At 47.2% G+C, this 106,953-nt stretch carries 118 protein-coding genes and 1 riboswitch (1 of these 119 only partly in view); of the genes, 41 read left to right on the forward strand and 77 right to left on the reverse strand.

Annotation, left to right across the window (positions count from 1 at the left end):
- Together ICN12_RS00585 and ICN12_RS00590 are read right to left on the reverse strand one after the other, a co-directional pair.
- Positions 1-964 carry the 5' portion of a M16 family metallopeptidase gene (locus ICN12_RS00585; protein WP_216270066.1) on the reverse strand. Its footprint begins 383 nt before the window's first position, so the window shows 964 of its 1,347 coding nt (coding positions 1-964); its start codon is at positions 962-964; the stop codon falls past the left edge of the window.
- On the reverse strand, positions 964-2,337 hold the full coding sequence (locus ICN12_RS00590) for a M16 family metallopeptidase (protein WP_216270067.1): 1,374 nt from the start codon (positions 2,335-2,337) through the stop codon (positions 964-966). The genes ICN12_RS00585 and ICN12_RS00590 overlap by 1 nt, the downstream gene beginning before the upstream one ends.
- A 62-nt stretch (positions 2,338-2,399) precedes the next feature.
- Here ICN12_RS00590 and ftsY point away from each other — a divergent pair, with 62 nt between their 5' ends.
- Positions 2,400-3,290 carry a signal recognition particle-docking protein FtsY gene (ftsY, locus tag ICN12_RS00595; RefSeq protein ID WP_216270068.1) on the forward strand — a complete coding sequence of 297 codons (891 nt, stop codon included), beginning with the start codon at positions 2,400-2,402 and terminating at the stop codon, positions 3,288-3,290.
- A gap of 91 nt (positions 3,291-3,381) precedes the next feature.
- Positions 3,382-4,323, forward strand: a complete 942-nt coding sequence (rpoH, locus tag ICN12_RS00600) for an RNA polymerase sigma factor RpoH (RefSeq protein WP_216270069.1) — start codon at positions 3,382-3,384, stop codon at positions 4,321-4,323.
- A 25-nt stretch (positions 4,324-4,348) separates the two neighbouring features.
- On the opposite strand, the gene ICN12_RS00605 is transcribed toward rpoH, so the two are convergent.
- The 5 genes from ICN12_RS00605 to ICN12_RS00625 are packed head-to-tail and all read right to left on the reverse strand — an operon-like array spanning position 4,349 to position 8,417.
- Positions 4,349-4,954, reverse strand: coding sequence for an SCO family protein (locus ICN12_RS00605; protein WP_216270070.1), 606 nt, complete (start codon positions 4,952-4,954; stop codon positions 4,349-4,351).
- A 7-nt stretch (positions 4,955-4,961) separates the two neighbouring features.
- Entirely contained in the window at positions 4,962-5,855 is an 894-nt protein-coding gene (cyoE, locus tag ICN12_RS00610; protein ID WP_216270071.1) for a heme o synthase, read from the reverse strand.
- The gene (locus tag ICN12_RS00615) at positions 5,852-6,982 is read right to left on the reverse strand and encodes a COX15/CtaA family protein (RefSeq protein ID WP_216270072.1); all 1,131 of its coding nucleotides are present in this window, start codon (positions 6,980-6,982) and stop codon (positions 5,852-5,854) included. Before ICN12_RS00615 ends, cyoE begins: the two co-directional genes overlap by 4 nt.
- Complete coding sequence (locus ICN12_RS00620) at positions 6,979-7,638, reverse strand: redox-active disulfide-containing membrane protein (RefSeq protein ID WP_216270073.1); 660 nt, start codon at positions 7,636-7,638, stop codon at positions 6,979-6,981. Before ICN12_RS00620 ends, ICN12_RS00615 begins: the two co-directional genes overlap by 4 nt.
- Positions 7,635-8,417, reverse strand: a complete 783-nt coding sequence (locus tag ICN12_RS00625) for an SURF1 family protein (protein WP_370624907.1) — start codon at positions 8,415-8,417, stop codon at positions 7,635-7,637. Before ICN12_RS00625 ends, ICN12_RS00620 begins: the two co-directional genes overlap by 4 nt.
- Before the next feature lie 14 nt (positions 8,418-8,431).
- Between ICN12_RS00625 and ICN12_RS00630 the strand changes: the two genes are divergently transcribed.
- Positions 8,432-8,644, forward strand: a complete 213-nt coding sequence (locus ICN12_RS00630; RefSeq protein WP_216270074.1) for a twin transmembrane helix small protein — start codon at positions 8,432-8,434, stop codon at positions 8,642-8,644.
- A gap of 59 nt (positions 8,645-8,703) precedes the next feature.
- Here ICN12_RS00630 and ICN12_RS00635 read toward each other — a convergent pair whose 3' ends face one another.
- The 7 genes from ICN12_RS00635 to ICN12_RS00665 form a co-directional block, all read right to left on the reverse strand.
- Entirely contained in the window at positions 8,704-9,558 is an 855-nt protein-coding gene (locus ICN12_RS00635) for a cytochrome c oxidase subunit 3 (RefSeq protein ID WP_216270075.1), read from the reverse strand.
- A 29-nt stretch (positions 9,559-9,587) separates the two neighbouring features.
- Complete coding sequence (locus tag ICN12_RS00640) at positions 9,588-9,761, reverse strand: DUF2970 domain-containing protein (RefSeq protein WP_370624908.1); 174 nt, start codon at positions 9,759-9,761, stop codon at positions 9,588-9,590.
- Positions 9,762-9,781: 20 nt separating this feature from the next.
- On the reverse strand, positions 9,782-10,375 hold the full coding sequence (locus tag ICN12_RS00645; protein WP_216270077.1) for a cytochrome c oxidase assembly protein: 594 nt from the start codon (positions 10,373-10,375) through the stop codon (positions 9,782-9,784).
- Between the two features lie 16 nt (positions 10,376-10,391).
- Complete coding sequence (locus ICN12_RS00650) at positions 10,392-10,523, reverse strand: cytochrome oxidase small assembly protein (RefSeq protein WP_216270078.1); 132 nt, start codon at positions 10,521-10,523, stop codon at positions 10,392-10,394.
- Positions 10,507-12,126, reverse strand: a complete 1,620-nt coding sequence (gene ctaD, locus ICN12_RS00655) for a cytochrome c oxidase subunit I (protein WP_216270079.1) — start codon at positions 12,124-12,126, stop codon at positions 10,507-10,509. The genes ICN12_RS00650 and ctaD overlap by 17 nt, the downstream gene beginning before the upstream one ends.
- 40 nt (positions 12,127-12,166) lie before the next feature.
- Positions 12,167-13,324, reverse strand: coding sequence for a cytochrome c oxidase subunit II (gene coxB, locus ICN12_RS00660; RefSeq protein ID WP_216270080.1), 1,158 nt, complete (start codon positions 13,322-13,324; stop codon positions 12,167-12,169).
- A gap of 180 nt (positions 13,325-13,504) precedes the next feature.
- Positions 13,505-14,308: a class I SAM-dependent methyltransferase gene (locus ICN12_RS00665; RefSeq protein WP_255537624.1), complete on the reverse strand. Its 804-nt coding sequence runs from the start codon at positions 14,306-14,308 to the stop codon at positions 13,505-13,507.
- Here ICN12_RS00665 and ICN12_RS00670 point away from each other — a divergent pair.
- Together ICN12_RS00670 and trmL are read left to right on the forward strand one after the other, a co-directional pair.
- A complete protein-coding gene (locus ICN12_RS00670) occupies positions 14,308-15,093 on the forward strand; it encodes a ComF family protein (RefSeq protein ID WP_255537625.1) in 786 nt (261 codons plus the stop codon). The genes ICN12_RS00665 and ICN12_RS00670 overlap by 1 nt on opposite strands.
- Positions 15,086-15,556 carry a tRNA (uridine(34)/cytosine(34)/5-carboxymethylaminomethyluridine(34)-2'-O)-methyltransferase TrmL gene (gene trmL / locus ICN12_RS00675; RefSeq protein WP_216270081.1) on the forward strand — a complete coding sequence of 157 codons (471 nt, stop codon included), beginning with the start codon at positions 15,086-15,088 and terminating at the stop codon, positions 15,554-15,556. The genes ICN12_RS00670 and trmL overlap by 8 nt, the downstream gene beginning before the upstream one ends.
- A gap of 7 nt (positions 15,557-15,563) precedes the next feature.
- Here trmL and ICN12_RS00680 read toward each other — a convergent pair whose 3' ends face one another.
- The 4 genes from ICN12_RS00680 to ICN12_RS00695 are packed head-to-tail and all read right to left on the reverse strand — an operon-like array spanning position 15,564 to position 17,840.
- Positions 15,564-16,586 (reverse strand): NAD(P)H-dependent glycerol-3-phosphate dehydrogenase, encoded by a 1,023-nt coding sequence (locus tag ICN12_RS00680; RefSeq protein WP_216270082.1) that lies wholly within the window; start codon positions 16,584-16,586, stop codon positions 15,564-15,566.
- Positions 16,587-16,612: 26 nt separating this feature from the next.
- Positions 16,613-17,134 (reverse strand): protein-export chaperone SecB, encoded by a 522-nt coding sequence (gene secB, locus ICN12_RS00685; protein ID WP_216270083.1) that lies wholly within the window; start codon positions 17,132-17,134, stop codon positions 16,613-16,615.
- Between the two features lie 22 nt (positions 17,135-17,156).
- Complete coding sequence (grxC, locus tag ICN12_RS00690; RefSeq protein ID WP_216270084.1) at positions 17,157-17,411, reverse strand: glutaredoxin 3; 255 nt, start codon at positions 17,409-17,411, stop codon at positions 17,157-17,159.
- A gap of 15 nt (positions 17,412-17,426) precedes the next feature.
- Positions 17,427-17,840: a rhodanese-like domain-containing protein gene (locus tag ICN12_RS00695; protein WP_216270085.1), complete on the reverse strand. Its 414-nt coding sequence runs from the start codon at positions 17,838-17,840 to the stop codon at positions 17,427-17,429.
- Positions 17,841-17,862: 22 nt separating this feature from the next.
- Here ICN12_RS00695 and gpmA point away from each other — a divergent pair, with 22 nt between their 5' ends.
- Genes gpmA through ICN12_RS00710 form a run of 3 tightly spaced genes read left to right on the forward strand, consistent with a single transcriptional unit; the run spans position 17,863 to position 20,776 of the window.
- On the forward strand, positions 17,863-18,552 hold the full coding sequence (gene gpmA / locus ICN12_RS00700) for a 2,3-diphosphoglycerate-dependent phosphoglycerate mutase (protein WP_216270086.1): 690 nt from the start codon (positions 17,863-17,865) through the stop codon (positions 18,550-18,552).
- A gap of 14 nt (positions 18,553-18,566) precedes the next feature.
- On the forward strand, positions 18,567-20,000 hold the full coding sequence (locus ICN12_RS00705; RefSeq protein ID WP_216270087.1) for a S41 family peptidase: 1,434 nt from the start codon (positions 18,567-18,569) through the stop codon (positions 19,998-20,000).
- Between the two features lie 23 nt (positions 20,001-20,023).
- Positions 20,024-20,776, forward strand: coding sequence for a HesA/MoeB/ThiF family protein (locus ICN12_RS00710; protein ID WP_216270088.1), 753 nt, complete (start codon positions 20,024-20,026; stop codon positions 20,774-20,776).
- Positions 20,777-20,780: 4 nt separating this feature from the next.
- Here ICN12_RS00710 and ptsP read toward each other — a convergent pair whose 3' ends face one another.
- The 8 genes from ptsP to ICN12_RS00750 form a co-directional block, all read right to left on the reverse strand.
- On the reverse strand, positions 20,781-22,532 hold the full coding sequence (gene ptsP / locus ICN12_RS00715; protein ID WP_216270089.1) for a phosphoenolpyruvate--protein phosphotransferase: 1,752 nt from the start codon (positions 22,530-22,532) through the stop codon (positions 20,781-20,783).
- A gap of 2 nt (positions 22,533-22,534) precedes the next feature.
- Positions 22,535-22,804 (reverse strand): HPr family phosphocarrier protein, encoded by a 270-nt coding sequence (locus ICN12_RS00720; protein WP_216270090.1) that lies wholly within the window; start codon positions 22,802-22,804, stop codon positions 22,535-22,537.
- 8 nt (positions 22,805-22,812) lie between these two features.
- Positions 22,813-23,247, reverse strand: a complete 435-nt coding sequence (locus ICN12_RS00725; RefSeq protein WP_216270091.1) for a PTS sugar transporter subunit IIA — start codon at positions 23,245-23,247, stop codon at positions 22,813-22,815.
- Between the two features lie 2 nt (positions 23,248-23,249).
- On the reverse strand, positions 23,250-24,191 hold the full coding sequence (gene gshB / locus ICN12_RS00730; RefSeq protein ID WP_216270231.1) for a glutathione synthase: 942 nt from the start codon (positions 24,189-24,191) through the stop codon (positions 23,250-23,252).
- Positions 24,192-24,218: 27 nt separating this feature from the next.
- A complete protein-coding gene (gene gshA, locus ICN12_RS00735) occupies positions 24,219-25,517 on the reverse strand; it encodes a glutamate--cysteine ligase (protein WP_215334022.1) in 1,299 nt (432 codons plus the stop codon).
- Positions 25,518-25,622: 105 nt separating this feature from the next.
- Positions 25,623-27,086 carry an ammonium transporter gene (locus ICN12_RS00740; RefSeq protein ID WP_216270092.1) on the reverse strand — a complete coding sequence of 488 codons (1,464 nt, stop codon included), beginning with the start codon at positions 27,084-27,086 and terminating at the stop codon, positions 25,623-25,625.
- 13 nt (positions 27,087-27,099) lie between these two features.
- A complete protein-coding gene (locus ICN12_RS00745; RefSeq protein WP_216270093.1) occupies positions 27,100-27,438 on the reverse strand; it encodes a P-II family nitrogen regulator in 339 nt (112 codons plus the stop codon).
- A 25-nt stretch (positions 27,439-27,463) separates the two neighbouring features.
- The gene (locus ICN12_RS00750) at positions 27,464-28,303 is read right to left on the reverse strand and encodes a TorF family putative porin (RefSeq protein ID WP_216270094.1); all 840 of its coding nucleotides are present in this window, start codon (positions 28,301-28,303) and stop codon (positions 27,464-27,466) included.
- 259 nt (positions 28,304-28,562) lie between these two features.
- On the opposite strand from ICN12_RS00750, the gene ICN12_RS00755 reads away from it, so the two are divergent.
- A complete protein-coding gene (locus ICN12_RS00755) occupies positions 28,563-28,817 on the forward strand; it encodes an accessory factor UbiK family protein (protein WP_015422110.1) in 255 nt (84 codons plus the stop codon).
- Positions 28,818-28,842: 25 nt separating this feature from the next.
- Here the strand turns inward: ICN12_RS00755 and ICN12_RS00760 are convergent, their stop codons facing one another.
- Genes ICN12_RS00760 through ICN12_RS00790 form a run of 7 tightly spaced genes read right to left on the reverse strand, consistent with a single transcriptional unit; the run spans position 28,843 to position 33,551 of the window.
- The gene (locus ICN12_RS00760; RefSeq protein ID WP_255537626.1) at positions 28,843-29,430 is read right to left on the reverse strand and encodes a hypothetical protein; all 588 of its coding nucleotides are present in this window, start codon (positions 29,428-29,430) and stop codon (positions 28,843-28,845) included.
- Positions 29,423-30,442 (reverse strand): lipoyl synthase, encoded by a 1,020-nt coding sequence (gene lipA, locus ICN12_RS00765; RefSeq protein ID WP_216270096.1) that lies wholly within the window; start codon positions 30,440-30,442, stop codon positions 29,423-29,425. The genes ICN12_RS00760 and lipA overlap by 8 nt, the downstream gene beginning before the upstream one ends.
- Positions 30,439-31,083, reverse strand: coding sequence for a lipoyl(octanoyl) transferase LipB (gene lipB / locus ICN12_RS00770; protein WP_216270098.1), 645 nt, complete (start codon positions 31,081-31,083; stop codon positions 30,439-30,441). Before lipB ends, lipA begins: the two co-directional genes overlap by 4 nt.
- Before the next feature lie 8 nt (positions 31,084-31,091).
- Positions 31,092-31,361, reverse strand: coding sequence for a YbeD family protein (locus ICN12_RS00775; protein ID WP_216270099.1), 270 nt, complete (start codon positions 31,359-31,361; stop codon positions 31,092-31,094).
- Between the two features lie 33 nt (positions 31,362-31,394).
- A complete protein-coding gene (locus tag ICN12_RS00780) occupies positions 31,395-32,111 on the reverse strand; it encodes an alpha/beta hydrolase (protein WP_216270100.1) in 717 nt (238 codons plus the stop codon).
- A gap of 24 nt (positions 32,112-32,135) precedes the next feature.
- Positions 32,136-32,444, reverse strand: coding sequence for a (2Fe-2S) ferredoxin domain-containing protein (locus ICN12_RS00785; protein WP_216270102.1), 309 nt, complete (start codon positions 32,442-32,444; stop codon positions 32,136-32,138).
- A 12-nt stretch (positions 32,445-32,456) separates the two neighbouring features.
- A complete protein-coding gene (locus ICN12_RS00790) occupies positions 32,457-33,551 on the reverse strand; it encodes a VanZ family protein (RefSeq protein WP_216270105.1) in 1,095 nt (364 codons plus the stop codon).
- 46 nt (positions 33,552-33,597) lie between these two features.
- Here ICN12_RS00790 and ICN12_RS00795 point away from each other — a divergent pair, with 46 nt between their 5' ends.
- Positions 33,598-34,398, forward strand: coding sequence for a biotin--[acetyl-CoA-carboxylase] ligase (locus tag ICN12_RS00795; protein WP_216270107.1), 801 nt, complete (start codon positions 33,598-33,600; stop codon positions 34,396-34,398).
- On the forward strand, positions 34,395-35,216 hold the full coding sequence (locus ICN12_RS00800) for a type III pantothenate kinase (protein ID WP_216270108.1): 822 nt from the start codon (positions 34,395-34,397) through the stop codon (positions 35,214-35,216). The genes ICN12_RS00795 and ICN12_RS00800 overlap by 4 nt, the downstream gene beginning before the upstream one ends.
- Before the next feature lie 32 nt (positions 35,217-35,248).
- On the opposite strand, the gene rfaE2 is transcribed toward ICN12_RS00800, so the two are convergent.
- Entirely contained in the window at positions 35,249-35,740 is a 492-nt protein-coding gene (gene rfaE2 / locus ICN12_RS00805) for a D-glycero-beta-D-manno-heptose 1-phosphate adenylyltransferase (protein ID WP_216270109.1), read from the reverse strand.
- A 102-nt stretch (positions 35,741-35,842) separates the two neighbouring features.
- Here rfaE2 and ICN12_RS00810 point away from each other — a divergent pair, with 102 nt between their 5' ends.
- Genes ICN12_RS00810 through ICN12_RS00830 form a run of 5 tightly spaced genes read left to right on the forward strand, consistent with a single transcriptional unit; the run spans position 35,843 to position 40,648 of the window.
- Entirely contained in the window at positions 35,843-36,409 is a 567-nt protein-coding gene (locus tag ICN12_RS00810) for a glutathione peroxidase (RefSeq protein WP_370624909.1), read from the forward strand.
- Positions 36,409-37,797: an NAD(P)/FAD-dependent oxidoreductase gene (locus tag ICN12_RS00815; protein WP_216270110.1), complete on the forward strand. Its 1,389-nt coding sequence runs from the start codon at positions 36,409-36,411 to the stop codon at positions 37,795-37,797. The genes ICN12_RS00810 and ICN12_RS00815 overlap by 1 nt, the downstream gene beginning before the upstream one ends.
- A complete protein-coding gene (locus ICN12_RS00820; RefSeq protein WP_216270112.1) occupies positions 37,798-38,583 on the forward strand; it encodes a DUF1365 domain-containing protein in 786 nt (261 codons plus the stop codon).
- Positions 38,580-39,875, forward strand: coding sequence for an SAM-dependent methyltransferase (locus ICN12_RS00825; RefSeq protein ID WP_216270113.1), 1,296 nt, complete (start codon positions 38,580-38,582; stop codon positions 39,873-39,875). Before ICN12_RS00820 ends, ICN12_RS00825 begins: the two co-directional genes overlap by 4 nt.
- On the forward strand, positions 39,872-40,648 hold the full coding sequence (locus ICN12_RS00830) for an SDR family NAD(P)-dependent oxidoreductase (RefSeq protein ID WP_216270114.1): 777 nt from the start codon (positions 39,872-39,874) through the stop codon (positions 40,646-40,648). Before ICN12_RS00825 ends, ICN12_RS00830 begins: the two co-directional genes overlap by 4 nt.
- A gap of 10 nt (positions 40,649-40,658) precedes the next feature.
- Here ICN12_RS00830 and ICN12_RS00835 read toward each other — a convergent pair whose 3' ends face one another.
- The 3 genes from ICN12_RS00835 to argS are packed head-to-tail and all read right to left on the reverse strand — an operon-like array spanning position 40,659 to position 43,721.
- Entirely contained in the window at positions 40,659-41,315 is a 657-nt protein-coding gene (locus tag ICN12_RS00835) for a thiol:disulfide interchange protein DsbA/DsbL (RefSeq protein WP_216270116.1), read from the reverse strand.
- Positions 41,312-41,926, reverse strand: a complete 615-nt coding sequence (locus ICN12_RS00840) for an SPOR domain-containing protein (protein WP_216270118.1) — start codon at positions 41,924-41,926, stop codon at positions 41,312-41,314. Before ICN12_RS00840 ends, ICN12_RS00835 begins: the two co-directional genes overlap by 4 nt.
- A 49-nt stretch (positions 41,927-41,975) precedes the next feature.
- A complete protein-coding gene (gene argS, locus ICN12_RS00845; RefSeq protein ID WP_216270120.1) occupies positions 41,976-43,721 on the reverse strand; it encodes an arginine--tRNA ligase in 1,746 nt (581 codons plus the stop codon).
- Between the two features lie 35 nt (positions 43,722-43,756).
- On the opposite strand from argS, the gene ICN12_RS00850 reads away from it, so the two are divergent.
- Complete coding sequence (locus ICN12_RS00850) at positions 43,757-44,074, forward strand: DUF1840 domain-containing protein (protein WP_216270122.1); 318 nt, start codon at positions 43,757-43,759, stop codon at positions 44,072-44,074.
- A 29-nt stretch (positions 44,075-44,103) separates the two neighbouring features.
- Here ICN12_RS00850 and metH read toward each other — a convergent pair whose 3' ends face one another.
- Both metH and ICN12_RS00860 read right to left on the reverse strand, forming a co-directional pair.
- On the reverse strand, positions 44,104-46,851 hold the full coding sequence (gene metH, locus ICN12_RS00855) for a methionine synthase (protein WP_216270124.1): 2,748 nt from the start codon (positions 46,849-46,851) through the stop codon (positions 44,104-44,106).
- Positions 46,848-47,912 carry a homocysteine S-methyltransferase family protein gene (locus ICN12_RS00860; protein WP_216270126.1) on the reverse strand — a complete coding sequence of 355 codons (1,065 nt, stop codon included), beginning with the start codon at positions 47,910-47,912 and terminating at the stop codon, positions 46,848-46,850. Before ICN12_RS00860 ends, metH begins: the two co-directional genes overlap by 4 nt.
- 76 nt (positions 47,913-47,988) lie before the next feature.
- On the opposite strand from ICN12_RS00860, the gene ICN12_RS00865 reads away from it, so the two are divergent.
- The gene (locus ICN12_RS00865) at positions 47,989-48,438 is read left to right on the forward strand and encodes a PhaM family polyhydroxyalkanoate granule multifunctional regulatory protein (protein WP_216270127.1); all 450 of its coding nucleotides are present in this window, start codon (positions 47,989-47,991) and stop codon (positions 48,436-48,438) included.
- Here ICN12_RS00865 and ICN12_RS00870 read toward each other — a convergent pair.
- Positions 48,350-49,435: an MBL fold metallo-hydrolase gene (locus ICN12_RS00870; RefSeq protein WP_216270129.1), complete on the reverse strand. Its 1,086-nt coding sequence runs from the start codon at positions 49,433-49,435 to the stop codon at positions 48,350-48,352. The genes ICN12_RS00865 and ICN12_RS00870 overlap by 89 nt on opposite strands.
- A gap of 22 nt (positions 49,436-49,457) precedes the next feature.
- Between ICN12_RS00870 and ICN12_RS00875 the strand changes: the two genes are divergently transcribed.
- Complete coding sequence (locus tag ICN12_RS00875) at positions 49,458-49,634, forward strand: DUF1289 domain-containing protein (RefSeq protein ID WP_370624910.1); 177 nt, start codon at positions 49,458-49,460, stop codon at positions 49,632-49,634.
- A 21-nt stretch (positions 49,635-49,655) separates the two neighbouring features.
- On the opposite strand, the gene acuI is transcribed toward ICN12_RS00875, so the two are convergent.
- Positions 49,656-50,639, reverse strand: coding sequence for an acrylyl-CoA reductase (NADPH) (gene acuI, locus ICN12_RS00880; RefSeq protein ID WP_216270133.1), 984 nt, complete (start codon positions 50,637-50,639; stop codon positions 49,656-49,658).
- Between the two features lie 87 nt (positions 50,640-50,726).
- Here acuI and ICN12_RS00885 point away from each other — a divergent pair, with 87 nt between their 5' ends.
- From ICN12_RS00885 to ICN12_RS00895, 3 genes are read left to right on the forward strand one after another with little or no spacing between them, the layout of a single operon-like run.
- Positions 50,727-51,029, forward strand: a complete 303-nt coding sequence (locus ICN12_RS00885) for a hypothetical protein (protein WP_216270135.1) — start codon at positions 50,727-50,729, stop codon at positions 51,027-51,029.
- Between the two features lie 18 nt (positions 51,030-51,047).
- Positions 51,048-51,536, forward strand: a complete 489-nt coding sequence (locus ICN12_RS00890; RefSeq protein ID WP_216270137.1) for a flavin reductase family protein — start codon at positions 51,048-51,050, stop codon at positions 51,534-51,536.
- 24 nt (positions 51,537-51,560) lie between these two features.
- Positions 51,561-52,223 carry a glutathione S-transferase family protein gene (locus tag ICN12_RS00895; RefSeq protein WP_216270139.1) on the forward strand — a complete coding sequence of 221 codons (663 nt, stop codon included), beginning with the start codon at positions 51,561-51,563 and terminating at the stop codon, positions 52,221-52,223.
- A gap of 83 nt (positions 52,224-52,306) precedes the next feature.
- Here ICN12_RS00895 and ICN12_RS00900 read toward each other — a convergent pair whose 3' ends face one another.
- The 12 genes from ICN12_RS00900 to ICN12_RS00955 form a co-directional block, all read right to left on the reverse strand.
- A complete protein-coding gene (locus ICN12_RS00900) occupies positions 52,307-55,342 on the reverse strand; it encodes an efflux RND transporter permease subunit (RefSeq protein ID WP_216270141.1) in 3,036 nt (1,011 codons plus the stop codon).
- Positions 55,343-55,349: 7 nt separating this feature from the next.
- The gene (locus ICN12_RS00905; protein WP_216270234.1) at positions 55,350-56,489 is read right to left on the reverse strand and encodes an efflux RND transporter periplasmic adaptor subunit; all 1,140 of its coding nucleotides are present in this window, start codon (positions 56,487-56,489) and stop codon (positions 55,350-55,352) included.
- Positions 56,490-56,658: 169 nt separating this feature from the next.
- Complete coding sequence (locus ICN12_RS00910) at positions 56,659-58,197, reverse strand: efflux transporter outer membrane subunit (protein WP_216270143.1); 1,539 nt, start codon at positions 58,195-58,197, stop codon at positions 56,659-56,661.
- Between the two features lie 126 nt (positions 58,198-58,323).
- A complete protein-coding gene (locus ICN12_RS00915) occupies positions 58,324-59,205 on the reverse strand; it encodes a pirin family protein (protein WP_216270145.1) in 882 nt (293 codons plus the stop codon).
- A 30-nt stretch (positions 59,206-59,235) separates the two neighbouring features.
- Positions 59,236-59,793 carry a flavodoxin family protein gene (locus tag ICN12_RS00920; RefSeq protein WP_216270148.1) on the reverse strand — a complete coding sequence of 186 codons (558 nt, stop codon included), beginning with the start codon at positions 59,791-59,793 and terminating at the stop codon, positions 59,236-59,238.
- A gap of 24 nt (positions 59,794-59,817) precedes the next feature.
- Positions 59,818-60,228: a DoxX family protein gene (locus tag ICN12_RS00925; RefSeq protein ID WP_216270150.1), complete on the reverse strand. Its 411-nt coding sequence runs from the start codon at positions 60,226-60,228 to the stop codon at positions 59,818-59,820.
- Positions 60,229-60,261: 33 nt separating this feature from the next.
- Positions 60,262-60,678, reverse strand: coding sequence for a MarR family winged helix-turn-helix transcriptional regulator (locus ICN12_RS00930; RefSeq protein WP_216270151.1), 417 nt, complete (start codon positions 60,676-60,678; stop codon positions 60,262-60,264).
- A gap of 159 nt (positions 60,679-60,837) precedes the next feature.
- Positions 60,838-62,670 carry a glutamine--fructose-6-phosphate transaminase (isomerizing) gene (gene glmS, locus ICN12_RS00935; RefSeq protein ID WP_216270152.1) on the reverse strand — a complete coding sequence of 611 codons (1,833 nt, stop codon included), beginning with the start codon at positions 62,668-62,670 and terminating at the stop codon, positions 60,838-60,840.
- Complete coding sequence (gene glmU / locus ICN12_RS00940) at positions 62,670-64,145, reverse strand: bifunctional UDP-N-acetylglucosamine diphosphorylase/glucosamine-1-phosphate N-acetyltransferase GlmU (protein WP_216270153.1); 1,476 nt, start codon at positions 64,143-64,145, stop codon at positions 62,670-62,672. The genes glmS and glmU overlap by 1 nt, the downstream gene beginning before the upstream one ends.
- 39 nt (positions 64,146-64,184) lie before the next feature.
- Positions 64,185-65,099: a tRNA 2-thiocytidine(32) synthetase TtcA gene (gene ttcA, locus ICN12_RS00945; protein ID WP_216270155.1), complete on the reverse strand. Its 915-nt coding sequence runs from the start codon at positions 65,097-65,099 to the stop codon at positions 64,185-64,187.
- A 28-nt stretch (positions 65,100-65,127) separates the two neighbouring features.
- Complete coding sequence (locus ICN12_RS00950; RefSeq protein WP_216178660.1) at positions 65,128-65,523, reverse strand: dihydroneopterin aldolase; 396 nt, start codon at positions 65,521-65,523, stop codon at positions 65,128-65,130.
- A gap of 25 nt (positions 65,524-65,548) precedes the next feature.
- Positions 65,549-66,370, reverse strand: a complete 822-nt coding sequence (locus ICN12_RS00955; protein ID WP_216270157.1) for an SDR family oxidoreductase — start codon at positions 66,368-66,370, stop codon at positions 65,549-65,551.
- Between the two features lie 85 nt (positions 66,371-66,455).
- On the opposite strand from ICN12_RS00955, the gene ICN12_RS00960 reads away from it, so the two are divergent.
- Positions 66,456-67,583, forward strand: coding sequence for a class I SAM-dependent methyltransferase (locus ICN12_RS00960; RefSeq protein WP_255537627.1), 1,128 nt, complete (start codon positions 66,456-66,458; stop codon positions 67,581-67,583).
- 4 nt (positions 67,584-67,587) lie between these two features.
- On the opposite strand, the gene ICN12_RS00965 is transcribed toward ICN12_RS00960, so the two are convergent.
- Genes ICN12_RS00965 through ICN12_RS00975 form a run of 3 tightly spaced genes read right to left on the reverse strand, consistent with a single transcriptional unit; the run spans position 67,588 to position 71,580 of the window.
- A complete protein-coding gene (locus ICN12_RS00965) occupies positions 67,588-68,727 on the reverse strand; it encodes a tRNA nucleotidyltransferase/poly(A) polymerase-related protein (protein ID WP_216270160.1) in 1,140 nt (379 codons plus the stop codon).
- Positions 68,728-68,731: 4 nt separating this feature from the next.
- Positions 68,732-69,640 carry a complex I NDUFA9 subunit family protein gene (locus ICN12_RS00970; RefSeq protein WP_216270162.1) on the reverse strand — a complete coding sequence of 303 codons (909 nt, stop codon included), beginning with the start codon at positions 69,638-69,640 and terminating at the stop codon, positions 68,732-68,734.
- A gap of 23 nt (positions 69,641-69,663) precedes the next feature.
- Positions 69,664-71,580 (reverse strand): lytic transglycosylase domain-containing protein, encoded by a 1,917-nt coding sequence (locus tag ICN12_RS00975; RefSeq protein WP_370624912.1) that lies wholly within the window; start codon positions 71,578-71,580, stop codon positions 69,664-69,666.
- Between the two features lie 97 nt (positions 71,581-71,677).
- On the opposite strand from ICN12_RS00975, the gene ICN12_RS00980 reads away from it, so the two are divergent.
- Positions 71,678-72,301, forward strand: a complete 624-nt coding sequence (locus ICN12_RS00980) for a 5-formyltetrahydrofolate cyclo-ligase (protein ID WP_255537628.1) — start codon at positions 71,678-71,680, stop codon at positions 72,299-72,301.
- Here ICN12_RS00980 and metF read toward each other — a convergent pair.
- From metF to metK, 3 genes are all read right to left on the reverse strand, one after another.
- Complete coding sequence (metF, locus tag ICN12_RS00985) at positions 72,284-73,114, reverse strand: methylenetetrahydrofolate reductase [NAD(P)H] (protein WP_216270166.1); 831 nt, start codon at positions 73,112-73,114, stop codon at positions 72,284-72,286. The genes ICN12_RS00980 and metF overlap by 18 nt on opposite strands.
- A gap of 56 nt (positions 73,115-73,170) precedes the next feature.
- Positions 73,171-74,616 carry an adenosylhomocysteinase gene (ahcY, locus tag ICN12_RS00990; protein WP_216270168.1) on the reverse strand — a complete coding sequence of 482 codons (1,446 nt, stop codon included), beginning with the start codon at positions 74,614-74,616 and terminating at the stop codon, positions 73,171-73,173.
- A gap of 61 nt (positions 74,617-74,677) precedes the next feature.
- A riboswitch (S-adenosyl-L-homocysteine riboswitch) is annotated at positions 74,678-74,789 on the reverse strand.
- A 79-nt stretch (positions 74,790-74,868) separates the two neighbouring features.
- Positions 74,869-76,035 (reverse strand): methionine adenosyltransferase, encoded by a 1,167-nt coding sequence (gene metK / locus ICN12_RS00995; protein WP_216250005.1) that lies wholly within the window; start codon positions 76,033-76,035, stop codon positions 74,869-74,871.
- Between the two features lie 204 nt (positions 76,036-76,239).
- Here metK and ICN12_RS01000 point away from each other — a divergent pair, with 204 nt between their 5' ends.
- Genes ICN12_RS01000 through dapF form a run of 3 tightly spaced genes read left to right on the forward strand, consistent with a single transcriptional unit; the run spans position 76,240 to position 78,939 of the window.
- Positions 76,240-77,100, forward strand: a complete 861-nt coding sequence (locus ICN12_RS01000) for a lysophospholipid acyltransferase family protein (protein WP_216270169.1) — start codon at positions 76,240-76,242, stop codon at positions 77,098-77,100.
- A gap of 25 nt (positions 77,101-77,125) precedes the next feature.
- On the forward strand, positions 77,126-78,025 hold the full coding sequence (locus ICN12_RS01005) for an LpxL/LpxP family acyltransferase (protein ID WP_216270172.1): 900 nt from the start codon (positions 77,126-77,128) through the stop codon (positions 78,023-78,025).
- 59 nt (positions 78,026-78,084) lie between these two features.
- Positions 78,085-78,939, forward strand: coding sequence for a diaminopimelate epimerase (gene dapF, locus ICN12_RS01010; protein WP_216270238.1), 855 nt, complete (start codon positions 78,085-78,087; stop codon positions 78,937-78,939).
- Between the two features lie 39 nt (positions 78,940-78,978).
- Here dapF and pyrE read toward each other — a convergent pair whose 3' ends face one another.
- On the reverse strand, positions 78,979-79,647 hold the full coding sequence (gene pyrE, locus ICN12_RS01015; RefSeq protein WP_216270173.1) for an orotate phosphoribosyltransferase: 669 nt from the start codon (positions 79,645-79,647) through the stop codon (positions 78,979-78,981).
- Positions 79,648-79,655: 8 nt separating this feature from the next.
- On the opposite strand from pyrE, the gene ICN12_RS01020 reads away from it, so the two are divergent.
- Entirely contained in the window at positions 79,656-80,438 is a 783-nt protein-coding gene (locus ICN12_RS01020) for an exodeoxyribonuclease III (protein ID WP_216270175.1), read from the forward strand.
- On the opposite strand, the gene ICN12_RS01025 is transcribed toward ICN12_RS01020, so the two are convergent.
- From ICN12_RS01025 to gatC, 12 genes are all read right to left on the reverse strand, one after another.
- Positions 80,431-81,765 (reverse strand): AmpG family muropeptide MFS transporter, encoded by a 1,335-nt coding sequence (locus ICN12_RS01025; RefSeq protein ID WP_370624911.1) that lies wholly within the window; start codon positions 81,763-81,765, stop codon positions 80,431-80,433. The genes ICN12_RS01020 and ICN12_RS01025 overlap by 8 nt on opposite strands.
- Positions 81,758-82,339 (reverse strand): methionine biosynthesis protein MetW, encoded by a 582-nt coding sequence (metW, locus tag ICN12_RS01030; protein WP_216270178.1) that lies wholly within the window; start codon positions 82,337-82,339, stop codon positions 81,758-81,760. The genes ICN12_RS01025 and metW overlap by 8 nt, the downstream gene beginning before the upstream one ends.
- Positions 82,336-83,475 carry a homoserine O-succinyltransferase MetX gene (gene metX, locus ICN12_RS01035; RefSeq protein WP_216270179.1) on the reverse strand — a complete coding sequence of 380 codons (1,140 nt, stop codon included), beginning with the start codon at positions 83,473-83,475 and terminating at the stop codon, positions 82,336-82,338. Before metX ends, metW begins: the two co-directional genes overlap by 4 nt.
- Positions 83,472-84,128, reverse strand: a complete 657-nt coding sequence (slmA, locus tag ICN12_RS01040) for a nucleoid occlusion factor SlmA (protein ID WP_216270181.1) — start codon at positions 84,126-84,128, stop codon at positions 83,472-83,474. Before slmA ends, metX begins: the two co-directional genes overlap by 4 nt.
- Positions 84,129-84,150: 22 nt before the next feature.
- Positions 84,151-85,053, reverse strand: a complete 903-nt coding sequence (argB, locus tag ICN12_RS01045; RefSeq protein WP_216270182.1) for an acetylglutamate kinase — start codon at positions 85,051-85,053, stop codon at positions 84,151-84,153.
- A 27-nt stretch (positions 85,054-85,080) separates the two neighbouring features.
- Positions 85,081-85,458 carry an RNA polymerase-binding protein DksA gene (dksA, locus tag ICN12_RS01050; protein ID WP_216270240.1) on the reverse strand — a complete coding sequence of 126 codons (378 nt, stop codon included), beginning with the start codon at positions 85,456-85,458 and terminating at the stop codon, positions 85,081-85,083.
- Positions 85,459-85,682: 224 nt separating this feature from the next.
- Positions 85,683-86,726, reverse strand: a complete 1,044-nt coding sequence (locus ICN12_RS01055) for a CobW family GTP-binding protein (protein WP_216270184.1) — start codon at positions 86,724-86,726, stop codon at positions 85,683-85,685.
- A gap of 63 nt (positions 86,727-86,789) precedes the next feature.
- The gene (locus ICN12_RS01060) at positions 86,790-87,791 is read right to left on the reverse strand and encodes a tyrosine recombinase XerC (RefSeq protein WP_216270185.1); all 1,002 of its coding nucleotides are present in this window, start codon (positions 87,789-87,791) and stop codon (positions 86,790-86,792) included.
- Positions 87,772-88,446 carry a DUF484 family protein gene (locus tag ICN12_RS01065; protein WP_216270187.1) on the reverse strand — a complete coding sequence of 225 codons (675 nt, stop codon included), beginning with the start codon at positions 88,444-88,446 and terminating at the stop codon, positions 87,772-87,774. Before ICN12_RS01065 ends, ICN12_RS01060 begins: the two co-directional genes overlap by 20 nt.
- A gap of 35 nt (positions 88,447-88,481) precedes the next feature.
- Positions 88,482-89,951 carry an Asp-tRNA(Asn)/Glu-tRNA(Gln) amidotransferase subunit GatB gene (gatB, locus tag ICN12_RS01070; protein ID WP_216270241.1) on the reverse strand — a complete coding sequence of 490 codons (1,470 nt, stop codon included), beginning with the start codon at positions 89,949-89,951 and terminating at the stop codon, positions 88,482-88,484.
- Positions 89,951-91,468: an Asp-tRNA(Asn)/Glu-tRNA(Gln) amidotransferase subunit GatA gene (gene gatA / locus ICN12_RS01075; RefSeq protein ID WP_216270189.1), complete on the reverse strand. Its 1,518-nt coding sequence runs from the start codon at positions 91,466-91,468 to the stop codon at positions 89,951-89,953. Before gatA ends, gatB begins: the two co-directional genes overlap by 1 nt.
- Positions 91,465-91,758 carry an Asp-tRNA(Asn)/Glu-tRNA(Gln) amidotransferase subunit GatC gene (gatC, locus tag ICN12_RS01080; protein WP_216270191.1) on the reverse strand — a complete coding sequence of 98 codons (294 nt, stop codon included), beginning with the start codon at positions 91,756-91,758 and terminating at the stop codon, positions 91,465-91,467. The genes gatA and gatC overlap by 4 nt, the downstream gene beginning before the upstream one ends.
- Before the next feature lie 62 nt (positions 91,759-91,820).
- On the opposite strand from gatC, the gene ICN12_RS01085 reads away from it, so the two are divergent.
- The 5 genes from ICN12_RS01085 to rodA are packed head-to-tail and all read left to right on the forward strand — an operon-like array spanning position 91,821 to position 97,388.
- Positions 91,821-92,864 (forward strand): rod shape-determining protein, encoded by a 1,044-nt coding sequence (locus tag ICN12_RS01085; protein WP_216270193.1) that lies wholly within the window; start codon positions 91,821-91,823, stop codon positions 92,862-92,864.
- A 24-nt stretch (positions 92,865-92,888) separates the two neighbouring features.
- Positions 92,889-93,818: a rod shape-determining protein MreC gene (gene mreC, locus ICN12_RS01090; RefSeq protein ID WP_216270195.1), complete on the forward strand. Its 930-nt coding sequence runs from the start codon at positions 92,889-92,891 to the stop codon at positions 93,816-93,818.
- Positions 93,815-94,339, forward strand: coding sequence for a rod shape-determining protein MreD (gene mreD, locus ICN12_RS01095; protein ID WP_216270196.1), 525 nt, complete (start codon positions 93,815-93,817; stop codon positions 94,337-94,339). The genes mreC and mreD overlap by 4 nt, the downstream gene beginning before the upstream one ends.
- Before the next feature lie 8 nt (positions 94,340-94,347).
- A complete protein-coding gene (mrdA, locus tag ICN12_RS01100) occupies positions 94,348-96,255 on the forward strand; it encodes a penicillin-binding protein 2 (RefSeq protein ID WP_216270197.1) in 1,908 nt (635 codons plus the stop codon).
- Positions 96,237-97,388 (forward strand): rod shape-determining protein RodA, encoded by a 1,152-nt coding sequence (gene rodA / locus ICN12_RS01105; protein ID WP_216270198.1) that lies wholly within the window; start codon positions 96,237-96,239, stop codon positions 97,386-97,388. Before mrdA ends, rodA begins: the two co-directional genes overlap by 19 nt.
- A gap of 94 nt (positions 97,389-97,482) precedes the next feature.
- Here rodA and ICN12_RS01110 read toward each other — a convergent pair whose 3' ends face one another.
- Both ICN12_RS01110 and ICN12_RS01115 read right to left on the reverse strand, forming a co-directional pair.
- Positions 97,483-97,767 (reverse strand): HU family DNA-binding protein, encoded by a 285-nt coding sequence (locus ICN12_RS01110; RefSeq protein ID WP_015422181.1) that lies wholly within the window; start codon positions 97,765-97,767, stop codon positions 97,483-97,485.
- Between the two features lie 113 nt (positions 97,768-97,880).
- Complete coding sequence (locus ICN12_RS01115) at positions 97,881-98,246, reverse strand: DUF8785 domain-containing protein (protein WP_216270200.1); 366 nt, start codon at positions 98,244-98,246, stop codon at positions 97,881-97,883.
- Between the two features lie 163 nt (positions 98,247-98,409).
- Here ICN12_RS01115 and ICN12_RS01120 point away from each other — a divergent pair, with 163 nt between their 5' ends.
- A complete protein-coding gene (locus ICN12_RS01120) occupies positions 98,410-99,312 on the forward strand; it encodes an aspartyl/asparaginyl beta-hydroxylase domain-containing protein (RefSeq protein ID WP_216270201.1) in 903 nt (300 codons plus the stop codon).
- A gap of 3 nt (positions 99,313-99,315) precedes the next feature.
- Here ICN12_RS01120 and ICN12_RS01125 read toward each other — a convergent pair whose 3' ends face one another.
- Positions 99,316-99,612: a DUF167 domain-containing protein gene (locus tag ICN12_RS01125; RefSeq protein WP_216270203.1), complete on the reverse strand. Its 297-nt coding sequence runs from the start codon at positions 99,610-99,612 to the stop codon at positions 99,316-99,318.
- 22 nt (positions 99,613-99,634) lie between these two features.
- Here ICN12_RS01125 and can point away from each other — a divergent pair, with 22 nt between their 5' ends.
- From can to ICN12_RS01155, 6 genes are read left to right on the forward strand one after another with little or no spacing between them, the layout of a single operon-like run.
- Positions 99,635-100,300, forward strand: coding sequence for a carbonate dehydratase (gene can, locus ICN12_RS01130; RefSeq protein ID WP_216270204.1), 666 nt, complete (start codon positions 99,635-99,637; stop codon positions 100,298-100,300).
- A gap of 8 nt (positions 100,301-100,308) precedes the next feature.
- On the forward strand, positions 100,309-101,196 hold the full coding sequence (locus tag ICN12_RS01135; RefSeq protein WP_216270205.1) for an LpxL/LpxP family acyltransferase: 888 nt from the start codon (positions 100,309-100,311) through the stop codon (positions 101,194-101,196).
- A gap of 38 nt (positions 101,197-101,234) precedes the next feature.
- On the forward strand, positions 101,235-101,987 hold the full coding sequence (locus ICN12_RS01140; protein WP_216270207.1) for a metallophosphoesterase family protein: 753 nt from the start codon (positions 101,235-101,237) through the stop codon (positions 101,985-101,987).
- A gap of 7 nt (positions 101,988-101,994) precedes the next feature.
- Positions 101,995-103,413 (forward strand): bifunctional serine/threonine-protein kinase/universal stress protein, encoded by a 1,419-nt coding sequence (locus tag ICN12_RS01145; RefSeq protein ID WP_216270209.1) that lies wholly within the window; start codon positions 101,995-101,997, stop codon positions 103,411-103,413.
- A gap of 33 nt (positions 103,414-103,446) precedes the next feature.
- The gene (locus ICN12_RS01150; RefSeq protein WP_216270211.1) at positions 103,447-104,184 is read left to right on the forward strand and encodes a pseudouridine synthase; all 738 of its coding nucleotides are present in this window, start codon (positions 103,447-103,449) and stop codon (positions 104,182-104,184) included.
- Between the two features lie 60 nt (positions 104,185-104,244).
- A complete protein-coding gene (locus ICN12_RS01155; protein WP_216270243.1) occupies positions 104,245-105,864 on the forward strand; it encodes a peptide chain release factor 3 in 1,620 nt (539 codons plus the stop codon).
- 2 nt (positions 105,865-105,866) lie between these two features.
- On the opposite strand, the gene ICN12_RS01160 is transcribed toward ICN12_RS01155, so the two are convergent.
- The gene (locus tag ICN12_RS01160) at positions 105,867-106,115 is read right to left on the reverse strand and encodes a hypothetical protein (RefSeq protein ID WP_216270213.1); all 249 of its coding nucleotides are present in this window, start codon (positions 106,113-106,115) and stop codon (positions 105,867-105,869) included.
- 34 nt (positions 106,116-106,149) lie between these two features.
- Positions 106,150-106,377 (reverse strand): DUF2798 domain-containing protein, encoded by a 228-nt coding sequence (locus ICN12_RS01165; RefSeq protein WP_216270214.1) that lies wholly within the window; start codon positions 106,375-106,377, stop codon positions 106,150-106,152.
- Between the two features lie 220 nt (positions 106,378-106,597).
- Here ICN12_RS01165 and ICN12_RS01170 point away from each other — a divergent pair, with 220 nt between their 5' ends.
- Positions 106,598-106,807: a hypothetical protein gene (locus ICN12_RS01170; RefSeq protein ID WP_216270216.1), complete on the forward strand. Its 210-nt coding sequence runs from the start codon at positions 106,598-106,600 to the stop codon at positions 106,805-106,807.
- Positions 106,808-106,953 lie beyond the last annotated feature (146 nt).

The following is a 106,953-nucleotide window of genomic DNA, read 5'->3' on the forward strand; positions in this document are numbered from 1 at the left end:
AGGCAAGACCGCGCTTTTCGCGAACCTCTGACATGAGGCGCGATACAAAGCCACCGCCGCCTAAAACATAGTTCCCCACCAGCAGCGGAAAATAATCTGGATTACTACGAGTGACCGCAGTCATTCCCATGGCGATATGTGCTTGCTGAGAATCAAATGGGATAGTGATTTCACGTTGAGTCAAGGGCTCTACTGGAGAGCGCTCAAACTCTGGCAGCTTAGCGATGGGAGGGCCAGACTGAGGAACTCTTTGCAATAAGCTTTGCACAATTTCTGCAGCCTCAGTGCTACTGACATTCCCCACAATGCTGACAATCATTCTGTCGGCACGGTAAAACTGTTTATGGAACTGTTGCAAGTCCGTTGCATTGATATTAGCAACCGTTTGAACAGATGGTGAATTAGCCAATGGATAGTTGCCATAAACCGATTTTCTGAAGCGACGATCTAGGACTGACTCAGGCTTAGTTTCAGACTCTAGTAAAGCAGTAGTCATTCTTTGCTTCTCACGCGCCAAGATCTTTGAGTCATAAGTGGGGGCACTGAGCATTGCTGAGGCCAATTGAACAGCGCGATCACGCAAGTCTTTCCTACTTAAAGTGCGAATGCGCATGATGGCACGCTCACCACTAACAGAGACGCCAAGATTCGCACCTAAATCTGCGATCTCATCCGCAATCTGCGCCTCAGTAAGCAAGCCCTTATCAGACTTAACACCGTAGTTCATGAGTTGACCAGCTACCGTTGCTAAACCACTCTTTGCCGCCGGATCATAGCGATCGCCTGCATCAATACTGATCTCAATATCCACCATGGGCAAAGATTGGGTTTGCACTAAATAGGCTTGCGCACCCTTAATGGACGCCAACTTCTCGATTGGCAAAATAGCTTGGGCAGATGGAAGTAAGCCAAAGACCAATAAACACGCAGGGATAAGATGCTTAAACACTTTGCATGCTTGCATTATTTGCCCCCTTGCTTGCTCTCGCCAGACTTGCGCGCCTGCGGATCTAAGACTGCAATAGTCAACCCTTCATCAACCAAATATTTTTTAGCAACAGCTTGGACTTGTGCAGGAGTAATTGCTTGCATCTTCTCCAGCATCACATCAATTTCTCGCCAAGAAAACCCTGCCATCTCCATACTGCCAATTTCCATTGCCTGACCGAAAATAGAATCGCGCTTATAAATCTGCTCAGACAAGATGCGAACCTTGATGCGTTTTAACTCTGAATCTAGAATCCCTTTATCGGCAATTTCTTTTAAAGCCTTCCGAATACTGCTCTCAGCCTGCTCAACAGTTTTACCTTTAGCCATGCTGGTGCTAATTAAAAATAGTTCTGGTCCTCTAGAGATCATGTCGTAACCAACACCAACGTCATCAACTACTCGCTCTTGTTTAACAAGTGTGCGGTTTAAACGGGCATTGTCATAGCCATCGAGTACTGCTGACAATATCTCCAAGGCATATGGCTCATCGTCATCCAATTGACCTGGATGCAGTTTAGGAACCTTCCATGCCATCGTCAATTGCGCACTATCTGCAGGTGCCTTAACTTGCACTTTCTTGATACCTTTTTGTATTGGTTCTACTTGAGGGTTGCGATCTGGTAACTCTCTTGCAGAAGCGACTCCATAATATTTTTCAACTGCCTGCAAAATAACTTTGGGGTCAACATCACCAGCAATGACTACGGTTGCGTTATTTGGCTTGTACCAAGCGCGATACCAGTCACGCGCATCTGCGGCTTTCATATTGACTAGGTCATTCATCCAACCCACTATTGGATGCCGATATGGGGAACTCATGTAAGCAGTTGCCATGAGTGATTCATTCAGTAGGCTACTTGGGTTGTCTTCAGTGCGTAGACGACGCTCTTCCATCACCACCTGGATTTCCTTGAGAAATTCTGCATCATCAAAATTGAGGTTAGACATACGGTCAGCCTCCAGCTTCATGACCTCATTTAACTTGGATTTTTCAACCTGCTGAAAATACGCCGTGTAGTCACGAGAGGTAAAGGCATTTTCTCGACCACCCACTGCCGCAACCAAGCGAGAGAACTCTCCTGACTTGACCTTGTCGGTACCCTTAAACATCATGTGCTCAAGTACGTGAGCGACCCCGGTCTTGCCATTGACTTCATCCATTGAGCCAGCGCGATACCAAACCATGTGGGCAACTGTAGGGGCACGATGGTCCTCACGCACAATCAGCTTGAGTCCATTGGAGAGTTGAAACTCGTGTGTATTTGACATGCCCGCTTCCGAGGCCGCCCAAGCGGTCGGGCAAAAGAGCATGAAACAGAAAGAAAGCCGCAGTAAAGTGGAGCGCATCTGTAAGATCACCTATCCCAAGAATTTAATTGATAAGATGCAAGGATTAAATTGTATCGATTATGTTCGGCCTACGTAAAACCCTCGGATCCCTATTCAAATCCAATCAGACTGATGAAGCCTGGTTTGATGCCCTAGAAGAATCTCTCATCCTCAGCGATGTGGGCCTGCCTACGACTGAGCAACTGATCAGCAAGCTCCGCAAAGCTGCTAAGTCAGAAAAAACCAGTAGCCCAGAAGATCTCCAGCAATTGTTAATACAAGAAGTTGCCAGCCTCTTAAAGCCATTGGAGCCAATACCTAACCCCTTATATGCGCACGATCAAAAGGCGGTTCCTGAAGTTTGGCTGGTGATTGGCGTTAATGGCGCTGGCAAGACCACCACTATCGGCAAACTGTGCCGCCTCTTTCAATCCCAAGGTAAATCGGTGCTACTCGCAGCGGGTGATACCTTCCGAGCCGCGGCCCGCAACCAGCTTCTTGAATGGGGTGGTCGCAACCAAGTGGACGTCATCATGCAAGAGAGTGGTGATGCGGCTGCAGTAGCTCACGATGCCATTCATGCGGCGATTTCTCGTAAGAGCGATATTTTGATCATTGATACTGCCGGAAGGCTAGCTACTCAAGATCACTTGATGGAAGAGTTAAAGAAGGTCAAAAGAGTCATCGGTAAGGCCCTTCCTGGGGCGCCTCACCAGACTTTGCTGGTACTTGATGGCAATACCGGTCAAAACGGCTTAAGCCAAGTGAAGGCCTTTCATGCAGCTCTGGGGCTTACTGCCTTAATCGTGACTAAATTGGATGGCACCGCTAAAGGGGGGGTGATTTGCGCCCTCGCCCACACGCTCAATGACGGGCCAAAACCAGCGGTTTTGGCCTTGGGTAAAGGCGAGGGAATTGATGATTTAGCGCCCTTCACGGCCGCCCAATATTCATCTGAATTATTCAATTAAATCATAGACTTACAGAAGTAAAAAACCATTAGCACTCTCTTGACAAGAGTGCTAAAATAAAAAACTATTAACGCCTGAAAATATAAAAAAAATGGTTCAAAAGAAAGCACACAAACCGCAATTGCAAGCAAGGCAAACACTGCCAGTAGCGCAGACTGCTGCGGCTTCGCTTGCCTTTCCGATGCTGCCTTCCCTTGGGGTTGGCACGCTCGACTCTTATATCTCCTACGTTAATCGCGTACCCATGCTTAGCGCCGCAGAAGAACTGCATCTCGCGCAAGAATTTCGTTGCACTGAAAATGTCGATGCTGCGAAAACTTTAGTTCTCTCACACCTTCGCTTGGTGGTGTCTGTTGCTCGTCAGTATCTGGGTTATGGCATTCCGCATGCCGACCTCATTCAAGAAGGCAACATCGGCTTGATGAAGGCCGTAAAACGCTATGACCCTAACCAAGGTGCACGCTTAGTCTCTTATGCAATCCACTGGATTAAGGCGGAGATTCATGAGTACATTCTCAAGAATTGGCGTTTAGTTAAGCTTGCAACAACTAAAGCACAACGCAAGTTGTTCTTTAATTTACGCAGCAACAAACCCACTCTGGCCGCGCTAACTCCAAATGAAGTTGAGGCATTGGCCAAAGCTCTGGATGTCAAAGGCTCTGACGTTAAAGAAATGGAAATGCGTCTGGCTGGTGGCGATGTCGCCTTAGAGGGCGATGACAGTGATGATGAGTCAGCCTATGCACCAATTCAATGGTTGGCAGACAATAGCCAAGAGCCTACTGAAATGATGGCTGCTGCTGCAACCGATGCACTGCATGGTCCCCAACTCGATCAAGCCCTGATGGCTTTGGATGAGCGTAGCCGCAACATCGTGCAATCACGCTGGCTGGCAATGGATGCAGATGGTAATGGCACAAAGACATTGCATGATCTCGCCCGTGAATACGGCATCTCTGCAGAACGCGTTCGTCAAATTGAAACTGCGGCACTCAAAAAGATGCGCAGCCTCTTGCAAACTGAAGCCGCTTAAGCATCTTTCCTTTACTTCGTAGCGTTTACTTCAGCAACTCTTTCAAGTCTTGCGCCAAGGTCTCAGCACCTTGCGCATGCTTGATGTAAAGGCGCAAGTGCCCCTCTGGATCAAAGGCATAACTTCCTGCTGTGTGATCCATGGTGTATGAACCGGGACTAGTGCCAGGCACCTTCTTGTAGTAAATCTTGAAGTCCTTCGTGACTTTTTCTAAAGCTGCTTGATCTGCTGGACGCAATCCCAAGAAACGTGGATCAAACGCAGGAACATATTGCTTCAGAATGCTTGCGCTATCTCGCTCAGGATCTACCGTCACAAACAACACTTGCACCTTATCAGCCTGAGGCCCCAATAAAGTCATGACCTGCTGCATCTCAGTAAGTGTCGTTGGGCAAATATCTGGGCACTGGGTGTAACCAAAGAACATGACGACTGCTTTGCCTTTAAAGTCTGCCAAAGTTCTGACATTGCCATCGGGATCGAGCAAACTAAAGTCCGTACCAAATGCTTTGCTGCCTGTGATGTCGACATTCTTAAAGCTCTGCTTGGGACTACAAGCCACCAGAGCTAGACCAACAAGCGCCAATATCAAGAGGCGGGAAATCAATGTGTAAGGTTTTAATAAATTCATATTCAACTCAAATGAAATAGTGATCGATTAATAGCGCTGCAAATAGCAGAGATAAATAGGTAATTGAAAACCGGAAAGTCTTTTTCGCTAGTGCATCGCTGTAAGAAACAAACAAGGCAATCACATAAGCAAGGAACATCAAACCCAAAATGATTGCGGAGATTAAATAGACTACACCACTCATGCCGTAGATATAGGGCAGCAAAGTAGCAGCAATCAAAATCAAGGTGTAGAGCAAGATATTGAGCAGCGTAAAGCGCTCCCCATGGGTGACCGGCAACATCGGTAATCCACTTTGAACATAATCATCGCGACGATACAAGGCTAGCGCCCAAAAGTGCGGTGGGGTCCAAACAAAAATAATCAGGACTAAGAGCCATGCTTCTGCAGATAAGCCGTTAGTCACTGCCGCCCAACCCAAAGCGGGTGGCATTGCGCCAGACAAGCCGCCAATCACAATATTCTGTGGTGTTGCGGGCTTGAGCAGCCAGGTATAGATGACCGCGTAGCCAACAAAGGTTGCTACCGTAAGCCACATGGTTAATGGGTTACAGAAGTTCCACAAAATCACGGCACCCAAACTGCCGAGAACAATAGAAAAAATAGTAATGTGAAAAGGCGTTACTTCACCAGTTGCAGATGGTCTCCAAGAAGTACGCTTCATCTTGGCATCGACTGCTTGCTCAATTAAACAGTTCATTGCAAAGGCTGCGCCTGCCAATAACCAAATACCGACAATGCCACCAATGAGTACTGGATACGGAACCATACCGGGGGTAGCCAAGAACATACCAATCACTGCACAGAAAACCGCTAGCTGAGTAACGCGAGGTTTAGTCAATACCCAGAACTGACGCCAACGCGGCATAGCTGCAGGGGAAGAAGGTGTGGGGCTGCTCATAATGATTTGACCATCTTAATATGAATGGGTGCACTCCAAGAGGACCAGTGAGCTAAGCGAACCAAGCAGAAGACTAATGCCGCTGATCCCGCGGTATGCATTAAGGCGGCAAGTAGTGGCCATTGAAAGACCACATTAGAAATACCTGTAAGCGCCTGAAGGATAAGAAGGGCAAGTAATAACTTAGCGATGCGACCCATTCCCAACAATGCAGCATTACTCAACTGGAGAGCGCTCACCCCAAGAAAACCTATCGCCGCTAAGGCAATGAGTGCAAACACGCGATGCGCCCAATGGATCGTTTGCAAAGCTACTGGAGAAATAGATTCCCCTTGAGCATTTAGACCTAGCGCGCGCCACAAAGTAAAACCTTCTTGCCAAGCGGTTTCTGGCCAAAGAGTACCCATGCAGCTTGGGAAATCAGGACAAGCCAATACTGCGTAATTGGTGCTAACCCATGCACCCAAAAATATCTGTATAGCTAAAGTGACTGAAGCAATCACCAGCAACTTTGCAGGAAGGGGTTTTATTTGAAAACGTCGAACTGAAGAAGATTGATCTTCCCATTCTTGCTGAGCATATGCAGTTAGGCAGGCAAGCAATACCAAAGCCAGCATTAAGTGGATGCTGACAATGATCGGTTGTAATTTAAGCGTAACCGTCCAGGCACCAAATGCACCTTGAATACAAACCAAGAGCAGTAAACCCAGGCTCACTAAAAATGGTTTCTTACCCAAGCTCTTTATCTTGCTCCAAGCCAGTCCCACTTGAATCAAAATCAAAGCACCCACTGTCATCGCCAAATAGCGATGAATCATTTCAATCCAAGCCTTGATAACCGTCACAGGACCGGTTGGCATATTCGCTTCAGCCAGTTGTATCTCACCAATTGCATGCCACGGATTTGAAGTGCCATAGCAACCAGGCCAGTCAGGACAACCTAAGCCAGAGTCCGTTAATCTAGTGAAGGCGCCAAACACAATCAAATCAAAGGTCATGAAGACTAAAACCCAATTGAGTTTTTGGAAAAAGTTATATCCAGGTCTTGTCCATAGATAAATCAGGGGCAGGCCTGCAAACACAATAGCGATTGCAGCCAACTCTATTAGCAACCACAAACTACTCATTGCAAGTTCTCACCCTTACGGTTGAGGCGCAATAGCTTTTCAAGGTCTTTTTTAATGCTGCCGAATTCTTTAGGGGAATTGGTCGCTGGAAAGACCATCATCTTGGCCGGGCTCGGATCAATTAACTGAATCTTCTGACCTGCGCCATCGAGATTGAGCCAAGCATCAAACTCAGCCTTTGACTTAGGATCCGCTGGTAATGACACAATCTGAAAACCCGCCGTCTTTTGATCATAGGCTAGCAATACCTCTGGATCTACTGGCTTCCCATCTGTGTTGACCCACACCAACTGAACACGACTGCTCTCGCGACCAACGGCAATACGCAGCTGACGCATTAAAAATAAGGCCTCAAGACAGGATTCATTTTTGATGGTGCACTCCCCAGCGGGTCTAGCTACCAGCAAGGTCCACTTACCTTTAAAAGGAACATCAAGCCAAGCAGGATTCACATCTTGTACTGGCTGAATCAAGGTTCCGAAATTGGTTTTGCCACCTTCTGGTTTAAAGACGTAATAAGCTAAATAGGAGGCAATGACTGGTGCCGCACAAGCAAGCAATAACAATAACATCTGCAGACGGCCACGGCGAGTCTGCGCATTAATCGCTGAGGAATCCATTTGCGAAGCCGGGATCAATAACTCTTTATTACTCACACTCTATCTCCATTAACAACAAGCTCCCGACGATATTTCATGAGCCCATTGATAAGCCAAAACAAAAATCCTGATAAGGCCAATGCAAACCACTGAAAGGCATAAGCATAATGGCGATCGACTCCGCTTGTTGGCGAAGGCCAATTTCTGACTAAACCATCGTTTTTGGCTGAATTAGATTCCCGAACAATGAACGGTAACTGCTTCCATCCATGGCTTTGGGCCTCAAGCGCCAAATCAAAATTTTGCTCAATTCTTGGGCTCGCTTTCGCATCACCCTTTTGACCCAATTCAAAAACCCTTCCCGGATGGGGGAATGCCACCCCCTCAATAGTCACCATCTCATCAGCAGTCTTAACTGGGGGAAGCTCAATACGATTTTCGTTATTACGAGGGGCCCACCCACGATTAACCCAAAGTACAGTATCTTGGCCATCCAATTTCAAGGGCATCATCACATAAAAGCCAGATTGCCCAGTAGTGCCAGTGCCACCCTCTGGAATAGGACGGGGGCGGTTATCTAGCCAAATAGCCTCAGCTGGGATAAAGCGGCCACGGGCAAGAATACGGCGCTCTCCAGCCTGCTCTAAGTTCAAACTGTCGGCATTGGCTTTCAGTACAGGCATTTGCAGTTTGGCAGTCAAAGACTCCCCCAGGCGAATCTTCTGTTCCGCTCGATTCAGCTGCCAAATACCAGCGCCACCGCCAACTAAAATCACCACAAGGGCTGATACAGTAGCGACTATACGACCAGTAATTAAGCTAGAAAATATATTCACAGGGGTACTTTGAGATGAAATGGATTATTCCAGTTGCACTGATAATGATTGTAGGAAGCTTAGGCTCAGCCCTCTTCTTCATGATGAAGGATAAGGGCGGCAGCTCAAGAATGGTTCAGTCCCTCATGCTGCGTATTGGACTTTCAATAGTACTGTTTCTTGGCATATTGATTGCCCACTACTTTGGCCTTATTGAAGCTACCGGCGTTCGGGTGGGAACAAACTAAGCAATATACAAGCAGCCATCCAAAACAAATCGGGGCGCTAAGCCCCGATTTTTATTGCCTTACATCCAGTAAACAGCGATGTAGAGACCGAGCCAGACAACGTCAACAAAGTGCCAGTACCAAGCAGCGCCCTCAAACGCAAAATGATTATCGGCCGTAAAGTCGCCACGAATCATACGGCGCAAGACAATCGCTAACATTAGGCCACCAAGGAAAACGTGGAAACCATGAAAACCAGTCAACATGAAGAAGGTTGAACCGTAAACGCCTGAAGTGAGTTTCAAATTCAAGGCATGGTATGCATGGTAGTACTCATACATCTGAAAACCCAAAAAGACAATACCAAGACCAACAGTAGCAGCCAAACCATTGATGGCTTTCTTCATGTGATTTTCACGAAGCGCATGGTGAGCATAAGTAACTGTCACACCGGAGCTCAAGAGCAATAAGGTATTAATCGTAGGAATTGGCCATGGACCCATGGTGGTAAATTTCTCAACCAAACCTGCAGGGCCGTCATTTGGCCAAACTGCTGTGAAATTAGGCCAAAGCAATTTACTCTCCACGTCACCCATCCAAGGCATCGCAATATTGCGCGCATAGAACAATGCTGCAAAGAACGCGCCAAAGAACATAATCTCAGAGAAGATGAACCAAGCCATCGACCAACGATAAGAAATGTCCACATTAATGCCGTTCTTACCTGCATTGGACTCAGCAATCGTGTCTCCAAACCAGTTGTAGAGCACAAATAAAACCCAGAGTACGCCAACTGCAGTTACTGGGCCGCCCCAAGCTGCATGGTTTACCCAGCCAGACATACCAGCGCCAAACGCAAGCAAACCTAGAGCTGCAGCAGCTGGATGACTAGATAGTCCGGGAACAAAATAGTAAGGGGTTGAATTGGATGACATCTTATTCTCTCTATTCAATCAAAAAATAATCAATGGGACACAACTACTTTAACTATCAAGAGGAGTACGCCCATAAAAATTAAGGCACCTACAACTCCCGCAATAATAATGTGGATAAAACTGAGTGAAGCTACATCGTCTTGTAAACCAGATTTTTTACGCACACCTAAAAAAGCCCACAACACAGCGATCATAGATTGCATAAAAGTACTTTTTTTCTTACTCATGACACCGACTTCGATTTAGGGGTGGTTGAGCCTGCTGGCTGCTGACCAACGCCTAACTCAAAGAAGGTGTACGACAAGGTAATCGTTTTGACATCAGCAGGCAGTCCCGCATCAATCACAAATATCACCGGCATCTTTTTGACTTCATGCGCCGCCAGGGTTTGCTGCTGAAAACAGAAGCACTCTAATTTTGTGAAAAACTCCATAGCGCTTTTTGGTGCATAACTCGGAATAGCTTGAGCTTCAACCGGACGACCGAGGTTATTCGTTACCTCGTACACAATCTCTGTCATCTCGCCTGGATGAACCTCTAAATAGTTCTTGAGGGGACGGAAGGAGAATGGGCCACGACTATTAGAATCAAACTCAATCGTTACCACCCGTGAGTAATCAACCTGTGTATTACCTACTTTATTAGGGCTATAGGCTCGCGTGCCATAGTCATTCTTATTGGTCACGACATTAATACCAGTGACCTCACAAAGCGCTTTGTACATCGGCACTAAGGCATAGCCAAATCCAAACATCATGACTGAAGCGATCAACAGCTTCAGTAGGATTTGACGATTAATGGAGGCGATAGCGGACATAAGTGGTGCTTGAGTGTTAACTCAGCACGCTCCGTTTAATAACAATGCCGATAAAGAACACAACAGCAACGCTTAAAAGGATAAAACCCAATCTGCGGTTACTGGCAGATTGGGATTTTTGTACGAGTACTTTAGATTCCTGCAGCATTTAACTCTTCTGCATTTGGAGGTGTTTCAAAGGTATGGTGAGGTGCTGGTGAAGGTATCGTCCACTCCAAACCTTTGGCGCCATCCCATGGCTTCATTGGGGCTTTTTCGCCTTTGCCGTTGTAGGCTGGCAAGACAACAAAGAGCAGGAAATAAACTTGGGACAAACCAAAACCAAGGGCGCCAATAGAGGCGACCATATTGAAATCGGCAAACTGGGTTGGGTAATCGGCATAACGACGTGGCATACCAGCTAAGCCCAAGAAGTGCATTGGGAAGAAGGTGATGTTAAAGAAAATCATGGAAGTCCAGAAATGGATCTTGCCGCGAGTTTCATTGGCCATATAGCCAGTCCACTTTGGACACCAGTAATAGAAACCAGCAAACATGGCGAACAATGAGCCAGCTACCAATACATAGTGGAAGTGAGCAACAACGTAATAGGTATCTTGCACGCCAATATCAATTGGAGCCATTGCCAAGATCAGGCCCGTAAAACCACCCATCGTGAATACGAAAATAAAACCAACAGACCACAACATTGGAGTTTCGAATGTCATCGAACCCTTCCACATGGTTGCAACCCAGTTAAAGATCTTCACACCAGTTGGCACAGCGATCAGCATCGTGGCGTACATAAAGAACAACTGACCAGTAACAGGCATGCCTGTTGCAAACATGTGGTGTGCCCAAACGATAAATGACAAGATCGCAATAGATGCGGTTGCATAAACCATGGAGCTATAGCCAAACAATGTTTTTCTAGAGAAGGCAGGAACGATTTCACTAATAATTCCGAATGCTGGAAGAATCATGATGTAAACCTCTGGATGACCAAAGAACCAGAAAATGTGCTGGAACATGATTGGGTCACCACCGCCAACTGCGGAGAAGAAAGAAGTACCGAAATGGCGATCTGTGAGAACCATGGTGATTGCACCGGCTAACACAGGCATTACAGCGATCAATAAATAAGCAGTAATCAACCAAGTCCAGCAGAACATTGGCATCTTCATCAATGTCAAACCAGGAGCGCGCATATTCAAGATGGTCACGATGATATTAATCGAGCCCATGATGGAGGAAGCACCCAATAAGTGGAGTGCAAAAATACCCATGTCTAAACCTGGGCCCATCTGTGAAGTCAAAGGCGCATACAAAGTCCAGCCACCGGCAGGTGCACCGCCAGGAGCTAAGAATGAACCAAACAACAAGCACGCTGCTACTGGAAGAATCCAGAAGCTAAAGTTATTCATACGGGCAAAAGCCATATCGGATGCGCCGATTTGCAAAGGAATCATCCAGTTCGCAAATCCAACGAATGCCGGCATGATTGCGCCGAACACCATGACCAAACCGTGCATGGTCGTTAATTGATTGAAAAACTCAGGGCGCAAGAATTGCAAGCCTGGCTGGAACAATTCCAATCGAATACCCAAAGCCATCACACCACCAGCCATCAAGCTGATGAAAGAAAAAATCAGGTACATCGTGCCGATATCTTTATGGTTGGTTGCGAACAACCAACGACGCCAGCCATGTGGCGTGTGATCATCATGCGCATGGTCGTGTGCATGATCGTGGGTGGTAGAGACTGTGCTCATGGATTACTCCGGTTTAGTTTGATCTGTATTAATGAATGAATTACTTGCCAGCGCGCGCAGAAACAATATCCTGGGTCTGAATAATCTCACCCGTTTTATTGCCCCAAGCATTGCGGGTGTATGTCATCACGGCAGCAATATCGCCATCAGAAATCACACCAGCCCACTTCGGCATCGCACCCTTACCATTGATAAGAATGTTGTACTGAGCTGCTTTCGGTCCAAGCACCACTTTGCTACCTTCAAGCGCTGGGAACGTGCCCGCACCTTTGCCGTTTGGCTGATGGCATGCTGCGCAATTTGCTGCGTAGACTTTAGCGCCACGCTCTTTTTGCTCATCCAAGGTGTAAACCTTAGTAGGATCATCAGAGGCCGCACCCATTTCTTTTTTCTTCTCTGCTACCCACTTGGTGTAGTCATCTTGTGAAACCACGTTGACTACGATAGGCATAAAGGCGTGCTCGGCACCGCACAACTCAGAACATTGACCGCGGAATTTACCGATAGTGTCAGCACGGAACCAGGTATCGCGCACGAAACCTGGGATCGCATCTTGCTTCACACCAAATGCTGGAATAGTCCATGAGTGAATTACGTCATTCGCAGTGGTAATCATGCGAATCTTTTTGCCAACAGGCACCACCATCTCGTTGTCCACTTCCATCAAATACGTATTTGATTTAGGTGCCAAGTTATTAATGGCTTCACGTGTAGTAGACATGGTGGACAAGAAGCTAATGCCTTCGCCTTCACCTTTAATGTAGTCGTAACCCCATTTCCACTGGTAGCCAGTAGTCTTAATAGTGATGTCAGAGTTAGTGGTGTCTTTCATGGCCACAACAGTTTTAGTTGCAGGCAAAGCCATCCCGATCACGATGAGTAATGGAATTACTGTCCAAATGATCTCCACTGTGGTGCTTTCGTGGAAAGAGGCAGATTTAGCACCTAAAGATTTGCGGTGCTTGAGGATGGAATAGAACATCACTCCAAAAACACCGATAAAAATCAGTGCGCAAATGATCAACATCATCCAATGCAACCAATGAATCTCTTGCATGATTTTTGTCGCAGGAGGGGCAAAATTCAGTTGCAACACCGATGGGCCGCCTGGCATATTTTCAACTGCATGCGCTACTGCAGTGCCGAAGGCTGCTACTAAATAGAGCGAAGCCCTAGTGACTTTTCCAAATAAATTCATCTTATTCTCTGTTTATTGTCGTGAACTTCTGCGGCAATACAGCCCCAGATAGTCCAAAAATGCGGTATCAAGCAATACTTCTAGCGCTGATTATAGGGTTAATTAAGTTCAACAACAAACCGGGTTAACCAGGCTTGCCTCAATCTTGATAAAGGTTTAAAAGATAGTGAGTGCTTACACTTAAGCAGAATCACTCCTAGTCTTGCGTCCGATTTGATTTAGATCAATATAGGCGACATGATCCTGTGCTTTAGCTAGGTGCTTGCCCAAGGCCCAAGCATGCCCATAAACAAGTTCTAAAGTGAGTTTTTTAGGTAATTGAATGGATAAAGCGCTATTTTGACCATCAGCATCAAGCAAATTTAAAGCCTTGGCATCGGTCACCAGTACTGCGTCAGATACATAGTCCAAGTTCAGGAACTCCATATCCATTACCGGATCTGAAAAACGCTCGCCCAGCAGGGCATCTCCCATATCGTGCATATCCCAAGGACTGGCCAATTTCTTCAAAGACAACTGCTGGGGCAAGCCTTCGGCGCGAAGCTCTTTGGCAGTATCGGGGCCCAAATAACTAAAAGTCAGTAATCCACCCTCCTTGAGTACTCGCCAACACTCTTGCAAAAAATGCTTTGGGTCGGGTAAATCTTGCATAAATAAGACACTAAAGATCAATTCGACAGAATTATCGGGAAGGTCAATTCGGCCTGATTTCTTGTAGTTATCTAGTGAAATCAAGGGGGCAGATTGAAGCCCTGAATTCCATAGACGGGCAATCCTGAATTTCAATAAGTCAAACCCAGTTAGCTCAGCCTCTGGTGCACTATGAAAACGAATTCCTGGAAAACGTTTTGTCAGAAAGCGCGCATGCGCCCCAGGGAAATCTGGAATGATCAGCGCATCCTTTACTTCCAGTTTGACGATATCTAACTTTTGCAACATTCGGTCTGCAATTTCGTCCTGAAGCCATCTGATTGATTGGGTCATTGGCTCAGTATACTCAGCGCCCAATGCGACTCTTTGAGAATTTTTTCCAAACCATTTGTTCGCATGTATTGCCAAGTGCATGCATCATTTGCGGGGCATTTCAGCAACGTACTCTGTGCGTTGCTTGTTCTGCTTTATTAGATTCAGACCAACTCTCAAATTATGAGTGTTGTAAACAATGTGGCCTCACTCTGGTAGGCAATGAAATTGCCGATCAACGCTGCCAGGAGTGCCTAAACAATCCGCCCTACTTTGATGAGACCTACTGCCTAGACCGATACGACGGAAGGCTACAGACAGCACTACACCAATTAAAATATCAACGCCGTCTTGCCTGTGCTCATGGTCTTGCATCAGCATGGAATCAATTGATCTCTGAAGATATAAAACAGATGCAGGCAGACTATTTACTACCGGTACCGCTGAGCCAAGAAAAACTGTGCGCTCGGGGCTTTAATCAAAGCTGGGAGGTGGCTAGACGTATTCGCTGTACAAACACGGTCAATAAAAATCCCCATGTTTTACTGCGCCACCATCACACCCAACATCAGGCTCATGAAAACCGAGCGAATCGCTATAAAGCCATTCAACACATGTTCTACATCAACCCGAAATACAGTGAGTGCCTAGAGTCTGCAACGATCATCGTATTTGATGACGTAATGACCAGTGGCGCAACCTTAAATGAGATCGCGCGGATTCTGAAGGACAATGGCGTATCTCGTGTTATTAATTGGGTTCTTCTGAGAACACTTCGTCCATCGCAAAGATCAGAGCATGTTTAACATTGTTTTATTCGAACCAGAAATTCCACCAAACACAGGCAACATTATTCGCCTGTGTGCCAACACGGGTGCAAAACTTCATCTCATAGAACCGCTTGGCTTCCCCATGGAAGATGCGAAGCTTCGGAGAGCGGGTCTGGACTATCACGAATTCGCTAGAGTAAAAGTACACGAAAACTGGGCGCAATTTCTTGCAAATGAACAACCTAAGGCAGAACGTATTTTTGCCCTGACCACCAAAGGATCTGGAAGGTTTCATGATGGCAAATACTTGCCTGATGATTATTTTGTTTTTGGCTCGGAAACCAAAGGTATTACAGAAGAAGTTAGAGGCTCGATACCACTTCCAAATCAAATGCGTCTAGCCATGCAAGATAACAGTCGCAGTTTGAATCTATCTAACACTGTCGCGATTGTGGTGTATGAAGCTTGGCGCCAAAACGGACTGCTTGGTGGGAACTAGTCGTAATTTAGACTTCGACCTTAGGATCGCGGCCCATGAGTTTTTTAACAGCTTGTGCTGGTGGAAGTTTTCCAGATAAGACTTCACCCATCATGGCAGTAATTGGCATCTCGACACCCAAGCGAGTCGCAAGATCACCAACAGCGGAAGCACACAAGACACCCTCAGCAACATGTCCTAAGTTGCCTAAAATTTCAGGTAAAGGTTTCCCTGCAGCAAGTGCCAGCCCAACTCGACGATTGCGAGAGAGATCGCCAGTAGCAGTCAGAATTAAATCGCCCACACCCGTCAACCCCATACAGGTTTCAGGCCTACCGCCAGCCGCTTTTACCAAGCGCATCATTTCGGCAAGCCCACGCGTCAATACGGCAGCTCGTGCATTTAGACCAAGATCCAAACCATCGCCAATACCAGCCGCAATTGCTAAGACGTTTTTAATAGCGCCGCCCAATTCAACGCCAACCAAATCATCGCTGGCATAGATGCGCATATTGCCATGATGAAATGCACCTTGAACAATGTCGCACAAGGCATTTGATTTGCTAGCAATCGTTAATGCGCAAGGCATGCCGTTGCCAACCTCTTGCGCAAAACTAGGGCCGGATAATGCACCATAGGAGTGGCGCAAGCCATGACTATGAAGTTTGTCTTCACGATCCACTACTTGATGTGGCAATAAGGTAGTGCTGGGCTCTAAACCCTTGCACAGCCAAACAATATTGAGTGGGTATTTTGCGAGGCGTAATACTTGCGCCACCGTTTCCGAAAGACCCGACATCGGGGTAGCAATCACCAAAAGATCGTTTTCAGAAAGGCGCTCAATGGCGCGCTCAAAACTACTTTCTAATTGCAGGCCTGGGGGCAAGATGACGCCACGCAAATACGCTGCGTTTTCACCAGTCTTTCGAATGGCCTCTAACTGCTCAGCACTGCGCGACCATAGGCAGACATCGCCCGACTGAAGATGGCGCGCAGCTTGTGCGGCCATAGCAGTACCCCAAGATCCAGCTCCAAGCAGCGTCACTTTCATGATCTGTGGGCTTTAACTAATCAGACTTAGTGAGGAAGAATGATTTTGCTTTCATCGGCAGAGCTACTCTCAGTTGCAGCAGCTTGCGCGGCCTGCATGATGCGGTGCTCGTACATCCCGTGGAAATTAATTTCATTCAGATGAATTGGCTGGAAACCAGCACGGCTAATAGTGTCAGCAACATTAGAGCGCAGGTAAGGATACAAAATCGTTGGGCAAGCAATACCTAACATTGGATCAATTTGCTCTGGGGGGATATTGCTGAATTCAAAAATACCTGCCTGCTTTGCTTCAACCAAAAAGAGTACTTTACTCTCAACTTTAGCGGTTACTGTCGCAATTAAAGCTACTTCAAAAATCTCATCGCTCAAGCGGGTCACTGCAACATCTACCTCAACTTCTACTTGTGGCTCAGCGGCAACCAACAAAATTTGCGGGGCATTTGGCTGCTCTAAAGATAGATCCTTAAGATAGATCCGTTGAATACGGAAACCAGGTTCTTTTGAGTTATCAGCTCCATCTGGAGCGGAAGTAGTTTGTTCAGTCATAAGAAACTTTCTGAGTAAATTTTTAAGCTAATAGCGGATCAAGTTGGCCAGCACGGTCCAGAGCAACTAGATCGTCGTAACCGCCAACATGGGTTTCCCCAATATAAATTTGCGGGACCGTACGGCGCCCCGTACGAGTCATCATGATCTCGCGCTGCGCAGGATCCCGATCAATCAAAATCTTCTCTAGATTGGCAACACCCTTTCTCTGCAACAGCTTTTCTGCCATAACGCAGTAAGGGCAGACTTGGGTGCTGTACATCGTGACTGACGGCATATCTGGCTCGCTAAATTATTTAACTAATGGCAGCGCTGCGGCCTGCCAAGCCTGAACACCGCCATCTAAAGTACCCACTTCAGCAAAGCCCAGTTTTTGTACTTCAGCCATTGCCTTGCGCGAGCTCACACCAGTTTCACAAACCAAAATGAGTGGGTTTTTTCGGTCTAGCTTGAGTTTTTCAATCCTAGCGACAATCTCATTGGATGGCACATGCTTTGCACCTGGTAAATGACCTGCTTTAAATGCTTCCTCTGAGCGAAGGTCTAAAACTCCCGCCTTGCGACGATTCATCCAAATGGTCGCTTCGGTAGGCGATAAGCCTTTTCCGCTAATAAGCGTAGATAATGTGGGTAGGAAAAGCGCTGCGCCCGAAACTAACAGGAGGGCGATAAGCGCTAAATTATCAATTTGCGTGAGAAAGTTCATCACCGGATTATAGAATGGCTCTATGAAACAACTTGTCCTTATTCGTCATGGCGAATCCGCCTGGAACCTTGAAAACCGCTTTACTGGCTGGGCGGACGTCGACTTAACCCCAAAAGGCACTGAACAGGCTCTTGCCGCAGGCGAAAACCTCCGCAAAGCTGGCTATGAGTTTGACGTGGCTTACACCTCCGTCTTGAGAAGGGCTATCCGAACCCTTTGGCATGTTCAAGACACTATGGACCTCATGTGGCTGCCCGTAGTCCACAGTTGGAGACTGAACGAACGTCACTATGGCGCCCTCACCGGCCTCAATAAAGCTGAAACTGCTGCCCAATACGGAGATGCGCAAGTTCATATTTGGCGTCGCTCCTACGATATTCGCCCCCCACTTTTAGAGGCGGGAGATGAGCGCAATCCACAAAATGATCGTCGCTATGAAAAACTCAGCGCATCCGATATTCCTTTAGGAGAGTGCCTAAAGGACAACGTTGAGCGAGTCTTGCCCCTATGGAATGAATCCATTGCCCCAGCCCTCAAAGCGGGTAAGCGTGTATTGCTAGTAGCGCATGGGAACAGCATTCGCTCTTTAATTAAGTACCTAGATCAGGTTTCCGACGAAGACATTATGGAAATTAACGTTCCTAATGGCATCCCGCTCGTTTATGAGCTCGATGACAACCTCAAGCCCATTCAGCATTTTTATTTGGATTAAGGTAAAACAGAAGCATGCGCGTATTTTTCAAGAACTTTGCCCTTATAGCTGTTGGCCTAATCGCCGGGGTTGCAGCCACCATCCAATTATCAGCAACTGCCCAACAAGGCGCAACGCTGCCTTTGGATGAGCTGCGCACACTATCCAATGTCTTTGCTCAAATTAAACGTGAATACGTTGAGCCGATTGAAGATAAACAGTTATTAACTGATGCGGTCAAAGGCATGGTCAGCAGTCTTGATCCTCACTCGACCTATCTTGATAAAAAAGATTTCTCAGAAATGCAGGAACAAACCAGTGGTAAGTTTGCTGGTCTTGGCATTGAGATCACCTCAGAAGATGGTGTTGTTAAAGTGCTCAACCCGATCGAAGATAGTCCTGCGGCGCGCGCTGGCTTACAAGCTGGCGACCTCATTACTCGCTTAGATGACAAACCTGTTCGCGGTATGTCACTCGATAAAGCGGTGCGCACCATGCGCGGTACACCAGGTACCAAAATTACCTTGACCGTCTTCCGTAAAAGTGAAGAGCGTAGCTTTCCGGTAACCATTACTCGTGCTGAAATTAAAGTGCAATCCGTTAAAGCCAAAATTTTGGATAACGATATCGCATGGGTCAGAGTAACCAGCTTTCAGGAGCGCACTATTCCTGACTTAGCTAAAAAATTAACTGAACTTGCCAATCAAGATCCTAAGATGAAGGGCATCATTCTGGATCTCCGTAATAATGGCGGCGGCTTGCTGCAAGGCGCAGTAGGTGTTGCTGCTGCTTTCTTACCAGCTGATGCTGTGATCGTTTCAACTAAGGGCCAGACGCCTGATTCCAAGCAAGTATTCAATGCGACGCCAGCGATGTATCGTCTGAGCGAACCCGGCGATCCTTTAGCTGGTGTGCCGGCATTGTATAAAAAACTACCGATGGTGGTTTTAGTAAACGCATATTCGGCTTCTGCATCGGAGATTGTTGCGGGTGCATTGCAGGACTACAAACGTGCGACCATTATTGGCAAGACAACTTTTGGTAAAGGCTCAGTGCAAACCGTTCGTCCACTCAGCAATGATTCAGCACTAAAGATCACTACTGCTTACTACTACACCCCAAGTGGTAAATCTATTCAGGCTTATGGCATCAAACCAGATATCGCAGTTGATCAAAATAAAGATGGCGACCCTGACGATGTCTTGATTACACGGGAGATTGATAGCGAGAAGCATTTGCGCAACAAGCAAGCGTCAGAAGAAAAGTTAGTTGCCGATCGTGAAAAACGTCGCCTAGAAGAGCTTCAACGTATTGAAGAAAAAAATGCCAAGAAAACTCCTGAAGAGAAAGAAAAAGAGAAGTCTAAGAAGCCTGTTGAGCTCGGCAGTACAGATGACTTCATGCTTTCTCAGGCTGTAGCATTCATTAATGGCGAGCCAGTAAAACGCTCAGCTTCTAAGCTCGAGTAAGCTCTAGCAATTGGGGCATGCATATGAATGATGAGCAGCTACTTCGCTACTCGCGGCATTTACTGCTAGAAGAAATTGATGTTGCTGGGCAAGAAAAACTGCTTGGCTCACACATCCTCATCATTGGTGCCGGTGGCTTAGGTAGCGCTGCCGCACCCTACTTAGCAGCTGCAGGCGTAGGCACAATAACGCTAGTCGATCACGACAAAGTTGAGCCAACCAATTTGCAACGACAAATCATGCACACCCAAAACTCTATTGGGAAAAGCAAGGTCGAGTCTGGAAAACAATTCCTACAAAGCATCAACCCAAGCCTCATCATTAATACGGTCCAAGAGAAAGCATCAGAAACTTTACTAGATGGCCTTTTGCCAAGCGTTGATATCGCTCTAGATTGCACGGACAACTTTGCTACTCGCCACTTAATTAATGCCGCTTGCTTCCAACATCAAGTGCCGCTAGTCTCAGGCTCAGCGCTCAAGTTTGATGGTCAACTCAGTGTGTTTGATTTTCGCGAGGAAACATCGCCCTGTTATGCCTGTCTGTTCTCTCCAGATGAACAATTCGAGGAAGTCAGTTGCGCCAGTATGGGAATATTTTCGCCCTTAGTCGGCATTATTGGCACCATGCAAGCAGCGCAAGCCCTGCAAGTCTTAATTGGATTTGGTCAGCCTTTAGTGGGAAGAATGTTGCTTTGGAACGCTCTTAACACACAGATTGATGAGATCCGAATTAGTCGTAATGCTGAGTGCCTAGTATGCGGCTCTCAGCATTAGGAAATTAAGAGAGCAATCGCTCCAAAGCTTTAGCCTGCTCTTCGGACTCGTAAGCACGCAGGACTCTAGGAACTCGGGCTTTTAATAAACCCACGTTTGCCTTTAAGATCTCGCGCTTCACTAATAACAACTGACTAAAGTGCATTGAGAAGTCTGTCAGCCCAAGCGCAAGTAATAGCTTTGTCAATGCAGGATCACCGGCCATCTCACCGCAAACAGCAACAGGCACATCCGCGCGCTTAGCTTGGTCAATGATGCTTGATAACAAATTCAATATGGCTGGATGCAAGGGGTCGTACAAATGCGCCACCGAATGATCCGCCCGATCAATCGCTAAGGTGTACTGAATCAGGTCGTTAGTACCAATAGAAAGGAAATCAAATCGATCAATAAACAACGGTAGCATCAAAGCAGCTGCCGGGATTTCAATCATCGCACCCACTTGAATATCGGGGTTAAACGCTTTGCCACGCTGATGCAATTGCTGCTTTGCCTTTTCAATCAATCTAAATGTTTCATCGATTTCTTTGGCATGGGCCAACATCGGAATCATGATGCGCGCCTGCCCATGGGCTGATGCGCGCAAGATCGCTCTGAGTTGCGTTAAAAAGATTTCAGGCTCCGTCAAAGACCAGCGAATTGCACGCAATCCAAGTGGTGATGTACCAGTTTGAGAAACATCGCCACCCCCACCCAATGCTTTATCGGCACCAACGTCAATAGTTCTAATATTAATAGGTAGGCCATGCATTAAATCGACTACGCGCCGATATTCTTGATACTGCTGCTCTTCATCGGGCAAGGCCAGCTTGCGATCCATAAATAAAAATTCAGAGCGGAATAAACCAACGCCCACAGCACCCAACTTCACTGCCTGTATCGCATCCTCGGGTAGCTCAATATTGGCAAACAACTCAATCTCAACGCGGTCCACTGTTTCAGTCTTTGCATGCTTTAGCTGCTTTAGCTTGCGAGCTTCTTTTAAGGCCTGAGTTTGTAGTTTTCGATATTCAGCAAGAAGTTGCTCATCGGGAGCAACCACCACAACCCCGTGCTCACCATCCAATACCAGCCAATCCCCATGACGAATCATTTCGCTGGCATGTCTTACGCCCACTACCGCAGGAATCTCCATGCTGCGAGCAACGATAGCGGTATGAGAGGTCTTCCCTCCAAGATCCGTTACAAAGCCTGTAAAGGCATGCTCTTTGAAGCGCAACATGTCATGAGGAGCAATATCATGAGCAACAATGATGGATTCAACGCCAATATCACTGGCAGGTAAGAAATCGGCATCATTTAAGGGGTCTTTTTTCTGAGCATTTAAAGCCTTAACCACTCGCTCAGCCACCTGCCGGATATCGTTGGCGCGCTCTTTTAAATAAGTATCCTCAATATCCGCAAATTGCTCTAAAAGAGCATTAAGCTCAGTTGTTAAGGCCCAAGCCGCATTTAATCTCTGAGTGCGAATCAATTTAATAGGCTTCTCAGCCAAAGCAGGATCAGCCAGAATCATGCCATGCACATCTAAGAATGCAGCCATCTCTTGTGGCGCATCTTTAGGCAAGCCTTGGCGCAGTTGTGCCAATTCAAGGCGGACTTGCTCAAAAGCATCTAATAATTTTTGGGCTTCAGCTTCTTCTCTGCCAGCCTCAACTAAGTAATGACTAACCTCTAATGCTGCACGCGAAATCAGTACGGCTTTGCCAATGGCAATGCCTTTTGATACTGCAATTCCATGCAAAGCAAAAGTCATTGTTACTCGCCTTCTCCAAATCGATCATTGATCAAGGCGGTTAAAGCGAGCATTGCCTCATCCGCCTTATCGCCAACTGTTTCTAGAGTCACAGTGCTCCCAATGCCAGCAGCCAGCATCATGACACCCATAATGCTCTTAGCATTGATTTGACGACCATTACGTGACAAGAGTATTTCACAGGGAAATTCGGCTGCAAGTTGCGACAACTTTGCAGAGGCACGCGCATGCAAACCCAGCTTGTTAACAATTTCAATATCGGCAACTGGCATAGCGAGTCTTATTTCTCCGTAGTTTCTTGCGGGGTTTTAGAACCTAAACGCAGGATGCCATTTTGGCCGCCTTGAAGTGCCTTCTGGGCAAGCTCTTCCAATCCCTCATCACGGTGGGAGATGCAACGCATCAGCATGGGTAAATTTAACCCCGCCAAAACGATGATTGGCGAATTCAAACCAGATAATGGTCCAAGTGCTTCTAGCTTAGATGCCACATTGGCTGGCGTTGCCCCCATGACATCGGTGAGTATTAAGACGCCATTTCCAGTATCTACACCATAAGCCGCCCTGAGAACGCGATCAAAGCTCACCTTAGTATCTTCATAAGGCGGAATATCTACCGCTCTGACGCCCTCAGGTAGTACTCCAAAAGTATGCTCAGCAAAACCAAGCATCGCGCTTGCCACTGGGGTGTGGGCAACTATTACGATTCCAACCATTTTTAAGCCAATACCTTTTCGAGTGATTTCAACCAAAATTGTGGAACATCAAATCCACTCTGCTCAGTAATTTCTACAAAACACGTTGGACTAGTCACATTAATTTCAGTGACATAGCCTCCAATTAAGTCTAATCCTACCAAGAACAAACCACGGGCATTCAAAATAGGAGCTAGCCGCTCTGCCACTTTACGCTCTGCATCGGTCAAGGGCATTGCAACCCCTTTGCCGCCAGCGGCTAGATTGCCTCGGATTTCATTACCCTGTGGAATGCGGGCCAAAGCAAACGGTACTACCTCACCGCCAATTAAAAGAACGCGTTTATCGCCTTGTGCAATCTCCGGCAAGAAGCGCTGCACCATCAAAGTACGCGCACCATTCTCGCCTAGAGTCTCAACAATGCTGGCGAGATTTAAACCGCCTGGACCGACACGAAATATACCCATGCCCCCCATGCCATCTAAGGGCTTAATCACAATATCTTGATGCTCGCGATGAAATACCTCAATCGCACTGAGTTCACGTGTCACTAAAGTTGGCGGAATGAGTTCAGGAAATTCTGTAATCGAGATCTTCTCAGAATGATCGCGAATAGCCATCGGGGTATTCAATACTTTCGCACCTTGGCGAACGGCAGCGGACAACAACCAAGTGGTATTGAGATATTCAATATCAAAGGGTGGGTCAGTGCGCATCAACACGCCATGAAATGTATTTAATGGACGAGCCTCAATAGCACCCAATTCAAACCACGCAGTACTGCTTGGCTTAATAACCAGAGACTGGCAATCAGCCACTACAAAATCATCTCTCCAGAGCACATTGCGACTTTGGCAAAACCAAAGTTGATGACCATCAGCTTGCGCAACACGCATCATTGCCAAAGTGGAATCTTTATTAATCTTGAAAGATTCCAGGGGATCGGCAACAAAAAGAAGGTCCATCAAGATATCCGAATCTATGAAAGTAAATTAAGCCGCTTCGGCGTTGGGATCAGAGCGCTCTAACTCTAAAGAGGCTGCGAGTAAGGCCAAGCGTGCCACAACCCCATAGAGGTAAAAGCGATTCGGCGGAGCACTACCAGGCTTGGCACCCAAGTCTGGCATGGAGTTTTGCTCAAATGCCAGGGGTACAAAATGCATGCCTGGCGCATTGAGATTCTCATCAGGACCGCGGTCTGTATGCACGCGATAGAAGCCACCAATCACATAGCGGTCAATCATATACACCACTGGCTCAGCAACAGCCTCATTGACCTTCTCGAAGGTATACACACCTTCTTGGATCAATACATCACTCACCTCAAGACCTTCTTTGACCACACTCATCTTATTGCGGTCTTTGCGATTTAAACCCTTGAGCTGCGCAGGATCATTCACCACCATCACGCCCATGCCATATGTACCAGCATCTGCCTTTACAACGACGTAAGGTTTTTCTTTGATGCCGTATTCACGATATTTCTTGGCGGTCTTCTTTAAAACTTTCTCTACGGCTGCTTGTAATTCTTCTTCACCCTTACGCTCATGGAAGTTCACATTGGAGCAACTAGCAAAGTAAGGATTAATCATCCAAGGATCAATATCAACTACCTTCGCAAATTTCTTTGCAACCTCATCATAGGCGGCGAAGTGATTCGACTTGCGACGGACATGCCAGCCAGCGTGTAGGCCAGGCAAGAGATATTGCTCGTGCAGGTTTTCCAAAATTGGAGGAATGCCTGCGGATAAGTCATTGTTCAGCAAGATCGAGCATGGATCAAAATCTTTTAATCCTAAGCGCTGCTTCTTCAAGCCAAGGCGTGACAAGGGCTCCATTAAGAGACGATTGCCATCTGGCAAATCAATCCAGGTCGGCTTTTTAATTTCATCCGACAAAGTACCTAAACGCACATTGAGCCCTGCTTGACGCAAGATTGAGGATAAGCGCGCAATATTCTGCAAATAAAACGTATTACGGGTATGTCTCTCGGGTATTAAGAGTAGATTTTTAGCTTCAGGACAAATCTTCTCAATAGCTGCCATTGCTGCCTGAACTGCTAAAGGGAGCATCTGGGGCGAAAGATTATTAAAGCCACCCGGAAAGAGATTGGTATCCACCGGTGCCAGCTTAAAGCCTGCATTTCGGAGATCCACTGAACAGTAGAACGGCGGAGTGTGCTCCTGCCATTCAAGCCTAAACCAGCGCTCAATTGTTGGGGTTGCTTCTAATACCTTCGACTCGAGATCGAGAAGGGGGCCGCTAAGGGCGGTGATGAGATGTGGGACCATTTCACCATTGTAAGATTTTTAAAAGAAAGACGCGGAATCCAAGGATCCCGCGCTTAAAAACCGGGCAGCTAGCTAAAGCCGCCCAGTGAGGGGTAAAAACGCTAATTAAGACTCGTAAGCAGACTCACCGTGTGAAGTGATGTCCAAACCTTCGCGCTCTGCATCTTCTTTAACGCGTAGGCCAATCACCATATCAACCAATTTGTAGGCGATATAAGAAACCACGCCAGACCAAATTAAGGTAACGATGACACCTTGGCTCTGAATCCACAATTGGCTAGCGATAGAGTAATCAGGCGCTGCAGCATTAGCCACATAATCCCAAATACCTGTTCCGCCTAAAGCTGGGTCTGCGAATACACCAGTTAACAAAGCGCCTAAGATACCGCCAACGCCATGCACACCGAATACATCCAAGCTGTCGTCTGAACCCAAAATCTTCTTGAGACCAGAAACACCCCATAAGCAAACTACACCAGCAGCAGCACCGATGATCAGCGCGCCCATTGGACCAACAAAACCAGCAGCTGGAGTAATTGCAACCAAACCTGCTACACAACCAGATGCGCCACCCAACATGGAAGGCTTACCTTTGTGAACCCACTCAGCAACTGACCAGCTCAATACTGCAGCAGCGGTTGCCAACAATGTGTTTACGAATGCCAAGGCTGCACTGCCGTTTGCTTCGAGAGCAGAACCAGCATTGAAACCAAACCAACCGAACCACAAGAGTGATGCACCAATCATGACGAATACTAAGTTATGTGGCTTCATTGCTTCTTTGCCGTAACCCAAACGTTTGCCGATCACGAATGAACCTACCAAGCCTGCAATCGCAGCATTGATATGTACAACGGTACCGCCAGCAAAGTCAAGAACACCCTTCTGCCACAACCAACCAGCACGCGCTGTGATTGCTTCAAGTGATGCAGCATCTTTGATGTCATCAGGACCAGGCCAGAACCAAACCATGTGAGCGATTGGCAAGTAGCTGAAAGTGAACCAAAGGATCACAAACACAACGATTGCAGAAAACTTCGCACGCTCAGCAAATGAACCAATGATCAAGCAGCAAGTGATTGTTGCGAATGCAGCTTGGAAGGCCATAAATACATACTCAGGAATCACGATGCCTTTACTAAAAGTAGCGGCAACTGAATCTGGAGTAATGCCTTGCAAGAACAGACGATCCAAACCACCAATGAATGCGCCGCCTTCAGTAAATGCAAAGCTGTATCCATAGAGTGACCACAATACTGTGATTAAGGCGAAAACAAACATGCACTGTACAAGTACAGAAAGAATGTTCTTACTACGTGTTAAACCACCGTAGAACAATGCCAAACCAGGCAATGTCATCAAGATTACTAATGCAGTACACACCAATAACCAAGCTGTATCACCCTTGTTTGGAACTAATGCAGGTGCAGCAGCAACCGCAGCGGCAGCCGCAGCAGCAACTGGCTTAGCCTCTTCAGCAAAAGCTGATGAAGTCGCCATAACGCCAGTAGCACCAATAGCCAAAGCTACCGCACCGCTAGCAAGGAGTTTTTTCATCCAAGTTAACATTTTGAACCTCTCTTTAAAGTGCTGACGCGCCGGTTTCACCGGTGCGAATGCGAATGACGTGTTCAACTGGTGAGACAAAAATCTTGCCATCGCCAATCTTGCCAGTACGAGCTGATTTCTCAATTGCTTCAAGAGCTCGCTCCAAGATGCCATCTTCAACAGCAGCTTCAATTTTTACTTTAGGTAAAAAGTCGACCACATACTCAGCACCACGATACAACTCGGTGTGACCTTTTTGACGGCCAAAGCCTTTAACTTCAGTGACGGTGATACCCGAAACTCCCACTTCCGAGAGAGCTTCGCGCACTTCGTCAAGCTTGAAGGGCTTGATGATTGCGGTAATTAATTTCATACGTTTCTCCGTTCAGAGGAAAGAATTAGAAAGTTTTTGTCAAAGAAACTACTGCACCAGGTCGGCCAGCTGAAGTCCCGCCCTTGGTATAAGTGTTCCACCAAACCGGGTTAGCATTAGTACTAACGTATGCTGCTGATAGCGAAAGGCCACCACCAAAATCTTTAGTCGCACCTAGCTTCCAATCTGTATAGCTAATATTGTTTGGAGTTGCAGACCATCCAGTAGGGGTATTTGGCTGACCAGCAATATATTGATAACCAACGTGCCCATTCAAGCTGACACCCCAGATTCCAGTATCGTAGTTAGCAGTAAGGTCAGGATAAAAAGATCCGCTACTATTAGGCGCTCCGAAAATATTAGTTAAAGCGTAGTTGACCTTAACAAAACCAGTTACCGGGCCAAATGTAAAGTTCTGCGCGGCATAGATTTCAGTTGTATTTGGATTTACAAGTGCATTGTTGTAATTTCCGCCCGTAGTGTTGTAGTAGTACTGTAATACTCCAAAGTCAGAAGCAAAACCTTCAGCAATCAACTCTTTCTTAAAACCACCGTAGAAGTCCATCTCGATTGGCGCTTGCACACCATTGCTAGTCGCATTAGCAACCCAGTTAATCGTGCTGTTCCAGTTACCAATGTAGAGACCGCTTTCATGAGCGTAGTCGAAGCCACCTTGAATGGCTGGTTGGTAATTAGTCTGGGTAATACCACGGTAACGGTAATCATTGGTTACTGTTACGTTAGCTGTAATAGGGCTTACTTCTGGAGCCTCTGGTGCAGCCGCAGGAGCTGTTTGGGCAAATGCTGCTGTTGCGAATAAGCCAGAAGCTGCAAGAGCGATGGCTGTCTTTTGAATCGTTTTCATATATAGCTCCTAAGTGGTCATGAAAAAGGGATAAATGCTTTATTGCATGGAGTGATCATGAATCTCAGAGCATTCACGTCTTTGTCACAATTCCCCTAAATAAGGCTTATTCCCTTTATTGGTGCATGTTTATGCACCAGTTCAGTTCTTTTTGGTGCAATTTCCGTGTTTAAAGCCTTTTTTGCCTGTTTTTGGCGCTACAACTTAAAATAGCTTCTGTGTCTTTTATGCAACTCTTTATAGAACGGTGGGCAGCATTATGCAAAAACCAGGCGAAATCCTCGAACAAATTCAGCGCATTGCTAGCGATATGCAAAACAAGGTTGGAGACGCTATCCGAAATTCACCAGCGCAAGAAATTGAAAAAAATGTACGCGCCATGATGAATCAAGGTTTTCAGAAGATGGATCTCGTGACCCGCGAAGAGTTTGATTTGCAATCCAAGGTCTTGGCTAAGACGAGAGAGAAGCTTGAAGCGCTTGAGGCTAAAGTAGCTGCCCTAGAAAAATCTTAATCAGAATTTCGGTTTCGTCTAGAGATTATTCTGGGCGAAACTCATCGAAGAAGTTTGAATACGATTCTTCAGAAAAAAACTTTTTTGCATCCACTCGCGCTGGTGCGGTATGCAAAACTGAAAGTTGATAAATCCAAGCGCCGTTGCCTGGAGTGACTCTTGTGATCCAACGCACACGCATTGACTGCTCTACCGCACCGGCAGACTTGAATTCTAAAAAATAATCTTTGGTGGCAATACGCTGCCGATTTGCCGTTTGATACAGAGCATCGGCACTAACAGCGCTTTCTAAATTCACACTCGCTCTATTTAATAGGTTGCCTTGTAATTGCTCCAATAATTTTGGTGCAAGAGCGCTTTGCTCTTTGTTGAGATAAATAGTGCTGACTGAATAAATATCATCCTCAATTTTTACCGCTTCTAAGATTTGTGGAATTGCTTGATTTTGATATGGCAGACGTCGCTCAATCTTCTCCGGCTTACCAGGGAATAATGCGCTATAGCCTTCTTGTGGAGATTGCACAGAGCGCCAGTCCAGCTTGGGACTACAAGCTGTCAGCAGAAATGCAAATACTAGAAATACCCCGAGCTTTTGGAATGCGGGTTTAGACAACACCGGCACCATGCGCCTGTTGATCAGCGTGATAGCTTGAGCGTACCATAGCACCTACGGCTGCATGGGAGAAGCCCATGGCATAAGCCTCTTCTTCAAAGCGCTTAAACACATCAGGATGCACGTAGCGTTGTACTGGAAGATGGTGGCCTGAGGGAGCTAGGTACTGGCCGATCGTCAGCATATCGATCTTGTGTTCACGCATATCGCGCATGACTTCTAAAATCTCTTCATCCGTCTCGCCCAAACCGACCATTAAGCCACTCTTGGTGGGAATATGTGGAAAGTGCTCTTTAAAGTCTTTCAATAGCTTAAGAGAGTGGGCATAGTCCGCACCAGGTCGTGCTTGTTTATATAAACGTGGAACAGTTTCTAAATTGTGATTCATCACATCAGGCAAACCTTGGGGCGCATGCTCAGAAAAAATATCCAGAGCCTTATCTAAGCGTCCACGAAAATCTGGGACTAATACTTCAATGCGCGTACTAGGGGATAGGTCTCTAGACTGAGAAATGCAGTCCACATAATGCATGGCGCCACCATCACGCAAATCATCGCGATCTACACTGGTAATCACAACATAATTTAATTTTAGGGCGGCAATCGTGCGGGCTAAATTGGCAGGCTCTTTTGCATCCAGTGGATCGGGTCTGCCGTGGCCCACATCACAAAATGGGCAACGACGCGTGCATTTATCCCCCATGATCATGAAAGTGGCTGTACCTTTGCCAAAACATTCACCAATATTGGGGCAACTTGCTTCTTCGCAAACTGTGACGAGTTCGTTTTCACGGAGAATCTTTTTGATTTCCGAAAAGCGTGAATTTCCAGAGGCCGCTCTCACACGAATCCAATCCGGCTTCTTGAGCACTTGCTCTAAGGGCACGATCTTGATTGGAATACGCGCAGTCTTCTCACTCGACTTCTGCTTGCGCGAAGCATCGTAGTTGAGATCCTGCCGACCATTACTACTGTTGGCAGTGGAATCGAGATCTGGCTTATTCGTGGTCATGATGAAATCAGTTGCTTTTGCAAATGCCCTAAGAGGGTTTGACTAATAATCTCTATATTGTCCTTGATCCCGAGGGTTTGCATATCGACCGTCTTTAAGCCCTCATAGCCGCAGGGGTGGATGCGGGAAAAAGCATCCAAATCGGTCGATACATTTAAGGCCAGACCATGGTAAGAGCAGCCTTTGGAGACCTTAAGGCCTAAAGCGGCAATCTTGGCACCCTGATACTCTGCGGGAGTATGGTCGCCCTGGGTCAAATAGATGCCAGGGGCGCCAGGATGTCTTTCTGCTTGAATCCCGAAATCTGCGAGGGTATCAATCAAGGCCTGTTCAATACGAGAAACCAGCTCTTTTACAAAAATTCCCAGGCGCCTTAAATCTAGCAGGAGATAGACCACGATTTGTCCGGGGCCGTGATAAGTGATCTCACCCCCGCGATCCACCTGCACTAATGGAATTTGACTGCTAGGGGAATGTAAATTCCTCGCATCTCCTGCAAGACCTAAAGTAAATACTGGAGGATGCTCTAGGATCCAAATTTCATCTGGGGTACTACTATCCCGCTGTTGCGTGAAATCCCGCATCGCTTGATAAGTCGATTCGTAATCGGCAACTCCCAGATGTTTCACTAAAAAAGACATGAATTTGTTTAGAGAACAACACTAACCAAGGGATGCGTAGACAGGGTACGATACAACTCATCTAACTGCTCACGGCTGGTTGCAGTGATCGGCAAAGTAATGCCTAAATAATTTCCATCTTTAGAGGGGCGTTGCTCAACCTTGCTCTCATCCAATGTCGGATCGAATTGGCGGGCAATATGCAAAATTGCAGGCAGATATTCTGGATTGGCTTTACCCATCACCTTAATTGGGAATTCTGATGGGTACTCAATGAGTGATTTTCTATCTTCCGTCATATGTTTTTATCTTTCTCAATTTTCTTTTTTACTTTATTGATTGCGGTGGTCTGGCATACCTAACCAAGCGCTGGTAATGATGTTCCGAATGCAATGTAAACGCCGATGGAAAAAATGATCTGCGCCCGGCACTACTTGAACGGTTAACTCTTGTGGTCGCGCCCAATCCAATACATCAATCAAGGGAATGGTTTCATCTACTTCACCGTGAATCAAGATCGTATCGGCAGGCACTGGTGATAACTCCCACTTGCCTGCAGCGCTTCCCACCATGACAAAACGCTCTGCTGGGCGGCCCAGCTCTGCCAAGCGTTGCACTAAATGGGTGCCCACAAAACTTCCGAATGAAAAACCAGAAACTACTAAGGGCAAGGTATTTGCTGCTCGAACCCAGGCTTGCTGTGCAGTTGCTTCAAATTGATTCCAGCTTGAAGGTGTTCGCATCCAGTCAGTAACATGCAGCAAGTCCTCCATCTCACCAACACCATCATCATGGACGCCCGCAGTAGCACCCACACCCCGAAAGTTTGGCCGCACACTGACGTAACCCAATTGATTAAAGGCGCGCGCCATCGTTTGCGCAACTTTGTTATCCATCGTTCCGCCCATGAGAGGATGAGGATGCGCTATCAAAGCCAAACCTCTCACTGAGAAGTCTGGATTATTTTTTAATTCATCCGGCAGATCAATCGCCATTTCAATCTGACCTACAACACCATCAATATGAATTACTTTTGTACGGCTATTCATGAAGTGAACTTTCTGGAATCTTTTTTAATCTAACTGCAGGCGCTCTACTGGGCGTCCTTGTATTAAATGCGACTGAATAACTTCTTCAACATCTTCAACATCAACAAAGGTGTACCAAACACCCTCTGGGTAAATTACCGCAACCGGGCCATCAGCACAGCGGTCTAGGCAACCAGCCTTATTAACGCGGATCTTTCCGGGGCCAGATAAACCCAACTCTTTCACACGATTTTTTGCGTACTCAAACAATGCAAATGCATTATGGCGATCACAACAGTCTTCGCCGTTGCTGCGCTGGTTAAGGCAAAAAAATATATGTTGCTTAAAACTCATACACAATCTCAATCAATGTTTTAAATTAAAGGTTGGCTTATTTCGAATCACCCAAAATAAAGCTAATGGCAACCATACCACTGAAACCCACTGCATTAATTCATTAAAGTGTAATAGGCGCCCTTGGTGCCAGTGCCGCAAGGTGAGAATGAAGTAAGGATTGTCGGGCAACAGATTGATGGCAATAGTGGCACTGACCAAACAAACGAGTGCAAGCCAGGCTTTGCTGGTACCAGGAAAATGGAGTGCCCACCTCAGCAGCACACTTCCCAATACCATTCCCCAGATAGCCCCCGCCGTAAGCCAGAGCAAACTAAATTCAGCTCCGAATTGCAATGCCGTAAAGGCGATCTTCACTAAAACAGTAAAGCAAAGCAGGCCATTCAAGATTTTCCACTGAGGGGCTTTAGCTCGCATCCCCAGAGACAACAAGAGTCCCGTGCCAAGCCAACAGATCGCAGTAATGATGGACTCCTGGACCACATGGTTCACCACCATCGTCCCCCAGTCGACCGAGGCAAAAATAGCATGCCCCCATACCCCCGTCCCCAACCAAGAGCTTTGAGGGTAAATCTGAGCCCAAGGGAACAGCAAAAACAATGCGCATGCGGCCCAATTCAAACCAAACCACTGATCAAACCGACGACGTATCGCACTGCCAGAGAGCCACTGAGGACCCAAAGGGATCGCCAATAAGCCGCCCATCAAACCGCCCAATACATTGGCCCACCAATCCATTTGACTCGGTATTCGAGTAGGCAACCAGGTTTGTAGGGACTCCACACTGAAGGCCAATACAGCACTGAAGCCCAAAGCGATGCCCAGGGCAACAAAATTACGCCAGCGGGGGTAGCAGGCAAAGACCAGCAAAAATCCCAAAGGGATATAAGCCAAGATATTGACCGAGACATCAAAAAGCGTAATAAAGCGTGGCAAAGGGGCATCTAACCACGCCCAAGCAGTAATGCCATTCTGAAAGTTGAAATCAAAGGGATTTAAGCTCACATAGATGATTAAAAGCGCATAACTCAAGCTAATGGCTCTAGCCAAAGGCATTGCCTGGAGAGGCCAAACGAACTTACGAGGGCGCTGATCTTCGTGATGCATTCCACCATTCTAGGTCAGCCAGGTCAGATCTTTCTACAATAGGAAAATGAGCCCGAATTGCATCCTAGAACGCGTCGCTACCACCAAATCCACTAACGACGATTTACTGGTCCGTTGGCGCGCCGGGGAATTGATTGACCCCGTGGCTCGAATTGCTCATGAGCAGACTGCCGGTAAAGGTAGGGCTGGGAGAGTCTGGCTATCCAACCCTGAAGATACCCTCTGCTTCTCCCTAGCTCAACCCTTTCACAAGCGTCCGAACGAACTGAGTGGTCTCAGTCTCGTGATTGGCTTAGCGGTGATTGCCGGAATTGCTGCGGCATTGGGAATCAGTGAGGCCGCACTCCACCAACAAGGTTTACGACTGAAGTGGCCCAACGATTTACTAATAAATAATGCCAAGCTTGGTGGCATCCTCATTGAAGGTGGACAAACAAGTCCCGGTTCCCCGACCTGGATGATTATTGGCCTTGGCCTGAATTTGCATCACGCAGAGTCTATTGAGCAGAGTTTGGGGGAGCATTCACCCTTCGGTGTTGCCGCCTTGGATCAACTGATGCCCCATCAAACACCAGTTCCCGATACTGAGTTTATTTGGCTCAAACTGATTGAGTCATTCGAAAGACATTTAGCGGAGTTTGATCGACACGGCTTTAGCTACTTTAAAAATAGTTGGGCACAGTGGGATGCCTACATTGGGCAGTCCGTTTGCATTTCTGGAGCCGGAAAACAATCTGTATTCGGCACCGCCGACGGGGTTGATGAGACTGGCGCACTTCTCCTCACTCAACATGACAAAACAACTGCCATTCATGCAGGCGATGTTTCTTTGCGAGTTCAATCATGAGTCTTTATCTAGTATTTGATCTTGGCAATACCCGCCTCAAATGGGCTGCCGTTGAGTCAACGCAAAACACTGCAGATCGCAATAAAAAACTTTGGGCTTACTCTGGATCTATTAGCAATACATCTTTTCAATCAGCTGAGCTACGTGCAGAACTATCAGATTACATCTCTAAAACCATGCCCAAGCCCGATGCTATTGGCTTTTGCTGTGTAGCGGGGGATGCCGCCATTGAAAATCTCCAGTCACTTTTTCCACAATGGAAAGATCTGGATTGGAAGCAACTAAAAGGTAATAGCTCCTATGATGGGATGCGAACACTCTACCAAGACCCAAGCAAGCTCGGCGCTGACCGTTGGGCAGCCCTGATTGGAGCAAGAGCACTCTCGAACACCAACACCCTGGTGATTAATGCAGGAACTGCCACGACCATTGATTTGCTTGGTGGCAATGGGGTACATTACGGCGGCTGGATCCTGCCAGGACTTAGCCTGATGCAAGAAAGTCTTCAAAGCAATACAGCCCAACTACCATTAGCAGTTCGTACCAGCACACCTGTATCACAAGCAAGCTTTGGCATAACAACTGATGAAGCTATTACGGGCGGTTGTGATGCAGCGCAAATGGGGGCAATATTGCGCGCAGCGTATTTAGCTAAAGAAATCCATCATCCCGTTGAACGTATATGGCTTGATGGTGGCAACACCAAAATTCTGGCAAATGAAATCAAACAATTTCCAGAATTAGCAGCATTTCCCATAGAGCCTATTGAAGGGCTTGTGCTGCGCGGTCTCTGGGCTTGGCTACTACAAAATCTCTGAAGACCTAAGCTCGCCTTGATTTGCAGCACCAACTAGTTAGTGCGAATCTTGCCCAAAAGGGTTGTTGTAGAACGCTCATATAAAAATGGGATGGCGATTGCTTTACCACCCCAAGTCTTCACCAAGCGAGTCTCTTCCAAGGTATCGATTTCATAGTCTCCGCCCTTGACGTAGATATCCGGACGAATTTTAGCTATGAGATTTACTGGGGTTTGCTCAGTAAATAACACGGCCATATCTACGCTTGCAAGAGCTGCCAATAAAGCTTGGCGGTCAGCCTCGGTATTAATGGGCCTGTCATCACCCTTACCCAACATCTTCACGGAGGCATCTGAGTTGACCCCCACCACAAGACTAGCCCCTAACTCGCGAGCTTGAGCTAAATAACTGGCATGTCCGCGATGCAGAATATCAAAGACGCCATTAGTAAAGACCAGCGGCCTTGGAAGCGCAGCAATGCGGGCCTCCAAATCTGCTGGCGCACAGACTTTGGACTCAAAAGAAGGTAAAGGTAAGGAGCTCATAACGCCATATTAATGGCATTGAGACAGGTCCAACGATATTTGCCAGAATGTCTTAGACTTGGACATCCCCGCTCAAGCAAAAGGCTTTAGATGATTCGCAATATGACAAAGCACTTATTAGCACTGCTTTTGCTAGTTCCAGCAATGCAATTCGTTGCTGCAGCTCAGCCAGTGTCGCCTAGTTGTAGCCCTCTCCTATCCCACACCTTCCCAAGATTGCAGGATGAGGCGCCTCAAAATCTATGCCAATATCAAGGGAAAGTTGTTTTGGCAGTTAATACAGCCAGTTTTTGTGGCTTTACTAGTCAATATGAAGGCCTTGAGAAACTGTATGCCAAATATAAAGATCGTGGCTTAGTTGTACTGGGATTTCCATCAAATGATTTTGGACAGCAAGAACCTGGGAGCAACAAAGAGATTGCTGACTTTTGTAAAAATACCTATGACGTGAAGTTTCCCATGTTTGCCAAGAGCTCAGTCAGCGGAAGTAATCCCAACCCCTTATTTAAGATGTTGATTGCCAAAACTGGCACGACACCTAAATGGAATTTTTATAAATACCTCATTGATCGCAACGGTAATGTCATCGATGCCTTTGGCAGTATGACTAAACCAACCAGCAGCAGCCTAACCGGCGAGATAGAAAAACTTCTTGGAGAAAAAATTTAGTGGGTAAGAGAAAAGTTGCCATCGTTGGCGCCGGCATTTCTGGATTAGGGTGTGCCTATGCATTAAGACAGCACCCCGATTTAGATATCACGATATTCGAAGGTGGGAATCATATTGGCGGTCATAGTAATACTGTGGACCTTTCATTAGAAACGCCTCAAGGCAAGATTACTCATGGAGTGGATACTGGATTTTTAGTATTTAATCGTAAGACTTATCCTCGTTTGCTTCGTCTATTTGAGGAGATCAAGGTTCCGATTGCGCCATCCGAGATGTCATTTTCGGTATCGATTGATGCCAGCGGAAAAACTGGACGAACAAAAAAAATAGAATGGGCTGGTAACGATCTCAATTCTTTTTTTGGACAAAGATCTAATCTGCTCTCGCTATCATTTTGGAGAATGGCTTATGACATCTTGCGCTTTAATCGCCTAGCTACTCAATTGGCCGAAGAACAAATCACTGCCAAACTTGAATACTCTGAGCCAGATGAACGCATTAAAGACTTTCTAGATCGCAATCGATTCAGCACGAGTTTTAGAGAAAACTATTTCTTGCCGATGATTGGGGCAATCTGGTCATGCTCCGTCGAGCAGATGCTGGAATTTCCCATTCAGACTATGGTGCGCTTCTGTCACAACCACGGCCTTTTGCAAATTCAGAATCGCCCCCAATGGCTCACTGTAAAAGGCGGATCACGAGAGTATATAAAGCTGCTGGTGGCGGCCCTAGAAAAACATGGGGTTCAAGTTTTGCGTGAATCTGTTTCCCGCATCAATGCGAGTCAAACCAAAAACTCTCCAGTTGAAGTCATTACATCCTCTGGGTCGCACTGGTTTGATGAAGTCGTGATGGCTTGCCATAGCGATCAGACTTTAGAGTTGGTTCACGGTATCACACAAGACACTCGGAATATTTTGGCATCGATTCCATACCAGAAGAACCGAGCTATCCTGCATACCGATACGAACTTCTTGCCTGAAAATGAACGTTGCTGGGCGGCCTGGAACTACACAGCGAAGTCTGGAACATCACCAAGCGCACAACAGCATGTGAGCGTGAATTATTTAATCAATCGCCTCCAGCCCTTGCCTCAAGCGCTTGAGAGCACTCAGATCATTGTGAGCTTAAATCCGCTTACTGATCCGAATCCTCAGCTAGTGCACGAAGAAATTCATTACTCTCACCCCGTATTTGATATGCGTGCTATTCAGGCACAAAAAGAGATGCCTTTGATTCAGGGCAACTCCTCTATTTGGTATTGCGGTGCATGGACCGGGTTTGGCTTTCATGAGGATGGCCTACGCTCAGGTGAGTTGGTAGCAAAAGATCTTATGGAAAGCATTCCTCATCGCAGTTCATCAAACTCGACCCAAGACGTTCAATAAATGAACTTAGCAACGATTAATTTTGGGGCGGTAAAGCATCGACGTTTTCGTCCCGCGAAAAATGCGTTTGGTTATGGTGTATTTACTTTATCCATTCCAATGCGTGCACGCAAGGCAGATAAAGCCTTGTTGAGCAAGCATGGCCTAAGAGATAGTCAGTTCGGACTTTTTTCATTCTTTGATCAAGATCATGGAATGGGCAATGGGGATAGTCTCTCTTGGATAGAAAAGATTCTTGAAGAAAACCACATTAACCTGGTTGATGGTGAAATTTGGCTACAAACATTTCCACGGGTGCTCGGCTATGTCTTTAATCCCGTCAGCTTCTGGATCTGCACCCGACTTGATGGGCAAGTTCAAGCAGTATTAGCCGAAGTGAATAACACCTTTGGTGAACGGCACTGCTATCTACTGCATCATGATTCCGGTGAACCACTAAAATCTGGTGTGACCCTCGTTAGCAAGAAAGTCTTTCATGTGTCGCCTTTCTGTGATGTACGCGGGGAATATCACTTCCGCTTTTTGTTTCCCCAAGACAGCAACTCAAAAAGAAATATTGTCTGCCGTATTGAGCTCCACGAAGATGGCGCCCCACTGATTAACACCAGCATTAGTGGCTTAGCTGAACCTTTAAGCAAAAGCGCTCTCTACCTTGCTTTTCTACGCTATCCTTTGATGAGCCTGGGCGTCATTGGCCGCATTCATTGGCAAGCATTGAAATTATGGCTAAAAGGTGTACCCTTTTATTCGAAACCTAAACCACCAGAACTTGAAATTACTCGATGAATCGCCCCGGTCAATCATTGCTATCGCGCCTAATATTTTCTCTTCCAAAGAAGCGAGAATCTAAACGACAGCAACATCGTGCAAGCACAGAAGCATTATTAGGTCTTCTAGCTCAATTGCGCAGTGGGTATCTTGTGCTCACCTTGCCCAATCAGGAAATTAAAGAGTTTGGCAATCGCACCGATCCACTCCATGCAGAAATCCAAGTCTTAAACTGGTCAGTCTTTAGGCAGGTCCTTTCGCATGGTGATATTGGCTTTGCTGAGAGTTATATTCGTGGTGAATGGAATACACCTGATCTCAAAGCCGTTCTCGAGCTTGCAATTCGAAATCGCACCATCCTAGACAGAGCAATCTATGGGAGTTGGCTAGGTTCTTTGGCCTACCGCCTAAGGCACTGGTTTAGAGATAACTCAAAATCTGGTAGCCGCAAAAATATTCATGCGCATTACGACTTAGGCAATTCCTTTTACAGACTTTGGCTTGATCCCACCATGAGTTATTCCAGCGCATGGTTCTCTGAGGGTGATAAGCAATCACTTGCCGATGCGCAACGCGCCAAAATCCAGCGCATTCTTCAATCTATGAATGCCAAGGCCAGTGATGAAATCCTAGAGATAGGCTGCGGCTGGGGTGGCTTTATGGAAGAAGCCCTGAGAAATGGCAATCAAATCACTGGCCTCACTTTATCGACAGAACAAAAAGGGTTTGCAGAGTCCAGACTCCAAATGGTCTCTGCGGAAGTTGGCAATAGAAATAAATTTGAAGTTCGTCTTCAAGACTATCGGGACTGTGCGGAACAGTTTGATGGCATCGCTTCGATTGAAATGTTTGAGGCCGTTGGTGAAAACCATTGGGGTGAATATTTTCAAACGATTGCCAAACGACTCAAAGCGGGCGGCAGGGCTTGCATTCAAACTATTGTCATCGCAGAGGATCTATTTGATCGCTATCGCCATAGCACTGACTTTATTCAGCAGTATGTTTTTCCGGGGGGCATGCTTCCCTCGCCCTCTAAATTTAAGGCTGCTGCGGCAAGCGCAGGGTTGGAGGTGGAGTCAGAGTTTGCCTTTGGTGCCGACTATGCAAAAACCTTATGCCTCTGGCGTGATAGCTTTAATCACAAAATTGAAGAAATTTATCACCTTGGCTTCGATGAGGCCTTTGTTCGTCTCTGGAATTTCTATTTGATGTATTGCGCTGCTGGATTCTCAGAAAAGAATATTGATGTCGTTCAGTACACCTTAAGACATCAAAGCACCCATTCTTCTGGAGATGCGCTGACACCATGAAACAAAAAGGGGTTGAAGATTTTGCTAGTAAGCGCGTTTGGGTTATTGGGGCTTCCAGCGGGATCGGTGAAGCCTGCACCATTGCTTTAATAAAAGCGGGCGCAAAAGTAGCCCTCTCCAGTCGTCGTGCTGAGCGGCTAAATGCGCTTGCGCAAGCTGGAGATCAAGAGCAAACCTTAGTTCTTCCTTTAGATGTTACCCATCAAGAGCAACTGGCAGATGCTCACCAAAGCATCCTGGCAACCTGGGGTGGTCTGGATTTACTGCTCTTTGTCTCAGGCATCTATACCCCTTTGAGAGCGGACAACTTTGACTTTGATGTTGCGCAGAAAACGATTGATGCTAATTTACTTGGGCCTATGCGGGCGGTTGCAGTTGTCTTACCTGAAATGCTCAAGAGTCACGCCGGCCATATTGCGATTGTGGGTAGCGTAGCTGGATATAGCGGACTCCCAAAAGCCCTAGCCTACGGACCTAGCAAAGCAGGGATTATTAATTTCTGCGAGATCCTCTATTACGACTTACTGCCGCAGGGCGTGAGCGTCCACATGATCTCTCCAGGATTTGTGGCTACTGAAGCTACCGCACAAAATGATTTTGAGATGCCAGCCCTTATCACTCCCGATGAAGCTGCAAGAGAAATTCTGAAAGGTATTCAGGCTGGGGTGTTTGATATTCACTTCCCTAAGCGGTTTTCAGGATTCTTAAAGTTTCTCAGAATCCTGCCCTACCCACTGTACTTTTGGATCCTACGACGCTTCGTAAAAATCTAAAGCCAGTAAATTATTTAAATTTATCCTTACGGATTTTTTGCTCTAAATAATCCATCACTGCAATTGCCTTGGCTTTTGTGCCAGCAATGGATGGTGAAGTGACATAGCGTCCTTGCATCACAATGGTTGGTACACCATCAATACGATAGGTCTCAGCCATCTGCCTTGCAGCACGCGCCTTTGAAATCACCGCAAAAGAACGATAGGTCGCCAAGAAAGTATTGCGATCGATTCCCTGCGATGCAACCCAGTCAGCAATTTCATTCTCAGTCATGAGACGCTTATTCTCTTTGTGCATGGCGTACATGACTTTTTCATTCATCGCGTCGCCCTTACCCATTGCTTCCAAGGCATAGAACAGCTGACTATGTGGCATAAAGTCATCGCGGAAAGCTACCGGCACTCTGCGAAACACGACATCTTTAGGCTGGCGCTTTACCCATGCGCTTAACTCTGGCTCAAAGTCATAGCAATGCGGGCAGCCATACCAAAAGAACTCGATGACCTCAACCTTTCCTTTAGCCTCAACAGGCTGAACCACGGGAAGAATACGGTAGTCAAATCCTTCTTCAATTTTTGGACTTTGAGCACTTGCAATGCCTGAAATAGAAATAGCGGCACATAAGGCTGCTACAGAAAATAAAGTTCGTTTAGATAATGAAATCATGGTTTGCTAGATTTAATAACGCTCGGTTTAATTCCCATGCCATTGAGCTTATCTCGCACGGGGTTACTTTCTTCAACGCTATTGTAGGGGCCAACACGAACGCGCCATAGTGTGTTGCCTTCACTGCTAATCTCACTTAATTGTGACTGAATTCCTTGAATCGCCAAATTGGCCTTTTGCGCATCCGCATCAGCACGTTTATTAAAGGCGCCTACTTGCAAGAAATAAATTGCATCTGATTTAGCGGCGGGGACTGCGGTCACATCTACAGGCTTCTTGCCGTTAGCCAGATCGCCAATGGGATCAGCACCGGCTGCAGGTGCAGAAGATTTCCCTTGCAATGGCTTATTGAGATCAAGTGGCTCTGCAGGAGCGGCTGCCTCACCATCCGCTGGGGCAGGTGCAGATTTAATCGTCAAAGGCAAATTAGGGGCTCTTACTCCAGGACGCTCTTGAGGCGTGTTCTTGGAGAGATAAAAGGCAATCACAAAAGCAACGCCCAAGCCAACTCCGAGCCCCAAGATGAAGCCAAGAATAGTGCCGCCATATTCTGGACTTGAGGCCTTTGTTTGTTTGGTGAAGCTGGTGTGTTGATTCGTTTTTTTCATCATGTCCCCATTCTTCTTTTGTACCTCTTCAGCGCTAGCAAGCACCTACAGCTTACATCTTAGCGGGTGCAGAAACACCCAATACTTTTAAACCATTTTCAAGCACTTGGCGAGTTGCCGAGAGCAATGCAAGACGAGCTAACTTCAGCGCAGCATCATCCACTAAAACGCGATCCGCGTTATAGAAGGTGTGGAAATCACCCGCCAAATCGCGCAGGTAAAAAGCTAAGGCGTGTGGCGCTAAGTCTGCAGCCGCATCAGTCAGCATTTCTGGATATTCAGCTAAACGACGCAGCAAATGATCTGAGGCTTTACTTTGCAATAAAGAAAGGTCAGCGTCCTTGAGGTCGGCTACCTGGCCACCCCATTGAGTCAAGATGGAACAGATGCGTGCATGGGCATATTGCACATAGAACACGGGGTTCTCATCATTTTGTTGCAAGGCCAAATCAATATCAAAGACAAATTCAGTATCGGCTTTGCGTGAGATTAAGAAGAAACGCACAGCATCACGTCCACGCTGTAATGCAAACTCACGCTCATCGGCAGTCATCTCTGGAGTAACCCCACCAGACCACTCAACTAAGTCACGTACCGTCACGTAAGAGCCTGCACGCTTGGAGATTTTGACTTCCACACCATGGCGCATCACTGTCACCATCTTATGCAGCACATAGTCAGGATAGGTTTTAGGAATATCCCAGCCACGCTTCTGCGCTACGCCCTGCAAGCCAGAACGAACACGGGCAATCGTGCCATGGTGGTCACTGCCTTGCACGTTGATCACTTTTTCAAAGCCACGATTCCACTTGCTGGTGTGATACGCCACATCGGGCACAAAGTAGGTAAAGCTGCCGTCGGACTTACGCATGACACGATCTTTATCATCGCCATCATCAGTCGTCTTAAGCCAAAGCGCGCCCTCAGATTCATAGGTCTTACCGATGCTTTGCAGCTCTTCAACAATTTTTGCAACACTGCCATCGGTATACAAGGAAGATTCTAGGTAATAGCAATCAAACTTCACGCCAAAGGCTTTTAAATCAATGTCTTGCTCATTACGCAAATACGCTACGGCGAATTGACGAATAGCCTCAATCTTTTCTGCATCAGATAAGTCATCTCGATAGCCGGGCGCCACCTTATAAGCACTTGCAATCTCAGCAATGTATTCACCGTTATAGGCACTCTCTGGCCAAGCGGCATCGCCTGGCTTGAGGCCATTTAAGCGAGCCTGAACGGAAAGCGCCAAATTGGCAATCTGTACACCGGCATCGTTGTAATAAAACTCGCGGTGGACTTTGATGCCTTGGGTTGCCAATAGGTTCGCCAAAGCATCCCCTAGCGCAGCTTGGCGACCATGGCCCACATGCAAAGGGCCAGTGGGGTTAGCCGAGACAAACTCAATCATGGCGCTTGATACTGGCGCAGCTTCTGGAGCCAATTGACCAAACTGAGATCCTGCTGTCAGCACCTCTTGAACCACAGCAGTTTTAGCGGCATTACTCAGACGGAAGTTAATAAATCCGGGACCAGCGATTTCGCAAGAGGCGATCAAACCGCTATAGCCTGGCTGTTTCTCTAAACGCTCAACGAGAGCTTGCGCCAATTCTCTTGGATTGAGTTTCCAAGCTTTGGAAAGCTGGAGAGCAATATTACAGGCGACATCCCCATGATCCACGGCCTTAGGACGCTCCAAACGGGGTTGATGAGCCTCACCCAAACCACGCTCCTGAGCCAAACCCTGCAGGGCCGAGCTGAGCATTTCAATTAAACGATTTTTATTAGTTAACAACATAGATAAGTGAGTTTATCAGGTGGTAAGCTATCGAAATGATCTATCAATTTCGCTCCAAAGCGGGTCCAGACGTGATTATGTTGGCCGATCTCACCCAACGGATCTTTGATATTTTGGGTCGTCCATTGGAAGCCCGAGGGATTTTGACAGTTGAGCAATTGCCCCCCCTCATTACCGCCCTAGAAACCGCCATCCTGAGGGATCTTGAAGAGCGAGCCAAAAGCAATACAGCCGAACAAGAAAATACGGAAAAACCGAAGCTTGCCGACAGGCTGGGGCAGCGCGCTTACCCCTTCCTAGAACTCATGAAGCAGGCTAAAGCCAAAGATGAACCGGTGATGTGGGGCGTTTAAATGCTGCCCCAACCCACCCAAAATCAAATTTAGTCTATTGAGCTTGCCAGCTGGCGACGAATGTCTTCAGAGGACTCATTACGGCGCTTAGCAAGATCTTCAATCTGGTCTGCTGACAACTTACCCACATTGAAATAACGTGCATCCGGATGTGCCAGATAAAAACCGCTGACACTGGAAGCTGGATTCATCGCCATCGATTCAGTCAAGGTCATACCAATATCTTCCGAACCAATGACGCGCAATAAATCTTTTTTCACTTCATGTGCAGGGCAAGCTGGATAACCTGGCGCCGGACGGATGCCGCGATATTCCTCGTTGATCATTTGATCATTCGTCAAAATCTCATCGGTCGCATAACCCCACAGATCAGTTCGAACGCGGTGGTGCATGAGCTCTGCAAAGGCTTCCGCCAAACGATCAGCTAAAGATTGCAACATGATTGCGCTGTAATCATCATGCTTCGCATGAAACTCAGCAACTTTTTTCTCAACACCATGGCCAGTCGTCACGGCAAAGCAACCTAGGTAATCAGCCACATGCAAATCTTTTGGCGCTACATAATCTGCTAAGCAACGATTAGGACGACGCACGCCATCAACTACTGGGCGCTCAGACTGCTGACGTAAGTTATGCCAAACAAATAATGGATGCTCACGTGATTCATCGCTATACAAGACGATGTCATCACCTATTGTGTTTGCGGGATAGAAAGCTACTACAGCATCGGCTTGTAACCACTGGCCCTTAATCAACTTATCCAATAGTGCCTGGCCATCTTCAAAAACTTTGCGAGCCTCTACGCCAACGATTTCATCATCCAAGATTGCTGGGAACTTACCAGCCAAATCCCAAGTCTGGAAGAATGGCGTCCAGTCTATGTATTTAGCAATGTCACTTAAAGCGAAGTTCTTGAAAATACGACGTCCAATAAATTTGGGCTTCTCAGGCACATAGTTGGCCCAATCAATCAACTCGCGATTCTTACGTGCAGCTTCTAATGAAATTGTTGGGGATGCTTTTTTATTGGCATGTTGCTCACGAATACGCACATAGTCATCACGCAAATCTTGAATAAATTTCTTGGCACTCTCATCAGATAGCAAGCTGGATGCTACAGACACAGAGCGGGAAGCATCTGGAACGTAAACCACTGGACCGTCGTAGTGTGGAGCGATCTTCACAGCGGTGTGCACACGAGAAGTCGTAGCGCCACCAATCATCAGTGGAATTTGACGCTCACGGAAATAGTCATCACGTTGCATCTCTTGCGCAACATAAGTCATCTCCTCTAAGGATGGCGTAATCAAACCGGAGAGGCCGACGATGTCTGCTTTTTCTTCCTTGGCGCGCTTCAAAATTTCTGCGCAGGGTACCATCACACCCATATTGGCAACTTCGAAGTTATTACATTGCAAGACCACAGTCACAATATTTTTACCAATATCGTGAACGTCACCCTTCACCGTAGCCATGACGATCTTGCCCTTAGCTTTGGCTTCGCCACCAGAAGCAATGTGCAAACGCTTCTCTTCTTCAATGTAGGGAATTAAAATAGCAACGGCTTGCTTCATCACACGCGCGCTCTTGACTACTTGAGGCAAGAACATCTTGCCAGCGCCAAACAAGTCGCCAACGACATTCATACCGTCCATGAGTGGGCCTTCAATCACCTCAATTGGCCTACCGCCTGCGCCCATAATTTGAGCGCGCAACTCTTCAGTATCTTCTTCAATAAAAGTAGTGATGCCATGTACCAAAGCATAGGTTAAACGCTCACGCACGGGGGCTTCACGCCATACCAAATTCTCGACTTGCTTTGCGCCACCACCTTTAAATTGATCGGCAATATCGAGCAAGCGCTCGGTTGGAGTCTTGCCATCTTTTTCTTTAAAGCGATTGAGGACGACATCTTCAACGCGCTCACGCAATTCAGGATCTAGATCTGCATAAACGCCAAGCTGTCCTGCATTGACAATACCCATGTCCATGCCTGCCTGAATAGCGTGATACAGGAACACAGTATGAATAGCTTCACGTACGCGATCGTTACCGCGGAAAGAGAAACTTACATTCGATACGCCACCACTCACTTTTGCACCGGGTAGGTTTTCTTTAATCCAGCGAGTAGCATTAATGAAATCAACTGCATAGTTGTCATGCTCTTCAATACCAGTAGCGATAGCAAAGATATTGGGGTCAAAAATAATGTCTTCAGCAGGGAAGCCGATCTCATTAACCAGAAGCTCATAACAACGCTGACAAATTTCTGTCTTGCGTTTAAAGGTATCCGCCTGGCCAGCCTCATCAAATGCCATTACGACAGTAGCGGCACCATAACGACGAATTAAACGCGCTTGTTTTCTGAAAGGCTCTTCACCTTCTTTTAAGGAAATCGAATTCACGATCGGCTTGCCTTGAATACATTTCAGACCAGCCTCGATCACGCTCCACTTAGAGGAGTCCACCATGATGGGTACGCGTGCGATATCCGGTTCAGAAGCAATCAGATTTAAGAAGCGTGTCATTGCTGCTTCAGAATCCAACATCGCTTCATCCATATTAATATCGATGACTTGAGCGCCATTCTCAACTTGCTGTCTTGCAACCACCAAGGCTTCATCAAATTGATTATTCAAAATCATGCGCGCAAATGCTTTGGAGCCCGTCACATTCGTGCGCTCCCCAATGTTCACAAAACCGACTTCGGGTGTGACATTGAAAGGCTCCAAGCCTGAAAGCTTCATCGGCGGCATTGTCTTTTTAGTCTTACTCATGCTGACGCCTCCGCGCTCTCACGATAAAAGGCTCGTGGCTTACGCTTAGCAACTGCGTTGGCAATTGCGCGAATGTGATCTGGCGTCGTTCCACAGCAACCACCTACCAAGTTCACTAAACCATCTTTTGCACAGCCATCTACTAGGCTAGAAGTAATTTGTGGAGTCTCATCAAATCCAGTGTCACTCATTGGATTGGGTAAACCAGCATTGGGATAGCAAGATACTGCTGCATCACAAATGCGAGCTAGTTCGGCGATGTAAGGACGCATCAGCGCAGCACCTAAGGCACAGTTCAATCCAAAAGTCAGCGGCTTAATATGACGCAAGCTATTCCAAAATGCTTCAACTGTTTGACCAGACAAAATACGACCAGAAGCATCAGTCACTGTTCCTGAAATCATCACCGGCAAACGTTCGCCCGTTTCTTCAAAGAATTCATCTAGAGCAAATAGTGCAGCTTTGGCATTGAGCGTATCAAAAATAGTTTCCACTAAAAATAAATCAACGCCACCGGCAAAGAGTCCCTCAATTTGCTCACGATACGAAGCGCGTAAAGCCTCAAAAGTTACATTGCGTGCGCCAGGATCATTTACATCCGGAGAGATGCTCGCCGTCTTCGGTGTTGGTCCAATCGCGCCCGCGGCAAAACGGGGCTTATCTGGCGTGCTGTATTTTTCACAAGCAGCGCGAGCCAACTGGGCAGAGACTAAGTTCATCTCGCGCGCTAAGCCGGCCATTTTGTAATCTTCTTGGGCTACCGAGGTGGCACCAAAAGTATTAGTCTCAATAATGTCAGCGCCAGCATCAAGGTACTGTTCATGAATCTTGCTAATGATCTCGGGCTGAGTCAAAACCAGTAATTCGTTGTTCCCCTTGATATCACTCGGGTGGTCTGCAAAACGCGTGTTACTAGGCAAGCCACGATAATCGGCTTCATTCAGCTTATATTGCTGAATCATGGTGCCCATGGCGCCATCCAAAATCAGAATGCGCTGCTTTAGTAGCTCGGGAAGTGCCTGACCGCGGGTGTAAGGCTGGGATAAACCATTAAATTGCATTGCTTAACCGGGAATATTCTCTAGAATCTCTTATTGTATTGGTATTAAGCCACTTTTATCTGACCCGGAGCCCCCTATGTTTGGAACTATCCCAGAATTTAATCAAAGCCTTGAAATGATGAAAACCATGTGGGGTCAAGGAGCGGCTGGGCAGATGCCAGGCCAATTTCCCTTCACCACAGACACCTCAAAGGCTGCCGGAGGATTTGGCTCTACATTTCCTGGGCTCGATACGGATGAGCTGGAGAAGCGCATTAAGGACCTCAAAAGCGTTGAAAATTGGCTTAACCTTAATCTCAATATCCTCAAATCCACCATTCAGGGCTTAGAAGTGCAACATGCCACCATGATGGCGCTCAAATCCTTTGGGGATGCGGTTTCAGCAACCGCTGCTGCGGCCACCGGCGGATCCTCTGAAGACTCTGGCACTCAGGCTTCTAAACCTCGCAAAACCGCAACACGCCGTCGTCGCAAAGCTGGCGACTCAACCTACCTCGACGAAGTAGGTAATTCAGATGAGCAATAGCCTCACCCATGGCAAATGTCATTTGGTGGACATCTAATTCACGTTTAAATAAAACCGGCACTATCTCACGAGCAGTTGCCGGTTTTTTACATGCTCCAAGCGTTTCAGCTAAGCGCTCATCATGATGCGCCTTCAATTGCTCAATCCTCGGCTTCATACCGGTAAATGGTTTGCCGTGAGATGGCAGTACCAGGGTGCCATCTGGCAATGGCAAATAGCGATCTAAAGAACTGAGATACAAACCTAAAGGATCCGCATCCGGATCCGCATCGTAGACACTGACATTCGTAGAGATGCGTGGCAACAACATGTCCCCAGAAATTAAAACGCCGAGATCCTTGCAATACAGTGAAGCATGTTCAGGCGCATGACCGAAGCCCATGATGACTTGCCACTCATGCTCACCAATCACAATCATTTCGCCATCCATAATGCGACGGTATTGTCGTGGTACGCCCGGAACCATATTGCTGTAGTAATTAGAGCGCGCCCGAATTTTTTCTAAATCTTCTGGTGCACACAATCCATGCTTCTGAAAATGATCTGCTGAACCGCCACCGCCCGCACGAGCACCAACCGCCGCACCGCCCTCTTTATGACTGAGCCACTGCGCCGTCAAATAATCTGTCATGGAAATCCACAGGGGTACATTCCATTTTTCACAGAGCCACTGAGAGAGTCCTACATGGTCTGGATGCATGTGGGTCACGATGACCCTCAATACGGGCAAGCCCTCTAACTGTGTGGCAAAGATCTGTTCCCAAGCAGCTTTCGTCTCATCATTTGCAATCCCGCAATCTACAATCGTCCAGCCCTGAACGCCTTCATAGTCATCGCGTAATAGCCATAGGTTGATATGATCTAAAGCAAAGGGCAGACGCATGCGTAACCAGCGCACCCCTGGGGCAATCTCCATCGAGCTACCCACCTCCGGCAAAGCATCCGCTAGGGGATAATGAATGGCACTAAGATCGCTGGATTGGTTTTTGGTATTCATCTATTTCTATTTTAGGTTTGCTTTGACAACAGTTCCATCGCCTTGCATTAATTGGTGCGACATCAACCCTGAAAATGGTTTTTGTCGTGGCTGCTATCGTACGCTCACTGAAATTGCCGATTGGTCTGAACTCTCTAATCCTGAAAAGCTTGAGGTCTGGTCAAAACTGGAAACGCGCAAACCTCAAGTACCTCAGTAAGTATTGCAAATTACTAATTACTTATTTATTTACATCCACAATTAAACGGCCGCGAACATTTCCAGCCATCAGCTCAGTGGCGTACCTCAAAGAATCCTCTAAACTAATTTCGTGAGAAATTTCTTCTAAGGTTTTTAGATTAACCAATTTACTAAGTTGATCATAAGCCGCAATCCGTTTTGCTTTTGGCACCGTCACACTGTTAATGCCATAGAGAGTAACGCCGCGCAAAATAAATGGCGCTACGCTAGATGGAAAATCCATTCCTTGAGCAAGACCACAGGCAGCAACCGCACCATCACTTTTCGTTTGTGCGCAGGCATTTGCTAAGGTATGACTACCAACACTATCGACTACTGCGGCCCAACGCTCTTTAGCCAAAGGCTTTCCAGGCGCTGACAAAGTAGCGCGATCGATCACTTCAGTGGCGCCCAACTTCTTCAGGTAATCCGCCTCAGCCATACGGCCAGTGCTTGCTACTACCGTGAAGCCCAATTTGCTCAAGAGGGTAATAGCGAAGCTACCAACACCGCCCGCAGCACCTGTTACCAACACTTCACCATCGCTAGGCTTCAGTCCATGCTTTTGCAAGGCCATGACACAGAGCATGGCTGTATAGCCTGCAGTCCCGATTGCCAAAGCCTGTTTAGCAGTAAAACCTTTCGGCAGTGGAATCAACCACTCCGATTTCACACGAGCCTGCTGGGCTAAACCACCCCAGTGACCTTCACCTACGCCCCAGCCATTGAGAAGCACCATATCACCAGCTTTAAATTCTGAGCTAGCGCTCTCTAAGACCTCGCCCGCAAAGTCAATCCCAGGAACCATTGGAAAGCTACGCACTACAGGGCCTTTACCCGTTATCGCCAAACCATCTTTGTAGTTCAGCGTGGAATAGAGCACCCTCACCGTCACGTCACCCTCTGGGAGGCTTGCCTCGTCGACCTGAGAAAGCTCAGCCCGATAACCTTGATCATCTTTATTTACCAAAATAGCTTTAAACATGTCTCTTCCTTTTAAAAACACTGCATTCTCCACAGCAAATACGTAATAGGTTTATCCTAACGAGCATTGCTGATTATGGAGGTTTCCATGAAAAAAATTCTACTCTTAACTACGATTTCTGGCTTGGCGCTAGTTGGCTGCTCTTCTAGCCAAATTAATATGTCTATGGGCAATATGCGCTTAATTACCTCCAGCGCGGCACCCCAAGACGTAATGGATTTTGCCAATACCACCTGTAAGAATGATTTCTATCAAGGCGCGAGTTTTCTATCAAAGGCTGGCAAGGAATATCGCTTTAAATGCGTGAAAGCCGAAGAGAATGAAACTTTGACGCCTATCCCTGGCACAACCATTCCCGCTGATGCGCCCGCACCAGCTGCAGCAAAGTAAATTGATAAGCAAAGCAAGATGACCCCATTTACTTCACAAGAGCTACGCAAAGGGTTTTCTTCTTTTGCAACTGGGGTCACAGTAATCACCTGCCTAGATTCCGATCAGAATGCTCATGGCATCACCATTAGCTCTTTCAATACCGTATCTTTAGAACCGCCACTGATTCTCTGGAGCTTGAAGAAGCACTCACGCTTGATGCCGCATTTTGAAGTCGGTCATAAGCAACTCATTCACGTGCTCGAGCGCTCACAAGAAGCCATGGCGATGCATTTTGCTACCGTGAAAGAAAATCAGTTCATTAGCATTCCTCACAAAATTGCAGCAAGTGGTCTCACTCAAATTGATGGATGTGCCGCCTACTTTGAGTGTGAAACTGTTTCCGTCCATACAGGCGGTGACCATAACATCATCGTCGCCAAAGTTCTCAATCTAAAACACAGCCCTGACAGTCAACCACTCATCTTTGCACATAGTAAATTTCTTGGCTTAGATTCATCCCTTTAAAAATACCAAAGAATAGGAATTCTCATGATGCGCTTATGGGGAAGAAAAAGTTCTATCAATGTGCAGAAGGTTTTATGGTGCCTTGCAGAGCTAGGGTTAGAAGAGGGTAAAGATTTTGAGCGAATTGATGCGGGACTTCATTTTGGCAAGAATCGCACACCTGAATTTCTAGCGCTCAATCCGAATGGCTTAGTGCCAACCTTAGAAGATGGTGATCTTGTACTTTGGGAATCGAACACTATCCTGCGCTATCTCGCTCACCAGCACGATCAATCGAAACGCTTCCCCACCGACATAGCAAGCCAGTATCGATCTGAGAAGTGGATGGATTGGCAAGTTGGAACAATGTGGCCGACCTTGCGAGTCGCCTTTTTAGGCCTCACGCGTACCCCTGAGAATGAGCGTAACTACCCCAGCATTCTAAAAGCGTATGAGGAGGCCAGCCAATTAATAGCACTGCTAGATCAACAACTAATAGATCAGAAATATTGTTCAGGAAATGCTTTTCATATTGGCGATATTCCACTGGCGCTCTGTGTCAGCCGCTGGATGCTATTAAATCAGACCTTTCCGGATAAAACTGGGCCACGCCCACAATTGCGTAACATCGATGTATGGATGAGGCGACTAGAAGATAGCACCCACTTCAATCTGGTAGCCGAAAAAGAACTCAATATTGTGAAGTAGTTATTAATATGCATCTCACGCAGTTCTGAAATACAAAAAGGGTGAATTAGATTCACCCTTTGTCTTTAGAGGCTTATAAGTATTTACTGTTGTTTAAATTTCTTCTGATGGTGGTCAGCGCCGATAAATAAGTACATCGCCGGCACCACGAAGAGCGTAAACAGAGTACCAATCGATAAACCAGTAAAGATCACAATACCCATGGACTGACGACCCGCAGCGCCAGCGCCAGAGGCAATCACTAGGGGCACCACACCTAATACCATTGCTGCAGTAGTCATCAAAATCGGGCGCAATCGTACACTACTGGCTTCTACGATGGCATCTAACTTGCTGCGGCCAGCTTCTTGCAATTCATTAGCAAATTCCACAATCAAAATACCGTGCTTACTGATCAAGCCCATTAGCGTGACCAGACCAACCTGGGTATACACATTCAAGGTCGTGAATCCAAGATTGATAAAGATGAGTGCGCCAAACAAAGCCAGCGGTACTGAAACCAAAATCACAATCGGGTCGCGGAAGCTTTCAAACTGCGCAGCCAATACCAAGAACACAATCAAGATAGCGAAGAACATGGTGACTAAGAAACCACCAGACTCCGCCATGAACTGACGTGATGGGCCCGCATAATCCATGGTGTAACCACTTGGCGCAACTTCTTTCAAAGTCTGCCGCATGAACTCCAATAGATCTGCCTGAGAAATAAATGGCGTACTTACACCTGAGATCGTTGCTGAGTTCAACTGCTGAAAGTGGTTAATTGATTGCGGAACTACTTTTTGCTTAATCGTTGCAATCGTGCGCGCCTGAATCATCTGTCCGCTAGGAGTACGAATGTAGTAATCCAAGATCTGATCTGGGTTCAAGCGATCTACCTGCTTGACCTGTGGGATCACGCGATAGGAGCGGCCAGCCACAGAGAAGTAGTTCACATAACCTCCACCCAAAGCCGCTGATAAGGCACTACCCACTTGCTGCTGGGTCATACCCAGTGCCGCTACTTTTTCACGATCAATTTCTAATACATCTTGCGGCTTATCAATCTTCAAATCCGAGTCCACAAAGAAGAAGTTACCACTCCGGCGTGCTTTATCCAATACCGCTTGAGATACCTCATTGAGCTGCTCATAAGACTCGGTAGTATTAATCACCACCTGAACAGGTAAGCCCTGTGCGCCTGGTAAAGCTGGGAACTGGAATGCCGCTACGTGAGCACCGGCAATCGCATTCCACTTACCCTGCATATCCTCTTGAAACTTGGTGGCATTGCGACTACGTTGATCCCAGTCCTTGAGCAATACACCGCCAAAGCTACTGGTGGGGCTGGTGATCTGGAACATCTGCTCATACTCAGGCTCTGCTGCTGATATTTGATAAATCTGATCAGCGTAAGTCTGCATCTGATTGACCGTGCTGTTTGGTGGCCCTGAAGCCTGCATCAAGACAATGCCCTGATCTTCTGTTGGAGCTAATTCTGCACGAGCCGTTGCGTAGAGGTAAGCAACACCACCCAGCAAAATCACACCCATCACAATGATGACCTGCCAAGTGCTCAAGAGTTCGCGCAAAGTCGTTTGATAGCTGTGATGAACCTTCTCAAAAATACGATCGATCTTTTGTACAAAAGATGAAGCCTCTTGTTCTTCCGTAAAGATCCGCGAGCACATCATGGGAGACAGCGTTAACGCAATCAATCCAGATACCGCTACCGCACTTGCCAAGGTAAATGCAAACTCAGTAAAGAGCGCGCCCGTTAATCCCCCTTGAAAACCAATAGGGATATAGACCGCAATCAACACAATCGTCATCGCCAAAATAGGACCACCCAGTTCGCGCGCAGCAATTAAAGAGGCCTCTAATGGAGACTTACCTTCTTTCATATGACGGTCAACGTTCTCAACCACGATGATGGCGTCATCCACTACCAAGCCAATCGCTAAAACAAGAGCAAGCAGGGTTAGTAAATTAATGGAGTAACCCAAGACCTGCATCAGGAAGAAGGTGCCAATCAAGGAAAGTGGCATCGCAATGACAGGAACTGCCACTGCACGCGCACTACCCAAGAAGAGGTAGATCACGATCGTCACAATCAACAATGCCTCTAGTAGCGTCATTACGACTTCATCAATCGAAGTCGTAATGAACTTAGTGGAGTCATAAACTACCTTGCCAGACATACCCGTTGGTAACTGTTGCTGAATATCCGGAACTGCAGCGCGCACTCGCGCTGCAACATCCAATAAGTTGGCTTGTGGCGCCACCTTAATCGCAATAAATACCGACTTCTTGCCACTAAACGCGACATTGGTGTTGTAGTCTTCCGAGCCCATGGTCACGCTGGCCACTTGATCCAAATACACAATATTGATGCCATCTTTTTTGATGACCAATTTGCGGAACTCATCGAGTGTATGCAAGTCAGTACCGGCTACTAAGTCAACGGCAACCATGTCACCTTTGGTGCTACCAACCGCAGATAAGTAATTATTGGCAGCCATGGCACTGTAGACATCATCAGCGCCCACTCCAAGGCCAGCCATTTTTTCACGATCAAGCCAGGCGCGTAAGGCAAATTTTCTTCCACCAGTAATTTCTGCATTCTGGACCCCGTCTACAGAGTCCAACTTCGGCTTCACTACCCGCAATAAATAATCCGTAATCGCATTATTCGGAATGTCGTCACTGTAAAAACCCATATACATTGCCGCAGTCGACTGACCAATTTGGACGGTCAACACAGGTTGCTGGGCTTGTGGCGGCAATTGATTCTTGACTGAACTAATCTGCGTCTGAATCTGTGTCAATGCTGCATTAGAGTCGTAATTGAGCTTGAGAGTCGCAGTAATTGTTGAGAGGCCGCTCACACTCATAGACGATAAGTAGTCGATACCTTGGGACTGGGCAATAGCAGTCTCTAATGGCTGCGTAATAAAGCCTGCAATCGTCTCAGGATCAGCACCATAGTAAGCCGTCGTAATCGTAACGATCGCATTTTGAGTTTGTGGATATTGATTGACCGGCAAAGAGCCAACAGCCTTCAAGCCAAATACCAAGACGAGTGCACTCACCACCAGTGAGAGCACCGGTCTACGAATAAATATGTCAGTCCAATTCATCTAGGACTTATTCCTGTGGCTGCGGGTTTGGTGAATTCGAAGGCTGCACTTTGTTATTCACAATCAGCGGTGTACCGTTCTTCAGCTTGAGCTGGCCACTAGTGACTACCGTAGCACCCTCTTCAACTCCTTTGAGAATAGCTACTTGGTCACCACGTGTTGGCCCTGTAGTCACAAATACCTGTTGCGCTTCCAGCGCAGGGTTGCCTTGCTTATCTTTCTTGCCCGTTGGCTTAGCAATAAACACAATGGAGCCATAGGGGTTATAGGTAACCGCGGTCTGAGGCAATGTCAGCAACTTGACTTCATCGCCCAGCTTGATATTGACGTTGGCAAACATGCCCGGCAATATCTTTTTATCTGGATTGGCCAGCTGCGCTTCAATCTGAATATTCCGCGTATTGGTATCGACCTTCGGACTCACCGCAGTAACTTTGCCAATAAAGCTCGCATCCTTAAAGGCGTCCGTCGTAACAACAATCTCTTGTCCCACCTGAATCTGTGCAGCATTGCTCTGCGGTAAATTGAAGTCTACAAAGATAGGATCTAAGGTTTGCAGGGTCAGCAACTTATCGCCAGGATTGACATACTGACCTGGGTTAATCATCACGATGCCCACCCGACCACTAAAGGGTGCCTTCAAATTCTTCTTGGCGACCAATGCGGTTTGTTGCTCAACCTGAGCTTGCTTGGAAGCAGCATCAGCCTTGCTGGTATCAAACACGTTTTTGCTAATCGCCTGAATAGCTAACTGCTGCCTATCCCGCTCATTAATTACCTTGGCTAAATCTGCTAATGCCTTGAGGGAATTTAATTGAGCAACATCAGAGGCGTCATTTAGTTTAATAAGCAACTCGCCCTCTTTCACATCCATGCCCGATTTAATGGGAACGGTCTGTACAAGACCGCCAATCTCAGTGCTCAGCTCAACCCCTCTGTAGGCGCGCACATTACCAACGCTAGAGAGTTTAGGTTGCCACTCAGTAGAAGACACTACTAGTGTGGACACAGTTGCAGGCGGTAATCCCATGCCTGCGATGAAATGCTTAATCATGAAAGTCTTGAGTTGATTGAAGCCAAAGATCAAGCCGAGCAATAAAAATACACCGCACAGCATGATGATCATGCGGCGGCGTAATGGCGTCATGGCTTGTAACTTGGCATACGCCTTCGTCTGCATGAAGCGCTCGCGTAAGCGCGCCCATAAGCCCTTGGCTTTTTCCCAAAGAGCAATCAGCTTCTCACGAAGCTTCCACTCTTCTGCTTTAGCAAGCGCCCAAGCCCATAAGGCAACTGCTGCTGCAGTGACTTTAGCTTTAATTTTTTCCAGAAGTTTCATTTTGATCTTTGTTCGCTATGGCTTTTGGTTGAAAGGCTGGGCCGGTCCGATTCCACCAACCACCACCTAGTGCTGCAAATAATGCCGCTGTATCGGAGAACCGAGTTGCTTGCGCAGAAACGGATTTGACCTTGGCAATTTGATATTGGTTTTGATAGTAGAGAACAGCCAAGTAACTTGCAGTGCCCAGCTTGTATTGCTGCTGGACTAAATCCAAAGTTTCATAGGCGTAGCGTTCAGCATCTGATGCTGACTTCAGCGCTTGAGCGCCAGTCTCTAGAGCGCGTAAGGAATCCGCAACCTCTTGAAATGCCTTAAGAACAGTTGCCTGGTATTGATAGACCGCTTGCTCGTAATTGGCCATTGCACCACGACGTTGTGCCAATAACTGTCCACCCTGAAAGAGGGGCTGAAAGATACCGCCAGCAACCGACCACAATGCTGCATTGGGCCCAAATAAAGCATTGCTCGTTAAAGCAGCAGAGCCAATCGCGCCCGTGATATTAAATTGCGGCAATAAGTTTGCGGTGGCTACGCCGACTAATGCATTGGTTGCTTTTAGTTGGGCTTCGGCTGCACGCACATCTGGGCGTTGACGCACCAAGCTCGATGGCACCGACAGTGGTAGCTTCTCCGGCAAATGCAAAGACTTCAAATCGAACTTGGTAACGTTGGCGTTACTCGGCAACTCTCCAACTAAGACTGCCAACTGATTACGAGCAAAGGAAAGATTACGCTCGTAGGTAAATAGATCTACCTGAGAGTTAGATACCAGAGTTCTTTGCGATGTCACATCCACTTTAGAAACCGTGCCGATCACTAATTGCTTTTCGGTTACTTCAGCCAAATTAGTTTGCGCCTTCAGAATTTCTTCGGTAGCTTGCATCTGCGCTCGAAGCGCCGCTTCTCGCACCGCGCCAGTCACAATATTGGCGGTCAAAGAAAGATATGCGCCTTCCAATTGAAACTGGGCAATCTCTGCTTGCGCTCTTGCGCCTTCAACTGCGCGACGTGCGCCGCCAAAAACATCCAGCTTGTAAGTGACATTTACAGAGGCGTTGTAAAGGCTGTAGGTATCTGAACCACCAGATGGAATTCCATAGACCGCAGCAGGCTGAAGTTCGCGCGTAACCCCGCTATTTAGACCAATTGCAGGGAAATACTGCCCACCAATTTGCGCATTCACATTTTCTTGGCTAGCACGTAAGGCAGCATCGGCGGCGCCTAAATTTGGATTTTGTTGCAAGGCTTTTTTGATCAGGACATCAAGCTCTGGTGACTTAAACAACTCCCACCATTGAGCCTCAATATCGGCACCTTCAATAAACTCTTGATCTGTACCGCCCGGAACTCCAGGCGCAGTAGCTAATTTCTTGGAAAGAGTAGTCTCGGTATAAGTAGAAGTATTGGGTGCATCGGGTTGCTTAAAGTCTGGGCCTACTGCACACGCAGAGAGAAGCCCCGCGGAAAGTAGCGGAAGCCAACGCAAAATAAAGAAATCTTTTGAACCAAACATGTACTGTGACAAGTATCCTTTTCTACAGAAGATATTTGAACACACTTTTTTAATCCAGTCTGTGTAACACCTTGATTTGAATAATGAATTTTGTACACAGCTAGACGTAGAAGTCAAACGGATTTTTTACTCTTCGACCCTATTCTTAGTGGTAATTTTTCCAAAGCTTCCACTGTTGAAATCCTGCATTGCTTGAGCAATCTCTTCTTTGGTATTCATGACAAAGGGGCCGTAGCCAACGATCGGCTCGTCAATAGGTTCACCGCTCAGCAATAAGGCAATCGAGTCTTCCAGCACGTTGACCTCAATATCTTGGCCTTGCTGGCTAAACATCAACATCTGAGCATCTTTCGCAACTGCACCATCACCACCCAAAACGGCACCCTCGAGAACTACCAAGGATGAATTCCAGCCCTCAGGCACCGAAATCGTTGTAATGCCCTTTTTCAATTTAAGGTCAATCACATTCAGCGGAGTAAGAGTGTTGGCAGGTCCTTTATGGCCATCAAACTCCCCGGCAATGATGCGAGCTTGCCCAGCACCATTCTTTAATTCAAGCGCTGGAATCTGCTTATTCAGAATGGCCTGATAGCCAGGCTTAGTCATTTTGAGATTTGCTGGCAAGTTGACCCAGAGCTGCACCATATTTAGAGTTCCGCCATTTTTGGCAAAGCATTCTGAATGAAACTCTTCATGCAAGATGCCAGAGCCCGCAGTCATCCACTGCACATCGCCCGGGCCAATCACCCCGCCCTGGCCTGTGGAGTCCTTATGGGCAACTTCACCCTCATAAACAATAGTCACAGTTTCAAAACCGCGATGGGGATGTGAGCCGACACCCTTACGCTCAGTCGTTGGGGGAAACTCTGCTGGGCCTGCGTAATCGAGCATCAAGAATGGGCTCATTTGTTTTCCTAAATCTTGATAGAAAAACAGGGTGCGCACTGGAAAGCCATCGCCAACCCAATGGCCTTGATCATTACCCTGTATGCCGATTACTTTTTTCATAGCTCCCCAATATGTTTAAAGCCAACTCGATTACTTAGCCTTAAATTCACTAGCAATCTTGGCAATACGCTCGCCATAGAGACGCGCCGTTTCTAAATCACCTGCATTCACTTCATCAGCACTTGCATCTGAAGGTGTCTGCATCATTGCACCAGCTGATGAGCCTACATAGTTCACATCGTCGCGTTTTGCAGCTTTGGAATTGGAAGGCATCAAACCAGTCCCCACCCAAATGCCTGAATGCTGCATGGCTAAAGTAAAGAAGTAATGCAAGGTAGAGTGCTTGTCGCCATTCATGGTGGCAGAGTTCGTGAAGCCGCCGAATACTTTATCTTTCCACTGCTGGGAAAACCATTGTTTAGAACTTGCGTCAGCGAACTTCTTAAACTGCCAGCTTACTGTGCCCATATAGGTTGGCGAGCCAAATATGATCGCATCAGCAGCGTTTAGAGTTTCCCACTGAGCATCAGTAATATTACCTTCGGCATCGATAGTCACTAATGCACCATTGGAGCCTTTTGCTACCGCTTCAGCTTGCTTAACAGTGTGGCCATATCCACTATGAAATACAACAGCTACTTTAGTCATGATCTTTTCCTTAATTAAATGAAATTACTTCACTTCTCTACGAGCATCGATACTGAAACCGCCAGCACCAGCAGAAGCTAGAACCAGCAAGCCGCCCATGACGGCGATATTTTTGAAGAACAATAATTGTGCGATGAAGGCGGCATCAGCTGGAGCTGCCCAATACGCATGGCCAGAAACAGCCGCCAGTAAGGTGAAGATGGCCATGATGATTGCTACTAATCTTGTTTGAAAACCTACGAGCAAAGCAATACTTCCAACAATCTCAATCACAATGGTTACTACCAAAGCAAATACTGGGGCTGGAATACCCAATGATGCGAAATAGCCTAATGTACCTTCAAAGCCAGCCATCTTGGCCAAACCCGCTGGTAGAAAGAGGGCAATGATCAGCAATCGGCCAATCAGATTTAATGCGCTTTGGTACGTGTTCATGTGATATTCCTTTTTGATATAAGCTTGTATTGGCTAATTAAAAATTGCTTTTACGTTTTGCAAAACGGTCACTGCTTGTTCTAATTCTTTTTTACTTAGCTTCCCGAAAGCTTTACCGAGATACTCGACATGCTCCGGAAATACTTTCTTAAATAGCTTGTCGCCACTTTTGGATAAACCAATCTTGTAACTGCGACCATCCTCAACATTCATGAACTTATCAATGAGGCCTTTGGCCTCCAATCTCTCCAAGACCCCCGTCATCGTCCCTTTAGAAACAAGCGTCTTTTCACCCAACTCCTTACAGGTCATCGGCGGTTGATTGCCCAAGGTCGCGACAATATCAAACTGGGTTGTGGTTAAACCCATTTCTTTAATATGAGCCCCAGAGTGAGCCTCAAACGCCTGATAAGCCTGAACCAATTCCTTAACGAGCGATAGGTGATTCATTTGATACCTCAATTTAGTCTGTATACGTACTAGTATAGTACTAGATCGTACTAATTGCAAGGCCCTACAAAATTAAGGGAATAAACCCAGTGGATTGGCTTCTTCCACCCGAGTTAATAGATCTACCAAGAATTTTGGGGTGAATCCACCCCAGAGGAATTACTCGACCGTAACGCTCTTTGCGAGGTTACGTGGCTTATCGACATCGGTGCCTAATGCACAAGCGGTGTGATATGCCAGGAGCTGCAATGGAACTACGTGCAGGATTGGGGAGAGATTACCGTAATGCTCAGGAAGGCGAATGACGTTAATACCTTCGCTACTCGTAATATCCGTATCTTGATCTGCGAAGACATATAACTTGCCGCCACGGGCTTTGACTTCTTGCATATTGGATTTGAGTTTTTCCAACAAGTCATCTTTTGGTGCGACGGTGACTACTGGCATCTTCTCAGTAACAAGGGCAAGCGGTCCATGCTTTAACTCACCAGCCGGATAGGCCTCTGCATGGATATAAGAAATTTCTTTGAGTTTGAGTGCGCCTTCTAAGGCAATTGGGTAATGCATGCCACGACCCAGGAACAAAGCGTTTTCACATTTAGCAAAAGCAGTACTCCAAGCAATAATCTGAGGCTCAAGCGCTAAAACTGCATGCAAGGCTTTTGGCAAATGGCGCAAGTCACCCAAGAGTTCTTTTTCTCGCTCGGGACTTACCTTGCCCGCTCGCTTGGCCAATGAAACAGCCAACAAATAGAGTGCAACCAATTGAGTAGTAAAGGCTTTAGTAGAAGCCACGCCAATCTCAGTACCAGCCTTAGTTAAGAAGTTCCAATGGGTTTCACGAACCATGGCGCTACTAGCCACATTGCAAATAGCTAAGGTGTATTGATGACCCAAGGCTTGCGCATGACGCAAAGCGGCTAAAGTATCGGCAGTCTCGCCTGATTGGGAGACCACCACAATTAATGTTTTGGGATTTGGAACAGAAGTGCGATAGCGATACTCACTAGCAATCTCCACCTGCGTCGGAATGCCCGCCAAATCCTCTAGCCAATATTTAGCAACACATGCAGAGTAGTAACTAGTGCCACAGGCTAGGATCAAGATTTGATCAAACTTTTTCCATTGCTCTGGGTCTGCGCCAAATAACTCTGGGCCAAAGCTTGCAATATTGGCAAGCGTGTCGCCAATTGCTCGTGGTTGCTCAAAGATCTCTTTTTGCATGTAATGCTGATAAGGGCCCAAATCTACAGAGTCAGCTTGCGCAGGCATGGCCTTATGCTCTCTTTGCACTGCTTTGCCAGCTTGATCAATGATCTCAACAGCATCAGCTTTCAGAATGGCGACATCGCCTTCTTCTAGGTACATCATCGAATGGGCACGACCAGCAAGCGCTAGTGCATCAGAGGCTAAGAAATTTTCATGCTCCCCGAGCGCAACAACCAATGGAGAACCAACACGCGCGCCCACCAAAACATCTGGGCGATCCTGCGCAATCACACCAATCGCATAAGCACCATGTAAACGCGGCAATACAGATCGGACCGAAGCCACTAAATCAACTTGCTTGCTAGATACATAGGCTTGATGAATTAAATGCGCAATAACCTCGGTATCTGTTTCAGAGGTAAATAGATAGCCCGCAGCCTTCAGCTCAGTACGAAGCGATTCGTAGTTTTCAATAATGCCGTTATGAACGACAGCGATCAATCCGCCGGAGATATGGGGATGGGCATTTTGTGTATCTGGTTTACCGTGCGTTGCCCAGCGAGTATGTGCAATACCCAGGGTCCCGTGGAAATCCTTGCCCTGCTCTGCCAACTCGGATACACGAGCGGTAGTACGAGCACGCTCAATCGGATGCTTGGCATCGTCGCCATTAATTACTGCAAAACCACAAGAATCATAGCCACGGTATTCAAGGCGACGCAGGCCTTCAATTAAGACTTCGACAATATTCTTACGCGATGCCGCGCCCACAATTCCGCACATTATTTTTTAGCCTTAACGGATTTTTTAGCGGGTACTTTTTTAGCCGCGACTTTATTTGCCACTATATTCTTTTCCTTCTTTACGGGGCGCTGCCACTGTAAAGAAATTTGTTTCGCCCGTGACACTGTCAACTGATTCGGTGGCGCATCTTTAGTCAAAGTAGTTCCTGCTCCTAGAGTGGCGCCACGACCCACGCGCACAGGAGCAACCAACTGAGTATCGGAACCAATGAAAACATCATCTTCAATAATCGTTTGGTGTTTGTTCACACCATCGTAATTGCAGGTAATCGTACCTGCGCCGATATTGACCCTAGAACCGACAATTGAATCACCCACATAGGCCAAATGATTTGCTTTGCTATTTGCGGAGATCTTGCTGTTCTTCACTTCAACAAAGTTGCCAATATGCACATCGTTAGCTAAGTCTGCGCCTGGACGCAAGCGAGCATAAGGACCAATCAATGAACTTGCACCAACCTTGGCGCCATCAATATGGCTATACGGATGAATGGTGACATTCTTACCAATCACGCTATTGCGGATAATGCAATAAGGGCCAACTTTGGTGCCAGCAGCTAAAGTCACGCAACCTTCGAATACGCAACCCACATCAATAAAGACATCGGTGCCGCACTCTAGCGTTCCGCGAATATCGATGCGTGCTGGATCAACCAAAGAAACGCCGGCATCCATCAATACATTCGCTTGATTGAGTTGATGAACTCGCTCGAGTGCTGCCAACTGATCACGACTATTGACGCCAACAGTCTCGTATTCAGCATCCGCTTGCGTTGTGCGAATGGGCACACCATCTTTTACTGCCATGGCAATCACATCGGTTAAATAGTATTCGCCTTGGGCATTGCTGGCTCGCAAAGCCTTCAACCATTTCTTTAATGAATTGGTTGGCAGCACCATGATGCCGGTATTAATTTCTTGAATGCGCTTTTGCTCGGGCGTTGCATCTTTTTCTTCAACAATCGCTTTTACAGAACCATCAATATCGCGCACGATGCGGCCATAGCCCTTTGGATTTTTGAGGTTTTGAGTCAGGAGGGCCAAAGCAGAATCTTGACCACGGACACCATCAGCCAATTTGGCTAATTTAGAAAGTGTCTTTTTGCTCGTGAGGGGCACATCGCCGTAAAGCACCAAAGTAGGCTCATTCACATCCAGTTTAGGCAAGGCTTGCAATAAAGCGTGGCCCGTCCCTTTTTGCTCAGCCTGTAATGCGGTATTCACTTTGCCAAAGCGAGCATCCTGCTCGCTGGTGATTTGCAGGAATTGCTTTACATCAGCAGCCCCATGACCCACAACAACAATGGGGCCAGTTTTAGCGCTTTTGCCTTGTAGGTCCAGAGCGGTATTCAAAACATGCTGGAGAAGCGGCTTCCCGGCCAAGGTTTGGAGAACCTTGGGTAATGCGGACTTCATCCGCTTTCCCTGCCCAGCAGCCAATATGACAATATTCATAAGGATGAATTATAAATTGTCTCTTTATATTCTCTATAACTATTGCCCATTAAAGGGGGAGATCGTGGGCTGAACTACAGTTCCACAGGCTAATTCATCGATTTCCGTCTCATCAATTGCCTTATCACCGGCTGATCTGGCGGCAATACCGGTTAGCTCTGTGGAGATCTCCAGTTTTTTGAAATCAAATGCTTCCCCATCCATTAAATGGGAGGGGACGATATGGTGCATGGAGCGGAATAGATTCTCCACACGGCCAGGATGCTTCTTTTCCCATTCGCGCAACATCTCTTTCATAGCACCACGCTGCAAATTGGGCTGACTGCCACAGAGATTACACGGAATAATCGGGAAGTTCATATCCACCGCATAACGCTCAAGCAATTTTTCCGGAACATAAGCCAGAGGACGAATCACAAGGTGCTTGCCGTCATCTGAGCGCAACTTCGGTGGCATGGCTTTGAGCTTGCCTGCAAAAAACATATTCAATAACAATGTTTCCAAGATGTCATCGCGGTGATGTCCTAAAGCAATCTTGGTCGCACCCAGCTCGTCTGCCACACGATACAAAATGCCACGACGCAAACGAGAACACAATCCACAAGTCGTCTTGCCTTCCGGAATAACGCGCTTCACAATGCTGTAGGTGTCTTGGTTTTCAATATGGTACTGAACACCTAAAGCCTTCAAATAGTTTGGCAAAATCTCTGCCGGAAATTCGGGCTGTTTTTGATCCAAATTGACAGCAACAATTTCAAAATCAATTGGGGCGCGCTCACGCAACTTTAAAAGGATGTCGAGCATCGCATAACTATCTTTACCACCTGACAAACACACCATCACTTTATCGCCATCTTCGATCATGCCAAAGTCGCCAATCGCTTGACCAACTAAACGGCATAGCTTTTTCTCAAGCTTATTTTCTTCGAAGACGACTTTGCGGATATCACTCATAGCTACTGAATTATTTTATTAACTCTATTTAGACTTGCTTCATTCGAAACACTTCAACGCCAACCGAGTGGCAATCGGGATAGACATCAGGTTTGGCTGTACTGACACGAGCGGCAATGACTTTAGGATGCAGCAACATCGCAGTCACAATGTCATCGCAGAAGGTTTCTTGTAAATGGATATGGCCCTGCGAAGACCGCGCCTTAATGGTTTCACGCATGAAGTCATAGTCCACCACCTCCTCTAGCAAGTCTTTAGAGGGGGTATTCATATTCAAAGGGATATAGAGATCCACATTGAGGATGACGCGCTGCTCAGCTTTCTTCTCAAAATCATGTACGCCGATATTGATATAGATCTCATAGTCTCGCAAAAATAAGCGACGGCAATCAACTAAAGCTGGATGGGAAAGAATAGCGTGCATAAATTTTTATTCTGTATTGAAATTCTTAATTTTTTTTAAACATCACATCACGTGAAGATGGCAGCAGATGTTGTCCGCCATCGACGTATAAGGTAGTGCCAGTGATCGCATTGGAGCCTGCTAAAAATACCGCCGCCTTAGCAATATCATCTGGAGTTGAGGACTTACCCAATGGCGTCATCTGATGTGCTTTAGTAAAGCCTGCTTTAGTTTGATCGCCAGAAGTCAGCGTAATGCCAGGAGCTAAACCCACTACTCTGAGATGAGGGCCAAAATCAACCGCCAACACTTCAACCGAAGTGAAAAGTGCAGCTTTTGATAATGTGTAAGACAAATAATCTGGATTGAGATTAATCAATTTTTGATCGAGCAATTGAATCACCGAAGGAATGGAGACATCCCCTTCGCTTGCTTTCTTCATCTGATTCTTTTGATGTTTGAACATCAACTGAGACAACAGGATTGGTGCAGCTAAATTGACCTGCATGTGATCTTGCAAGCTTTTGCTGCTCAATGGGGTATCGGAATTGGCGCGATCGTATTCAAAGATTGAGGCGCTATTGACTAGGCACTGTAGATTCTCAAATTCGGTAGAAACGACAGAAAACAGGTCCTTAACTTCCACTTCCTTAGCAAGGTCCGCTCTGAATGCCGTGGCCTTACGTCCCAGACTCTGGATTTCTGCCACAGTAGCCCTGGCATCGGGTTCAGACTGGCCATAATGAACCGCGACATCCCAGCCTTGGCGAGCAAACTCCAAGGCAATTTCCCGACCTAGACGCTTGGCAGCGCCGGTCACTAAAACTGCTTTATTTTGCCGAGGTTGTGGATTTGAACTCAAGTTCACTTAAATTCTCTTAGACTAGCGAGCTATGGATATTACCTTGACCAGCCTTGAAACGGCTCATACCGAACTTCTTAGTCAAAAAATAATGACTGAAATCGCCTCTCAAGGCGGTTGGATGCCCTTTTCAAGATATATGGAAATGGCTTTATACGAGCCAGGAATGGGCTATTACAGTGCTGGAGCCCATAAATTGGGGGCTGGCGGGGATTTCACGACCGCGCCTGAGCTCTCCCCCTTATTTGGTGCCGCCATTGTTTCCACCCTGCTACCCATTCTTGAAGGTCTCAAAGCTCAAGGGCTCCCTACCCAGATTCTGGAGTTTGGCGCTGGCACTGGAAAGCTCGCTGAATCCATTTTGACCCGTCTACATGATCTGGGTTTTGAATTAGATTGTTACGACATCATCGAGATCTCGCCTGATCTAGCCCAAAGACAAGAGGATCACCTCAAGACTCTCGCGGCGAAGCTCAGCCTATCTACTCAATACAATTGGCTGAGTGCTTTACCCAGCAATTTCAAGGGCATCATTTTGGCTAACGAGGTAATTGATGCCATACCTTTTGATGCCATCATTTATCAAAATGGCTTTTGGTATTGGCAAGGGGTTTCAGTCATTGATGGCAAGTTTGCATGGGCAACGGGAAAACCCGTCGAGCACTCCCTGCTACCAGAAGCCCTACTCGCAGGTCATTTTTCAGAAGGCTACGTCACTGAATTACACGCTCCAGCAAATGCATGGATGCGCCAAGTAGCCAAACATCTCGATACCGGCCTCTTCCTCACTTTTGATTACGGCTTCCCGGTAGCAGAGTACTACCATCCCCAAAGACTAGAGGGCACGCTCATGGCTCACCATCGCCATCATGCCATTCAAGATCCATTTCATCTTCCGGGGCTTTGTGACCTAACAACCCATGTGGAATGGTCGCAGATTGCACGTAGCGCACTCGAAGATCCAGTCGATGATGTTTATCTCAGCAACCAAGCAAGCTATCTGCTTGATGCAGGCATAGGCGATATCGCCCTAGAAGTTGGCGACCCCAGCAATCCAGAAACTTTCTTGCCGATTTCTAATGCATTGCAAAAGTTATTGTCTGAAGCAGAGATGGGGGAGTTGTTTAAGGTCTTTGCTTTTTCAAAGCAATTAAATGATGTCCTTCCGGGTCACTCGTTAGAAGACTTGCCCGGGCTGCGAGGTAGAAACCGACTCTAGAGATCTAGCTGCCGAGCTCAGCAGTAATGGCTGACAGCCTTGCAACATCGACTGCACTACGAATTCTTTCGCCATTAGATCGATCTTCGGCTGGAACACTCGCAATAATCTCTGCGGTATTAAGAGATTGTGCTTTTTGCATTGCCTGAATTAAGGGGTCCACATTCAAGCCAATGCGTTTAGCCAAGTCAAGCAAAGCTTGCGCGCGCTCTGGTTTGCGCCAGACATCGGCTCGATTGAACCAAGTTAATACACCTATAGCTTGATAGCTTCGACCTGCTAGGCTTGCAGTCTTTTCAATTAGTAAATTGAGTTCGCTAAATATTTCACTGAAATCGCGCACTTCATTTGGCATCTTTACACACTCTGCCCACGACCGAATTTCCATCGGAGACAAATGCATCAGGACAATTGCACAGCGCTCATCCAAACAACTATCTACTGAATGCAAGTGGGTGATCAATTCCTCACGATATTCTTCTTTGGCCAAATTGCTTGTGAGGGCTGATGGCAGTAATGTTTTAGCCGCGCCTGTATCTAGAAGCACTTGAAACATCCGCATTGGCTTGTGGGCTGTCAATCCTCTAGCCAACTCCTGCCAAATTCTTTCGGCAGAGAGCGCTAACAATTCATTGGATTGAACAATCTCTCGCAAGGCATCCATTGTTTCTGGCGCTACTATGAATTCCGGAAAGCGCGCTGCAAAACGGGCGATGCGCAATAGACGCAATGGGTCTTCCGCAAATGCATCTGAAACATGCCTGAATATTTTAGCTGCTAAATCTTGTTGGCCGTTGTATGGATCCAAGATAGGCCCAATCCGTTTTCCGTCAGCGCCCACCTCTTGTGCTATCGCATTGATCGTAAGATCGCGGCGCTCTAAATCTTGCTCCAGCGTGACAGTAGGATCTGCGTAAAACATAAACCCTTTATAGCCCTTGCCGGTTTTACGTTCAGTACGAGCTAGGGCATATTCCGCTTGGGTTTCTGGATGCAAGAAGACTGGGAAATCTTTTCCTACCGGACGATAACCCTGGGCAATCATCTCCTCAACACTGGAGCCAACAACTACGTAATCGATGTCGTGCATCGGCAAACCCATGAGGGTATCCCGAATAGCACCACCAACTGCATAGATCTTCATGTGATTACTGCATACCTTCTAACGTGCGACGACTAATACCGAATACTTTAGTCAACGCATCAACACTATTGAGCGGCAGAATATTGGGCAACTGCATTGAGGCAATATTGTCGCGCGACATTAAAGTCGGAACCGGCAAGAATTCAAATGCGAGTGCTTGTAGATATCCCACAAAGGCAGGAACAGGAATGATGGCGCATTTTGTGTTGACCTTACGCGCAGCAAACTCCACAATTTCTTTCATGGTGTAAACGGTGGGTCCCACCAAATCATAAGATTGATGAATAGTCGATGGCATCTTCAGAGCCATCGTAAAGGCGGTGGCTACATCATCCACGCTCACTGGCTGAAACTGCGCTCCAGAGTTTGCCAAAGGCATCGCTGGAAAAAGCTTGGTGAGTTTTTCGAACAAGTTAATGAATTGATCTTGTCCGCCAAAAATGACTGAGGGTCTAAAGATGGTCCAATCTAAATTGCTGGCTTTTACTGCAGCCTCGCCATCACCCTTGCTACGCTGATACATCGATGGGCCATTAGAATCCGCTCCTAATGCACTCATATGCAAGTAGCGCTTGAGGCCATTCATTTGCATGGCTGTAATGATATTTTTTGGCGGCTCGACATGAGCTGCCTGAAAAACTTTTCCATAAGGCACTGCAGGCTTATCATGCAATACGCCCACTAAGTTAATGACTGCACCGCTCGGCTTGATTCGTGAGCAAAGCTCTTGAAGGGAGTCAAACTCATGCACATCGGCATCCTCTAAATGCACCTTAGGCAGCATTCGTAATTCACGCGCAGCAGCTAGATGACGGGTAGGCAATAAAACAGAATAGCCTCCTGCTTGTAACTGAGCAGCCAAAACTCGACCCACAAAACCGTTACCGCCGATTAGCAGAATGTCATATTTCATAAAACTCCAGTGTGGTTGAAATGCTAAGGTAGCTCAGATGCGTTTGCTGCTTTAGGAGTGATTACTCCTAAGCGCTGCTTTAAAGACTGCGTCTGTCCATGCATCACTGATGAATAATACGTTGCATTGGCCAAAACATTTTTTACATAGGTTCGCGTCTCATTAAACGGAATGGTTTCTGCGAAGATCGCGCCCTCTGTTGGGCTTGTCAATTTTTCACGCCAAGTTTTTGAGCGGGAAGGTCCGGCGTTATAAGCTGCAGAAGCCAATACCCAAGAACCATCTAAATCCACCAAGACCATATTCAAATAATTACTACCTAAAGTTAAATTAGTATTGGTATCGGCAAGCTTGTCATTGGTATAGGAGGTCATCCCAATTTTCTTGGCCACATATTTAGCAGTATTTGGCATCACCTGCATCAAACCAGACGCGCCCACCGAAGAAGAGGCATTCATGATGAAGCGCGATTCTTGACGAATCAGCCCATAAGCCCAAGCCAAGTTCAAATCAATTTGCTTAGCAATTGGCGATAGCTCATCACGATACGGAGTTGGGTAGCGCAAGCTAAAGTCATGCTCTAGCTTGGTGCGATCCGCAGTATTCACAACCCGGTCATACAGACCAATACGCTTAGCGTACTCGGCAGAGGCTAGCAACTGTTTATCAGTCATGTTGCGCAATTCCCAATTCCAGTCTCGATTACCCTCAAAGCGCAAATTCATGGCATAAAAGCGTTCGCCCCTAATAAAGCCTTTACGCTGAGACATAGCTTCGATTTCTGCATCGCTGACTTTAGTGCGTGCAGGCGCATGATTCGATTTACCCAGATCTTCCCGCGCAAGTTGGCCATAAAAGTTGTACTGGTCAGCAACGAGCTCAAGATTCTCGCGTGCTTTTTCATTTTGGCCCTCGACCTTCAATGCGCGTGCATACCAATAAGTCCAAGCAGGGTCTTTGCTGCGTACTGTTGGATTCATACCCTCAATTGCATTCTTTACCAGCATCCAATCCTTGGCACGCAAGCCCGCTCGCACCTTCCACTCTTGACCTTCAGTAGAGAGAAGTTCGTTGTAACCCAGTTCTTGTTGAAAGCGATAGGCATCATCTGCGTTGGGATCTAGTTTTTTAGCGAGGAATTGCCCAATCACACCCCAAGCTACTGCCTGATTCTCTTTGCTATAACGAGACGCATTTTGTGAAAAATCTTTAAACGCTTTTGCAGGATCTGCTTTTGCTGCTTTCACAATGTCAGCAATGGGGTCTTCACCGCCTAAGCGGCGTGACATAGTGTCAAAACCCATCTCACTGGCAGCGCGGCCGATTGCCTTTGCTTCACTCAGCGTCATTCCTCCAGCACCAACTAGAGCAGGTACCAATTCTTGGCAAGCCTGACCGAAATAACGTGGGTCCAATAATATTGCGCGTGCATCAATTGCAACTTTGGTTGGATTCTCACCTTGAGCCAATTTAGACTGCAAGGAATAACATTTCACCTGAGTATCGTCATCCAAAACAAACTTGGGATATTCGACATCAAAGCGCGACCAATCTTTTCGCTTACCCAAAACGAGCAACCAATCATTGCGCATCCGATCAGCTAAAGCAGTGCCTTGGTACTGATTTAGAAAAGCTTGTACCTGAGAGTCTGCATTGCTCTCGGCCCGTGCACCACCAGCACTATCAAATAGCTGGGGCTTGATGCGGAAATAGGCTACGTAGTCTTCGTATGGGTAATTAGAGAGGCTAGCAGCTAAGGTTTGAGCGCGAGCTACGTCATTTCTTTTGGCAGCCTCACGCAATTCAATAAAAGTACGATCACCCTCAGTAATTTCAAAGGCTGAGATTCTGCTTTCTTTAGCGACAACAGCTTTCTTGGTCTTCTCTGCAGAAATGCTAGGCGCAGAAACTGCCAGGGCCAGAAATAGAATTCCGCCCACCGTTTTTTGCCAATCAATAAAAACATCAAACCTCTTTTTCACCGTCTTACCTTATCGATTTACTATATCTGTTAATTTTCGCCTGATAATGCTCTGTATGCACGGCAATTCTCCAAAAACGCTTCGGCAGGACTTGCTAGCCCAAAGAAAACAGTTTGTGGCCAGCGCAAGCTTTGCCCTGAAGAAAGCGGCAGTTTTGACTAATCTCGTCCGATTTATAGCGGATTGGGATGCCCACATTCAGTCGATTGCCTTGTATTGCCCCATACAAGATGAATTGGACGTAAGGCCCACTCTACTGGCCTGGGCTGACAGCAAGGCAGGCAAAACACTCGCCCTACCATTTGCACGCCAAGATAAACATTTGGATTTTTATGCCTGGCAAGAGGGTGACCTGCTGATTCCGAGTCGCCATGGCGTGCTGGAGCCTGACCCCAACAATCCTCGCAGACCTCAAGTCATGCCGGACTGCATCCTGATTCCCTGCGTAGGTTGGTCAGAATCTAGGGTGGGTGATAAAACGCATTATTGGCGACTGGGATATGGGGGCGGCTACTTTGACCGCACCTTAGCCCAGTTACGCAAAACCAAGCCAAACCTACTATGCGTAGGAATTGGCTTTAATTGGCAAAAATTAAATGCCCCTCAATGGCAGGCTCAAACACATGATGAGCCTTTAGATGCCATGCTGACTGAGTCAGGCTTACTTATTAAGACTTAGATTGTCTGCAATCGCTAAAACGGCATCTGCCTGATTCAGTGAATAGAAATGCAATCCTGGGGCGCCAGCAGTTAAGAGTTGATCGCAAAGATCACTAACCACCTCTTCACCAAAAGCACGAATTGAGACAGTGTCATCGCCATAAGACTGCAAACGCAATCGAATCCAACGCGGGATCTCCGCACCACAAGCGTCCGAAAAACGCAGCAACTGAGTGCTATTGGTAATCGGCATGATTCCAGCGATAACCGGCTGAGTAACACCCAAGTCATACGCCTCATCCACAAAGCGAAAGTAAGCATCGCTGTTATAAAAATATTGGGTTACTGCAGAATTAGCGCCAGCCTTCATCTTTTGCACAAAGAAATCCACATCCGTAGCAGGTGATTTAGCCTGTGGATGTGTTTCTGGATAAGCTGCCACATCAATATGAAACCAATCGCCGGTTTCAGCGCGAATAAATTCGACCAATTCATTGGCGTGATGGAACTCACCATACTGACCCATGCCAGATGGTAAGTCGCCACGTAAAGCCACAATCCGTTTAACACCTAATGCTTGGTATTGCTTCAACATCTCGCGCACGCTTTCACGTGAACTACCAACACAAGATAAGTGTGGCGCAACCGCAGCACCTGCAGCATGAATATCGCTCACGACTTTTAATGTGCCAGATTGAGTAGAGCCGCCGGCACCAAAAGTCACAGAATAAAAAGCGGGCTTGAGCGTCTCACTAAAACGCTCGCGCACGAGATGTAGCTTAGCTTCACCTTCAGGTGTTTTTGGAGGGAAGAATTCAACGCTTAATTCCATGATCTTGGGCCTGTATCTCTATTTCTCTATTGAACAATGTCTAGCAAGGATACAAATTAATAACGATAGTGGTCAGCCTTATAAGGGCCTTCCTTCGTTACACCAATGTACGAAGCTTGCTGATCAGACAATACTGTCAACTGTGCATTGAGTGTCTTGAGCTGCAAACGCGCAACCTTCTCATCTAAGTGCTTAGGCAATGTATAAACACCGATTGGGTATTTATCTGTGCCAACTGCATTCCACAATTCGATCTGCGCAATTACTTGGTTTGCAAATGAAGAGCTCATTACGTATGAAGGATGTCCAGTGCCGCAACCGAGGTTAACCAAACGACCTTTGGCCAAGATGATGATGCGCTTCTCAGGATTGCCATTGGCTGCTGGGAAAATCACATGATCTACTTGTGGCTTGATCTCTTCCCACTTGTACTTCTCGATACCAGCAACATCAATCTCGTTATCGAAGTGGCCAATGTTACAAACAATGGCTTGGTTCTTCATCTTGATCATGTGGTCATGTGTAATCACATGGTAGTTACCGGTTGCAGAAACAAAGATGTCCGCTTTATCGGCAGCGTAATCCATTGTGACAACACGGTAGCCTTCCATCGCCGCTTGTAATGCGCAGATTGGATCTACCTCAGTCACCCAAACTTGAGCAGATAAAGCACGCAAGGCTTGTGCTGAACCTTTACCCACGTCGCCGTAACCGCAAACAACAGCAACCTTACCCGCAACCATCACATCGGTAGCGCGCTTGATCGCATCAACCAAAGACTCGCGGCAACCATAGAGGTTATCGAACTTGCTCTTAGTAACAGAGTCGTTCACGTTAATGGCCGGGAACTTCAAATCACCCTTAGCAAACATCTGATACAGACGATGAACGCCAGTAGTGGTTTCTTCAGTAACGCCTTTGACTTTTTCTAGGCGTGTGGAGTACCAAGTTGGGTCTTGCGCCAATTTATTTTTGATCGCAGCAAATAAAATAGTTTCTTCTTCGCTAGTTGGGTGATTCAAGCAGGCTTGATCTTTTTCAGCGCGTGCACCGAGGTGCAATAACAAAGTAGCATCGCCACCGTCATCCAAAATCATGTTGGTGAAGCCGCCATCCGCCCACTCAAAAATGCGGTGGGTGTAATCCCAGTACTGCTCAAGAGTTTCACCCTTGATCGCAAATACCGGCGTGCCGTTAGCGGCAATCGCTGCAGCGGCGTGATCTTGAGTCGAGAAAATATTGCAAGATGCCCACTGCACTTCAGCACCGAGAGCTTCTAAAGTCTCAATCAATACTGCAGTTTGAATGGTCATGTGCAATGAACCAGTAATACGTGCGCCGCGCAGTGGCTGTTGTGATGCGAACTCATCACGAATGGCGATAAGGCCAGGCATTTCAGTTTCTGCAATGGCAATTTCTTTTCGGCCAAAGTCAGCCAAAGAAATATCGGCAATAGCGCAACGGGTTGCTACAAAGTTGTTTAAATCGGAAACGGTACTCATGAATGCTCCAGCTAAATACGATCCAATGCTGGAGTAGAAACTCGCTAGCCATTGAATCATGGGTTAGCGAGCGCAGTTGCAATTAGCAAACTCTGGGGTTACCTAGGAGTTCACTCCCTTCAAGCCTGGGGAAACGCTGGTTCTCAGCATTCCTTGCAACGCTCCTTGAAGGTATGGCGAAATTGTAATCAATTTCGCCATATTTCGCCTCAATACCACTACATACTGCAAATTTACTACCTAGAAAGCAGATTACAAGCCAGCAGCTGCACGTAATGCAGGCGCCTTATCGCACTGCTCCCAAGTAAATTCTGGTTCTTCACGACCAAAGTGGCCATAGGCAGCGGTCTTGCGATAAATCGGACGCAAGAGGTTCAACATCTTGACGATGCCTTTTGGACGCAAATCAAAATGCTCTGATACCAGTTGAGCAATCTTTTCATCAGAGATCTTGCCAGTACCGAAGGTGCTCACCATGACTGAGGTCGGCTTAGCAACACCAATCGCATAAGAGATCTGAATCAAGCACTTACTTGCTAAACCAGCAGCAACTATGTTCTTTGCTACATAACGTCCAGCGTAGGCAGCAGAGCGGTCAACTTTAGAAGGATCTTTACCCGAGAACGCGCCACCACCATGAGGGGCTGCACCTCCGTAGGTATCCACAATGATCTTACGACCTGTCAGACCACAATCGCCTTGCGGGCCGCCGATAACAAATCGACCTGTTGGGTTTACCAAGAAGTTAATCGCACCTTTAATCAAATGCTTAGGCAACACTGGCTTGATGATTTCTTCGATAACGGCCTCACGCAATTTCTCGAGAGAGATTTCTTCATCATGCTGCGTAGAGAGCACAACAGTATCAATAGAATCGGGTTTGCCATCCACATAACGCAATGTCACCTGGGACTTCGCGTCTGGGCGCAACCAGTTCAAACGGCCGTCACGGCGCAATTGAGATTGACGCTCTACCAAGCGGTGTGACAAATGGATTGGCAAAGGCATGAGCTCGGTAGTTTCATCACAGGCATAACCAAACATCAAACCTTGGTCTCCAGCGCCCTGGTCTAAACCGTCGTCATGTGCCTTGTCTACGCCCTGAGCGATATCAGGGCTTTGCTTGTCATAGGCCACCAATACCGCACAGCCTTTGTAATCAATGCCGTAATCAGTGTTGTCGTAACCAATTTCACGCAAAGTATTACGGGCAACTTGGATGTAATCCACGTTCGCGTTTGTAGTGATCTCACCAGCCAGAACAACTAAGCCGGTATTACACAAAGTTTCAGCAGCAACACGTGCTGTTGGATCCTGAGCCAGGATTGAATCCAGGATGGCATCAGAGATTTGGTCTGCTACTTTATCGGGGTGACCTTCAGAAACGGATTCTGAGGTAAAGAAGTAATCGTTTGCCATTGCATATTCCTTTAAAAAATTAACACGATCTATGGGACAACTCGACGTGCCAGGAACTACAACGGCGACGCTTTAGCAGAATTTATGAATCGCCCTGCAAGTTGCCTTAACTCAGCGATGGTGCAATTCTATCCTAAAAACGCCTTATTCATCAAGCTGCACAGGAAATTTGGCCCTACTGCCCGTATTGAATATCATTAGAGGGTGCCTAAACTCTTTCTCAAGCTAACCCTCGCAGCAATTGCGGTATTGCCCTTATTCCTAGTTCAGGTAATTGGGGCTGCTTTAGGGGTATTGGCTTATGTTGGCTCCAAACAATATCGCTCACTCTTCCGCCCTCAATACGAGGCAGTAGTTAACAACCATCATTTGCCTCTGCAAATCTGGAGTGCAGCAGCAGCCTCAGGACAACTCCTTTCAGACAGTCTGTGGATTTGGAGAAATCCAAAAAAAGCCCTCAAACTAGTGGAGGTTCAAGACTGGGATCTAGTTGAGGATGCAATTAACGAAGGTCATGGCCTTGTGATGCTCACACCCCACTTAGGTGGCTTTGAGATTATTCCCCGCGTACTAGCCCAGCACTTCCCGGCTACCATCCTCTATCGCCCATCCCGCCAAGAATGGCTCAACGAGGTAGTTGAAGAGGGTCGCGCTTATCCCAATATGCATTTCGTACCCACCAATCTGCATGGTGTTCGTCAAATGACGCGAGCCCTAACTCGTGGTGAAGCTATCGGCATTCTTCCCGATCAAGTGCCTAGTGGTGGCGAGGGAGTGTGGGTGCCCTTCTTTGGGCGCCCTGCCTACACAACCCCGCTACCCGCACGTCTAGCAAATCGGAACAACACGCCCGTCGTGATGTTTACCGCCAAGCGCAAAGGGCTTGGTAAAGGCTGGCTCATGCAAGCCAAGAGATTGCCGCCGCTTTCTGAAGATTCCGCACTCGCAGCTGCCGAGCTCAACGTCGCCATTGAAAATGCGATCTTGGTAGCGCCCAACCAATTCATCTGGGCCTACAACCGTTACAAACATCCCACTGGAGCAGAGTTACCCCCAAGCAATTAGTTAATAAATTTATAATTTGTTAGACATGACCTGGCTACAAAACGTTTTTAATTTTCTGGCGCTCAATCTGCTGCGCCTATTTGCCTTTCTGCCTTATACCCTCACCCTCCATTTCGGCTATGGCCTAGGCTGGCTAGCCGCCCATATTCCCAACGAGCGTGCCAAGGTTGTCAAAACCAACTTACGCTTATGCTTCCCCGATTTGAGTGACAAACAAATTGATGCGCTGGCACTAGAACACTGGAAATTATTTGGGCGCAGCGTGATTGAGAGAAGTCGGATTTGGCTTGGTAGTGGCAAACAGATTACTGACATCGTGACCATTAACTCCTCAATTACCTTGGGTGATTGCAAACCTCGCCTTTTAATCAACCCTCACTTTGTAGGACTCGAGGGTGGCTTCATGGCACTCTCCGCTTTAGCCAGTCAGCATGATTGGCCACGCGGCGCGGGCCTCTACCAAAACATGAAGAATCCTTTCTTTAATCAAAAGATGATTGAATGGAGAAATCGCTTTGGTGGAAAATCCATTGAAAGACAAAGTCGTTTGCGCGACTTGATTCGGGAGATCCAGACAGGCAACTTTATCTTTATTGCCCCCGATATTGACCTTGGGCCGCGTGACTCTGTTTTTGTACCCTTCTTTGGCATTCAGACCAACACGATTACTTCGGTCTCCCGCTTGGCAAGACTTAGCGGTGCAGAAGTCTGCCTCATGACCACCACTTTGAATCCTGACCGCAAGGCCTACACCTGCAACATCAGCGAGCCACTTCCCAATTTTCCAACGGATGATGTTGAGGCAGATACTGCACGTCTGAACAAATACATTGAAGACCTTGTTCGCAAAAGACCGGCAGAGTACTATTGGGTACATAAACGCTTTAAACATCGGCCGCCTGGCGAGCCCAGTCTTTACAACTAATTGGAATTCTTTTGAGTACGAATTTAAGCAAGCCCACACGCAAACTACGCTTCACCAAAATGCATGGTGCTGGCAATGATTTCATTGTGCTCAATGGTATTGATCAAGACCTCAGCGACATCACTCGCGAACAATGGCAAAAACTAGCCCATCGCCAATTTGGTATCGGCGCCGATCAAATTCTCCTGGTGGAAAAAGCAACGCGCCCAGATGCCGATTTTCGTTATCGGATTTTCAATGCTGACGGCGGTGAAGTTGAACAGTGTGGCAATGGCTCAAGGTGCTTCGTACGCTTTGTACTCGATCAGGGTCTATCAACAAAAAATCCTTTACGCGTTGAAGTGGCACATACCGTACTCACACTAAGCTCTCATGATGATGGCCAGGTGGAAGTGAATATGGGTGCACCGATTTTTGAGCACGGCCAAATTCCATTTAATGCGAGTGGCCTAGCTAGCAAGCAAGAGTTTCATGAAATGCTTTATGCCCTTCCTATCGAAACGCCAGCGACTCACGACAGTTGGATTGGGGTCGTATCGATGGGCAATCCACATGCCGTACAAGTAGTGGGTGATGTGGAAAGCGCGCCTGTATTAGAAGAAGGTCCATCCATCGAAAGGGATGCGGCATTCCCCAAGAGGGTCAATGCCGGCTATATGCAGATTCTCAATCGCAATGAAATTAAGTTGCGCGTTTATGAGCGCGGTGCTGGCGAGACTCTCGCTTGTGGTACCGGTGCATGCGCTGCAGTGGTCTCAGGCATTCGTCGTGGCTCACTTGACTCACCGGTCACAGTACATACTCGCGGCGGTGATTTACAAATTGCTTGGGGCGGCGTGATCAATGAAGTTGCTCAGCCCGTCATCATGACTGGACCGGCGATTACTGTATTCGAAGGCGAGACAACAATCTAAAGGGTGAAACTGTTGCAGTCCCTGTAATCGCTCTTTAGATTAAATGCCGTACTTCTCGCGATAAGCTTTTACAGCGGGCAAATAATTCGTTAACTCGGTATTGCTTGAGGCGGTTAAGAAAGCCATCAAGTCTGCCAAGTTCGCAATGGCCACAACTGGCAAGCCAAACTCTTCCTCTACAGCTTGCACGGCCGACTTCTCGCCAATCTCCGTAGCAGTCCCTGACTTCTCCATACGATCCAAGGCAATTAATACTGCCGCTGGCTCTGCACCTGCATCCCGAATCAATTGAACAGACTCTCTAACGGAAGTTCCAGCAGAAATCACATCATCAATAATGACCACCCTGCCTTTGACTGGAGCGCCCACTAAAGAGCCCCCTTCACCGCGATCCTTGACTTCTTTACGGTTGTAGGCATAAGGCACATTGCGGCCAGCATCAGCCAAAGCGATTACAGTAGCAGCGGCCAAAGTAATGCCTTTATATGCTGGCCCATAAAGCATGTCGTATTCGAGGCCAGACTCTTGCAAGGCCTTGGCGTAGTAACGGCCCAAGGCGCTTAAACGGGCGCCATCATTAAACCCGCCCGCATTAAAGAAATAAGGAGAAAGGCGTCCCGCTTTGGTTTTAAACTCCCCAAACGACAAAACATTTGCCTCTAAGGCAAACTGGATAAAGTTATCTTGATTAGAATTTTTTGAGCTCATAGGTCTATATGTTACGCATCATTTCTGCCAACCTCAACGGTATCCGCTCTGCGGTCAAAAAAGGCTTTCTGCCATGGGTGGCCAAGCAAAAAGCGGATTTCGTTTGCATGCAGGAATTAAAGGCTCAGCAGGATGATCTCGAGGATGCCATCCTCAATCCAGATGGCCTGCATGGCTTCTTTCATCATGCCGAGAAAAAGGGCTATAGCGGTTGCGGCATCTACACCCCACATAAACCTGACGAGGTGCTCTATGGCTACGGGAATGCGGAGTTTGATGCTGAAGGTCGCTACGTAGAAGCCCGCTTCAAAAAGCTATCCGTCATCTCGGTGTATATGCCATCAGGCTCTAGCTCGCCAGAAAGACAAGAGGCTAAATATCGTTATCTAGACTCTTTCTTGCCACACTTAGTTGAACTCAAAAAGTCAGGGCGCGAGATTGTGCTGTGTGGAGACGTCAATATTGCCCATCAGGAGATTGACCTCAAGAACTGGAAAGGCAACCTCAAGAACTCGGGATTTTTACCGGAAGAGCGTGCTTGGCTGACAAACCTATTTGGCAAAGGCGGTTACGTAGACGTCTATAGAAAGCTAGAGCCCGAGGCCACTGATGCCTGTTACACCTGGTGGAGTAATCGCGGTCAAGCGTATGCAAAGAATGTGGGCTGGCGCATCGACTACCACCTCACCACTCCAGGAATTGCGGCAAGCGCTAAAAGTACGGCTGTATATAAAGATGAGCGCTTCTCAGATCATGCACCACTCACCGTGGATTACGACTGGTCTATTTAACGACTTGTGCGTCGTGCTTTTTAAACTCGACCACCTTGAAGTGAATAGTGAGCCAAATCAGAATTAATACCGGTGCACCAATAATTGCGGTACTAATAAAAAAGTTTGAGTACCCAAAGTTATTTACAAAGACGCCTGAAAATCCAGCCAGCCACTTTGGCAATAAGAGCATCATCGAACTAAATAATGCGTACTGCGTTGCGGAGTACTGAATATTTGTCAGCGCCGATAAGAATGCAATAAAAGCAGCTGAAGCAATTCCGGAACTCAAATTGTCAGCAGAAATTACCCAGATCAAGCCATTCAAGTCATGACCCTGAGTGGCAAGCCAAGCAAATAACACATTGCTCACGGCCGATAAAATCGCGCCCAAGAACAAAATGCGCATCACCCCGAAGCGCAATGTGAGTACGCCACCAACGAAAGCGCCAACCAATGTCATCACCACACCAAAGACCTTGCTCACTGCCGCAACCTCATCTTTGGTGTAACCCATATCCACATAAAAAGGATTGGCCATAATACCCATCACTACATCGCTAATGCGATAGATGGCAATTAAGGACAAAATCAAAATAGCGTGCCAACCATAGCGCTTAATAAAGTCTGCAAACGGCTCAATCAAAGTTTGGTGTAGCCATGCTTTAGCATTGCGGGCTTTTGCGAGTTCAACACGCACTGGCTCTTTACTAAATAAAGTAGTGATCACGCCAACACTAATTGATAGCGCCATACAGAGATAGGCAAATTGCCAAGCACTTGCATCATAGGTATTAGTGCTAGCTTCAGCACGAGCCGCCAACCATAGAACACCAGCACCAGACCAGATCAATGCGAGGCGATAACCCGTTTGATAGGTTGCTGCCAATGCTGCTTGATGATCGCTATCTGCTGACTCAATTCGGAAAGCATCCAAAGCAATGTCCTGTGTTGCAGAACCAAAAGCGACTAGGAGTGCACACCACACAATCGGTGTGAGCTGAGCCTGAGGATCAATGCTGGCCATGCCCACTAGACCAAGAACAATCAGCAACTGTGCAAAAAGTAGCCAGCTGCGCCTTCTGCCAAATAATGTTGACAATAAGGGAATGGGTAAGCGATCCACTAAAGGAGCCCACATCCACTTAAACGCGTAGATCAAGCCAACCCAAGTGAGATAACCAATAGTACTGCGATCAATGCCCGCCTCTCTTAGCCAAAAGCTCAGTGTTCCCAAAATGAGAAGTAGCGGCAGACCTGCAGAGAAACCCAAGAAGAGCATTCGGAGACAAGGCCATTCGAGATAAACCCGAAAATCATTTAGCCAGGACTGGAGCTTACTAAGCACGTCGGACGCGGAACAGCGCTAAGCTTCCAAAAAGATTGGGCATCAAAGTGACTTGTCGACCTTCATGCAAGATGCATTGATCCAGAATCTGTAAACCCAAGCTAGAGGCTAACTTTTCAAAATCCGCCACTGTGAGCACGCGCACGTTAGGTGTGTTGTACCACTGGTATGGCAAGCTCTTAGAAACGGGCATGCGGCCAAAGCCAACGGCTAGACGATGAGACCAATGGCCAAAGTTTGGGAAAGAAACAATCGACTCCTTGCCAACCCGCACCACTTCACGCAAGATTTTTTCAGTTTCATGAATGGTTTGAAGTGTTTGCGAGAGTACTACCATATCAAAGCTATTGTTCTCAAACAATGCTAAACCGCCCTCTAAGTTCTGTTGAATGACATTCAGGCCTTTTTGCACGCAAGAGAGTACACGAGCATCATCAATCTCAACACCATAGGCATGTACTGGTTTTTGTCTTTGCAAATACTCTAAGAAGCTGCCATCACCGCAACCGAGGTCGAGCACTTCACTATTCGGTGCAATCCAGTTCGCTATTGCGGCAAAGTCTGCACGCATCATGATTTGGCCTCTAGCATTTGTTCGAAATAAGCACGAATCAGATTGTGATAGCGCGGATCATCTAACAAGAAAGCGTCGTGGCCGTGTGGTGCATCAATTTCTGCATAACTGACTTCACTCTTATTACTAAGTAAAGATTCCACAATCTCACGACTACGATTTGGCGGGAAACGCCAATCGGTAGAAAAACTCACCACCAAGAACTTGGCCTGCACTTCAGCCAGGGCGCGATTCAAGCTGCCTTCATAACGACGAGAAGGATCAAAATAATCTAGTGCTCTAGTAATCAACAAATAGGTGTTGGCATCAAAGTAGGTAGAAAACTTATCGCCCTGATGGCGCAAATAACTTTCAACCTCAAATTCGACATCAAAGCTAAAGCGATAGTCTTGAGATTCGCCATGCGGTCTTTGTAGCTCGCGCCCAAACTTTTCTGCCATGTCATCGTCAGATAAATAGGTGATATGCCCAACCATGCGAGCCAGCTTTAGACCACGCTTCGGCACCACACCATGCTCGTAGTAATTGCCCCCATGAAAATCAGGGTCAGACAAAATAGCATTGCGTGCCACTTCATTAAAGGCAATATTCTGAGCACTGAGTTTGGGAGTGGAGGCTATCACCAAGCAATGGACCAAGCGTTTTGGAAACTGGATTGCCCAAGCTAATGCTTGCATGCCACCCAAGCTTCCACCCATTACTGCAGCAAAACGGCGAATGCCTAACTTGTCCGCTAAGCGCGCCTGGGTATTTACCCAATCCTCAACGGTAATGACAGGAAAATCTGCGCCGTACTGCTTGCCGCTAGCCGGATTAATGCTCTTTGGCCCAGTAGATCCAAAACAAGAGCCCAAATTATTGACGCCAACAACGAAGAAGTGATCTGTATCTACCGGCTTGCCTGGTCCAATCATGTTGTCCCACCAACCAATATCGCTAGCGTCATCGGGATTGGCGCCAGCTACATGGTGCGACGCATTTAGGGCATGACACACCAACACAGCATTACTTTTATCGGCATTGAGCTTGCCGTAAGTTTCAATCACTAAATCGTAGCCAGATAAGATGGCGCCACTCTGCAAAGGCAAAGGCTCGGCAAAGTGGATAGTGTTTCTAGAGAGGTGTAGCTCGCTCATTCTGATAGAAGAATGCGAAGGCTGATATCAGAGGCTTCAGTTGGAAGCTTCTTGAAGCCGCTACGCGCAAAACGATGCCAACGGCCCAAGACATAACTCATCAACATTGCCGCCCGAATACTGACTTCCTCTTGGTTTACGTTTGCCCATGCACCACCCTGGGTTTGAGCAATACGTAAAGCCTGCTTTAACGATGCTTCAACACGATCAAGCACTTGAGTAATGCGCTCTTGTAAGCGATCATCCTCTTGCAATAAAGCGTCGCCCAAAAGCACGCGAGTCATACCGGGATTCTTTTCTGCGAAGAATAGAAGCATCTGCAAAATGCCACGAGCCTGCGCAAGCCCAGACTCTTCCTTTTGATTAATCTGATTAATCAGACCAAAAACCGTTTGCTCGATAAATGAGATTAGCCCCTCAAACATTTGCGCTTTACTAGCGAAATGACGATAGAGCGCTGCTTCTGAAACCTGGATTTTTGCAGCCAATGCTGCAGTCGTTACGCGCTCACCCTTGGGGTTTTGCAACATCTCTGCCAATACCTGCAAAATCTGGAGGCGACGCTCGCCAGGGCGTGGGCGCTTGCGCGTCTTACCCTCATCCGCAATAGCAGATTCGATCTCTGATGAATTAGGGTCTAAAGAATCGCGCATGGTTATATTTCTTGTTCGACTCTTAACGCGAGCGAATCATCGTTCCAAAGGCCTGCTCAGTCAGAATCTCCAGCAATAAGGAGTGCTCAATTCGTCCATCAATAATGTGAACTGAATTCACGCCGCTCTTTGCCGCATCTAATGCTGAAGAAATCTTTGGCAACATGCCACCAGAAATCGTGCCATCAGCAAATAAGCCGTCAATCTCACGTGCAGTCAGATCTGTTAAGAGCGTGCCATTCTTGTCCATCACACCCGGGATGTTCGTCATCATGACTAACTTCTCGGCATGCAAAATTTCTGCCATCTTGCCAGCCACCAAGTCAGCGTTAATGTTGTACGCCTGACCTTCTTCACTAAATCCAATTGGAGAGATCACCGGAATAAAGGCATCGTCTTGCAATGCTTTTACTACTGCTGGATTAATTGCCTCGATCTCACCAACAAAGCCTAAGTCAATCGTTCCGCCGGCGTTCTTTTCGTCGGCGACCAACATCTTCTTCGCACGAATCAAGCCACCATCTTTTCCAGTGAGGCCTACTGCCTGACCGCCAAAGTGGTTAATCAACATCACGATGTCTTGCTGCACTTCTCCACCGAGAACCCACTCCACCACTTCCATGGTTTCTTCATCGGTAACACGCATACCCTGAATAAACGTACCGGTCTTGCCAATCTTTTTCAAGGCTTCATCAATTTGCGGTCCGCCGCCATGCACTACTACTGGATTCATACCAACCAGTTTGAGCAAAATGACATCGCGGGCAAAACTTTCTTTGAGGCGCTCTTCCACCATAGCGTTTCCGCCGTACTTAATCACAATGGTTTTACCGTGATACGCGCGAATGTAAGGCAAAGCCTCGGCCAAAATCTCCGCCTTCAGTAAAGGGGAGATTTCGCTAATAGATGGGGATTGCTTGGTCATTGCTACTTTTATATTCGGTCTAGTAAGTTAATCGCCAAACAACTTCTGACGAAGTTCGCGACGCTCTTGCGCCTCGAGAGATAGGTTGGCTGTTGGGCGGGCAATTAAACGATTTAAACCAATCGGCTCACCCGTCTCTTCGCACCAACCATAGTCACCAGATTCAATACGGGCTAAGGCTTGCTCTACTTTTTTCAACAGCTTGCGCTCACGATCGCGGGTACGCAATTCGAGGGCATGCTCCTCTTCAATTGTTGCGCGATCAGCAGGATCGGGAACTAAAATATTTTCGCGAAGATGCTCAGTGGTCTCCGAGGCATTCTTCAAAATGTCATTCTTTAAAGTCAACAGCTTCTGGCGGAAAAAATCTAGCTGACCAGCATTCATATAGTCCTTTTCGGACATCTTGAGTAATTCAGCCTCTGTTAAAGGGGCACCTTTAACAACCTTAACGCTTGCAGCCTTACTAGGAGCTTTTGCTGTAGTCGCAGATTTCGTTGGTGTTTTTACCGTCATTTCATTCTTTCCATGGATTTGAACCATTATTGCTTCATTCTGCCAAAGTTTTACAGCCCTTTTGCCAATATTTATCAATATTGACTGTGGCGCCGGATTTTACTTTAAATTCCCTAAGCCAAACAGCCCTCAAGCCCAGCTAGCAAGGTGTCTTTAGGTAAATCGATGCCAATAAAGACCATGCGGGTTTGCTTGGGCTCCGCACCCCATAAGCCAGCCATATCACTGCCCATCATCTGATGTACGCCCTGAAACACCACTTTTCGGTTACTGCCCTTCACATAGAGCACGCCTTTATAGCGCAGCATCTTCTCGCCAAAGACCTCCAAAATGCCGCCCAGGAAGTCCTCTAATTTTTTATGATCAAAGGGTTTATCACTACGAAAAACGAAGGATTGGATGCGGTCGGTATGGCCTGCATGACCATGGTGATCGTGACTATGGTCATGACCGCAGGTACTGTGATCATGATGGTCATGGCTATGATCATGGTCATCTTGCTCTAAAAAATGGGGGTCAATATCGAGTTTGGCGTTCAAATTAAAGCCTTTGAGGTCCAAAACTGCATCCAAAGGCACCACCCCTTTTGAGATTCCCTGAATCGGCGCACGGGGATTCATGTGCATTAAACGATTGCGCAAGACATCTACTTCTGCAGGAGTCACCAAATCAGTCTTGGTGATGAAGATTTGGTCAGCAAAACCAACCTGACGTTGCGCCTCTTCATGCTCAGTCAGCTGTTGCGGGCCATGCTTAGCATCCACCAGGGTGACTACAGCGTCCAAAACATAGTGATCCGCTACGTCATCGTCCATAAAGAAGGTTTGGGCCACAGGGCCTGGATTGGCGACGCCGGTCGTCTCAATGACTACGCGCTCAAAACTAATTTTTTTATCCCGGCGCTGTTCCCAAAGCGCATTTAGCGCTTCGACCAAGTCGCCACGAATCGTGCAGCAAATACAGCCATTGCTCATTTGCACAATATTCTCTTGATTGTCCTGAACCAAGATGTCGTTATCGATATTCTCTTCGCCGAACTCGTTCTCGATCACGGCAATTTTTTTGCCGTGCTGCTCTGTCAGGATATGTTTGAGCAAAGTCGTTTTGCCACTACCCAAAAAGCCCGTGAGAATTGTTACCGGAATTAACGCCATCATTGATCCTATCAAAATCTATCAATACACTCCCCAAATGGGAAACCTCATATCTTACCGAGTTCCTCAGCCCTTGCCAGCCTTTGCGCGCGGATGCGCTTTGTCATATGCCTGTGCTAAGTGCTGAAAATCTAAAGAGGTGTAAATCTGGGTGCTGGCAATGCTGGCATGCCCCAGCATCTCTTGGACCGCCCGCAAATCTTGTGAGGACTGCAAAACATGGCTTGCAAAGCTGTGACGCATCATATGGGGGTGCACATGGGTTGGAAGACCCGCCCGCATCGCCAAGGTGCGTAACCGCGCCTGAACGGTCCGAGGAGACAAGCGCGCGCCCGTCGCTGAGATGAATAAAGCAATGGAGTCCTGGACTAGTTCAGCCTGATCCCGTAACTCACGCCAAGTTTTTAAGGATCTCATGGCGGGTCCGCCAATGGGAACTGAACGACGTTTTCCGCCCTTGCCCAAAACAGTGACTTCTGCCGCGTCCCAATCTAGCCAGCCAGCAGACTCATGTTGGCGATCTTTGCTCTGCATCACATCAATGCCCAAGAGCTCTGATAAACGCAGGCCTGAGGAGTACAGCAAATCAATGATGGCGGCATCACGCACTGTTTCCAGATCTTTCTTTTCTTCAGCCTCTTTGACCGCTTGATTCACCAAAGAAAGCGCCTGCTCAACTGACAGCGCTTTCGGCAGAGACTTCAAGCGCTTTGGCGCTTTCACATCATCCACTGGATTAGCAATCAAATTTGCAGTGGCTCGTCCTGCTTGCGCATCACGGCGTGCATCTTTCTCAGTTAGCCAGTCATACCAGCCACGCCAAGCCGACAGCGCTCTTGCGATTGTGCGTGAAGATTTGCCCTTGGAATGCAAGCGGCCAGCCCAACGACGTACATGTGCGTTAGAAACCCTCAATAGCTCTACAGAATCCTCTGTCGCAAATGCCTGGAGCTCGCTCAAGTCCATTCGATACGCTTTGAGCGTATGGGGTGAAAGCTGCCTTAATACATGCAACTCGTGCAAATACTCTTGCACCAGGGGATGTAGATCAGCTGGCGCTTGGCTCATAAGCTTGGATACGATCCAAAGCTGCAGCGGTTAATTCAGCAATCTGACGCAAATAAAAGGCGCCCATGTCTGCTGTAAAGCGGGTTTCATCTTTGCTTGCCAAGAGAAGCACTGCTGGTGACTGAACAGCTCCAATACTTTTTCCTAATGGCAAGCCAATGGCCACCATGCTTTGCCATTCAGAATCGATGGTGACTTGCGTCGCGAGTAAATCCACGCTAGCCGATGCCAACTCTTTTGCGGAACCACATAAAGGTGTATCGACCCACGGACCGAAAGCAGAATTCGGCGACAAAAGTTGCGCCGACTCTACCTCAAATACTTCTGCTAAGCCTGCAGTTACCGCAGCCTCGACATCTGCCTTGGTATTGGCGCCCATTAGGCGGAGCAGCCAAGCCACCAAACTTTGTTGGGTTTTGTCATTGCGACTTCCAAAGTGCAGCATCTCACTTAAGCGGCGATTGAGCTCTTGATTTTGTGTGCGCAACAACGTCATCTGACGCTCTTGCAAGGAGATCGCACGATCTTCATGCGGATGCTTTAAACGAATTTCATTCAAGAGATTGGCATAACGCTCAAAGAAGCCAGGGGTTGCGCGCAACCATTCTGCTACCAACTCTTCTTGTTCAGCCTGCTTAGGATCGATTGCGCTCATCTATGTCTTTCTCGCTTATTTTCTTATTTAACTTTTTAGCTCAACTTTTTACGAAGCAGCTCATTGACTTGGCCTGGATTGGCCTTACCTTGTGAGGCCTTCATAATTTGACCAACCAAAGCATTGAAGGCTTTTTCTTTGCCAGAGCGGAACTCTTCAGCCGACTTCTCATTAGCCGCCAACACGGTATCAATGATGGCTTCTAATGCGCCACTATCGCTGATTTGTTTCAAACCTTTTGCATCAATTACTTGATCAACCGTGCTGATGGCTTTGCCTGCGACAGCCTCTTCCCACAAAATCGCAAAGATATCTTTAGCAATCTTGTTGGAAATAGTGCCGTCAGCTACGCGAGTGAGTAGTGGTGCCAAATGCTCTGCTTTTAAAGGTGCATCCACTGTGGCAATGCCTGCGCGATTGAGTGATGAAGCAAACTCACCTGCAATCAGGTTGGCCGCGGCTTTTGCTAGCGACTTGCCAACAATAGCGAGCAACTCTTCAAATACTTTGGCGGTATCTCGATCTTGCGTAAGCAATTGCGCATCGTAAGCACTTAAACCAAACTCGCTTTGCCATTGTTCGCGAAGCTGCGCTGGCAGTGCGGGCATCTTGCTACGCACATCAGCAATCCATGCCTCATCAATGACAACTGGCAGCAAATCTGGATCAGGGAAATAACGATAGTCGTTAGCATCCTCTTTACTACGCATGCTGCGAGTTTCTTGGCGATCAGGATCATACAAACGGGTCTCCTGAACAACTGTGCCGCCATCCTCAATTAATTCAATTTGTCGGCGCACTTCATATTGAATGGCCTCTTCCAAAAAGCGGAAGGAATTTAAGTTCTTGATTTCGCAACGAGTACCAAACTCTGCCTGCCCCATAGGACGAACAGATACGTTGGCATCACAGCGGAAGGAGCCCTCTTGCATATTTCCGTCACATACACCAAGCCACACTACCAGAGTATGTAAAGCCTTGGCGTAAGCAACTGCCTCGGCTGCACTACGCATGACTGGCTCGGTCACAATTTCTAGCAAGGGAGTGCCGGCACGATTTAAATCGATGCCACTGGATGCCTCGCCATGCGGACCCAGGAAACCCTCTTCATGAACAGACTTGCCCGCATCCTCCTCCATGTGGGCACGTGTGAGCTCAACTACCTTCAACTGATCGCCAACCAAAATCTCCAAATGGCCACCAACGACTACAGGGAGCTCCATCTGACTAATCTGATAACCCTTAGGTAAATCAGGATAAAAATAGTTCTTGCGAGCAAAAATACTTGCCGGTGAAATCTTGGCATTCACTGCCAAACCAAAACGAATGGCATGCTCAACGGCTTGGCGATTCAGAACTGGCAGTACACCAGGCAAGGCTAAATCTACCGCACAAGCTTGGGTGTTTGGGCCTGCGCCAAAGCGTGTGCTGGCACCGCTAAAAATTTTTGATTGCGTTTGTAACTGCGCGTGGGTCTCTAGACCAATAACGACTTCCCACTGCATCATGCCACCTCGCTTGCTTGACGCAAATGCCAGTCACTGGCCTGCTGGTATTGATGGGCAACCTGCAGTAGACGCGCTTCTGAAAAATAATTGCCAATCAACTGCATGCCAATCGGTAAATTGTTTGCATTAAATCCGCAAGGGACGCTCATCGCCGGCAAGCCGGCTAAGTTTGTTGAAAGCGTATAGATATCTTCTAAATACATCTGCACAGGATCTTTTGATTTTTCCCCTAGGCGCCATGCAACGTCAGGAGCAACGGGGCCCAAAATCACATCGCATTTATCAAATGCCGCCTGGAAATCTGCAGCGATAATGCGACGAATTTTTTGCGCTTGCAAGTAATAGGCGTCGTAATAGCCATGGCAGAGTACATAAGTACCAATCAAAATCCGACGCTTTACTTCAGCACCAAAACCTTCTGTACGAGACTTTTTGTACATATCCGATAAGTCGCGATATTCATTGGCGCGATGTCCGTAGCGCACACCATCAAAACGACTCAAATTACTTGACGCTTCAGCTGGTGCCAATACGTAATACACCGGAATGGAGAGCTTTGTTTTTGGGAGGGTGACCTCAACTAAGCTTGCGCCTAAATCTTGCAAGGCGGTAGCAGCAGCATTGACAGCCACGGCTACGTCTTGAGCCAAGCCTTCTGCAAAGAATTCTTTTGGCAGGCCAACGCGCAATCCCTCTAAAGGCTTCGCTGGATTGGCATTGCCTTCTTTCCAGGATTGGCTGAGATAGCGACCATAGTCCTCGCCAGAATCTGCCAAGGAAGTGGAGTCACGAGGATCGTGGGAAGACATCGCCGTTAGGAGCAAAGCGCAATCTTCTGCTGTTTTGCCCATTGGGCCAGCTTGGTCTAAAGATGAGGCATAGGCGATCATCCCGTAACGAGAAACGCGCCCATAACTAGGTTTTATGCCAGTTAAGCCACAAAATGCAGCCGGCTGACGTATGGAGCCGCCAGTATCAGTACCTGTGGCAATCGGGGCTAATCCTGCTGCTACCGCAGCTGCAGAACCGCCTGATGAACCACCGGCAACGTATTCTGAATTCCAGGGATTTAAGACTGGTCCATAGGCTGAATTCTCATTGGATGAGCCCATAGCAAACTCATCCATATTGGTCTTGCCAAGGCAAACCATACCGGCACCATTTGGGTTGAACTCATCTGGAATTCCAAGATTTGAGACTACTGTCGCATCAAAAGGACTGAGGTAACCCTCAAGCATTTTGGATGCGGCTGTCGACTTCCAGCCGCGCGTCACAAAGACATCTTTGTGGGCAACGGGGATGCCGGTCAATTTACCGCCATTACCAGTGGCCAATATAGCATCTGCTTTAGCAGCTTGCTCTAAACTTAAGTGAGCACTTACATCAAGAAATGCATTCCAGCGTTTTCCTGCCTCAATGCGGTCTAAAAAGTATTTTGTCAGCTCGGTACTAGAGACCTCTTTAGCAGCCAAAGCTTTTGCCATCAAGGCAATCGGGGTTTGACTCCAGCTCATTCGATCACCCTGGGAACTAAGAAATAGCCCTCCTGCTCGGCAGGGGCAGATTGCATGTTTTCGGCGCGATGGTCAGATTCTGTAACGGCATCTGGACGCAAAGGCTGTGCCAAATCGCGCAAAAAGAGAATGGGGTGAGCCAAGGGCGCAAGGCCACTTGTGTCGACAGCCTGCATCTCCTCAACTAGGGCAAAAACAGCCTGTAATTGCGGCAAAACAGCCTCGGCTTCTGCCTGACTTAACTCAAGACTAGAAAGGTGCGCAATGCGCTGGACATCATCAAGTTTCATGGGGCGCTAGAGTATCATTCCTATATATATTTTTTAACACTTACTTATTTTCCCACTACATCATGTTTGGTTTTTTCCGCAGCTACTTTTCTAATGACCTGGCCATCGACCTAGGTACCGCTAACACCTTAATTTACATGCGTGAACGGGGTATTGTGCTTGATGAACCCTCAGTTGTCGCAATTCGCACCGAAGGCGGCCCAAATGGCAAAAAAACCATTTTGGCAGTTGGAAAAGAAGCGAAAGCCATGTTGGGGCGCGTTCCTGGAAATATTGAGGCCATTCGCCCCATGAAAGACGGTGTTATTGCCGATTTCACGATTACAGAGCAAATGCTCAAGCAATTCATCAAATTGGTTCATGAGAGCAAGCTTTTAAAGCCCAGCCCACGCATTATCATTTGCGTTCCTTGTGGCTCTACTCAAGTTGAGCGTCGTGCGATTCGCGAATCTGCTTTAGGCGCAGGTGCATCACAAGTATTCCTGATTGAAGAGCCAATGGCTGCTGCGATTGGTGCAGGCTTACCCGTTTCTGAAGCGGCGGGTTCGATGGTCGTCGACATCGGCGGCGGCACAACTGAAGTTGGCGTGATGTCATTAGGTGGCATGGTTTACAAAGGCTCCGTTCGTGTTGGCGGCGATAAGTTTGACGAAGCCATCGCCAATTACATTCGTCGTAACTACGGCATGTTGATCGGCGAACAAACAGCCGAGTTGATTAAGAAAACAATTGGCTCTGCGTTCCCAGGTCAAGAAGTACGCGAGATGGAAGTAAAGGGTCGCAATCTTTCCGAAGGTATCCCACGTAGCTTCACTGTGACAAGTAATGAAGTTCTCGAAGCCCTGACTGATCCATTAAATCAAATCGTGACTGCAGTGAAAGCGGCCTTGGAACAAATTCCTCCTGAGCTCGCATCTGACATCGCTGAGCGCGGCATGATGCTGACCGGTGGTGGCGCTTTATTGCGTGACCTTGATCGCTTGCTGCTCGAAGAAACGGGTCTGCCTATTCATGTTGCAGAAGATCCTCTCACTTGCGTCGCTCGTGGTTGCGGCATAGCCCTAGAGCGCATGGACAAGCTGGGCGGCGTGTTCTCACAAGAGTAATTGACTTAAGCGTCGATTAGGGAATTGCAACATAGCGCTCCTCCACTTTTCAGACAAGGCGTTCCGGCTTTAGTCAAACTGATTGTCTGCCTCTCAATCAGCATCGCATTGATGTTGATTGATTTTCGCTATAAGGCACTCGATCCGATTCGCAATAACGTCAACTGGCTATTGCGCCCCCTTGAATATGTGATGATGATGCCGCGCAATGCATATGAAGCGACATCAGAATATTTCACTAGCCGTGGAACACTCGATAAAGAAAATCAAGAAATGAAAGTGCGTCAAGCGGAGTTATCTTTGCTTGCCAATCAATCTGAATTTCTTTTGGTTGAAAACCAAAATTTCCGCCAGTTAATGGACCTGCAAAAACAAGTTCCATTTAAAACTTTGCCAGTGGAGATTTTGTTCAACCCACCAAACCCCATCTCTCAGCGCATTGTGGTTAATCGCGGAAGTGATGATGGCTTGAAGTTGGGCAACCCCATCGCCAATGATTCAGGCATCCTGGGTCAAGTGGTGCGCATCTACGATCACTCTGCAGAAGTTTCCTTACTAGAAGATCGTGACTTTGCCGTACCAGTACAAGTGGCTCGTAATGGATTAAGAGCAGCAGTATTTGGCGCAGGGCGCGGTAACCCGCTTGAGCTTCGCTACCTTCCTGTGGCTAGTGATTTAGAAGTGGGTGATGTGCTGATTACCTCTGGTATTGATGGCGTTTACCCCCCCGGCTTTGCAGTGGCTGTCATTAGTCGCATTGAACGCAATGCCGATAAGAACTCCTCAAATGTATTTTGCGTGCCGATTGCACCGGTCAATCGCTATCGCCAGGCCTTGGCGCTGCTCTACGATCCGCAGTGGGATGCCAAAGCATCGACGGCAACCAGCAAGCCTGGCGTACCACTGACAAATACCCCGGGTCGTCGCCAAACCCGTGCGCGAGGCATGCAATGATCGATTTTCAAAGCGGCTACATTCTGCGCCCGGTCAACCCGGTCTTTATTTATTTCAGCTTGTTTTGCGCGCTACTGCTAAATCTACTGCCGATTGGCAACTATGGCTGGGTCCCAGACTGGTTGATTCTTTGCATCGTGTTCTGGAATATCCACCAACATCGTTATGTAGGCGTGATCATCGCATTTATCCTCGGCCTACTCATGGATGTGCACAACTCAGACTTGTTGGGCCTGCACGCTTTTAGCTACTCCTTGGTCGCTTATCTTGCAATCTCTTGGCATCGCCGGATCATTGCGCTCTCCGTGCTTACCCAAGCGCTCCACATCCTGCCGATCTTCTTATTAGTTTCCTTATTTCCAGTATTGGCCCATTGGTTATTGAGTGGCGAGATTTACTGGTGGGCATTGACTGGCGCCATTCAGGCAATGATTGAGGCCTTGCTGTGGCCACTGGCAACTCGCATCCTCCTGTCGCCTCAACGTCGCCCAATTGACGTTGATCACAATCGTCCAATTTAAAGAGCGGTATGGTTTCATTTAAAAAACCAGATCTCGACTCGTTTCAAGAGCGCATTCATATTGCGACTTTGTTCGTTACCTTCTGCTTCCTATTGCTAGTTACGCGCTTGGTGTGGTTGCAACTGGTAAGCCATGGGAAGTACGCTCTCCTTGCCGAAAATAATCGCATTGCGCTTGTTCCAGCGCCCGCCAATAGAGGCCTTTTGATAGATCGCAATGGCATTGTGATTGGCAGGAACTATTCGGCGCTGACCCTAGATGTCAATGCCGAGGAGCTCAAAGGCAATGTGGATGAGCTTATTGATGAGCTCTCCAAAATCGTGCTGATTTCTCCAAGAGATCGCCGGAATTTCAAGAGATCACTAGAAGATTCCCGAAAAATGGGTACTTTTCCCCTTAGATCAATGCTAACTGAAGCTGAAACAGCCCGGTTTATGGCCAATCGCTACCGATTTCCAGGGGTCGAGATCCGCGCCCGCAGCTTCCGAGAGTACCCCTACAACGAATTGGCCTCTCATTTAATTGGCTATATCGGCCGCGTTTCTCAAAGAGATAAAGAAAAAATGCAGGCGGAAATTGAGAACTCCAAAGCAGATGATCCGGATGCGCTGCAGACCTCCTTTTTGCCAGGCATCCAGTACGTCGGCAAGATTGGCTTGGAGCAAAGCTATGAATCCGTATTGCGCGGCGTTCCCGGTTACGATCAAGTAGAGATTACCGCCGGTGGTAAGCCAGTGCGCACACTTTCTAGCTCACCTTCCATACCCGGAAAAAATGTGGTGCTATCAGTTGATATCAAACTTCAATATTTGGTCGAGCAGCTCTATGGAAACTTCCGCGGGGCATTTGTGGCAATTGAACCCGAGACTGGTGACGTCCTAGCATTTGTCTCAAAGCCAAACTTTAATCCAAATGATTTTGTAGAGGGCATTGATTCAGTAACTTGGAAAGAGTTGAACGACTCACCACAGAAGCCACTCTACAACCGCCCCCTAAAAGGTATCTATCCACCAGGGTCAACGTACAAACCATTTATGGCGCTAGCTGCTTTAGAAACCAAAAAACGCACGCCATCACAAACGATTTCTGATCCTGGATATTTCAATTTTGGTAATCACACTTTCCGCGATGACAAAAAAGGTGGGCACGGCATTGTTGATATGCAAAAGTCTATCGTCGAATCCTGTGATACCTATTACTACACGCTGGCACGCGATATGGGCGTGAACATGATGCACGACTTCATGAAGCCACTTGGCTTTGGACAAATCACAGGCATTGATTTGCAGGGTGAATCAAGAGGCGTCTTACCTTCAACCGAGTGGAAGAAAAATACCTTCAAGAAACCAGAGCAACAAAAATGGTATGAGGGCGAAACGATCTCCTTGGGAATTGGTCAGGGCTACAACGCATTCACAATTTTGCAATTGGCACATGCCATGGCAAACATGGCAAACAACGGCATCGTGATGAAGCCCCATTTGGTTAAAGCCATTGAAGATCCCTTTACTAGACATCGCACCCTCACGACCCCCAAAGAGAGCTATCGCATTGATCTCGTTCCAGAGAATATTGAGGTTGTAAAAAAAGCGATGGTAGAAGTAAATAATTCTGGGACATCAGCATCCGTATTTAAAGGGACAGGCTACCAAGTTGGTGGTAAAACTGGAACGGCGCAAGTGTTTAGTTTGAACTCGAAAGAATATAAACACGGATCTACTGCAGAATTTTTACGTGACCACGCTTTGTATATTGCTTTTGCACCCGCAGAAAAACCAACCATCGTGATTGCCATGGTGGTTGAAAACGCTGGATTTGGTGCGCAGCATGCCGCGCCTATTGCACGCAAAGCGCTCGATTTTTATCTCGAAGGTAAATGGCCAAAGGAGATTCCTGAATGGAAAAGAGCGCCATAAACAAAGCAAAGAAAATATTCTTCGGTATTTTCAGCGGGCTTGATCGCCAGCTTGGCCTTATTCTGCTTGGCTTAGCGGCTGCTGGGTTTATTACCTTTTTATCAGCTAGCCAAAATACGCCCGTTCGCTTTGAAGATGAGCTCCGTAATCTAGCTCTGTCTTTTGTGGTGATGTGGGTAGTGTCTCGCATTCCACCAAAGTGGTTAGAGACGGCTGCAGTGTGGATTTATGGAGTTGGCGTCGCACTACTTGTGGCGGTGGCCGTATTTGGACTCATTAAAAAAGGCGCGAGGCGTTGGCTCAATATTGGAGTGGTAATTCAACCTTCGGAAATCATGAAGATTGCGATGCCCTTGATGCTGGCCTGGTACTTTCAGAAACGCGAGGGTATACAAAAAACTTGGGACTATGGAATAGCCGCCATCATTCTTGGCATTCCAGTTTTATTGATTGCACGCCAACCCGACTTAGGCACAGCGTTGTTGGTTTTTGCTGCAGGCATGTACGTCATTATTCTTGCAGGACTTCCGTGGAAATGGATTTTGCCGTTTATAGGAATTGGTATATTTGGCATCATCCTCATTATTATTTTTGGTAACACCATTTGTGCGCAGGATATGGTGTGGCCATTCGTACACAACTATCAGAAGCATCGAGTGTGCACCCTGCTTGATCCAAGTAGCGACCCCCTTGGAAAAGGTTTTCATACGATTCAATCCATGATCGCTATCGGCTCAGGTGGATTTTTTGGCAAGGGTTGGTTACAGGGAACACAGGCCCATCTCGAATTCATTCCAGAAAAGCATACCGACTTTGTCTTCGCAGTTTTTTCTGAAGAGTTTGGCTTGCTCGGCAACTTGGTTCTCTTGGCGCTCTTCTTTGCACTCATCAAAAGAGGTTTAGCCATCTCCGCCAGCGCTCCCAATTTGTTTACTCGCCTGCTAGGCGCATCGGTCACCTTGATTTTCTTTACCTACGCCTTTGTCAATATCGGCATGGTGAGCGGCTTGTTACCAGTTGTAGGCGTTCCACTACCCTTCATTAGCTATGGTGGCACCGCTTTGGTCACTCTGGGATTTGGGGCTGGTATTTTGCTGAGTATTCATCGTCATCGACGGCTAGTGCAAAGCTAGGAAATAAGGCCGGAAGATGTGCGCAAGATTGTTGCGCTATCTCTAGCAACAAAAAAGCCCGGCATGCCGGGCTTTTTCATCAACAAAGCAAGAATTACTTCTTACGCTTGTTAACTGAATCTTTAAATGCTTTACCAGCAGAAAACTTAACAGTTTTAGCAGCAGCAATTTTGAGTGGCTCGCCAGTTTTTGGGTTGCGACCCATACGTGCAGCGCGCTTACCAGAAGCAAAAGTACCAAAACCGATCAGTTGTACTGAGTCGCCTTTAGTAACAGCTTTAATGATTTGCTCAATAGCAGAATTCAATGCAAATTCAGCTTTGGCTTTTGAGATCTCAGCATCGTCAGCAATCGCTGCGATTAGTTCTGCTTTGTTCAAGTGAAGCTCCTTATAGATATTGATGTCAGCGCACCTTGCGCTTACATGATTTTAACCACAAAAAATTACAAAAATAAAGCTGCGGCACAGCAATTTTATTTATTGCCTATTTTTTACTCTTCTATAACCGTAACATCCGAGACAAAATACTCGGTATCGCCAAAACAGCTTGTTGGCAATCCAATGTGCTGATCATATTTAAGCGCAACCTTTTTACCTAAATTGGCATTGATTTTTTGCGCCACAGCATCTTCACGCACCGTAAAGAGGAATTTTTCAGACATGGTTCCAGGCATCGAAACCATAGCCAATTCGCCTTCCCAAGTTTTACAAATGTATCCACGATTAGAAAACTTCTGGACATAACCAGCTCGCTCACCACTTCCGTAGCTCCAATTGAACATCACCCAGGTATATACCGCCAAACCGACCAGGCCAATCAATACAAGGCTGAAAAGCCATTTTACGAATCCATTCATGTGATTTTCCTTAACAAATCATCCCTGCGACCCTCATTAGGCGCATTCTCCGCGGCCTGTTTTGACCCCTATCAACATTTGAGCATATTCATTACAGAAATAGGCATGAATTAGCCTGATATCCAAATTAAAATATCAGAGTTAACGCTAATCGGTAAACCCCATGGAACTACGTCACGTCATCTTTCTTATCTTTGTCGTCTCAGCAATTTATGTCTACTTTAGAGGCAAGGTGCGATTTGGCGTTGTGCGCTCACTGACAGACTATCAAGTGCTTTTGGCGCCAATTAACAGCCTGCTTTACTTATTCTCAAAAACTAAGGCTGGGGCGTTTATTCCAGTTGCCGATTTTCCTGAAATGCAGCCTCTCCAAGATCATTGGCAGGTCATCAGAGATGAAGCACTTGCTTTAAATGCAGATGGTGCCATCGCGGCCGCTACGGGATATAACGATATTGGATTTAACTCTTTTTTTCGGACGGGCTGGAAACGCTTTCACCTCTACTGGTATGGCAAAGAAATGCCTTCGGCGCAACAAAATTGCCCTAAAACTGTCGCACTTCTGAAATCCATACCCGCAATTAAGGCCGCGATGTTTGCGTCCTTGCCCCCAGGGGCAACGCTGGTACGCCACCGGGACCCTTATGCGGGCTCATTGCGCTATCACATTGGCCTGGTGACGCCAAATGACCCAAAATGCTTTATTGACGTTGATGGTGAGCGTTATTACTGGAAAGATGGCGAACCCGTCATGTTTGATGAGACCTACATTCACTACGCCGCCAATGAAACAGAGCACCAGCGCATCGTCTTATTTTGCGATGTGGAACGCCCAGTGCACACTAAATTGGTGCAACTTTTAAACCGCTGGTTTGGACGCTACATCATGAGCGCCGCCTCTTCTCAGAACGTTGAAGGGGAGAAGGTCGGATTTGTAAATATTCTCTTTAAGTATTTTTATCACCTAAGAGCGCAAGCAAAAAAACTGAAAGCAAAACACCGCAGCGTTTACTACATCGGCAAGTGGGTGCTTATTTTGGGTATTTTGTGGGCAATATTTTGGTAAGCCCTAGGGGCTGAGTATTTCAATAATTTGCTCTGGGGTAATTGAGCCCCAGATTTCTACCCGCTTGATACGGCTATTTTGCCCCGACAGTAGTTGAATTTGTTTTTGTGGCACTCTCAACTGCTTAGAAAGCCAAGCCAAAAGCATTTCATTCGCCTTATTTTCTAAAGCAGGGGCCTGCAGAGATATCTTGAGGCAACCATCATGCAAACCAACCACCTTGGTCAGCTTAGCGCCAGGCTGGCAATGTAAATTCAGCGCAATGCCAGTGGGGGTTTGTTTTAACCAAATGGGCGTCATCAAAGTACTTTAAACTTAAAGCATGATTATGAAGAACTCCAGCGCCTTAGACCAGTTATTTGCCAATAATCGCGAATGGGCCGAAGCTATGGTCGCCAAGGATGCTGACTTTTTCAAGCGCTTGGTTTCTCAGCAAGCACCAGAATATCTTTGGATTGGTTGCTCTGATAGTCGTGTGCCCGCAAACGATATTGTGAATCTCCTGCCGGGCGAGCTCTTTGTTCATCGCAACGTTGCTAACGTGGTTGTTCATACCGACCTAAATTGCTTATCAGTCATTCAGTTTGCAATCGACCTTCTCAAGGTGAAGCATATTTTGGTGGTGGGTCATTACGGCTGCTCTGGTGTGCACGCAGCATTGACTGATAAACGCGTGGGTCTTGCCGATAACTGGCTACGTCACGTGAAAGACGTTCATCAGAAACATGAACGCTACTTGGGCGAAGTAATACCAACCCCTCAACGTCAAGATCGCTTATGTGAACTCAACGTCATTGAACAAGTCGTCAACGTGTGTGAGACTACGATCGTGCAAGACGCTTGGGCAAGGGGTCAGGATCTGACTGTTCATGGCTGGGCCTATCGCCTTGAGACTGGGCTAGTAAATGATTTGGGTATGTCTATTAGCTCTACTGAAGAAATGAATCTACGTTACGCCAAATCTTTATCACGCTACGACCCCAAATAAATTTAGCTTTGTTTAACAACTTTTCGAACTATTCTGGGGTTGCGCTCCTCAGATTTCTAGCATCGCTTCCCTATAAGACTTTGGTCTCCCTAGGGTATGGCTTAGGCTACTTAGCAGCGCATATTCCCAGCAATCGTAATAGCGTAGTTCAAAAAAATCTCGAGCTTTGCTTTCCAGAACTCGATGCGGATCAAATTGATCAACTCAGAAAACAACATTGGCGACTACTAGGGCGTAGCTTAGTAGAGAAAAGCATTATTTGGCTCGGCAGCAAAAAACAGCTTGCCGATATGATCGAAGTTCGTTCAGAAGTAGATCTTAGTGACAGACAGCCCCGCATATTGGTGAACATGCATTTCATCGGAATTGAAGGTAGCATTATCTTGAGCGCACTCGCAAAGGATAAAGGCTGGCCCCGCACCTCTGGGTTTTTCCAAAGAATGAAAAGCCCTTTTTTCAATAAAAAAATTATTGAGTGGCGTAATCGCTTTGGCGGAAACTCCATTGATCGCCAGGGAAACTCTCTTGAGCTCATACGAGAAATCCGCAAAGGCAGCTTCATCATCATTGCGCCCGATATTGATTTGGGCCTCAAAGACTCGACTTTCGTCCCCTTCTTTAATATTCCAACAAATACGATCACGGCTGTATCGCGGCTTGCGAAAATAACGGGCGCACAAGTCTGCATGATGATTACGACCCTCAAAAAAAATGAGGCGGGCTATACCTGCACCATTAGCAAGCCTTTGGAAAATTTCCCGACTGAAAATCCCGAATCCGATACTGCACGGCTAAACCAGATTTTTGAACAAGAGATACGCCTCAGACCCGCCGAATACTATTGGGTCCATAAGCGCTTCAAAAATAGGCCGTTTAACGAAGCAAGCCCTTATTAGCTCTTCTGCTGGAGGCAGTTTTGTCCTATCATTAAAGGATGACTGAACGTATTGGGCTATTTGCCGATCTACATAGCAATTTAGAGGCTTTTGATGCCTGCATGGAGCAGGCTAAAGAGCTTGGCGTCACGCGCATGGTTTTTTTAGGGGACATTGTTGGCTACAACGCCGATCCTGGAGCCTTGATTGATCGTATCGGAGAAATGGTTGCCAACAAGAAAGCAATAGCCGTACTGGGCAATCACGATCAAGCCGTATTTGAAGATCATCGCAAACAAATGAATGCGAGCGCAAACGCAGCAATCGAGTGGACCAAAAGTCAGCTTAACTCTACCCAAGTACAGTTTCTAAAGGATCTGCCATTCATGATCCAAGAAGAGAACATATGCTTTGTTCATGCGTCAGCTCATAATCCTGCCGATTGGAATTACATCACCGATAGCATGAGCGCTTGGCGTTGCATACAAAGCTCAGGCAAGACATACACTTTTGTTGGCCATGCTCATGAACAAGCGCTCTTTTATCAAAACGCTGTCGGCAAGCTGATTCGTTTTGCTCCGCATCCTGGTGATGAGGTACCAGTGATGCATCATCGCCAATGGGTTGGAGTAGTGGGTTCACTTGGTCAGCCAAGAGATGGAAACCCTGAAGCCTGCTTCGCAGTATTTGAGCCCGAACTAGAAGTTCTCACCTTTCACCGCACCCCTTATGATCAATTCACTGCGGCGGATAAAGTCCGCCGTGCTGGCTTGCCAGAGGATCTTGCCAACCGCCTAATCACAGGCAAATAATTTACCTATGCCGATTAATACCGATATCGAAGCAGTTGATGAGATTTTTCAAGAAGGCAAAGTTGTTGATGGATTTGTTCTAGGGACGGAGGTTCATCGTGGCGGTATGGCCAGCCTATACTCCGCAACCAAAGAGGGTATTGATGTACCTATTCTCTTAAAGATTCCTAGGGTGGGGCGCGATCAGCCCGTTGAAAGTTTGATTGGTTTTGAAACTGAACTCACCATTCTGCGCACACTCAAAAGCCCCTATGTTCCGAAGTATCTCGGCTCTGGCAATATGGCTACCCGGCCTTATATTGCAATGGAACGTGTGGAAGGACGGCCACTTGAAGACTTCATCAAAGAAGGTAAAGTTTTTACAATCGATGAGGTAGTGCAGATTGGCGCTGACATAGCACAGGCAGTGCAATCGTTGCATGCGCAAGATGCAATTCATTTAGATATCAAACCAGAAAATATTTTGCTTGATGACAAAGGCAAGTTGACCTTAATTGATTTTGGCTTGTCACACCACGCACGCTTTCCTGATTTGCTTGCGGAAGAAATGCGCAAAGGAATTGGTTCTGCGCCCTATATCTCGCCAGAGCAAGTTACTGGTATTCGCTCGGACTACCGTAGCGATATTTTTTCTATCGGCGTCATCATGTATGAGCTGTTAACGGGAGAGCTTCCCTTTGGCAACCCTCAGTCGATGAGCGGCTTGCGCAAAAGAATGTGGGCACAGGCATTTCCTCCACGCGCAATACGCAAAGAAATACCTCGCTGGCTTCAAGAAATTGTTTTACGTTGTCTAGAGCCTCGCGCTGCAGATCGCTACCAAAGCGCAACTCGCTTACGTCAAGTATTGCGCGATCCTGAAAGCGTCACGCTCACAGAGCGCGCTGAACGCGTCGACCCACTCAGTTTTTGGGAGAACCTGAAGCGCATGTTCCGCGCAGCAGGATACGAGCCCTCGCCTAGCCCACGGCCCAGCATGGGCAATTACGATGCGCCTTTAATGATTGTGGCGATTGATACGCGCCAATCAGATGAAGACCTACGTGAGCGTATGCAAACTACCGCTAAAAATTTATTACATGCCTACCCAGAAAGTCGTCTCGTTTGTATCAGCACGATTGCGAGCACACCTACTTTTGAAGGCAACCAAGAAAGTGAAACGGCTAGTGGAATTGTGCGGGGACATCTTGTGCAGTTAATGGAATGGGCCAAACCCTTGAAACTCCCACCAGAAAGAATTTCCTATCACGTACTTGAGGCGCTCGACCCAGCAAGCCGAATAGTAGAGTTTGCCAAAGACAATGACGCATCGCTTATTTTGATTGGCGCTTCTCACAAGCTTCCAAACAAGGTGACGCCATGGAGAACTTCAATGACCAAGATCGTTGAAGAAGCCCCTTGTAGCGTTCATATTGTCAGAACCTAGTCTTTACTAGGGCAATTGCCCGATAATGTGGCTATGGAAGAAAAAATACGCGTATCCAAGCTACTCTCAGAGCTAGGTCTATGCTCCCGACGTGAGGCAGACTCTTACATTGAGCAAGGCTTAGTCACCGTAGATGGTGAAGTGGTCAATGAACTGGGTTCGCGTGCTTTTCGTCATCAGAAAATCGAGCTACAGTCAGGCGCCAAAGCTCAACAAGCATCCCGGATTACCGTCATCTTGAATAAGCCCGTGGGCTTTATTTCCCACTTTGATGATGAGCAAGAATATCAACCTGCCGCCTCACTGATCACACCTGATAACTACTTTGCTAGCCCCCTAGACAAAGGGCGTAACCCCCGCTTTAATACTCGAGGCCTGGCGCCTGCTGGTCGTCTCGACATTGACTCCACCGGCATGTTGGTCTTAACCCAAGATGGTCGTATTGCGAAACTTCTCATTGGTGAAAATAGCCCCATTGAGAAAGAATATTTGGTTCGGGTTGAGGGCGCGCTCTCGTTTGAGGATCTGGACCGACTTAAACATGGCCTGGAATTGGATGGCGTAGTTTTAAAACCAGCGCAAGTGAGCTGGCAAAATGAAGATCAGCTCCGCTTTGTATTGCGCGAGGGTCGCAAACGTCAAATCCGTCGCATGTGCGAGATGGTTGGCCTTAAAGTTCTAGGATTGAAACGGGTGCGCATGGGCCGAATTTCTCTTGGCGCCTTACCACCCGGAAAATGGCGCTTTGTCAGGCCTGAAGAGCAATTCTAAGAGGCTACGCCCGCTTATAATTCTGTCAACTAGATTAGGCGCAGAATTACCATCGATACCATCTCCTCCAGCACTCCCGGCGCAGAAGTTTTAAGACGCCGTAGCTTTGCCATCATCTCTCACCCAGATGCGGGAAAAACCACGCTCACAGAAAAACTATTGCTTTACGCGGGAGCTATCCAGATTGCCGGCAGCGTTAAAGCTCGTAAAGCTAGTCGTCACGCCACCTCAGACTGGATGGAAATCGAGAAACAACGCGGTATTTCTGTGGCGAGCTCGGTTATGCAGATGGAATATCGCGACTGCATTATTAATCTCCTAGATACCCCGGGTCACCAAGACTTTTCTGAAGATACCTATCGCGTGTTGACTGCGGTTGACTCCGCACTCATGGTGATTGATGCTGCGAATGGTGTTGAGTCACAAACTCTGCGTTTGCTTGAGGTCTGCCGCGCGCGAAACACCCCTATTGTTACCTTCATCAACAAGATGGATCGCGAAGTAAAGCCACCCATGGAATTAATGGATGAGATTGAAACTGCGCTTGGCATTGAAGTGGTTCCTTTTACCTGGCCAGTGGGCATGGGTAAATCATTTGCCGGCGTGATTGATATTGCCAACTCCCAAATGCGCATGTTTAAGGCAGGCGAAGATCGCGTTACAGAAGATTCTCATGCGATCGTTGACATCAACGACCCTGCACTGAAAGAGCGCTTAGGCGCCGATCTCGAGACTGCACTTGCGGAAGTAGATTTAATCAAAAATGCTATGCCCGCATTTGATCGGGAAGCCTTTTTGGCAGGACGTCAGTCGCCCGTTTTCTTTGGCTCAGCCATTAATAATTTTGGTGTGAGAGAAATTCTCAACACCTTGGTTGAGCTTGCGCCATCACCTGGATCACGTAAAGCCTTGCAGCGCGAAGTGAGTCCAGCCGAAAATAAATTCTCTGCAGTGGTCTTTAAGATTCAAGCCAACATGGATCCAGCGCATCGAGATCGCGTTGCTTTCTTACGCATTTGCTCAGGGCATTTTCAGCGTGGCATGAAACTCAAGATTTGTCGCAATGGAAAAGAAGTGCGCACTAATAATGCCCTATCTTTCCTGTCGCAGCGGCGTGACATCCTAGATGAAGCCTTCCCTGGCGACATCATTGGCCTACCAAACCATGGTCTACTGAGACTAGGTGATACGCTTACTGAAGGCGAGCAATTGCAATTTACGGGTTTGCCATTTTTTGCCCCTGAGATCTTCAGGATGGTGGAGTCGGCCGACCCCTTGCGCTCCAAACAATTGCGCACTGGCTTGATGCAACTTGGTGAAGAGGGTGCAATTCAAGTATTCCGCCCCATGACTGGCGGCACGATGTTGCTTGGCGCATTTGGACAACTACAGTTTGAAGTGGTAAGTCATCGCCTACAAACGGAGTACGGCGCGGAAGTTCGCTTACTGCCCGCACGATACAACCTAGCGCGCTGGGTCAGCTCAGATGATCCTGTAGCGCTAAAGAAATTCATTCAAGAAAATATCCACCGCATGGCTGAAGACGTTGTGGGGGCATCTGTATTTTTAGCTTCTCACAAATCTGAATTGGATGTCGCTCAACAACGTTGGGAGTCTATTCAATTCCACGCCTTAAGAGAGCATGCTGGCCTCATCTACCAATCAGACCTCGCTGGCTAAATCTAGCGCGGGTTTGCTTGCGGCCAATTGCAGTCAAACACCGCAACGAGCTGGGTATCACTCTTCCTAAAAGACGCTGTCTTGCCATATTGGGCGCAATACGAATTTGCTTTTTGTGTCAGTGACGCAATTGATTCGCCATCACTATTGAGAAAAGTGACATGATTCGAGTCTGAAGCGTCGGTGTAAACCGCAGCGCAGGCACTCAAACTAAGAATACCCAGGAACAAGATGTATTGGAGATGCCTCATAAAATCCTCTAGTTCATTCAATATTTTTTTGCACTTATTGCTTGAGCTTATTCACCAAAGTATTAGTGAGCTTGCTGGCGAATGGTCGATAAATCAGAATACAAATAATCGCAACTGGGTACGCAACGGACCAAACCTCAAGCCATACCCAAAAGAAATTCTGCGCTAAGCCCACTCGCACCAAAGTCGTAGCCAAAGTAATGCTCAGTGACATGAGCGCGCCCATAATCACGGCAAAGATGAGATTGGGAGTATTAATCATGTTCTAACCATAAAGTAAGCGTCATTAAGACCTTGGAGTACGTCGGCAAGCCCTTAAAACCAATCGAGCTGTTCAATATAGAGATGTTGGGCATGCACTAATCATAGCGCCTGGACCGCTTAACTGTTATTCTGGTTTGTGATCACTATTCCGCGCCCTATCTAGGGGAGTCTGCTGAGCAAGCTCAGAGGTTCATCATTCCAAGACTCTAGGAAAATATATGGCTGTTGGCCAAAATCAAAGAAACAGAAAAAATGACCCCATGGTTAGCAAGACTGGCAAAGCTAAATTGGGTCCACTCAACGTCACTCAACTAAGCAAATTGCTTGACTCAAGCACCAAGCCCAAAGAGAAGGCAAAGATTCAGAGGGCTCTTAATAAGCGCCCCCCAGTGGCGGCGGCAGTGGTACCAGAAACTGTAGCAGCATAAATACTAAGCCCCGATATTATGAACTGACCCACAAAAGTTGGACACCAAATCCAACTCAAAGGGGTCAGCTTCATGAGCAAATACAGTACGCAGTTCAAGCTAAAAGTAGTTACTGAGTATTTAAAGTCTGGGGGCTACCTCAGGGT

Source organism: Polynucleobacter sp. AM-25C3 (assembly GCF_018882335.1).
Taxonomy (GTDB): Bacteria; Pseudomonadota; Gammaproteobacteria; order Burkholderiales; family Burkholderiaceae; genus Polynucleobacter.

Bases quoted from the DNA above. Each gene is read 5' to 3' on its own strand.
- ICN12_RS00860 (WP_216270126.1), bottom strand. From the start codon at position 47,912: ATGCAATTTAATGGTTTATCCCAGCCTTACACCCGCGGTCAGGCACTT.
- rfaE2 (WP_216270109.1), bottom strand. From the start codon at position 35,740: ATGAGCTCCTTACCTTTACCTTCTTTTGAGTCCAAAGTCTGTGCGCCA.
- ICN12_RS00775 (WP_216270099.1), bottom strand. From the start codon at position 31,361: ATGACGGAAGATAGAAAATCACTCATTGAGTACCCATCAGAATTCCCA.
- gatB (WP_216270241.1), bottom strand. From the start codon at position 89,951: ATGCAGTGGGAAGTCGTTATTGGTCTAGAGACCCACGCGCAGTTACAA.
- metF (WP_216270166.1), bottom strand. From the start codon at position 73,114: ATGGAATTAAGCGTTGAATTCTTCCCTCCAAAAACACCTGAAGGTGAA.
- ICN12_RS00640 (WP_370624908.1), bottom strand. From the start codon at position 9,761: ATGCAATCTATGATCGCTGTGTTGTGGGCTTTTTTAGGTGTGCGTAAA.
- rpoH (WP_216270069.1), top strand. From the start codon at position 3,382: ATGGTTCAAAAGAAAGCACACAAACCGCAATTGCAAGCAAGGCAAACA.
- ICN12_RS00905 (WP_216270234.1), bottom strand. From the start codon at position 56,489: ATGACGCCATTACGCCGCCGCATGATCATCATGCTGTGCGGTGTATTT.
- grxC (WP_216270084.1), bottom strand. From the start codon at position 17,411: ATGCCGTCAGTCACGATGTACAGCACCCAAGTCTGCCCTTACTGCGTT.
- gatC (WP_216270191.1), bottom strand. From the start codon at position 91,758: ATGAAACTTGATGATGTCCAGCGCATTGCGCACCTTTCTAGTCTTGAG.
- lipA (WP_216270096.1), bottom strand. From the start codon at position 30,442: ATGACCACGAATAAGCCAGATCTCGATTCCACTGCCAACAGTAGTAAT.
- ttcA (WP_216270155.1), bottom strand. From the start codon at position 65,099: ATGAGTGATATCCGCAAAGTCGTCTTCGAAGAAAATAAGCTTGAGAAA.
- ICN12_RS00980 (WP_255537628.1), top strand. From the start codon at position 71,678: ATGCACGGCAATTCTCCAAAAACGCTTCGGCAGGACTTGCTAGCCCAA.
- ICN12_RS00965 (WP_216270160.1), bottom strand. From the start codon at position 68,727: ATGAAGATCTATGCAGTTGGTGGTGCTATTCGGGATACCCTCATGGGT.
- ICN12_RS00720 (WP_216270090.1), bottom strand. From the start codon at position 22,804: ATGCCAGTTGCCGATATTGAAATTGTTAACAAGCTGGGTTTGCATGCG.
- ICN12_RS00750 (WP_216270094.1), bottom strand. From the start codon at position 28,303: ATGAAAACGATTCAAAAGACAGCCATCGCTCTTGCAGCTTCTGGCTTA.
- ICN12_RS01165 (WP_216270214.1), bottom strand. From the start codon at position 106,377: ATGATTAATACTCCCAATCTCATCTTTGCCGTGATTATGGGCGCGCTC.
- ICN12_RS01005 (WP_216270172.1), top strand. From the start codon at position 77,126: ATGACCTGGCTACAAAACGTTTTTAATTTTCTGGCGCTCAATCTGCTG.
- ICN12_RS01160 (WP_216270213.1), bottom strand. From the start codon at position 106,115: ATGAGGCATCTCCAATACATCTTGTTCCTGGGTATTCTTAGTTTGAGT.
- ICN12_RS01115 (WP_216270200.1), bottom strand. From the start codon at position 98,246: ATGAATGGATTCGTAAAATGGCTTTTCAGCCTTGTATTGATTGGCCTG.
- ICN12_RS00950 (WP_216178660.1), bottom strand. From the start codon at position 65,523: ATGCACGCTATTCTTTCCCATCCAGCTTTAGTTGATTGCCGTCGCTTA.
- ICN12_RS00800 (WP_216270108.1), top strand. From the start codon at position 34,395: ATGAGTCTTTATCTAGTATTTGATCTTGGCAATACCCGCCTCAAATGG.
- acuI (WP_216270133.1), bottom strand. From the start codon at position 50,639: ATGTTTAAAGCTATTTTGGTAAATAAAGATGATCAAGGTTATCGGGCT.
- ICN12_RS00615 (WP_216270072.1), bottom strand. From the start codon at position 6,982: ATGAGTAGTTTGTGGTTGCTAATAGAGTTGGCTGCAATCGCTATTGTG.
- ICN12_RS00830 (WP_216270114.1), top strand. From the start codon at position 39,872: ATGAAACAAAAAGGGGTTGAAGATTTTGCTAGTAAGCGCGTTTGGGTT.
- ICN12_RS00870 (WP_216270129.1), bottom strand. From the start codon at position 49,435: ATGAATACCAAAAACCAATCCAGCGATCTTAGTGCCATTCATTATCCC.
- ICN12_RS00790 (WP_216270105.1), bottom strand. From the start codon at position 33,551: ATGCATCACGAAGATCAGCGCCCTCGTAAGTTCGTTTGGCCTCTCCAG.
- ICN12_RS00840 (WP_216270118.1), bottom strand. From the start codon at position 41,926: ATGATGAAAAAAACGAATCAACACACCAGCTTCACCAAACAAACAAAG.
- ICN12_RS00900 (WP_216270141.1), bottom strand. From the start codon at position 55,342: ATGAATTGGACTGACATATTTATTCGTAGACCGGTGCTCTCACTGGTG.
- lipB (WP_216270098.1), bottom strand. From the start codon at position 31,083: ATGTCTTTTTTAGTGAAACATCTGGGAGTTGCCGATTACGAATCGACT.
- ICN12_RS01140 (WP_216270207.1), top strand. From the start codon at position 101,235: ATGACTGAACGTATTGGGCTATTTGCCGATCTACATAGCAATTTAGAG.
- cyoE (WP_216270071.1), bottom strand. From the start codon at position 5,855: ATGAGCAGCCCCACACCTTCTTCCCCTGCAGCTATGCCGCGTTGGCGT.
- gatA (WP_216270189.1), bottom strand. From the start codon at position 91,468: ATGAGCTGGAGTCAAACCCCGATTGCCTTGATGGCAAAAGCTTTGGCT.
- ctaD (WP_216270079.1), bottom strand. From the start codon at position 12,126: ATGAGCACAGTCTCTACCACCCACGATCATGCACACGACCATGCGCAT.
- glmS (WP_216270152.1), bottom strand. From the start codon at position 62,670: ATGTGCGGAATTGTGGGCGCGGCATCGCGTAAGAATATTGTCGAAGTC.
- ICN12_RS01150 (WP_216270211.1), top strand. From the start codon at position 103,447: ATGGAAGAAAAAATACGCGTATCCAAGCTACTCTCAGAGCTAGGTCTA.
- ICN12_RS00915 (WP_216270145.1), bottom strand. From the start codon at position 59,205: ATGAAAAAAGTAATCGGCATACAGGGTAATGATCAAGGCCATTGGGTT.
- ICN12_RS00665 (WP_255537624.1), bottom strand. From the start codon at position 14,308: ATGACCCAATCAATCAGATGGCTTCAGGACGAAATTGCAGACCGAATG.
- dapF (WP_216270238.1), top strand. From the start codon at position 78,085: ATGCATGGTGCTGGCAATGATTTCATTGTGCTCAATGGTATTGATCAA.
- ICN12_RS00605 (WP_216270070.1), bottom strand. From the start codon at position 4,954: ATGAATTTATTAAAACCTTACACATTGATTTCCCGCCTCTTGATATTG.
- mrdA (WP_216270197.1), top strand. From the start codon at position 94,348: ATGGTTTCATTTAAAAAACCAGATCTCGACTCGTTTCAAGAGCGCATT.
- glmU (WP_216270153.1), bottom strand. From the start codon at position 64,145: ATGAATATTGTCATATTGGCTGCTGGGCAGGGAAAGCGGATGAAGTCC.
- metX (WP_216270179.1), bottom strand. From the start codon at position 83,475: ATGAGCGAGCTACACCTCTCTAGAAACACTATCCACTTTGCCGAGCCT.
- ICN12_RS00695 (WP_216270085.1), bottom strand. From the start codon at position 17,840: ATGAACTTTCTCACGCAAATTGATAATTTAGCGCTTATCGCCCTCCTG.
- ICN12_RS01065 (WP_216270187.1), bottom strand. From the start codon at position 88,446: ATGAGCGCAATCGATCCTAAGCAGGCTGAACAAGAAGAGTTGGTAGCA.
- ICN12_RS00865 (WP_216270127.1), top strand. From the start codon at position 47,989: ATGTTTGGAACTATCCCAGAATTTAATCAAAGCCTTGAAATGATGAAA.
- ICN12_RS01145 (WP_216270209.1), top strand. From the start codon at position 101,995: ATGCCGATTAATACCGATATCGAAGCAGTTGATGAGATTTTTCAAGAA.
- ICN12_RS00835 (WP_216270116.1), bottom strand. From the start codon at position 41,315: ATGATTTCATTATCTAAACGAACTTTATTTTCTGTAGCAGCCTTATGT.
- ICN12_RS00755 (WP_015422110.1), top strand. From the start codon at position 28,563: ATGCAAAAACCAGGCGAAATCCTCGAACAAATTCAGCGCATTGCTAGC.
- ICN12_RS00630 (WP_216270074.1), top strand. From the start codon at position 8,432: ATGAAATGGATTATTCCAGTTGCACTGATAATGATTGTAGGAAGCTTA.
- ICN12_RS00910 (WP_216270143.1), bottom strand. From the start codon at position 58,197: ATGTTTGGTTCAAAAGATTTCTTTATTTTGCGTTGGCTTCCGCTACTT.
- ICN12_RS00785 (WP_216270102.1), bottom strand. From the start codon at position 32,444: ATGAGTTTTAAGCAACATATATTTTTTTGCCTTAACCAGCGCAGCAAC.
- ICN12_RS01125 (WP_216270203.1), bottom strand. From the start codon at position 99,612: ATGACGCCCATTTGGTTAAAACAAACCCCCACTGGCATTGCGCTGAAT.
- ICN12_RS00725 (WP_216270091.1), bottom strand. From the start codon at position 23,247: ATGGTTGGAATCGTAATAGTTGCCCACACCCCAGTGGCAAGCGCGATG.
- ICN12_RS00650 (WP_216270078.1), bottom strand. From the start codon at position 10,523: ATGCTGCAGGAATCTAAAGTACTCGTACAAAAATCCCAATCTGCCAGT.
- ptsP (WP_216270089.1), bottom strand. From the start codon at position 22,532: ATGACTTTTGCTTTGCATGGAATTGCAGTATCAAAAGGCATTGCCATT.
- ICN12_RS00740 (WP_216270092.1), bottom strand. From the start codon at position 27,086: ATGTTAACTTGGATGAAAAAACTCCTTGCTAGCGGTGCGGTAGCTTTG.
- ICN12_RS00885 (WP_216270135.1), top strand. From the start codon at position 50,727: ATGAAAAAAATTCTACTCTTAACTACGATTTCTGGCTTGGCGCTAGTT.
- ICN12_RS00925 (WP_216270150.1), bottom strand. From the start codon at position 60,228: ATGAACACGTACCAAAGCGCATTAAATCTGATTGGCCGATTGCTGATC.
- ICN12_RS00635 (WP_216270075.1), bottom strand. From the start codon at position 9,558: ATGTCATCCAATTCAACCCCTTACTATTTTGTTCCCGGACTATCTAGT.
- rodA (WP_216270198.1), top strand. From the start codon at position 96,237: ATGGAAAAGAGCGCCATAAACAAAGCAAAGAAAATATTCTTCGGTATT.
- coxB (WP_216270080.1), bottom strand. From the start codon at position 13,324: ATGAATTTATTTGGAAAAGTCACTAGGGCTTCGCTCTATTTAGTAGCA.
- can (WP_216270204.1), top strand. From the start codon at position 99,635: ATGATTATGAAGAACTCCAGCGCCTTAGACCAGTTATTTGCCAATAAT.
- ICN12_RS00960 (WP_255537627.1), top strand. From the start codon at position 66,456: ATGACTGAAATCGCCTCTCAAGGCGGTTGGATGCCCTTTTCAAGATAT.
- ICN12_RS00645 (WP_216270077.1), bottom strand. From the start codon at position 10,375: ATGTCCGCTATCGCCTCCATTAATCGTCAAATCCTACTGAAGCTGTTG.
- gshB (WP_216270231.1), bottom strand. From the start codon at position 24,191: ATGGACCTTCTTTTTGTTGCCGATCCCCTGGAATCTTTCAAGATTAAT.
- ICN12_RS00680 (WP_216270082.1), bottom strand. From the start codon at position 16,586: ATGAAAGTGACGCTGCTTGGAGCTGGATCTTGGGGTACTGCTATGGCC.
- ahcY (WP_216270168.1), bottom strand. From the start codon at position 74,616: ATGAGTACCGTTTCCGATTTAAACAACTTTGTAGCAACCCGTTGCGCT.
- dksA (WP_216270240.1), bottom strand. From the start codon at position 85,458: ATGTCCGAAAAGGACTATATGAATGCTGGTCAGCTAGATTTTTTCCGC.
- ICN12_RS00710 (WP_216270088.1), top strand. From the start codon at position 20,024: ATGAATGATGAGCAGCTACTTCGCTACTCGCGGCATTTACTGCTAGAA.
- ICN12_RS01085 (WP_216270193.1), top strand. From the start codon at position 91,821: ATGTTTGGTTTTTTCCGCAGCTACTTTTCTAATGACCTGGCCATCGAC.
- mreD (WP_216270196.1), top strand. From the start codon at position 93,815: ATGATCGATTTTCAAAGCGGCTACATTCTGCGCCCGGTCAACCCGGTC.
- metH (WP_216270124.1), bottom strand. From the start codon at position 46,851: ATGAGTAAGACTAAAAAGACAATGCCGCCGATGAAGCTTTCAGGCTTG.
- pyrE (WP_216270173.1), bottom strand. From the start codon at position 79,647: ATGAGCTCAAAAAATTCTAATCAAGATAACTTTATCCAGTTTGCCTTA.
- gshA (WP_215334022.1), bottom strand. From the start codon at position 25,517: ATGGTCCCACATCTCATCACCGCCCTTAGCGGCCCCCTTCTCGATCTC.
- ICN12_RS00825 (WP_216270113.1), top strand. From the start codon at position 38,580: ATGAATCGCCCCGGTCAATCATTGCTATCGCGCCTAATATTTTCTCTT.
- ICN12_RS00590 (WP_216270067.1), bottom strand. From the start codon at position 2,337: ATGCGCTCCACTTTACTGCGGCTTTCTTTCTGTTTCATGCTCTTTTGC.
- gpmA (WP_216270086.1), top strand. From the start codon at position 17,863: ATGAAACAACTTGTCCTTATTCGTCATGGCGAATCCGCCTGGAACCTT.
- ICN12_RS00890 (WP_216270137.1), top strand. From the start codon at position 51,048: ATGACCCCATTTACTTCACAAGAGCTACGCAAAGGGTTTTCTTCTTTT.
- ICN12_RS00780 (WP_216270100.1), bottom strand. From the start codon at position 32,111: ATGAATAGCCGTACAAAAGTAATTCATATTGATGGTGTTGTAGGTCAG.
- ICN12_RS00810 (WP_370624909.1), top strand. From the start codon at position 35,843: ATGACAAAGCACTTATTAGCACTGCTTTTGCTAGTTCCAGCAATGCAA.
- ICN12_RS01170 (WP_216270216.1), top strand. From the start codon at position 106,598: ATGGCTGTTGGCCAAAATCAAAGAAACAGAAAAAATGACCCCATGGTT.
- ftsY (WP_216270068.1), top strand. From the start codon at position 2,400: ATGTTCGGCCTACGTAAAACCCTCGGATCCCTATTCAAATCCAATCAG.
- ICN12_RS00820 (WP_216270112.1), top strand. From the start codon at position 37,798: ATGAACTTAGCAACGATTAATTTTGGGGCGGTAAAGCATCGACGTTTT.
- ICN12_RS01120 (WP_216270201.1), top strand. From the start codon at position 98,410: ATGGAACTACGTCACGTCATCTTTCTTATCTTTGTCGTCTCAGCAATT.
- ICN12_RS00795 (WP_216270107.1), top strand. From the start codon at position 33,598: ATGAGCCCGAATTGCATCCTAGAACGCGTCGCTACCACCAAATCCACT.
- secB (WP_216270083.1), bottom strand. From the start codon at position 17,134: ATGACTGAACAAACTACTTCCGCTCCAGATGGAGCTGATAACTCAAAA.
- ICN12_RS00930 (WP_216270151.1), bottom strand. From the start codon at position 60,678: ATGAATCACCTATCGCTCGTTAAGGAATTGGTTCAGGCTTATCAGGCG.
- ICN12_RS00895 (WP_216270139.1), top strand. From the start codon at position 51,561: ATGATGCGCTTATGGGGAAGAAAAAGTTCTATCAATGTGCAGAAGGTT.
- ICN12_RS01060 (WP_216270185.1), bottom strand. From the start codon at position 87,791: ATGAGCCAAGCGCCAGCTGATCTACATCCCCTGGTGCAAGAGTATTTG.
- trmL (WP_216270081.1), top strand. From the start codon at position 15,086: ATGTTTAACATTGTTTTATTCGAACCAGAAATTCCACCAAACACAGGC.
- ICN12_RS00850 (WP_216270122.1), top strand. From the start codon at position 43,757: ATGATCTATCAATTTCGCTCCAAAGCGGGTCCAGACGTGATTATGTTG.
- ICN12_RS00970 (WP_216270162.1), bottom strand. From the start codon at position 69,640: ATGAAATATGACATTCTGCTAATCGGCGGTAACGGTTTTGTGGGTCGA.
- ICN12_RS01020 (WP_216270175.1), top strand. From the start codon at position 79,656: ATGTTACGCATCATTTCTGCCAACCTCAACGGTATCCGCTCTGCGGTC.
- argS (WP_216270120.1), bottom strand. From the start codon at position 43,721: ATGTTGTTAACTAATAAAAATCGTTTAATTGAAATGCTCAGCTCGGCC.
- ICN12_RS00920 (WP_216270148.1), bottom strand. From the start codon at position 59,793: ATGACTAAAGTAGCTGTTGTATTTCATAGTGGATATGGCCACACTGTT.
- ICN12_RS00745 (WP_216270093.1), bottom strand. From the start codon at position 27,438: ATGAAATTAATTACCGCAATCATCAAGCCCTTCAAGCTTGACGAAGTG.
- metW (WP_216270178.1), bottom strand. From the start codon at position 82,339: ATGATGCGTGCAGACTTTGCCGCAATAGCGAACTGGATTGCACCGAAT.
- argB (WP_216270182.1), bottom strand. From the start codon at position 85,053: ATGACCAAGCAATCCCCATCTATTAGCGAAATCTCCCCTTTACTGAAG.
- ICN12_RS00705 (WP_216270087.1), top strand. From the start codon at position 18,567: ATGCGCGTATTTTTCAAGAACTTTGCCCTTATAGCTGTTGGCCTAATC.
- metK (WP_216250005.1), bottom strand. From the start codon at position 76,035: ATGGCAAACGATTACTTCTTTACCTCAGAATCCGTTTCTGAAGGTCAC.
- slmA (WP_216270181.1), bottom strand. From the start codon at position 84,128: ATGCGCGATTCTTTAGACCCTAATTCATCAGAGATCGAATCTGCTATT.
- ICN12_RS01055 (WP_216270184.1), bottom strand. From the start codon at position 86,726: ATGATGGCGTTAATTCCGGTAACAATTCTCACGGGCTTTTTGGGTAGT.